Source organism: Streptomyces sp. NPDC007872 (assembly GCF_042868165.1).
Classification (GTDB): domain Bacteria; phylum Actinomycetota; class Actinomycetes; order Streptomycetales; family Streptomycetaceae; genus Streptomyces.
Map to the genome: position 1 here is coordinate 747,831 of NZ_JBIAEA010000003.1, position 114,481 is coordinate 862,311.

Genomic DNA, 114,481 nt, shown 5'->3' on the forward strand with positions numbered 1-114,481 from the left:
ACCGATGAAGGGCTTGTCGGCGGCCTGGCCGACGGTGAAGGCGTTGCCAGCCCTCAGCCGCTGTTTACTCCCACTAAACGGCTGCAGATTTACCAGGCTCTCGTCGGCACCACAAGGGGTTCGACACCATCGCCCCCTCCCCCTGCGCAGGGGCGCACCGGCCGCCCCTGGAGCGCATGCCTTAGCCTCGTGCCACGGAGAGGACTCGTCCGGGTCGGCCCGTCACCTGACAGGCACACGACCTCGGCCTCGGGACGGGCGGTGAGCACACCATGTCCATCGGTGACGGCGGGACGGCAGACGGAGCGGAACGGGGCGCCGCCGCCCTCGAAGCGTCCACCGGCGCGCAGCTGCGGAAGATCAGGCTCGACCGCGGCTTGTCGTTGACGGAGGTCGCGCACCGGGCAGAGGTCACCAAGGGCTTTCTGAGCCAGTTGGAGCGTGGGCTCACCAGCGTGTCCGTCCCGACGTTGCTGCGCGTCTGCGAGGTGCTGCGGATCGGGGTCGGGGAGCTGTTCGCGTACCCCGACGAGCACGTCGTGGACGGCGGAAGCCGGATCGGCATGGGCGGTGAGGGCGTGGCCGAGTACCTGCTCACGCCCGCCGGCACCACGGCGTTCCAGGTCTTCCGTTCCGTGATCGAGCCGGGCGGGGGTACCGGAGGGCCCTATCGGCTCGACACCGCCACGATCTTCGCGATGGGGTTGAGCGGTTCGACCCGTCTGATCGTCGGGGGCGAGACCCGGATGCTGTCGGCAGGGGCGTCCACGTCGTTCTCCGGCCAGACGCTTCACGAGTTCGACAATCCGGGTGCGACGGTGAGCGAGGTCCTCTGGGTCCTGTCGCCTCCCCTGCCGCGCGCCGCGCGAAGGCCCGCCTAGATCCTGTCGTCGCATGCCGGGCCCGTGTCAGGAGTGAAGCGAGGGCGGCGGCTGTTTCGCAGGACCGGGCGGTCTTGTCGTAGCGGGTGGCGATCTCACACCGCGTCGTCACGGAGCAGGCGTCGCCCGAACCCTCAGGAACCCCCGCGCCTGCCACGGCGGAGCGTCCGCCGGGCCCGCGTCCTGCTGCCGTTGAAGAAGTCGTTGAACCGGTCCAGCCCCCAGACGGCCCGGAGGACGAACGGCTGCAACAGCAGCGACATCGACGACGAGTACTTCGGGGCGTCCGACCAGATGCCGGCGAGGTCGTCCGACATCTGACCGTCGACGATGTAGTCGGCGAGCTGGTGGGTCACGTACGGCACCTGGCAGAGGCCGTGGCCGTTGCAGGCCATCGCGTAGAAGACGTTGTCACCCACCTGCCCGGCGACCGACAGCCAGTCCGGGCTGATGCCGATCCAACCGCCCCAGGCCCGCTCGATGGCCACGTCGGACAGCGACGGGAACCGGTTGGCCAGATCCTTCCCCATGTCCCGCACGACAGCGGGGTCCGGGACCCGGTCCGGGAGCGGGTAGGTCTGGCCTCGCTGCGCCTTGCGGACCCCGCAGACGATGGTGTTGCGCTCGGTGAGCCGGTAGTGGGTCATCAACTGGTGCTGGGTGATGATGCCGGACCGGCTGGTCCAGTTGAGCGCGGCGAGCCTCTCCGGCGCGATGGGTTCCGACTCGATCTCGATGACGTACAGCGGCGTCGCGAGGTTCTTGGGCGTGATGTCCCACTCGCCGCCGTAAACGCTGGTCGCGAGCAGCACCTTGTTGGCCCGCACCGTGCCGCGCGGTGTCGTGATCTCGACGATGGCCCCTGTGCGCCGGACATCGCTCACCCGCGTCCGCTCGAAGACCTTGGCCGAGGAGGCGAGCAGCGCGCGGCGCACACCACGGGCGAGCTTGCCCGGGTTCAGCATCCCCCCGATGGATTCCCGCATCCCGCCCACGAAGCCGGCGGGGAGGCCGAGCTCCTCTCTGCTGCCGACGGTCCCGCCCCCACCGAAGGCGCGCAGGATCGCCGCCTGGGTACGCACCCTGAGCATCATGAGGGGTGAGACCGCACCCCACACCAGGCCGTTCGCCACGTAGTCGCAGTCGATGTCGTGCCTCGTGATGAGGTCTTCCACGTAGCGGCCCGCGTGCTCCGCCAGTTTGGCCATGACCGGCATCTTCTTCGGGGACTGGAGGCTGAGCATCCGCAGGTCGCCACCCGGCGCCCCGGCGATCTGACCGCCGTTGCGCGAGGCCGAGCCGTAGCCGCAGAACTCGGCCTCCAGCAGGACCACGTCCTGGTCGCGCTCCGCGAGGCGCAGGGCGGCCGCCATGCCACCCATCCCGCCGCCGATGACGGCGATGTCGCAGGTGAGATCACCGTCCAGCGCGGGCTGCACGTCGTCCGGCGGGTCGATCCAGCCGGTGAAGCTGGTGTACTTCGTGCTGTCGGTCCTCATGCTGTCCCGATCTCCTTCCGGGTGGGGCGTCCGCCCCACGTCGTGCTCTCTCAGTCCTGAGAAGTCGTGACCCCGAGCGAGGCCCGGCCCGCTCGCCGCTCTCCCTTGGCCGCGACCGAACGGGCGGGCAGGTCCCCCATGGTCAGGAGACCGGGACGCGCCTCGACGACCGCGGTGGAGGCGTTGACCGCTGCCGCGACGGTGCTGAGGAAGGAATCGAAGCCCACGGAGGAACGGAGGTCGACGACCTGCTCCTCTCCGACGATCCGGTAGTCGTCGCCCGCGGCCACCTCGTCGGCCGCCTCGAAGAACCCGAACGTGATCTCCAGATCGATCACCACCTCGCCCTTGAGCACGCCCCGGGCGGCGTGAGTGACCGCCGCGATCTGCCCCGGTTCGATACGCATGTGGTCCCCGACGCGCGGCGAAGTCGTCACGACGGCGGGTTCGACCTCTCCCACGTCCACCGCGTCGAGGTCCCATCCGAGCCCTGCCGCGAGCGCCCCGATGGCCTGCTCGAAGCCGTGGTGCCCGACGACCTCGCCCCGGCTGCGAGCCGTCGCGAACTCGCGCATGGTCAGACCGAGGCCGAACTTCGACAGGATCGCGCCGTAGCGTGACATGTTCGTCCGCCGGCGGATCCGCACGCTCTCCACACGCTGGGTCAGTGCGGTCAGGAGGAGAGGAAGGGTGTCCATCAGGACGCCCGGGTTCGCCCCGCTGCCCAGGACGGTCACGCCGTGCGCCTTCGCCGTGTCGTCGAGCCGCCGGGCCAGATCGGGGTGGCTCCGCCATGGATGGGCCAGCTCTTCGCAGATGCTCAGAACGTTGTACGAACGTTCCAGCAGCGGCAGCAGGACGTCGGCCGCCCTGTGCAGATCCGAGACGGTCGCCACGATCGCGAGGTCGGCGGCGGGCAGCTCGGCCGGGTCGCTCACGACGACGACACCGTTCGCGACGCCGTCGAGGAGCACTCCGAGGTCCTGACCGACCACGCGGGGGTCCCGGTCCGCCGCTCCCACGATCTCCACGTCCGCGCGTCGCAGCAAGGAAGAGGCGATGGCCCGGCCAGTGGCACCGAGCCCCACCACGACAGTCCGATTCTTCAACGTCACTCCCTCGGGCGCCTCGGTCGGCCCGCCCACGACACGGTGCTCGGCGAAACCGGACTTCGCCGGTGGCGGTTGCCTGGTACCCCACTGTCACAGGCCACGGCCGTGGTGAGAACGACACTGGGCACCGGCTTTCTCCGAGGGCGGTGCACGGTGCACAGACCGGCCGCGCCCTTGCGCTCATGAGCTGACCGGCACGTCGCTCAGAGTCGCTCGTAGACAGCCGGTCGGCGCGCGCGCAGGACGAGGGCCTGCACCGCGCCGGCCACGGCCGAGAGGGCGACGAGGCCGCCGATCACCCAGGCACCTGTGGTGGTGCCGACGAGGAGCGGGAAGTTGGCGACCATCATGCAGACCACGCAGGCCAGGCCGAGGAAGGCGACGGCCGGGGCCACGACCGTCCGCCACACCGGCTGCCGCCCGTCGGCGCGCCGGAAGAAGCCGACGACGGCGAGGCTGGTGGCCGCCATCAGCAGGACGATGCCGAGGGTGGCGGCGCCGGAGAACCACGCGTAGAGGTCCCCGATCGGGTCGAGGCCGAGCGAGGCGACGACGAGCGTGGTGACGAACGCGACCGCCGAGGCGACGGCCGAGGACGCCGACGGCGCGCGGTGCCGGGGGTGAACGACGCTCAGCGACGCCGGAAGCGCGCCGGCCCGGGACAGCGCGAACTGGTAGCGCGTCACGACGTTGTGGAAGGCCAGTACGCAAGCGAACTGGCTTGTGATCAGCAGGAGTTGCATGGTGTCGGCCCATACGGACCCCACGTAGCTCCGCGTCAGCGTGAGGACCAGACCTTCGGGGTCGGCCTGCGCGGCTCCGACCACGGCGTCGACGCCGGAACCCACCACGATCGCCCACACGGTGAACGAGTAGAAGGCTCCGATCACCAGGATCGCGACGTATGTCGCCCGCGGGACCGTGACGTCGGGGTCCTTCGCCTCGTGGCGGAACACGGCCGTCGCCTCGAAGCCGATGAAGCCGAAGAGGGCGAACATGACACCGAGGCCCAGGAAGCCGGTGCCCACGATCGAGGGCGACACCGGCTCGGCCGTCAGGCCGTGGGCGCCGCCGTGGCCCACGATGCCGGCGTCCATGACCAGGAGCAGCAGGAATTCCAGTACCAGCACGGCACCGAGCACCTTGGCGCTCAGCTCGATGTCGCGGTAGCCGAGGAAGGCGATGACGCCCAGCGAGACGAGCGCCCAGGCCCACCACGGGGAGCCGACGTCGGCGTACCGCTCGATGACGTTGCTCGTCGCGACCCCGACATAGGCGTTCACCCCGACGAGAAGCAGCGTGTAGGAGAAGAGCGCGAGGGTCGCGGCCGAGAGGCCGGGTATGCGGCCGAGCCCCGCCTGGACGTAGGCGTAGAAGGCGCCCGCGTCGCGTACCCGTCCGGCCATCAGCGTGAAGCCGACCGCGAAGACCAGCAGCAGCACGGTGGACAGCGCGAAGTACAGCGGCATCCCCGGGCTGCCGCTCACGGCGAAGGCGAGCGGCACCCCGCCGGCCACGAGGCCGAGCGGTGCCGCCGCGGCGACGACCATGAAAACGATCTGCGACACGCCGAGCCCACGGTGGAGCGGGTTGCCCGATCCCGCTTCACCGCCGGGTGCTTCGGTGTGCCCTGTCTTGGAGAGGTCGGTCATCGCGATCACCTTTCGGCTCACGGGCCGGTACCGGCTCGTCATGGGTGGGTGAAGGAATGCGTGGAGCGGTACGCCTGCGCGAACGAACAGGTGCGGCTCCCTCGCGGTGGCTGAGCCGGAGCGGCAGGAGGCGGCTCCTGCCGCCCGAGAAGACGCGGCCCCGTGCGGGCTCAGGGTCGTCGGCCGCTTCTGCTCGGCCGCGATCGCGGGAGCGACGGCGGCGATCGCGGGAGTGACGGCGGCGATCCCCCGCGACTCGATACACCTGTGGGTCCCGGCACGCGGCGAGGTCGTGACGACAGCGGGTTCGGTCTCCCCGCATGACCACGAGCCCGCTGTTTACTACCACTAAACAGCGGGGGGAAACCTCTACCACCCCGGTCTTGCTCCTGCAATGGCTGCGGCAGCAAGACGCCGCTGGACGGCCGTCTCCGGCCGCCCCCCGGAAGGGCCGAGCCCCAGGCTCCACCGGGGCCTCCGCCCGAACGTCGGACACCGTACGGGCGCAACGGCCCGGTCCGCCTGTGCATCGTGCACCGAGCCCTGGCGAAGGAGGTGCCCGCTGTCGTTCTCGCAGGCGGTCGCGGCTCGCGACAGTGAGGTAACCGCCACAGGAACAGCGAGGAAACGCCATGACAGCTGAGGTGTTGGACGCCGTCGAGGAATTCGACGTGGTGATCATCGGAGCCGGAATCTCCGGGATCGGCGCGGCCACCTATTTCAGCCGGGAGCTGCCCGACAAGTCGCTCGCCGTACTGGAAGCGCGCGACGACATCGGAGGCACGTGGGACCTGTTCCGCTATCCCGGCATCCGCTCGGACTCCGACCTCCACACGTTCGGATACGCGTTCAAGCCCTGGCGCCACGAAGCCGCGATCGCCGACGCCCCCCTCATCAAGGAGTACCTCCACGAGACCGTCGAGGAGAACGGCCTGGAGCGCGTCCTCAGGCTCGGCCACCGGGTCGTCCGCGCGGAGTGGTCCATGGCGGACTCACGGTGGACCCTCACCGTCCGGACGTCGGACTCCGCCACGGGAGCGACCCGGACCAGGACGATCCACGCGGGATGGGTCTTCGCCGCCACCGGCTACTACCGGTACGACGAGGGGTTCTCCCCGGAGTTCCAGGGACGGGACGAGTTCGAGGGCCGGATCGTCCATCCGCAGCACTGGCCCGAGGGACTCGACTACAGCGACAAGAAGGTCGTCGTCATCGGCAGCGGCGCGACCGCGATCACTCTGGTGCCGGCCATGACCACCGGGGCGGGCGCCGCCCGGCACGTGACGATGCTGCAGCGCACCCCCACCTACGTCATGGCGCTCCCCCGCGTCGACAAGGTCGCCCTGGCGCTCACGAAGCTGCTCGGGGAAGAGCGCGGGTACGCCGTGACGCGGTTCAAGAACATCTGGACCGAACACGCCGTCGTGAAGGGCCTGCGGACCTTCCCCAAGGCAGGACGGGCCTTCATCCGGCGCGAGAACGTCAAGCGCCTTCCCAAGGGGTTCGACGTCGACAAGCACTTCAACCCGCCGTACGACCCGTGGGACCAGCGGGTGTGTGTGGCGCCGAACGGAGACTTCTTCGACGCGATCAAGGACGGAAGGGCCTCCGTCGTCACCGACGCCGTGGCGAGGTTCAGCAAGCGCGGCATCGTCCTGGCGTCGGGTGAGGAACTGGAAGCCGACATCATCGTCACGGCGACGGGGCTGAACCTTCGGCTCTTCGACGGCATGCCCCTCGTGGTCGACGGGCATCAGGTCGACATCGCGGACGCGCTCTGTTACCGCGGCATGCTGCTGAGCGGGATGCCGAACTGGGCGATGGCGATCGGCTACACCACCTCGTCCTGGACGCTCAAGGTGAGCCTGATGTGCCGTTACTTCATCGACCTGGTCAGGCACATGGACGCCCGCGGATTCGACACGGTGGTTCCGGTCGCGCCATCGGGGACGAAGCGCAGGCCCGTCATGGACCTCCAGGCCGGATACGCCAAGCGCGGCGAGAAGCTCATGCCCAAGCAGGGCCCCGAGAAGCCCTGGCGGATGGCGATGTCCTACCCCGAGGACGCCAGGGCGCTGCGCGGCCCGGTGGCCGACGAGAACCTCCGGTTCGGCGCCCGCCGGGCGGCCGCGCCGGCACACGGCGGGAGGCGAGCCACCCGTGCCTGAGACGAGCGCCGTCGAGAGCGCCGACCAGTACGCGACCCTGCCGTCCGGAATGACGATCTGTTTCCGGGACCACGGCGACAAGGACGACCCCGCGATGCTGCTCATCGCGGGACTGGGCGAAGACCTCACCTTCTGGTCCGACTCGTTCGTCGGCTCCCTCACCGTCCACGGTTTCAGGGTCGTCGCGATCGACAACCGCGACGCCGGCCAGTCGACGTTCGTCGCCGCGCCCCCGCCCGGGATCTGGCGTCAGATCGCCGCGCGTCCGCGCGGCGACGCGTACACGCTGGCTGACATGGCCCAGGACGCCGTCGGCGTACTCGACCATCTCGGGATCGCGCGGGTGCACCTGGTCGGGCGGTCGATGGGAGGGATGATCGCGCAGACGATCGCGGCCACAGCACCCGAGCGGGTCCTGTCGCTGGCCTCCCTCTACTCCACGACCGGGGCGCGCAAGGTCGGTCAGCCGGCCCTGTCGACGATCCGGCTCCTCGCCGCCCCGCCGGCGAGGAACAGAACCGCGGCGGTCCGTGCCCACCTGCGGCTCACCCATCACATCGCTGGAACGGGGCACCCCATCGACGACGCGGCCGAGGCGGCCATCGCAGCGCGCGGCTGGGACCGCAGCGCCGGCGACCCGGCGGCCGGCACGGCGCGCCAGATCCAGGCCATCCAGCGCTCCGGGGACCGGACGGCCCATCTGAGCCGGATCACCGCCCCGACGCTGGTCATCCACGGCGACCGGGACCCACTGGTGAGCCCGAGCGGCGGCGCCGCGACAGTCCAGGCGATCCGCTCAGCACAGCACGTGGTCATTCCCGGGATGGGCCATCACCTCCCCGAGTCCCTCGTCGGCCCCATCACGACCTACATCGCGCAGCACGCGAACCGCGTGGGTGAAGGAGGCAGCCATGTCCGGATCTCGTGAGCCCCGCTCCGGGAGCACCACGGTCGACGTCGTGGTCGTCGGTGCCGGTTTCGCCGGTCTGAGCGCGGCGGAGCGACTGGTGAGCACGGGGCGATCCGTCCTGGTCGTGGAAGGCCGTGACCGGGTGGGAGGCCGCTCGTTCTCCGGCGAGGTGGCTGGCGTGAAGGTCGACCTCGGAGCGACGTGGGTGGCCCGGCGCCACACCGCCGTCCGGGACCTCGCGAGCCGGGTGGGGTGTACCACCACCGACCAGTTCGCCCAGGGCCGCAACGTGCTGTGGATGGCGGGCCGGCGCCGCACCTACAGCGGCACCATTCCCAAGGTCTCCCCCGCGGCCCTGGTGGACATGGCGCGCATGCAGGCGGCGGTGAACAAGCTGGTCGCGACCGTCGACGTGGACGCGGCGTGGGAAACGCCGGGGGCCGGCCGGCTCGACGCCGTCTCGTTCGGCGAGTGGCTCGACCGGAAGAACGCGCTGCCCGGCACCCGTGCGCTGATGACCGTCATCAGCAAGGTGCAGTGGGGCTGCACCCCGGGAGACGTCTCCCTGCTGCACGCACTGCGCTACATCCGCTCGGCGGGCGGACTCGACCACATGCTGGACGTCGAGGGCGGCCAGCAGCAGGACCGGATCGTCGAGACCACCCAGGAGATCGCCCAGCGGGTGGCGGAGCGGCTCGGCGACCGCGTGCGCCTGGAGACACCGGTGCGCCGCATCGCACAGGAAGACGACGGCGTCACCGTCCGCACCGACTCCGGCGAGATCCGGGCCCGGTACGCGATCGTCACGGCCTCGCCGGCGCATCGCGCCGCCATCACCTTCGAGCCCGCTCTGTCCGAGCAGGGCGAAGGGCTCACGCGGACCTGGCGCATGGGCGTGCTGAGCAAGGCGTTCGTGGCCTACGAGAGGCCGTTCTGGAGGGCGGAGGGCTGTTCCGGTGAGGCGGTGACCGACACCGGGACCGTGTTCATCACCTTCGACGTGTCCCCCGCCCCCGGCGGACCGGGCGTCCTGATGGCCTTCTGCGATCCGCGCGTCTTCGACGGCTTCAGCCCCGGGGCCCGGCGCGACCGGGTGGTCCGGCAACTCGCCGACCTCTACGGTCCGCAGGCGCTCGCCCCGATCGACTACGTGGACCACTGCTGGGGAGCGGAACCCTTCGCCCCGGGCGGCCCCAATCCCGCCGTCGCCCCCTACGCGACCACGAGCTTCGGCAAGGCGCTGAGCGAGCCCCACGGGCGCGTCCACTGGGCGGGCTCCGAAACCGCCGGGGAATGGGCCGGAACCATGAACGGCGCGGTTCTGACGGGCCAGCGCACCGCGGAGAGCGTCCTCACCCTGCTGACTCGCGACGTCCGAGAGGGGGCGTCCCGATGAAGGAGACGCTGTTCCTGCTGGCCGACCTGTGGATGATCTTCGCCGGCTACTTCTACGGCTGGAGATTCATCCGCCGCTACGGCAACTACCTCCTGGGTCTCGAGTGGATGGTCGTCGCGACGTCGGGCACCAACTTCCTGCTCTGGTCGCTGCTCGGGGCCAAGAGCGACAGCGTGCTGTACGACGTGGCGTACTTCTTCGACGCGTTCTCCAGGTCGGTCGGCATCACCCTCATCCTGATCCTGGGTCTGATGAAGGTCACCCATCGCTACAAGCCGAGCCGCAGCGTCGACGTCGCCGTGTTCGGGGTCGCGATCGTGGCCGCCCTGTTCCTCCGCCCCCTCCACGGCGCGGATCTCCACACCGACCGTGCCGCGTTCTGGGTCTCCGTGTTCTACGTCGTCGTCAACCTCCTCACGGCCGTGTTCCTCTGCTACTTCGTCAAACGGCTCTGGAGCGCGGGCGAGAGGTGGCCGGCGGTCTGGACCGGACTGGTCACGGCCGCCGGGACCACCATCGCGATCACGTACGACTTCTTCCCCCTGCCGTTCGACGACGTGAACCGCACGATCTTCTACACCGCCGCGCTGGCGACCTGGGGCACCCAGGGATTCGTCTACTTCCACGCCTACCGCGCCCTGCACGACCGCAACGCGGCGTCGGACGCGAACCCGGCCCCCGCGACCGGGGCCCTCGCATGAACCCGTCACATCCACAAGGAGTCAGCATGACGAAAAGGCACGTGTACGCGGTGGTGGAGCCGGCCACCGGCAAGCTGGTCAAGGAGTACCCCACCGCGACGGACGAGACCGTCGACGCGGCGCTCGACGCGGCGGCGGAGGCCTACGCGCACTGGTCGAGGCAGACCTCCGTGGCACAGCGCGCCCAGCTGTTGCACGCCGTCGCCACCCTGCACGACGAGCGCAGCCGGCAGCTCGCCGAGATCATCCACCGGGAGATGGGCAAGCCGGTGGAGGAGGCCGTCGGGGAGGTCGAGTTCAGTGCCTCGATCTACCGGTACTACGCCGAGAACGCGGAGAAGTTCCTCACCGACGAGCCGATCGAGCTCCTGGAGGGAGAGGGCACCGCCTTCGTCCGCCGCCAGCCGGTCGGCGTGCTGCTGGGGATCATGCCCTGGAACTACCCGTACTACCAGGTGGCCCGGTTCGCCGCGCCCAACCTCGCGCTGGGCAACACCATCGTGCTCAAGCACGCGTCGCAGTGTCCGGAGTCGTCCGCGGCTCTCCAGCAGCTGTTCACGGACGCCGGCTTCCCTCAGGGCTGCTACGTCAACGTCCACGCCACCGGCGAGCAGATCGGCCGCGCCATCGCGGACCCCCGCGTGCAGGGCGTCTCCTTCACCGGTTCGGAGCGGGCCGGCGCGGAGGTCGCCGAGAAGGCCGGACGCAGCCTCAAGAAGGTGGTGCTCGAACTGGGCGGCTCGGACCCGTTCATCGTGCTGTCGACCGACGACCTCGACGCCACGGTCCAGGCGGCGGTCGAGGCGCGGTTCGAGAACGCCGGGCAGGCGTGCAACGCCGGGAAGCGCTTCATCGTCGCCGAGGACCTCTACGACGCCTTCCTCGACAGGTTCACCGAGAAGGTGCTCGCACTGACCGACGACCTGGCGCCGCTCTCCTCGGTCGCCGCCGCCGAGTACGTCGAGGAGCAGGTCGGGCGAGCCGTCGCCGAGGGGGCGACCTTCGTTTCCGCACGGCAGCGTGAGGGGGCGTACTTCCCGCCCGGCGTGCTGACGGGCCTCTCCCCGGCGTCGCCGTCGGCCGCCGAGGAGCTCTTCGGTCCCGTCGCGACCGTCTACCGGGTCGGTTCCGAGGACGAGGCCGTCGAGCTGGCGAACGACACCCCGTACGGCCTTGGCTCCTACGTGTTCACGACGGACGCCGAGCAGGCGCTGCGCGTCGCCGACAGGATCGAGGCCGGCATGGTCTTCATCAACGGCGTCGGCCTCGACGGCGCGGAACTTCCCTTCGGTGGCGTCAAGTTGTCCGGTTTCGGCCGCGAGCTGGGACGGGCGGGCATCGACGAGTTCGCCAACAAGAAGCTCATCCGCACCGCTCGGACGTGACCGCCCCACCACACGGAAGGAAGACTTTCATGACGATCGAGTTCGACGCCGCCGTCTTCAGGACGCCGAACGAACCGCTGACCATCGAGCGAGTGACGATCCCCTCGACGCCTCCGCCCGGCGAGGTGCTCGTGCGGCTCCGGGCGAGCGGGGTGTGCCACAGCGACCTCCACGTCCTCCTGGGCGAATGGGAGGTTCCTACGCCGATGATCCTCGGCCATGAGGGAGCCGGGATCGTCGAGAGCGTCGGCGAGGGCGTCACGACGCTCAAGAAGGGCGACCACGTCGTGCTGTCCTGGACGCCCTCGTGTCGCCGCTGCCGCTACTGCATCAGCGGCAGGCCCGTCCTCTGTGACATGGTCAGCCGGCACTCGGCGAACCACCTGTCCTTCGACGGCCGGTCCCGGATCACGTCCGCCGGTGGGGACGACGTCCTCAGCTTCGCGGGCCTCGGAACGTTCGGCGAGTACGCCCTCGTGCCCGAGTCGGGCGCGATCGCCGTCCGGGACGACGCCCCGTTCCCGCAGGCGGCTCTGGTCGGATGCGCCGTCACGACCGGTGTCGGCGCGGCCGTCAACACCGCCAACGTGCGGCCGAGCGACACCGTACTGGTCCTCGGCTGCGGCGGCGTCGGCCTGAACGCGATCCAGGGTGCCCGGCTCGCCGGCGCGCGGAAGATCATCGCCGCGGACATCTCCGACGAGAAGCTGGAGCAGGCACGCGTCTTCGGCGCGACCGACCTGATCAACAACGGTCGCGAGGACTTCGCGGACCGGGTGCGGCAGCTCACCGACGGACGCGGTGTGGAGATCGCCATCGAGGCCATAGGACTGCCCCGCACCATCGAGGCGGCCTACGAGGTCCTGGCCCGGGGCGGCACGGCGGTGGTCGCCGGGCAGGTGGCGGACGGGCTGAAGGTCTCCATCGACCCCTTCGTCATGTCCGATCAGGAGCTCTCGCTCATCGGCTCGAACTACGGCTCCAGCAAGCCTGCTTCCGACTTCCCGCTGCTGATCGACCACTACATGAACGACCGCATCGATCTCGACTCCCTTGTGACGAGCGTGATCGGTCTGCAGGACGTCAACGAGGCGTTCGACCAGATGAAGCGCGGCATCGGCATCCGCTCGGTGATCACGTACTGAAAGGCAGGGGCGATCTCATGGCCCTGAAATCATCCCGCTCGGCCTTCGAGCGAGCCCGCCGCAGCGTCGGCGGGGGCGTGGGGTCGGGCCTGCGCGCCGCGATGCCACCCCATCCGCTCTTCGTGCGCGAGGCGCGGGGCGCACATGTCTGGGACCTGGACGGCGACCGGTACGTCGACTACGTGATGGCCTGGGGTCCGCTCGTCCTCGGTCACAGCGACCCGCGCGTGCTGTCAGCGGTGTCCGAGGTCGCGCAGAAGATGCAAGTCGTCGGCACCGGCCACCCGCTGGAGTACCTCGCGGCGGAAGCGGTCCTCGAGGCCGTGCCGCACGGCGAGCGGCTGCTGTGGAGCAACACGGGGACCGAGGCGGTGCAGGTGGCGCTGCGCCTCGCGCGCGCCGCCACCGGGCGGCGCCGCGTCCTCAAGTTCGCCAAGAGCTACCACGGCTGGCACGACACCGTGTACGCCGGGATGTCCGAGGACGACTGCGATCGCCCCGCCACCCCCGGTGGGGCGGGACAGTCGGCCAGCGTCCTCGACGACCTGGTCGTGGCGCGCTTCAACGACGTACAGCTGGCCGAGCGCTTGCTGAGCGAGGCCGTCGAGTGCGACATCGCGGCCGTGCTCGTCGACCCGGTGATGAGCAACGCCGGCGTCGAAGCGCCTTCGCCGCAGTTCCTGTCGACGCTGCGGACCCTCTGCGACCGACACGGCGTCATCCTCGTCTTCGACGAGGTGATCGCCGGGTTCCGGATCGCCCGGGGCGGGGCGGCCGAGAAGTACGGCGTCCTTCCCGACCTGTCCGTCTTCGGGAAGGCAATGGCCGGCGGCTTCACCCAGAGCGCCGTCGTAGGCCGGTCCGATCTGATAGATCAGGTGACGTCCGGGGTCGTTCACGCCGGAACCTTCAACGCCAACCCGATCGCACTGGCGGCCGTCGCGGCGACGATGCGCGTCCTGGCCGAGCCCGCGGTCTACGAGCAACTCGAACGGACCTCGTCCGAGTTCGAAGCCCTCGTCGGCACCGTTCTCGGTTCATCGCCCGATTTCGGCAGCTTCAACCGGGTCGGCTCGCTCCTCCAATACGTCCCCGCCGGGGGCGCCACGGGGCTTCACGGAACGAGCGGGCTCTGGGCGGTGATCCTCGAAGGGATGCTGCGGCAGGGCTTCCTTTTCATGCCGTCCGGCAAGGTCTTCCTCAGCACGGCGCACACCACCGCCGACGTCGAGGCGACGGCCGAGGCCCTCGACCGGCTCCTGCGGAAGTCGTGACACCCGCATCGAGTCACGCGTTACCCCCACCCGCTCCGAGCCAGGCCGCGTGTTCTGTTCCTCCGCGGCCTGGCCCGGTCCACCTTTCCGGAAATGGCACCATGCTGAACCTCTCGGTCCTGCTCGAGGACTCCGCCCGCACGCACCCGGACCGGGACGCGGTCGTCCTCGGCACGACGCGTCTCACCTACGCCCAGATCGACGCCGCCGCCAATCAGGTCGCCAACCTCCTGGTCGACCGCGGCGTCTGGCCCGGCGACAAGGTCGCGCTCAGTTGTCCGAACGTGCCCTGGTTCCCCATCGTCTACTACGGGATCCTCAAGGCCGGCGCCGTCGTCGTACCGCTCAACATCCTGCTCAAGGGCCGGGAGGTCGCCTACCACCTCGCCGACTCGGAGGCGAAGGCGTACTTCTGCTTCGAGGGCGGCGAGGGCCTGCCGATGGGTGCGGAGGGGCACGCCGGGTTGACCGAGACCCCGGGCTGCGAGCACTTCTTCCTCATCACCGCCGACCCCGCGGCGGAGAGCCCGATCGAGGGCGTCGAGACCATGGGCGCCGCGCTGCGGGGCACCGCGGCGACGTTCGACAGCATCGGGACGTCGGGGGACGACCCAGCCGTGCTGCTCTACACGAGCGGTACGACGGGGCAGGCGAAGGGCGCCGAACTCAGCCACGCCAACCTGGTGCTCAACGCCTTGGCGGTCAACCAGCTGTTGGAGAACCGGCCGGCTCTGGACACCCATCTGGTCGTGCTGCCGCTGTTCCACTCCTTCGGCGCGACCGTGCAGTTGAACGCCGGCTTCTCGACGGCGAGCACGCTGATACTGCTGCCGCGGTTCGACGCCCGGCAGGCGGTGTCCCTGATGCAGCGGGAGGACATCACCGTCTTCGCGGGTGTCCCCACCATGTGGTGGGGCCTGTTGCAGGCGCTCACCGAGGACGTCGATGTCGAGGGGATCGCGCGGAACCTGCGCGTCGGCGTCTCCGGCGGCGCCGCGCTCCCCGCGGAACTCATCAAGCAGGTCAGGGGGCGGCTGGGCGTCCAGGTCCTGGAGGGCTACGGCCTCTCCGAGACGTCGCCGGTGGTGACCTTCAGCGATCCGGCGCGGGAGCCCCGTCCCGGGTCGATCGGCGTGCCGATCTGGGGCGTCGAGGTCAAGCTCGTCGACGCGGACTGGTCGGAGGTCGAGGACGACGGCACGGGCAGCGCCGTCGGCGAGATCGCGGTCAAGGGCCACAACGTGATGAAGGGCTACCACGGCCGCCCCGAGGCCACCGCCGAAGCCGTCAGGGACGGCTGGTTCCGCACCGGCGACCTGGCCCGCAGGGACAAGGACGGCTTCTACTACATCGTCGACCGGGCGAAGGACCTGATCATCCGCGGTGGCTTCAACGTGTACCCGCGCGAGGTCGAGGAGGTCCTGATGACGCACCCGGCGATCAGCCTGGCCGCAGTCGTCGGCGTGCCGCACGAGAGTCACGGCGAGGAGATCAAGGCGTTCGTCATCCTCGAGCGCGGCGCGGAGGCCCGCCCCGACGAGCTGGTCGCCTGGGGCAAGGAGCAGATGGCCGCCTACAAGTACCCGCGCATCGTCGAGGTCGTGCGGACGCTGCCGATGACCTCCACCGGAAAGATCCTCAAGCGCGAACTCACGTGACCGGCGCGCCGAGCGCGTGGACACGGATGGGAAGGACGGCAGATGACAGTGGATGACGGCGGGCGGCGGGACACGTCCCCCGACGGGTCCGGTACGGGGCCGGACACGGCACCCGGCTCGCTCGTGGCCGCCTGGAGGGCACGCGTGGCGAAGAACCCGGAGGGCACCGCGCTCCGCTTCTTCGACGGTGCCCTGTCGGCGCGGGAGGTGGACGCGGCGTCGGACGCCCTGGCCGCCGCGTTCGAGGCCCGCGGGACCGGCCGGGGCGACCGCGTCGGAGTGTACCTGCAGAACGTTCCGCAGTACGCGCTGGTGCTGCTGGCCCTGTGGAAGCTGGGGGCCACGGCCCTGGGACTCAACCCGATGTACCGGGGCCGGGAACTCCGCCGGATCATCGAGGACTCCGGGGCGGTCGGCGTCGTCTGCGCGGACGAGGACGTCCACGAGACGCTCGGCACACTGGCGGGGAGTTCGGTGCGGTGGCTGATCAGCACGTCGGCGCTGGACTACCAGTCGCGGAACGATCTGCGGGTCTTCGCGACGACGGAACGTCTGGCATCCGCCCCGGACGGCGACCTGGTGGCCCTGATCGGCGAGTTCGCGGGCCGCGGCCCCTCGCCCGTGGAGCCGACCCGCGACGACGTCGCGTTCCTGACGTACACCTCGGGGACGACGGGCCCGCCGAAGGGTGCCATGAACACCCACGGCAACGTCCTGAGCGTGGTGGGGACCTGCGCGTCGTGGATGGGTGTGGGCGACGGGGACGTCGTGTTCGCCATGGCCCCGCTGTTCCACATCACCGGGGCGGTGGTCAACGCGATGATCTCCCTGCTCACCGACACCACGCTCGTCTTGGCGGGCCGGTTCCACCCCGAGGTCGCCCTGGACGCCTTCGCCGAGTACGGGGTGACCTACACGATCGGCTCGATCACCGCGTACAACGCGATCTTCCAGCTGCCGCAGGCCGGACCGGAGCACTTCGCGTCGGTGAAGGCCCTGTACTCCGGGGGCGCGCCGATCCCGCCGGCGACCGTCGAGCGGTTCCGGGAGCGGTTCGGCGTCTACCTCCACAACGGCTACGGGATGACCGAGACGACGTCCGCCGTCATCGCCGTACCGCCGGGTGAGCGGGCACCGGTGCACCTGCCGAGCGGGACGCTGTCCGTCGGCAAGCCGCTGCCGCGTATCACCGCCCGCGTCGTGGGACCGCACGGCGACCCGATACCCCCCGGTGAGCAGGGTGAGCTGGAGTTGAGCGGGCCGCAGGTGGTGCCCGGGTACTGGGGCAAGCCCGAGGTCACTCATCGGACGATGCCGGAAGGTCGGCTGCGTACCGGTGACGTCGCGGTGATCGACGAGGAGGGCTGGGTCTACCTGGTGGACCGGCTCAAGGACCAGATCAACGTGTCCGGTTACAAGGTCTGGCCGCGCGAGGTCGAGGACGCCCTCTACGAACACCCCTCGGTCCTCGAAGCCGCGGTCGTCGGTCGGCCGGACGACTACCGCGGCGAGACCGTCGTCGCCTACGTCTCGCTGAAAGCGGGTCTGACCGCATCCGCGGAGGAGCTGATCGCCTTCTCCCGAGACCGCCTGGCGGCCTACAAGTGTCCCCGCACGATCCATTTCCTCGCCGACCTGCCCAAGACCCAGAGCGGCAAGATCCGGCGCGCCGAACTCCGCGACACGGACGACACCGGGCCGGCGCGCCTCCCGAAGGACTGATCCATGAGCGAGAACCACACCGGCCGATTCTCGGGCCGCACCGCCGTCGTGACGGGAGCGAGCCGGGGCATCGGTCTCGCCGTCGCCGGACGGCTCGTCGCCGAAGGGGCGCGCGTGTGTCTGACCGCGCGCAAGGCCGGTCCCCTCGAAGAGGCGGCGGCCTCCCTCCCTCCGGGCAGTGTCGTCACCGTCGCCGGCAGGGCGGACGATCCCGACCACCGCCGCGAGGTCCTGGACACCGTCGCGCGGGAGTTCGGCGGGCTCGACGTCCTCGTGAACAACGCGGGCATCAACCCTGCCTACGGCCCCGTCATCGGTCTGGACCTCGATGTCGCCCGCAAGGTCCTGGAGGTCAACGTCCTCGCCACCCTCGCCTGGGTGCAGGACGCCGTGGCCCACCCGAAGCTCGGTTTCACCGAACGTCGGGGCGCCGTCGTGAACCTCTCCTCCGTCACCGGTGACACCCCGTCACCCGGCATCGGCCTCTACGGCGTGAGCAAGGCGGCGGTGTCCCATCTGACCCGGACCCTGGCCGCCGAACTCGGCCCGGAGATCCGCGTCAACGCGGTGGCCCCCGCCGTGGTGAAGACCCGGTTCGCCGAAGCCCTGTACGAGGGCAAGGAGGCCGAGGTCGCCGCCGACTACCCGCTGCGCCGCCTGGGCGAGCCGTCGGACGTCGCCTCCGCCGTGGCCTTCCTGGCCTCGCAGGACGCCTCCTGGGTCACCGGGCGCGTTCTCACCGTCGACGGCGGCCTCGCGGTCGCCGGCGGCACCGCGTAACGACCGCGCCACCCCCGAAAGGATCGCCATGACGTTCACCCCTCTGCCGTCCGAGGTGGCGGAACTCGCGGAGCGCACGCGCCGGTTCATTCGCGAGACCGTCATCGACGCCGAACCCGCCCCCGGCGGACGTCTCGACCGGGCCACCCGCGACCGGCTCCAGACCGCCGCGAAGGAGGCCGGTATCTTCGCGCCGCTTGTGCCGAAGGAGTACGGCGGGCAGGGCCTGCCCATCGAGCACTGGTCGCCGGTCCTCCAGGAGGCCGGCTACTCGCCGATCGGCCCCAGCGTGCTCAACTGCATGGCCCCCGACGAGGGCAACATGCACATGCTCAACCTCATCGCCACCGGGGAGCAGAAGAAGCACTACCTCGCGCCTCTGGCGGCCGGCGACGTCCGGTCGTGCTTCGGCATGACCGAGCCCCATCCGGGAGCGGGATCCGACCCGGCGGCCCTGCGGACCAAGGCCGTCCGCACCGACGGCGGCTGGATCCTCGACGGCCACAAGCGGTTCACCAGCGGAGCCGTCGGTGCCGCGTTCTGCATCGTCATGGCGCGCACTCCGGCGGTGGACGGCTCCCCCGAGGGGGCCACCATGTTCCTCGTCGACCTGACGAACCCCGGCATCCGGATCGGCGAGGCGATCCACACCGTCGACCGCGCCATCGACGGCGGCCACCCGCACCTGTACCTGGAGGACTGTTTCGTCCCCGACGACGCGGTCCTCGGCGAGGTCGGACTCGGCTTCCGGTACGCGCAGGTACGGCTCGGCCCCGCGCGGCTCACGCACTGCATGCGCTGGCTGGGACTGGCGCGCCGGGCGCACGACATCGCCCTCGACCGGGCCGGGAGGCGGGAGCTGTTCGGTGGTCCGATCGACTCGCTCGGTCTGGCCCAGCACCTGATCGCCGAGTCCGTGATCGACATCGAGACCTCCGACGCGATCATCACCAAGACCGCGGCGCTGCTGCACAGCGACCCGAAGGCGGGCTCGGCGATGTCCTCGGTCGCGAAGGTCCACTGCTCGGAGGCGATCTTCCGGGTGATCGACCGCGCCATCCAGATCTGCGGCGGAGACGGGGTCTCCGACGGGCTCCCCCTCGCCCAGTACCTGAACGAGGTGCGTCCGTTCCGCATCTACGACGGCTCGAACGAGACCCACCGGTGGGCCATCGCACGCCGTGCCTCGGCCGGTCGGCGGGCCACCGTCCAGGCCGGTGAGCGATACCTGGGTGACGCCGTCGTCGGCCGGGACGGGGGCGCGTGATGCACACCGTCCCCGACGGCGTGGAAGTCGTCGCGAGCCGCGAGCGGGCCCGTCACCTCGACAGCCCTCCCCTCCTGGTCCTCGACGCGGTCACCGGCTTCCTCGACGCACACGGCATCGGCAGCGGGCCGATCGCGTGGCAACGCATCGGCGACGGCCACTCCAACGTCACCTACCTGATCGAACGCGGCGGCGAGTCCGTCGTCCTGCGCCGCGGCCCGCGCCCGCCGCTGCCGAAGTCGACGCACGACATGGTGCGCGAGGCACGCATCCAGAAGATCCTCCACGGGCACGGGGTGCCGGTGCCGGAGATCCTCGCCGTCTGCGAGGACGAGGACGTTCTGGGCGTGCCGTTCTACCTCATGGACCGGCTCGAGGGCACGATCGTCACCGACACGATCCCGCCCCACCTCTCCCCCGCCGAACAGCGCCGGCTGACCAGCGAGGCGGTCGTCGACACCCTTGTCACTCTGCACGGCATCGACGTCACCCGGGGGGGAGCTCGCCTCCCTGGGCCGGCCCGAGGGGTACCTCCGGCTGCAGGTCGAGCGGTTCCGCGGCCTGTGGGAGGTCAACACCACCCGCAGCCTGCCCGCGGTGGAGCGCATCGCGGAGTGGTTCGCCCAGAACCTGCCGACGAGCCAGGCGGCATCGGTGGTGCACGGCGACTACCGCATGGGCAACCTCATGTTCGCCCCGCGGGCCCCGGCCGAGGTCCTCGCGATCCTCGACTGGGAGATGGCCACGCTCGGCGACCCGCTCGCGGACCTGGGGTACCTCACCGCCACCTGGTCCGAGGCCGGCAGCCCTGCCACCCCGCTCGAACTCACCAAGGTGACCCGTTCACCCGGCTACCTCACCCGGTGTCAACTGGCAGAGCGCTACCAGCGCCGCACAGGCCTCGATCTCACCCCGCTCCCCTGGTACCAGACCCTCGCCCTCTGGAAGGCGGCGATCTTCTGCGAGGCCATCCACACCCGCTGGCAGCGGGGCGAGCGTCCTCATGACACGGTCTTCGGACCGTCGCTCGAAACAGGCGTCCCCCGGCTCCTGGAGCGGGCCGGGCACTACGCCGGCCTGACCGCGACCAGCCGCCGCTGACGCCCGACGCCCGCGGTGCGAGGCGCTTCACCGGCCTCACCGCGGCCGGGCCGTCATGCTCTGACGTCACGCCGAGGCCGTCGTTCGCCGTAGAACTGGTGCGCCTTCCCGCGGACGCCGCGCCACCGTCGAACCCCGGCGGTCACAGGCATGGCTTCCGACCGGTACGGAGCACGGCTGCCCGGCTCCCTCGCCCGTCCTCAACGGCTGCGACCGTCCCGCGCCCCCTCGCACCGAGTCCGTCTTCCCTGTCCTTCCAGAGAGAGGTCCCGTGCCCTCCGATTCCTCCCAGCATTCCCCCCGTGACACACGGATGCTGGTCACCGTCAACGCGCTGCCGCTCGCCGTCGGCGTCCTGCTCTCCTGCTCCACGACTCTCGGAGAGATCTCCGTGTACGGCCGTCTCACCCTCGCCATCACGTGGGCATTCACCCAGCTGGTCGTCCTCGTCGGCGGGACCTGGTGGTACGAGAACCGGGCCGCGTCCTCCTTCGAACCGGCCTCGGCGACGACTGCCGCCTCCCGTTCGGCCGGGGGTGCGTGGTGACGACGCACCTCCTGAGCGTCGGCTCGCCCGATCTCATCGGCACCGCCGCGAGGGGCGCGGTCATCAGCGCCTTCCTCGTCTTCATCGGCCTCTGCCTGCTGTGGGTCTTCACGCTCGCCACGCAGGACGACGACCCGGAACTCCTCTACGTCGCCGGCCGGTCCCTCCCACCCGTCTTCAACGGCGTCGCGATGGCGGGAGAACAGATCACGGTCATCATCCTGGTCTCGCTGCCGGGAGCGATCGCCCTCTTCGGCTACGACGGAGTCTCGACCGCCGTCGACAGCGCCCTCGCACTCGGCGTCTTCCTGCTCCTCGCCTCCAGGATTCGCGCGACCCGCCGCTACACCCTGGGCGAGCTGTTCTCCCTGCGCGCCGAGGGGCCGGGAGTACGGATCGCCGGCGCCGTGGTGACACTGTGCATCGCCGTGCCCCTGCTCATGGTGCAACTACGGGCCGGCGGCATCACCACCGCCCTTCTGATCGGCATGCCGAGCGAGCGGGCCCAGGTGGTGTGCACGGTGCTGATGGGATTCCTGGTCACGTGCTTCGCAGGGGTGGCCGATCTGCGCGGCACCAGTTTCGTGCAGGTCGCCAAAGTGCCCGTGGCCCTGGTGACGCTCGCCACGGTGACCCTGCTGGCGCTCCGCTTCTTCGACTGGAGTCCCGGATCCCTGCTGTCGGCGGCCATGGACACGAGCGTGTCACCGGGCGGATACCTCAGCCCCGGACTGTGGGAGCACTCCGCCGGAGGCGGACCGCTCGGCACGCTCAGTGACCACATCGTCGTCATCCTCGGAACCGCGATGATGCCCCACCTGCTCCTGCGCGTCAGCGCCAGCCGGGACGTGCCCGCCGCCCGGCGCTCACTGAGCGTCGCCGTCGGGCTGACCGGCCTCTTCTACCTGCTGCTGATCACGACCGGCTTCGCCGCGGCCGCGGTGGTGGGCAGCGGACGGATCGGAGCGGTCGACGCGAAGGGGCAGGGAGCCCCGATCCTCCTGGCGTCGGAGGTCCTCCCCCACCACTCCACCGGCCGGGTCGTGCTCATCACCCTCGTGGCCTGTGTCGCCTTCCTCGCCGTGCTCACGGCCGTGGCGAGCGTGACCTTCGCCGCCGCCGTCTCCGTGACCCGCGACCTGCTCGGGCGGAAGGGCCGTACCCGGATCGGGATCGGAGAGCCGGCGGTCCTGCGGCTGTCCGTCGTCGTGCTCTGCGTCGTGAGCCTTCTCCTCACCACCGCCGTACACCGCTATCCCATCGAGTTCCTTCTCGCCTTCTCGCTGAGCCTCGCGGCCACATGCGTGTTCCCCGCGGTCGTCTACTCCTTCTTCTGGACCGGCTTCAACCGCCACGGGCTGCTGTGGCTCGTCTACGGAGGGCTGTCCCTGTGCACCCTCCTGACCCTCGCCTCCCCCGCTGTGTCCGGGACGAGATACGCGCTGCTGCCGGAGCAGGACTTCAACCTGTTCCCGCTCCACACCCCCGGCCTGATCTCCGTACCGGCGGCCTTCCTCCTCGGATGGCTCGGCAGCACGCGTCCCTGGGAGCGGACCGCACACCCCCGGCACACGGCGCCGGAACCCGCTTCTGTCCGTAGCGTCCCCGCAGCTCGCGTCGACTCAGGCAAGGACGCCGTGAGCGGATAGCTCCGCCGTGCCCGCGACCGGACGGTGCATCGTGCACCGGGCCCGGGCGAAGCAGGTGCCCGCCGTCGTTCTCGCCTGCGGTACCGGCTGGCGACAGTGAGACGACCACCACAGGAACACCGCGGAAACGCCTGACCACCGAGCCCGTCTGATCAACCGCGCTTCGGATCGAGGAAGAGGACACGCATGACGGCACAGAAGAAGACCCAGACGCTGACGTCCGTGGCGAACGACACGCCGGCGGAGGAGATCCTCGAGATCGTGACGCGTGACGGCGGCGTCATCATCGAGGGCTTTCTGACACAGGAGCAGATCGTCCGCTTCAACACCGAGATCGAGCAGCCGCTGCGGGCGCTGGCCCCGGGGTCCCTCCACGAGGACGAGATCGTGGCCGCGTTCCACGGCAGCAACACCAAGCGCCTCACGAATCTGGTGACGCACAGCGCCACGTTCCGCAGCGAGGTCATCGACCACCCCCTGGTTCACGAGATCAGCGACCTGGTCTTCCTCCAGGAGTCGGGCACGTATTGGATGACCACCGCCCAGGTGATCGAGATCGGCCCCGGCAACAAGGCGCAGATGCTCCACCGTGACCTGGAGAACTGGTTCCCGTTCATCGGCATGGGGCCCAGCGGGCCGGAAGTCACCATCAACTTCCTGGTCGCCCTGACCGACTTCACGGAGGAGAACGGCGCCACCCGCGTCATCCCCGGAAGCAACCACTGGAGCGACTTCGAGGACCGCGGGACCCCCGAGCAGACGATCCCCGCCGTCATGAACGCCGGGGACGTCCTGCTCTTCAGCGGCAAGACCGCGCACGGCGGCGGAGCGAACCGGACCGGCGACGAATACCGGCGCGGCCTCGCCTTCGCGTTCAACGCGGGCTTCCTCACCGGTGAGGAGGCGTACCCCTTCCTGGTCGACAGGGAGCTCGCCAAGACGCTCTCGCCGCGTGTCCAGCGCATGCTCGGCTTCCGCTCCCAGTACCCCACGGGCTCTCCCGGTCTGTGGCAGGTCGACTACGCCGACCTGGGCGACCACCTCGGCCTCTGAGATCCGAATCGATCAGAGGCCGCCACAGCTGTCCGAGGAGCGCACGCCATGGCTTTCCCGTACATTCGCACTATGGGAACCGAGGTCGATGCGTTCCTTGGTCAGCTGGCCCGCCACCTCAGACCCGAGGTGAAGAAGCTGGCCGGCCTGCTGCTCCAGCGCCTGAACGGCGAACTTCCCGAGCTGTGGGAAGACCCGGACATCGCGGCTCTGACCCTGGAGGAGACGGCCCAGCACGTCACCGCCCTCCTTGATCTCCTGGAGACCCGCCCCGGCGCGAGCACGTGGAAGACTCCTCCGGCCGCCTTGGACATCGCCCGCCTCTACGCCCGGCGGGGAATCCCCGTAAGCCGACTCCTCCGTGCCTACCGGCTCGACCATCTCAGCTTGCTCGAACACCTGCAGGCCGAAGCTCCCCGCCTCACCAGCGACTGGCACATGATCAACCAGGCCACGATGAGGCTGGTAGCGATCGGTTTCGACTACGTGGACCGATCCTCGGAAGAGGTCGTCGCCGCCTACCAGGAGGAACGCGACCGTCTGCTGCAACGTCGGCTCGCTTTCACCGACAGGGCGAGCAAGCGGATCGGGACCACGCTCGACATCTTCCGCACCGCGGAGGAGCTGACGGAGGTCTGCACCGAGGACTTCGCCGACCTCGTCACCGTCGACCTCTTCGACTCCGCACTCGACGAGACCGGCACCGGTCCGCCGGAGGCCCTGACACAGCGCCGCGTCGCCCAGCGCTCCGTCCTCGACGGCTGTCCGGAGTCCCCGCTCCGCGTCGGTGAGACCCACGCCTATCCCGACGACTCGGAACCGGTTCACGCACTGATCACCGGACGATCCGTCCTGCACCACATCGCGGGGACCGAGATGCCCACGTGGGTGGCGCCGTCGGAGTCCCGCGGCCGGGTACTGCGCGACCTCGGTCTTCACTCCGTACTCCTCGTGCCTTTGCACGCCCGTGGGGAGACCCTCGGCCTGGTGCAGTTCGTACGCCATCGCACCTCGCCCCCCTTCGACGACGACGATCTCCTGCTGGCGCAGGAGATCGTCTCCAGGGCGGCGGTATCCATCGACAACGCCCGCCGGTACACCCATGAGCGTTCCACCGCGCTCACCCTCCAGCGGACCCTGCTGCCGCGGCACACGGTGCAACAGTCGGCCGTCGAAACAGCCTCGCGTTACCTGCCAACCGGATCCCGCGCCGGCGTGGGCGGTGACTGGTACGACGTCATTCCCTTGTCCGGGGCCCGTGTGGCGCTGGTCGTCGGCGACGTGGTCGGTCGCGGCCTGCACGCCGCCGCCACCATGGGCCGGCTCCGTACAGCCGTCCGCGCCTTCGCCGACATCGACCTCATGCCCGATGAACTCCTCACGCATCTGGACGACGTGGTCATCCGCATGCAGCGCGAGGAGTCGGCGGACGAGGGCGAGACCAGCGCCACGTGCCTGTACGCGATCTACGACCCCGTCTCCCGCCGGTGCTCCCTGGCCAGTGCCGGCCATGTCCCACCGACCGTGGTGACCCCCGCGAAGATCAGCGAGGCCTTGCCGGAGGTACCGATCGGACCGCCTCTCGGCCTGGGTGGACTCCCCTTCGAAACCGCGGAGTTCGAGCTGCCGGAGGACAGCCTGCTGGTCCTGCACACCGACGGGCTGATCGCAGGCCGCACGCGTGACGTGGACCGAGGACTCGCCACTCTGCATGACGTCCTCACCTCGGCGCCGGACTCGCTGGAGGAGATCTGCGACCGACTCCTGGCCGCACTGCTGCCCGGCTGCCCCGCCGACGACGTCGCCCTGCTCGTCGCCCGGACCCATGCCCTCGACCCGGACCACGTCGCCACGATGGACCTCCCGTCCGATCCGGCGGCCGTGTCCGAGGCCCGCCGCTTCGCCTCCGACGTTCTGGCGACCTGGGGGCTGGACGATCTTTCCTTCACCACGGAGCTGGTCGTCAGCGAACTGGTCACGAACGCGATCCGCTACGGCAAGAGCCCCGTCCAGCTGCGACTGATCCTCCAGTCGACGCTCACCTGCGAGGTCTCCGACGCCAGCAGCACCGCCCCGCATCTGCGCCGCGCCCGGATCTACGACGAAGGCGGCCGCGGCCTGCTGCTCGTGGCCCAGTGCGCGGAGCGCTGGGGGACGCGGCACGGTCGCGAGGGAAAGGTCATCTGGGCCGAGCAGGCCCTTCCCGCGGACAGCCCGTCGACTGCCGAGGTGACGTAACGCCTGATCCGGACCGACTTGATCGATCGACTAAGTCGATATAGTGGGCGTATGGCTCATGTTTCCGCGGCGGAGCGCCGCCCTCAGTTGATCAAGGCGGCCATCGACCTCATGACCCGGGAGGGCGTCGCCGCGGGGAGTACCCGCGCCATCGCCGCGGAGCTCGGTGTCGCGCAGGCCACCGTCCACTACACCTTCGGTACGAAGGAGGACCTGTACCGAGCCGTCATGGACCAGATCACCGACGAGCTGGTGACGCAGGTGCGGCGGGCGGCGCCGGAGGACGCGGGCTTCGAGGAGACCTTCAGCGCGCTGGCGGGTGCCCTGTGGGGCACGGTGCGCGAGCCGTCGTCGCACCACCAACTGCTCAGCGAGCTGACCATGTTCGCCCTGCGCGTGCCCGGCCTCAACGAGGCCCGGCAGAGCCACTACCGGCAGGTCATAGAGGTGACCGCGCGGGTGATCGCGGAGACGGCCGAGAGGACGGGGCAGGAACTGGCCGAGTCTCCGGAGACGGTGGCCCGGTTCTTCCTCTCCGGCTTCGACGGACTCACCATGCAGGTCCTCCAGTGCCTGCCGGACGAGGCCACCGAGCGGACGGGGCTCAGGGCACTCGTGGGCGCAACCGTGGCGCTGGCCAAGGGGGACCTCGACCTGCCTGACGTACCGATGGCCTGACGCGACGCGGAAACGGTGGTGGGCGCACCCGGAAAGTGCGCCCACCACCGTTTCTGCGTGAGGATCAGCCGGCCCAGACGTCCTCGACATAGCGTCCGGACCCGATGAGCGCGGCGAGCCACGCCTCGGCCCGCTCGTCGCTCTCACCGGTGCGCTCGCGGTAGATCGCCATGAACGCCTCCCGTACGGCGGGGGCCATGCGACGGCCGTCGCCGCAGATGTAGACGCGCCCACCGGCTTCCAGGACCGACCACACCTCCTCGCCGTCGCGGGCGATGCGCTCCTGGACGAAACGGGCTCCGTTCTCGGGCGCGTGCATGAAGGTGGGACGCATGCTGACGGCGCCGTCCGCCTCGGCCGCCTCGAACTCCTCCCGGTGCAGGAAGTCCACGTCGGGGTGGTCGCAGCCGAAGTAGCAGAGCAGGGTGCCGGTCGAGCCCGTGTGGTGGCGGTCCAGGACGGCTCCGCGGAAGGGCGCGAGGCCGGTGCCCGCGCTGACCAGGATCACCGGCACGGAGGTGTCCTCGGGGAGGCGGAAGGACTCGCTGCACGGCAGGACCCGGGCCTGGATCACGTCGCCCGCGTGCACGGTCTGCAGGAAGTGCGAGGCGATGCCCCGGAAGGTGCCCTCGCCCGCCCTGTGGGGCGCTGCGAGCAGCGACACCATCAGGTCGGCCTCGCCGGGCCGGGCCGCGGCGGACGACGAGATCGAGTAGTGCCGGGGACGCAGTACCGGCAGCAGCTCCAGGAAGCGCTCGAAGGGCAGCTCGCACGCGCGGTAGCGCTCCAGGAGGTCCAGGACGCTGAGGCCCGCGACGGTCACCTGCTCCCGGAAGGTCTCGGAATCGGCGGTGGCGAGGGCGGTGAGCGGCTGCTTCTCGGGCGGGCAGTCGGTGTGCTCGGCGAGCACGGCGATCTGCTCCTGGGTGGCCGCGTCCTGGAGCTCGACGAAGTCGGTGAGCAGGCGGCGCAGGGTCAGGGGCCGGTCGACGGGAAGGGCGCCCCGGCTCCGGCGGCGGGCACGCAGCCGGACGGTGCGGTCCAGGTCGAGGCCGAAACGGTCGGCGACGCGCCGGACGAGGTCCTCGGGGTTGCTGGGCAGGACGGCCATGTGGTCGGCGGTGCGGTAAGTGACGCCCTCGGGCAGCCGGAGCCGCAGGAACCGCTTGGAGCGGCCCAGTTCGTGGTCGGTGTCGACGAGTTCGTACGCTTCGAGGACCTCCATCGGCTGGACGCCGTGGCGCTCGGCGAGACCACCGAGGACCGACTCCGAGGTGTCCTCCAGCTCGTAGAGCCCTTCCCCCTCCACCTCAGGTGCAGGGGCGGCCGCTTCACCGGCGACCGCCTCGCCGTACTCCTCCAGGAGCGCCTTCCACAGGTCTTCCGTCCACTGGTCGACCGCTCCGCCGAAGTCGCCGGAGGCGTCGGCGCTGCCGCGCTCCAGGAGCGGGACGGCGCCGGCGGCGGCCAGGCGCTCGTCGATCAGGGTGGGGATCCGCTGGTACGTGGCGGCCCAGTTGCGGTCGCCGACACCGAGGACGGCGTACCGCAGCCCGGTGAGCGAGCCGGGGGCGAGGCTCTCCAGGGAGGTGACGAACTCGGCGGCGTCGTCCGTCGGGCGGCCGTTGTAGGAGGCGGCGACGATGACGACGGGTCCCTTGGAGCCGGCCAACCGCTCCGTGAACTGGTCGAGGGAGGTGACGGTCGGGGCGAAGCCGTGCTCCTCGCCGTCCGTGCCGAGGTCGCGGGCGATGCCGGCGCAGGTGCCGAGGTTGGAGCCGTGGAGCAGCGTCAGCGCGGTCCCGCTCGCCCGGCGCGTCACGGCCGTGGTCCGGCCTGCGGCGGCGTCCACCGCCGCGGCGACGGGCAGGCGCCGTTCGTCGCTGGTGCGGCGGGCGAGCCTCAGGCTGAACCCGTCGGGCTTGATCGTCAGCGTCGACTTGATCTTCATCTGGTAGTCGGTGTGGTCGATCAGGCGGTAGCGGTGCACCAGCAGGCCGAGCAGCAGGGTGGCCTCGTGCAGCGCGAACTGGCGCCCGATGCAGGCCCGCTCACCGCTGCCGAACGGCTTGAAGGCGTGGACCGAACGGGCCGCCTCCCGCTCGGGAGTGAAGCGCTCGGGGTCGAACAGCTCGACGTTCTCTCCCCAGGCCGCGTCGCGGTGCAGCGCCGAGGCGATCACCATCAGCGACTCGCCCTTGTGTACGGGGTACTTGCCGCCGATGACGGTGTCCTCGATCGGCTCGACGGCGTACGCGGGCGCCGTCGGCCACAGCCGCAGGCTCTCGTTGAGCACCTGGCGGATGTACGTGAGCTTGCCGATGTCGCCGTACTGGGGATCCGGGGACTTGATGTCGCCCCACAGGGCGTCCACCTCGGCCTGGGCCCGGGCGAGGACCTCCGGGTGCTTGGTGAGGTAGTACAGGGCGAAGGAGAGCGCACTGCTGGTGGTCTCGTGGCCGGCGATCAGGAAGGTGATCACCTGGTGCCGGATGTTGACGTCGTCCAGCGGCTCGCCGGTGACGGGGTCCTTCGTGTGCAGCATCAGCCCCATCAGGTCGTCCGTGCTGGTGTCGCCGGAGGCGCGGCGCTCCCTGATCACGTCGTCGACGAGGTCCGTCATCAGGTCGATGTCCGCACGGAACTGCTCGACCTTCTTCCTCTTGAACAGCTCGGAGCCCGGGATGGACTCGCCCTTCTCCTGGGCGAAGACGAGAGCCCGGGACATCGCCTCGACGAACGGGTGCAGGTCGTCGCGGCGGAAGGACTCGAAGTCGTAGCCGAAGCCGCACAGGCCGATCGTGTCGAAGGTCAGCCGGGTCATCTCGTCGGGCACGTCCACCGACTGCACCCCGGCCAGCCGGTCCCACTTGCCGATCAGCGACCGGGCGACCTGAAGCATGGGGGCGTGGTAGCTGCGCATCGAGCCGAGTGAGAACGCGGGCATCAGGATGTCGTGGGCTTTGCGCCAGTTCGGCTCGTGGTTGTAGGCGGTGAAAAGACCGTCCCCGGCCAGAGCCCGGACCTCGACCAGGTCGGCGTGCACGTGCTTGCGGAAGCGGGTCTCGTCCGACAGCTCGGTCACGAGGTCCAGACCGCCGACCATGACGGTGTCCCTCCCGAAGAGCCGCAGCCGGTACACGGGCCCGAATTCCCTGAACTCCTTCAGCAGGTAGGCCAGGAAGTCCGCGCCCGCCGGAACGTTGAACGCGTGGCCTACGAGGGGCAGCGGGGGGCGCTCGGGGATCGCCCGCGTCGCGCCTACGGACACCTGAGTCATGAGCGTGCCTTTCGTTGCACTCCAGCAGTCACCAATCAACATACACACGACTTTGTCAGGTGAACATGTCGTATGACTGTACTGAACGACACAGTCATAGGACGGAACTCGGAGCACTCCGCGAACGTCCGGCGGGAGCGGCTTGACAGATGACACCGTCAGTAGACACGGTTAATCGACCTGGTCATTCGACCATGTCGAGCGCCTGAGCTACGCACGCGCTTCCTTCATCGAGCACATCGAGGTCTCCGCATGAACACCATGCTGGCCGGGCGGCTGCGCCTGGACACCCGTACCTTCGCCGTCGAAGAGGTCCCGATCCCGGTCCCCGGCCCGGGCGAGGTCCTCGTGGAGGTGCGGGCCGCCGGCGTCTGCCTGTCCGACATCCATCTGATCGACGGCAGCCTGAGCCCCTTCTTCCCCACCGACGCCGTCACGAAGGCGGGCGCCGTCACCCTCGGCCACGAGGTCGCCGGAGTCGTCCACACCCTCGGCCCGGACGTGAAGGGCGACTGGACGCCCGGACAGCGCGTGGTCCTCCAGGCCGGCGAGGCCTGCGGCGACTGCGGCGGCTGCCTGCGACGGATGACGTGCCACCGGCCGATCACCCGCGGCCTCGACTATGACGGCGGCTGGGCGCAGTACGCGATCGCCCGCGAGGGCACGTTGCTGCCCATCCCGGACGACCTGCCCTTCGACCAGGCCGCGATCATCCCCGACGCGGTCTCCACCCCGTACGCCGCGATCGTGGGCACCGGCGGGGTCCGCCCCGCCCAGTCGGTCGGCATCTGGGGCGCGGGCGGCCTCGGCGCCCACGCCGTGCGGCTCGCCCGGATGGTCGGCGCGGCCCCGATCCTCGCGATCGACCCGCTGCCCTCGGCCCGCGAGCGGGCCCTCCTCTTCGGCGCGGACGTCGCCCTCGACCCGCTCGCCCCGGACTTCGCGGAGGCGGTGCGGGAGGCGACGGCCGGGCGCGGCCTCGACGTCGCGTTCGACTTCGCCGGCGTGGGCGCCGCCCGTGCCCAGGCCGCGTCGGTCCTCGGTCCCTTCGGTTCGCTCGTCCTCGCCGGACTCACCCCGGAGCCGGTCGCGATCGCCGACAGCATCGGGTTCTGCTTCAACGTCAACCAAGTTCGCGGACACTACGGCTCCGAGCCGGAGCACGTGGAGCAGCTCGTCGGACTGGCCGCCGCCAGACGGATCGACCTCGGCCCCTCCGTCAGCGCCCACGTACCGCTGGCGGAAGCCGCGGAGGCCGTCGCCCGCCTGGAGAAGAAGATCGGGGACCCGATACGCCTCGTGCTCACCCCCTGAGCACGAAGGACGGTGGCCGGCTCACTCCGCACGCGCGGACGAACCGGCCACCGCCCCACCATCGCCCGAGGGCCGACGGCACCTGTCAGGCGCCCTGCCCGCTGTCCAGCGCCGCGACCATGCCGGCCACGATCACCGTGTTGAAGACGAACGCGATCGTCGCGTTGGCCGCCACCGTCCGGCGCATCTCCCTCGACAGCACCGTGACGTCCGTCGTCCCGAACGTCGTCATGACCGAAAGCGCGAAGTAGACGTAGTCGTCCCAGGCCGTCGGCTCCTCACCCGGGAAGTCCAGCGCCGCCTCGTCCTCCACGAGGTTGTCGGCGTAGAACGCCACCGTGAAGGCGACCAGAACGCAGATCCACGCCACGGCGACCAGACCGAGCGCCATGAGGACCCGCACGGTCGCCGGGAAGGCGGAACCCAGATGCCCGGGACGCCACACCGCCGACACCACGAGCGCCGCCGACGCGATGAGGACCGACACCCCCGGTCCCGGCGCGGTCCCGAGGAGATAGCGCTGCAGCACGGTGCCCCGGGCCTCCCGCCGGGCCCACGTGCGAATCCGCTCCGGCGGCGCGGCCGAGAAGGCTCTCAGCGTGACCCCCAGGTAGCAGAACAGGTAGGCGAAGAGTGCCACCACGCCCAGATCGGCGCTGGTGGCGGACACGGAACCCGGCGCGAGAACCCCCAGCAGGCCGAGAAGCATGGCGACACAGACCCCGACGACCGTGCTCACCGCGGACCGGCGGCGCTCGGAGAGCCATGAATGCACCGGCAGTGCCTCCTGTCGAATATCCCGCACATCCGACGACAATCGCCCGGACCCGCGAAGAAGCGTGGAACAGAACGCGATCGTACGAAGGGCCAGACATTCATGGCCGCCGTCCACCTAACGCCGCGCTGGTACGCCCACACTTCCTGTTCCGCCGCGCTTGCGCTTCACCCGGATGCCGGCACTGACACGGCCTCGCTCGGCAGCCCACCGCCGAAGGTCGATCACATGGCGTCGGTTGCATGAAGCTGACGCTTATCACGTCCTGTCACCGTCACGCACCTGGGCGGCGACGCATCACCGCCCTCGTCACATCACCTGTACTTTGCAGGTGTGCGAGCCCCGGCCGACATCAGGTTGTTGAACGCGCCTGCACTACCACTGCGGCTGCGGGCGGAGCCCCAACAACCTGTTGACTACGCAGTCTTCCTCGGCTTCGCCATAACCCTCTGAGTGATGGGGATTCGTCTACCTCGCTGCACGAGGGCGCTGCACCGGTGAGAACACACGCCTGTCGACAGGGAGAAACTACGACGCCCAGTCGGCCGGATGCGGCACCGTAGGAAAACCCACGTCATAGGCGGCATGAGTACCATACGACGTATGGAGAAGAAGACGAGGCGCCCTCCACGGGGGACGAAGAAGAGGGACGTGCCTCTGAGCGAGTTCGGGATTTATTCGGCCGCCCTGCGGCTGATCGACGCGGATGGTGTCGAGGCGCTCACCATGCGCAGACTCGCCACCGAGCTCGACGCGAACCCGATGTCGCTGTACCACCACGTGCCGAACAAGGAAGCCGTCATGCGCGGCGTGACCAGAATGGTCGGCGCCCAGTTCCGCACCTTCACGCCCGAGGACGATCCTTGGCAGGAGCGTCTCCGCGTGCTCGCAGCGAACCTCCGGGCATTGGCGCACCGTCACCCCAAATTGATGGCCTACTCGTTCAGCCGCCAGCCCGAATTCCTCCACTCCGACGACCCGTTCTGGACCGCGCTCACCGAATCCGTGGAGGATGCCGGTGTTCCGCAGTCGGAAGTCTCGAAGATCGCGGCGCTGTTGGTCGCCGCTGTCATCGGTGTCCTTTCCGCCGAGCTCAACGGTTCGCTCCACCGGTGGTCGTCCCTCCAGCCGCGCGACTTCGACGATTTCGAAGACAGAGCTGGGGATGCAGCCCCTGACCCTGCGGATGTGGCGGCCTGCGGCCCTGACCAGGAGCGCATGTTCCGTCTCATGATGGACACGTTGATCGCAGGTCTGGAAAGCCGCTTCCACAGCGACCACAACGGCTGGGACGCCGACGCGTGAGCCAGATCCTTCCGGAGGTCGGCCCGCGAGTTGTCCCATTCTGGCGAAATGGCCACGCCACCGAGCACTCCTGCCACGAGCGCGAGGCCACATCCCCGGGCCGGGACAACGACACGTGATCGTCGCCACGCGGCGACTGCCGCTCTCGCCCCTGGCCCCTGGCAGCTGGCACGCGCCATGACCGGGTGACGTACGCCGGATGCAGGTGCATCCGGCGTACGTCACAGGGTGGCCGCCAACGTGGAGGCAGTCCTCCGAGGAGCTGGGGAGGCTTACTTGGAGGCCTCGTCGACGCCGAGTCGCTGAGCGACCTGCTTGGCGGTGCGCAGGCCTGTCAGGACGGCACCGTTCAGGGTTCCGACCCACTCGCCTGCGGTTTCGGTGCCAGACCAGTGGACGCGCCCGTGGGGCTCGGTGAGGGCGTTGCCATAGCTCGTGACCGCGTAGGGGCCCACGGCGGGGTGGGGGCCGCCGGGGGCGAACGGCTCGGTGCCCCAGCAGTGGTCCACGTAGTCGATGGGGGTGCTCGCCTGGGGACCGTACAGGTCGACCATCTGCTGGATGACTCGGCTGCGTCGGGTTTCCTCGTCGAAGCCGTCATACACGCGGGGGGCGCAGAAGACCATCAGGATGCCCGGCCCATTGTCCGGCGACACGTCGAAGGTGATGAACGCCGTCCCGGTGTCCATCAGCGCCTCACCCGAGAGACCCTCGGCCCGCCAGAAGGGCTTGTCGTAGGCGACGAACGCCTTGCTCAGCTTGCCCATGGGCCACGTCCTCGTGAGCCCCTCGATCTTCTCCGGCAGGGCCGGGAGGAACTCGATGTAGGAACGGTGCTCGGGGGCCGCGGTGACGATGACGTACTTGGCGCTGATGACCGCCGCGTCGGTGTGGACCGTGGCACCGTCGTCGTCCTGGGAGATCTGGCGGACACGGGTGTCCAGAACAACCCTGTCGCCGAGCTTCTCGGCGAGCCGGTTGGCGATCTCCTGAGTGGTTTCGGTGATGCGGTCCTGCTGCTGCCCGCCTTCAACGGCGAGCATGTGGTCGAGCCCCCCGACGGCCTGGATGTAGCGCAGTACGTGCAGCAGCGATACCTCTCCCGGGTTGCAGCCCCACTGCACCTTGCTGGCGATGGTCATCAGTGCACGGGTGCTGGTCGCCGCCTGCTGCTGGTCGAGCCACTCGCCGAACGAGATCGAGTCCAGCTCTACGGCGTTTGGGGACGTCCAGGCGGCGTCGACGTCGATTGTCGCCAGGAGCTCGTCCATCGCCGCCTGGACGCGACCCAGGTCCTCCAGGTCGACGGGGTCGACTGTCGGCATTGTGCCCGACCAGGTGCGACGCTGCCCGGCCATCCACAGGACGTTGACACCTTCGTGGAACTGGCTGGTCGTGGAGCACTCGAGTCGCTTCGCGAGGTCGAGGACCGCGGTGTGGCGCTCGGCGACCCACGTGGCCCCGAGGTCGACCTTGACCCCGGCCACCTCACCTGAGAACGAACGGCCACCGACCCGGTCCCGTCCTTCGAGGACCAGGACGGATACGCCCATGTCCACGAGCCGCTCCGCGGCAGTCAAGCCGGCGAAACCCGCACCGACGATCACGACATCCACCGACGCGGCTCCGGAGCCGCCCTTGATTTCTGCTGTCACGGTTCTCTCCTCACTTGGTAGTGCCTCCATCGTAACCATACGCTGTATGGAAATGGTGAAGCGGCAGGAACAGCCGCTGGCTTCCCTTGGCGAGGACGGGCGGCCCGCCTGCACCATCAACAGCTGTTGACGCCGCCACCAGGCGGGTCCTCCACCATGGGCCTGCACACCATGGGCCTCGACAGTAAGGACGGGGAGCATCTGACCGACGTCGACGCGCCTGGCCGACACCGGCAAACCGAAGCATGACTACCTGAAGCGGCGCTCGCCGTGCCTGCCGAGCACACGCCTGCCGGCGGGCGGCCATGGGAGAGGGCCGACTTCTGAGGACACTGGCCCCGCCCCGCCGCGTTCAAGATCTGACCACGGGCCCGCACCGATTGCTTCATTCGCATCTGCGAGCGCCGGGGCCTCCTGGCCGTGGCCGACGGTGCCCGTAACGGCGTCGGCTCCTGGGCCATCACCACAATCCACCGTCCGCCCGACAGCAAGTCGTAGCCGACGCTCTGGTCGCCACACATCGTGGAGCTCGCAGGCCGCCAGGTCGACCAGCTATCGGGCGGCCAGCGGCAGCGGGTGTGGATCGCCATGGTCCTGGCGCAGCGCACCGACATCCTCCTGAAAGAACGCGAAAGAGGGATGAACGCAGGCCAGGTACCTGATCACTCACATTCCTGCAGGTCAGGGCCACCTGGATGATGAATTCAAGAAGATCTCCTCGCCCTAAAAGACCATGCGGCCCCTACGCGCTCGTCAGGCTGCTTCCCACAGGCCGGTGTCGAGGATCCGGGCGGCTTTGGTGATGCTGCCCGGCATCAGATGCCGGTAGGTCCGGTAGGTCTCCTCGATGGACTTGTGGCCCATCCACTCCGCCACGTCGGTGATCGGAATCCCGTTGCCGAGGGCGTTGGAGGCGAAGTAGTGCCGGAAGCCGTACACCCCCACGCCCCGCTCCGGCGGGAGGTTCTCAAAGAGTCGCCTCACACGCCGCCGCTCCATCGGCTCCGTGTACCAGCCACCGGGACCTCGCAACAGGTATCCGTCCCCCGTCGTACCGTACGTCTCCGCGTAGCGCTCGATCGCCTCCCGGACCGACCGGGGCAGAGGCACCTCACGGAACTCCCCCGTCTTGCGGTGCTTCAGCTTCGCCGGCCTGTGCGTATTGGAATGAATCTGCTCGTCGACCCGGTACACATCCTCGGCCACGACGTTGTTGACGTTCACCGCCCGCGCCTCACCATTCCGGAGCCCACACCCCGCCATCATGACGATCTCCAGCGCAAGATCCGCATCGGCAACCGCCAACGCCCGCTTCACATAGGTGAGCGAAGGAATGACCACCTGCTCACGCACGTACTCCGGCTCCTGGACCCCCTTCACCGGATCGTCCGCCATGGCCCCCTTGTCGTACGCGTCACGCAGGATGGCCTTGAGAACCCGGAAGATGTTCACCTGGTTTCCCCTGCCGACCCCGTCGCTCTCCATCTCGTCCAGGAAGCGCTCGACCACCATCGGCGTGACCGAGTTCAGCTTCCTCGCTCCCAGACGCGGGACGATGTGCACGTTGATCGAACTGTCGACATGCTCGCCCGTGGAGTAGTCGGTCATCCTGCGCTGCCGGGGCCGCCACTGCTTCGCGTACTCCTCCACCGTCAGCTGACCCAGCTCACGGCGGGCCGCCGCCACAGACGGCGCCGTGGTCTTCTTCTCCGCGTACAACTGCGTGAGGCGCTCGATCGCGTCATCCTGGGTGCCGTACCCAGATTCCTCACGCTGTTTTCCGAGGGCATCGCGGAAGCGGATCGAGTACGGGTGAGGGCAGCGGGTGGGCTTGGCGCAGCCGCAGTCCTTGAAGAAGGACCCCATGCCACGGGCGAGCTGTCGGGCCATGTCACGCACCATCCGTTCCGGCCCAAGAATCCTGCTCAGGCGCCGCACTATCGGTCGCAGGTCAGCAAGCGCGGACACCATGCGGGCGCATGCTGACCGTTTGCTGACCTGAGGGGGGCACATGATGCCCCTGACCTGCGGCGACGCCAAATAGCTAGATCTTGGACTTGAACAGAGTGCGCAGCACTGTGGACTCCTCTGGGACGGCTCCCTGCCTGCTTCTTGCAGGTCAAGGGCGGCCTCGACTCTACATCGACACCTCCTTCCGACGGTTGTGAGGAACATCGCTCCGCTCAGGCGGGACGGCGTCCCGTCTCGGCTCTTCCTTCGTACCGGCGCTTGTCGGGACGATCGTCCCGGAACGCATGGAACTCATGCCGACCGGATGCCGACGTACCTGATGCCCCATCAAGTACGTGGGAGGTTCCTCTGTACGTGCGGACGAAGTGCGTCCGTGCGCCACCGAACCGTCGAGCACTCGCATCGCTCCGGTTCGCGACACGGCCCCTCTCGGCCGTCAGCAGATCGACGCTCGGCCGCTCCGGAGGTCGGCTCGCTGCTTGCCGCCCGCCCGGAACTCCTCGGTGGCGTGGTGCCCGCGAGCGGCGGTCTCGCGGACCGGAGGCACGGTAGAGAACCGGCCTCGGCCGGCGGCGCACGGGATCCCTTCGGCGCGAGGAGCGGAAGCGTGTACGGGTTTCGGCTGTCGCCACTGCCGCAGGCGAGCAGGGCTGAACACCCGGGAGGCGACCGTTCGTTCCGTGATCAGTAGGACCCCTCAGCACGCGGCCGCCGGGCGACGCGATGGCGCAGAGCAGCGGGATCTCCCCGGGGGGCCACCATGGAACCGGACGCCGGCCGGCCCCCGCGCAGCCCGGCCCTCGGGGAAGAGCACGAACCAGGACTCCGGCCCCGCTGCCGCCGGAACGGCCGGAGGGGGAAGCGGAACGATCGTCCCGCGTGCTTCTCCCGGGCGCCGCCGTCGTCCGGACGCGTCGGCACCGGCCGGACGGGAACGAAGGGACCCGGCCGGCTGGTGGTCGTGGTCGACCGGGTGCCCGCGGACGTGCACGCGAGCGACCCGCGCGGAAGGGACGGCCGGAGAGCGTCCTCTCCTCGTGCCGGGATCACTGCGACGGGAGTGGGTCCTTCCTCCGACGTGCGTCGGGGGGCGCGGGGGCTCAGATTGGAGGTATCCGGCCCGCCGGACGGTAAGTCGCGGCGGGCAGCGACAGAAGGAGAGCCTGTCATGACGACCCACACGGGCCCGTCCGGTCGGCACGAGGAGACGCACAGCAGCGGCTGGCTGGTCTTCGCCTCCGTCATCATGGTCTTCAGCGGCGTCATGACGCTGCTCGCGGGCATCTCGGCCATCGCCAAGGACGACGTCTTCCTGACCACCCGCAACTACGTCTACGAGCTCGACCTCACGGGTTGGGGATGGATCCACCTCGTGCTGGGCGTTCTCGTCGCACTCACCGGCGCCGCCGTGTACAAGGGCGCCACGTGGGCCAGGGCGGTCGGCGTGGGTCTGGCCGGACTCAGCATGATCGCCAACTTCATGTGGCTTCCCCACACCCCGTGGTGGGCGTCGCTGCTCATCGTGATCGACGCCCTCGTCATCTGGGGTCTGTGCGTCGCTCCCCGGCCGACGAGGTACTGACGCCCGGCCGGCGCCCGGGACGGCGGCGGGGAAGCGGCGTTCGTCACCCGCCGTCGCCCGGCTCCGACAGGCCGGCAACCCGGAAGCGTGAGCACCACGGCCCTCTGCGCCGTCACCGGGAGGTGCGGGCCGCGGGTCCGCCGGGCCGGGGAACCCGTGCGGTCCTCGGGCCGGCCACGTGCCGGGAGCCGACCCCGACGTGTTTCCCGCGGCGCCGCAGCGCATCGGCACCCGGACGACGGCATGCGGCCCGTCTCCGGTCGCGAGACGCGACGGAAGCGCTTTTGCTGGACGGCAGGCGGGTGCTCCGCCGAGCACGGCGACCCGTGAAGCGTTCCGCAGGAGATCCGCATGGCAGCGCAGTCGAGACCGGTGAGGTCGGTGTCCGTCGGCACGACGGCGTCCGACGCGGGGCCGGGCGCTCTCCGCGGCACGGCGGACGGACGGACCGCAGGCAAGGAGTCGCGGCCCACATGAGCGTGCCGCGAGGGGGTGAACGGGGTCGGCGGACGCGTCCCCCACGGGTCCGGCCCCTCCTGCCCCTCCTGCGTTCGGCGGCCGTGGTGGCGACGAGCACCACGGCCTATTTCCTGCTGCCCCTCGACAGCGCCCTCGACCAGCACACCGTCGTCGTACTCGTCGTGGGAATGCTGGGGATCGGCGCGCTCCTGGCCCTGCAGGCGGTCGGCATCGTCAGGTCGCCCTACCCGCGGCTCCGCGCCGCCGAGACCCTGAGCACCGCGGTTCCGCTGTTCCTGCTGCTGTTCTCGGTCACCTACTTCCTGTACGCGCGGGAAGAGGGAGGACACTCCTTCTCCGAACCGCTCAGCAGGAACGACGCCCTGTACTTCACGGTGACCGTCTTCGCCACCGTCGGCTTCGGCGACATCGTGCCCGTCTCGCAGGCGGCTCGCGCGTTGACCACGTGCCAGATGGTGGCGGACCTCGTCCTCGTGGGGGTCATCGCGAAGGCAGTCGTCGGGGCGGTCAGGATCGGGCTGGAGCGACGCCGGTCCTCCTCGTCCCTCGAGGAACCCGAACCGTGACTCCGCGTCCACGTCCCCAGGTCCGGAAGGGCGAAGATCCATGACCGCGTCGAAGACAGTTCCGGCCTCCTCCCCGGGGCCCGCAGAGCCCTCGGAGGCCGACCGGCTGCGAGACCTCCTGCGGACGCCCGCGTACCTCAAGGCCCTGGTCTTCAGCGCCCTGATCGGCGTCCCCGTCTCGCTGGCCGCGTTCTGGTTCCTCGTCGGTCTGCACGAGCTGGAGCACGTGATGTGGGCGGACCTGCCGGAGGCGCTCGGCTGGGCTTCTCCTCCGGCCTGGTGGCCGCTGCCGCTGCTCGCCGTCGCCGGAGTCGTCGTGGGACTGGTCGTGACCCGTCTGCCCGGCGCGGGCGGCCACGTCCCCGCCGGCGGTCTGCACGCCGGCGGGGCCTCCGCCGCGGCCCTGCCCGGAGTGATCGTCGCCGCCGTCGCGAGCCTGCCGCTCGGCGCCGCCCTGGGGCCGGAAGCCCCCCTGATCGCGCTCGGCGGCGGCCTGGCCCTGCTCTTCCGGCACCTCGTCCGCGTCCCGGCCACCCCGCAGAGCACCGCCCTGCTGGGCGCGGCGGGAGCGGCGGCGGCCATCGCCGCCATCTTCGGCAATCCGCTCATCGCGGCCGTCCTCCTGATCGAGGTGGCGGGCGTGGGCGGTCCTCAGCTGTTCGTCGTCATGCTCCCCGCCCTGCTGTCCAGCGGTGTCGGAGCCGTGGTGTTCACCGGCTTCGGACGCTGGACGGGCCTCGAGACGGGCAGCCTCTCCATCCGTTTCCCCACCGCTCCCCCGCGCCTGGACGCCGGGGACGTGGTGTGGTCGGTCCTGCTGGCGGTCGGCGTCGGAGCGCTGGTGCACCTGCTGATCACCGGCGGACGGCTGACCGCCGTCTTCGTGGCGGCCTCCCCCTTCGTGCGCACGGTGGTCTGCGCGGTCGCCGCCGGAGGCTGCGCCGCCCTGTACGCGGTCGCCACGGGGCGCACCCCGGCGGACGTCGCCTCGTCGGGCCAGGCGACGCTGGCCGGACTCGCCTCCGATCCCCACGCTTGGGGCGTCGGAGCGCTGGTGGCCGTCCTGCTGCTCAAGGGCGCTACCTATGCCCTGTGCCTGGGCAGCCTCCGGGGCGGACTGGTCTTCCCCGCCCTCTTCCTGGGCGCGGCCGCGGGCGTGCTGCTCGCACCGCTGCCCGGCCTCGGCGTGATCCCCGGCGCCGCCGCCGGCATGGCGGCGGCCTCGGCCGCCGCCCTGCGGCTCCCGGTCAGCAGCGTGGCCCTGGTGGTCCTGTTGCTCGGCAACTCCGAGACGATCCCGGTGGTGATCCTGGCGGCGGTGACCGCCTTCGCCACCGCCGAACTGCTTCCTCCGGGCCCGCCGCTCGCACCCCGCCACCCGCGCGGAGAGGCGCGGACGGCGTGAGAAAGGGCTCCGGAAAGGATCGAGCTCCGGGAACGCGGCTCTTCCGGGCCGCGAACTCGTCCTCGGAGAGCACTCCTCGCTCCTCGGGTCGACCGAACTCCTTCAACCGGCCGGTCTCCCCCTAGCCGGCGTGAGGGGCTTCGGCCGGCTGCGGCGACCGCGCCTCCGTCCCTCCGGCGCGGTGCGCCTCGTCCTGGACGAGCAGGGAGAGCAGGGAGGCCACGGTCAGGCCCGCTTCCGCGGGGTGGCGGAGCACCTTGCCCGCTTCGATGCGGTACGTGTTGGTGCGTCCGTCACGGGTGTGGGAGAGGTAACCGTCCTGTTCCAGGTCGGAGATGATCCGCTGGACGGCCCGCTCCGTGAGCCGGCAGTGGGCGGCGATGTCGCGGATGCGGGCGTTCGGATCGTCGGCGATGGCGGCTAGTACGCGCGCGTGGTTGGTGACGAACGTCCAGCCTCTGTGGGACTCGGGCACTCCAATCATGTACGGCATTCTAGAGACCGTCATTGCCGGATACCTAATGCATGACATAATTTTCGCGTAACAGGTGGCATGATTCTGCGCGGAAGCCACAGGAAGGGGCGGACGATGTCTCTGGACGGGACCGTCACGACAAGACACGGCACGGGTGCCGTCAACGACGGATCGGTCGGCGGGCGGCTCCCGGACCGAGCCGCGGTGGCGCGGCACGAGGCACGCGGCACCGGAGTCGTCGTCGCGGACGGCTCCTACGACATGCAGACCGTCGCTCCCCTGGCCACGGCCCTGGGCGCAGCGGCAGAGAAGTACCGGAAGGTGGTTCTGGACGTCTCCGGCGTCGCCTTCGCGGACTCCTCCTTCCTGAATCTGCTGATCCTCACCCACCGGACGACCGATCTCCGCCTGGCCGGTCCAACGCCGCAGGTGAGGCGGATCCTGGAGATCACCGGGGTCGACACCGTCCTCGAGGTGCGGGAGACGGTGGAGGACGCCGCCGCCTGCTAGGACTTGTCCGGCCGATCATGGTCTCTGAGTCGCCCGGCCCGGCCATCGCCTGCTGACCAGGCGATGGCCGGTCTTACGATCAGTCAGTGACTGATACTCCGACGCACTGGGTCGTGCGCCATTTCTCGCAGGCCAACCCCGCCGGCCCAGGCTGCGACAGCGTTCCGGCGCTCTTGCGGCGGCTGGCCGATGCCATCGAGGCATTGGGCCCCGCCGAGATCCAGGATGTGGTGATCGAGTCAGAGATGACCGAACACGGTCCCTGGCGCTCGGGGACCGTTTACTTCCACCTGCCTGAGGATGAGGACTGATCCTGGCCGTCACGTGCGGAGCCAGATGGTGAGGGCTGCTGCGGTGGCCGTGCCGAGGTGGACGTAGCCGCGCTTGTCGTAGCGCGTGGCGACCGCCCGGTGCTGCTTCAAGCGGTTGATCGCCCGCTCGACGGTATTGCGCTTCTTGTACCGCTCCTCGTCGAAGCCGGGTGGCCGTCCGCCGCGTGAGCCCTTGCGCAGGCGGGCGGCCTGGCTGTCGACCTTCTCCGGGATCGTGTGCCGGATGCCCCGGCGACGCAGGTATTCACGGCAGGGCCCGTTGCTGTATGCCTTGTCCGCCGCCAGGCTGTCCGGCTTCTTGCGGGGCCTGCCCGGCCCGCTCCGCGGGACGCGAATCTTCTCCAGCACCGGCTTGAACTGGGTGCAATCCGCCCGCTGACCTGCGGTGACGATCAATGACAGGAGACGGCAACGGCCGTCCGCGCTCAGGTGGAGTTTGCTGGTGAACCCGCCCCGCGAGCGGCCCAGACCCTCACCTCCAGCACCACCTCCACCAGGCGGGCGTGCAGGCTCTGCCATGCGGTTTCGCCCTGGTGTTCTGCCGGTTCGGCCCCTTTTGAGGCGGGCGCCGGCGGCGGGTCAGTGCGGGCACCGGCCGCATGCTGGTGAGCGCGGACGATGGTGGAGTCGACCGAGACGTCCCAGTCGATTTCGCCGGCGGCATCGGCGGCGGCCTGGACCTGCTGGAGCAGCCTTTCCCATGTTCCGTCGGCCGACCACAACCGGTGGCGTTCATAGACGGTCTTCCACGGCCCGAATCGCTCGGAGAGATCGCGCCACTGAACGCCGGTCCGCACCCGGTGCAGAATCCCGTCGATCACCTGCCGGTGATCCCGCCACCTGCCGCAACGCCTGTTACTGACCGGCAGGAACGGCCGCAGCCGTTCCCACTCGGCATCCGTCAGATCGCCCCGCCTCATGCCCACGTCAACGAGGCGGGCACGGCGTAGTCACATGATCGGCCGGACAGCTCCTAGGGCCGGTGGAGGGCGCCGTGGTCCCGCGGCGGCGTCGTTCCCGGCCCTCCTCCCCGCTCCCCGCGGGGTCCGGTCTTCCACCGGTCTCGTGGCCGGGGGCCGAACCGAAGATCACGGCGACGGTCCGGTTCCGCCCCCGAACGGCGAACGTTCCGGCCGGGACGGCGACCCGGGTGCGCGGGAGTCGTGGAAGTGGTGCGCGGAGTTGTGGGGGTTCCACGGCGGTGCGGGGGAATCGAATGCTGCCTGAGAGGGTGGGGACATGGACATCGAACGCAGGAACAACGTCACCGTCACCGGAAACCCGCGCGGACGGACGGTGGTGCTGGCCCACGGGTTCGGTTGCGACCAGAACATGTGGCGGCTGACCGTGCCCGCCCTGGCACGGGACCACCGGGTCGTCCTGTTCGACTACGTGGGTTCGGGGCGTTCGGACCCGTCCGCGTTCTCGGAGGGACGCTACGGCTCCCTGGAGGGCTACGCCCGGGACGTGGTCGAGGTGTGCGAGGCGCTCGACCTGCGTGACGCGGTGTTCGTGGGCCATTCGGTCAGCGCGATGACCGGCGTGCTGGCGGCCGACGCGGCACCCGGGCGCATCGGCGCGCTGGTGATGGTCGCGCCGTCCCCGCGCTACGTCGACGACGAGGGCTACCGGGGCGGATTCAGCCGCGAGGACATCGACGAGCTGCTCGGGTCCCTGGAGTCGAACTACCTCGGCTGGTCGTCGGCGATGGCTCCGGTGATCATGGGCAATCCGGAGCGGCCCGAACTCGGCGAGGAGCTGACGAACAGCTTCTGCGCCACGGACCCGGACATGGCGCGCGTCTTCGCCCGGACCACGTTCCTCTCCGACTCGCGCGACGACCTGAAGAAGGTGACGGTGCCGACGCTGGTACTGGAGTGCGTCCAGGACGTCATCGCCCCCCGGGAGGTGGGCGCCTTCGTCCACCGGGCGATCCCCGGCTCGACACTGATCACCCTCGACGCCACCGGACACTGTCCCCACCTGTCCGCGCCCGAGGCCACCAACCAGGCGATCACCGGCTTCCTGGCGGGACTGCGATGATGTGCCGCACCGGGCGGGAGTCCGGCCCGCACGACGCGGACCGCGAGAACGGCGAGGAAGGACCGACCGCGGCGTTCGCCGCGCTGCTGGAGGACAGCGTCGAGGAACTGTACGAGAACGCCCCCTGCGGATACCTGTCCACCTTGATGGACGGCACCGTCGCGAAGGTCAACGCCACCCTGCTGGACTGGCTCGGCCTGGAACGGGGGGCGGTGGTGGGCCGGATGCGGTTCACCGACCTGCTCACCGTGGGCGGCAGGCTCTACCACGAGACGCACTTCGCGCCCCTGCTCAGGATGCGGGGGGAGATCGGCGGCATCGCCCTGGAGATGAAGCGGGCCGGTGGGGGGCGGATGCCGGTGCTGGTCTCCTCCGTCGTCAAGCACGGCGACGGCGGTGACCCCCTGCTCATCCGCACCACCGTCTTCGACGCCCGTGACCGCCGCGCCTACGAGGAAGAGCTCCTGCTGGCCCGCAAAGCGGCGGAACAGGCGCGCAAGGACGCGGAGGCCGATCGTGCCCGCCTGCAGGAGGCCCTCGCCGTCCTCCAGCGGTCGCTGCTGCCCGACGCCCTGCCCACGATCCCCGGCATGGAGACGGCCGCCCACTACCGGACCGCGTCCCCGGACCGGCTGGGCGGCGACTTCTACGACGTCTTCGCCCTCGGCGGGAAGCGCTGGGCGTTCTTCCTCGGCGACGTGTGCGGCAAGGGACCCGAAGCAGCAGCGGTCACCTCGCTGACCCGCTACACCCTGCGCACCGCGGCCCTGCACGACCCCGACCCCACCACCGTCCTGGCCACCCTCAACAAGGTCCTCCACGAGCGCTACACCGCCGGGGACCCGCGCTACTGCACCGTCGTCTTCGGCGTCGTCGAACCCGACGGGGAGACCGGACGGGCGGACGTCCGCCTCGCCTCGGGCGGCCATCCCCCCGCCCTCGTCCTGCGGGCCGACGGCCGCGCCGGTCACCTCCCCACCCCAGGAGGGCTCCTCGTCGGCATCCTGCCCACCGCGCCCTTCGCCACCGCCACCACCACCCTGGACCCCGGTGACACGCTGCTGCTCCACACCGACGGCCTCACCGAAGCCCGCACCGGTGGAGACCGCACCACCCTCTACGGCGACGAAGCGCTCCTCGCCTTCGCCGCCGACCACGCCGGAGAGCCCCCGGACGCCATCATCGAGGCGCTGACCCGCCTCCTGGACGGCTTCGGCGACGGCCTGGACGACGACACCGCCCTGCTCGCCCTGGGTGTCCCACCCGTCCGGCACCCGGGGCGGTGACGAAGGACACGACATGAGCCCGTTGAAGATCACCGCCCGAGACGCCGCGACCGGTCCCGTCCTGGAGCTCCTCGGCCCACTCGACTACGACACCGCCCCCGAACTGCGCGACCTGCTCGCCGACGTCGTCCTCCGGCCGGGGCAGCGCCTGGTGATCGACCTGGCCGGCCTGGAGTTCTGCGACTCCAGCGGTCTCACCGCCCTGATCGTCGCCCGCAACCACGCACATGCCGCCCGGGCCGACATCGCGCTCGCTGGCGTCCCCGACCACACCCTCCGTCTCATGAACACCACCGGCCTCGACCGGATCCTCCCCCTCCTTCCCGACGGCGAAGCCGCCACCCGGCCCTGATCCGCGGTCGCGGCACACGTCCGGCGGCACCCGAACGGCGAGCCCGTCGAACAGCCCCTCCGGTCGTCGCACCCGCCGAGGTCCGTCCTCCCGCGCTGCCGGGGCGCGGCCAGATGCCGATGTGATGGGCGGCCACGGGGTCGGACCGCCACCCGTGCACGAGTTCGGCGTCGTCCGTGTCGAGTGCCGCGAGGCCGACGGACCGGGCCCGCCAGGAGAGCTCCCTGCCGGCTTCCGCGCCCTGTTCGCCGTCCGTGGTCCCGATGTCTTCGATCATGGGCGGATGCCAGGCGCGCCCCCGGGCCGGGACCACCGGTTTTCTCCGCTCGCCGGCACCGTCGGGACCCGCGTCACTTCCCGGGGCGGGTGGCCGTCAGGACGAGGGCGGCCTGGTCGTCGTCGATGCCGTGGTCGCCGGTGAAGTCCCGTACGGCCCGGGTGAGGGTCTCGACGACGTGGTGGGGGCCGGTCCGGGGCGGGGCGCCGGCCAGGGCCGCGGCGAGGCGGTCCTCGCCGAACTGTTCGCCGTCGGCGTCGCGGGCCTCGGTGATGCCGTCGGTGTAGAGCAGGAGGCTCTCGTCCGGCCGCAGGAGGAGGCGGTGTGCGGTGAGGTGGGTCTCGGGCCCGATGCCCAGCAGGGCGCCGGGCACGTCGACGGTGCGGACGGTTCCCCGGGCGTCCAGGTGGAGGGGCATGGTGTGGCCGGCGCGGACGAGTTCGACCTCCAGGCCGTGGTCGGTGGGGGTGAGCCGGCCGTAGACGAGGGTGACGAAGCCGGTGCCGTGTCCGGCGGGCCGGTTGATCAGGGCCTGGTTGACCGCCGTGACGACGGCCTCGGGACCGGGCAGGAGGGGGGCCACGGCGCGGGCGGTGTGACGGACCAGGGCGGTGGTGGTGGCGGCGATGGCGCCGCGTCCGCAGACGTCACCGAGCAGGAACGCCCACCGGTCCCCCTCCAGCGGGAAGACGTCGTAGAAGTCGCCGCCGATGTCGAGTCCCTCGCCGGCGGGGTGGTAGTAGGTGGCCACCTCGGCCCCGGGCACCCGGGGCAGGTCGGGCAGGAGGAGTCCGGCCTGGAGATCGCGGGCGAGGGCGGCGCGGTGGGTGTACTGGCGGGCGTTGCGGGCGGCCAGGGCGGCGCGCCGGGTGAGTTCCTCGGCCAGGGCGACGGTGTGCCCGTCGAAGGCGTGCTCGCCGGTGGACAGCAGGGTCACGGCGCCGAACGCCGTGCCCCGGTCGAGGAGGGGGAGGCACACGTAGCCGGTGACGCCCAGCTCGCGCCAGGGGCCGGGCCCGGAGGGGGTGCGGCGGGCCACTTCGGTCACGCCGGAGGCCAGGACGCGGGCGACGGCGTCGTCGTCGGCGTCGTAGACGGGGATGTGCGAGGCCAGGAGGTCCTGCTGGTGCCGGGTGGGGGCGGCGGTGGCCACGCGGCGCACCCGGCCGCCCTCGACGACGTCGACCGTGCCCAGCGGTGCCAGTCTCGGCACGCAGGCCGTGGCCAGGCGGTGCAGCGTCTGGGGGGCGTCCAGGTCGGAGGAGAGGGCGGTACTGGCGTTCAGGAGGAAGGCCAGGTCGTCGCGGGCGGCCTGTTCGCGGGCCTCCGCCGCCCGGCGCGCCTGCTCGGCCCGGTGGCGCTCGATGGCCAGGGCGGCGGTGCGGGCGAAGACCCGGGCGAGCGCGAGGTCGGCCTCCCGCGGGGTCCGCGGGGTGCGGTGGTACATCGCGAAGGTGCCCAGGAGCGAGCCGTCGCGGGCCAGGATCGGGGTGGACCAGCAGGCGGCCACGCCGGCCTTGTCGGCAAGGTCGCGGAAGTCGTCCCAGAAGGGGTCGGTGGCGATGTCGGTGACGATCACCGGCCGGCGGCGGTGCGCGGCGGTGCCGCAGGAGCCCACGCCCTCGCCCGTGGCGATGCCGTCGATGGCCCGGTTGTAGAAGTCGGGCAGGCTGGGGGCCGCGCCGTGGCGCAGGTGGCCTCCGTCGGCGTCGGCGAGCAGGACCGACACCAGTACCTCTTCGGGGGCGAGGTCCTCGATGGCGCGGGCCATGCCCTCCAGGACCTCGGGCAGGGGGGCCTGGCGGGCGATCTGTTCGAGCAGTACCCGGTGTTCGGCCGTCAGCCGCTGCGCGTGCTGGACCTGGGTGGTCTCCACCCCGATCACCCGTACGCCCGTGACGTTGCCGCCGGCGTCCAGGCGGGGCTCGTAGGTGAAGTCGAAGAACGCCTCGCGCGCCTTCTCCCCCTCACCCAGCACCACTCGGGCGTTGCGGCCGACGTGGGCCTTGCCCGTGCGGTAGACCCGGTCCAGCAGGCCGATGAACCCCTGGGCGACCAGCTCCGGCATGAGCTGCCCCAGCGGCACCCCGGTGCGGGTGCGCTCCGGTCCGCCGATCGCCGCGAAGAAGGCGGGGTTCGCCGCCTCCAGCATGTGCGCCGGCCCGGCCAGGGAGGCGAACACGGCCATCGACTGTCCGAACAGGGCCCGCAGGTCGCCCTCCGCGCCGCTGTCGGCCGCGCGTGCCGCCGGCACCTGGGCGGACCGGGTCGTCCGCCGTCCTGACGCGCCCGTCATCCGACGTTTTCCCCGCTCGGTCGCACCGGCTCGTCGGTGCCCGCGGCGAGCGCGCCGTGGTCGGCCGCGTGCGCGGCCAGGGCCTCGTCGGCGTCGGCGTACAGGGAGAAGATCTGGTTGAGCCCCGTCAGGGTGAACAGGCGGTCCAGGAAGGCGGGCACCGCCGCCAGGCGCAGGACCCGGCTCTGCCCGGAGAGCTGGTTGTACAGCTTCAGCAGGGCGGTGATGCCGGTGGAGTCGCAGTAGGTGAGGTGGGAGCAGTCGATCACCACCGCGCCCGTGTCCCCTCCGGTGCCCAGTTCCCTGTCGCCGGCCTCGTACAACTGCACCGCGCTGTGGAAGTCGAGGTCCCCGCGCAGCACGAATACCACTCCTCGCGTGTCACGTCTGACGTCTACCGCGAACACCCTCAGTTCCCTCCGCATGCGGTTCCCGGCGGGAACCCGTGGTAAAGATCGGGAGAATAGTACGTTCACCCCGATGTGCCCGGAATCCCGTCTCCCGGGCGGGGGCCGCGTCCCTCGTCACCGCCGGGTTCCGTCGGGACCGAAGCGGACCCCTACCCCCTCGTCGGCGCGCCACACCGGGACTTTCGGCACGTGCGTCAGTGGCGCGTGGTCAGGTCGGTCAGTCCGGAGATGGTCAGGACCGGGGCCAGGAGCGGGCCGGCGACGAGTTCGAGGCGGTCGGCGTGGGAGAAGAGGACGCTCAGGCCGGCGCTGTCGAGGTACTCGACGTCGGTCAGGTCGAGGACGAGGGGGCCCGGGGTGCCGTCGAGCGCGGCGGCCAGGCTGGACGTGTTGCTCATGTCGATCTCGCCGACCGCGGTGAGCACGGCCGTGCCGTCCGGCCGCCGACCGGGCGTGAGGGTCAGGGGTGTGGTCATCAGGCGATCCTCGTGTGCATGTCGACGGTGGTTCCGGTGGGGCCCTGGGTGACGGTGACCTGCTGCATCAGGGCCCGCATCAGGGCCATGCCGCGGCCGCGGTGGGCGTTGCGCTCGGGTTGGGGCACCTTCCACCGTCCGGTGTCCGTGACGGTCAGGCGCAGGTTGTCGACGGATGCCTCGGCCCGGAAGTGGACGGCGTCGCCGGGGGCGTCGCGGTGCCCGTGCTCGATGGCGTTGGCACAGGCCTCGCCCGCCGCCACGAGGATGTTCTGCGCGGTGCCGGGCGGCAGGTCGCACTGGTCGAGCCAGCCGCGCAGGGCCTTGCGGACGGGGGCGAGCTGTCCCGATTCCGCGGGGAAGGTCATCTCCAGCGGGGCCGGGTGGCGGTAGAGCAGCAGGGCGACGTCGTCGTCGTAGCCGTCGGCGGGGGCCAGCCGGGACATGACGTCGGTGGCGAGGTCGTCGACCGCGGTGTTCCGGCCGTCCTGGAGCGCTTCACCGGCCTGATCTATGCCTGCGCTGAGCGGGCGGCGGCGGCGTTCGACGAGCCCGTCGGTGTACAGCAGCAGGGTGGAGCGGGCCGAGATCGTGCATTCGCCCTCGGGACGCGGGGTGCCGGGACGGACGGCCAGGGGCAGGGAGCGCCCGTCCTCGAGCAGCCGGGTGGTGCCGTCGGGCTGCACGAGGATGCCCGGAGGGTGACCGGCACTGGAGTAGGTGAGCCGTCCGGTGTCGGGATCGAGGATCCCGCAGAAGGCGGTGGTGCACATCGCGCCGGGAACACCGGCGGCGAACCGGTCCAGGGCCATGAGCGCCTGGGCCGGGCCGGCGTCCTGCAGCAGCAGGGCGCGGCAGGCGCTGCGCAACTGGCCCATGACGCTGGCGGCCTCCAGACCGCGGCCGACGCAGTCGCCGACGACGATGCCGATGCGGCCGTCGGGCAGGGCGACGGTGTCGTACCAGTCTCCGCCGACCTCCAGGGGCCGGGTGGCGGGTTCGTAGCGGACGGCGAAGCCGTCGGGCAGGTGGGACGGGCCGAGGATGGCGCGCTGCAGGGCGATGGCGGTCTCGCGCTGCTGGTCGATCTGGTGCGCGCGGGCCAGGCCCTGGGCGATGTGTCCGGCGAGGAGGGACAGCAGGAGCTGGTCCTCGCCGGTGAAGGGCCGCTGTTCGCCCAGGTCGATCCACAGCGCCAGGGTGCCTTCCGGATGTTCCAGGACGACGGTGGCCTCGCCCTGTCCCGGAAGGGCGGTGAGCACCGGCTGTTCGCGCAGACCGGTGAGCAGTCGGCGGCGTTCGTCGGGCAGTTCCTGCCAGGTGAGGGCGGTGTCGGTGCGGGTGAGGGCGGGTTCGCCACCGGTGCCGAAGACCACGGCCGTCACCTGCTGGGCACGCCACAGCTTCTTCAGTTCCTCCAGTGAGCCCTCGAGGGCGTCGGGCAGGCTGGAGGCCCGGGACAGGCGTGTGCTCAGGGCGGCCAGCGCGGTTTCGCGCTGGATGGCGTAGTGCTCGGCGCTCACGTCGCGGAAGGTGCCGACGATGACGGTGCGGTCGGTGTCGGGGTCCTGGACCTGGTTGAACGTGGCGGTCACCCACAGGCGATGGCCGTCCCTGTGGGTGACGGGGATGGTGTAGCTGCCCCGTTCCTGGCCGGTCAGCGTGGCGAAGGCCTCGGCGACCTGGCGGTGGGCCTCGGGGTCGTTGGTCGCGTCGGGCCACCAGGGGTGGACCGGCCGGTAGGGCAGTTCCTCGGGGCCGTAGCCGAGGATGGTGGTGAAGGAGGCGTTGATCTCGATGACCGCGCCTTCCTCGTCGCAGACGAAGAACGCCTCCTGGAGCGAGTCGATCAGGGCGGTGCGCCAGCGGGTGTGGTGGTTGCGCAGCCGGGCCAGCTTCACGTTGGCCTCGACCCGGGCGAGGAGTTCGGCCGCCGCGAACGGCTTGACGAGGTAGTCGTCCGCACCCGCCCGCAGGCCTTCGATGGAGGCCTCCTGTCCGGCGCGGGCGGACAGGAGCAGGACCGGCACCGAGGCGGTGCGCGGGTCGACGCGCAGCGTCCGGACCAGGTCCAGGCCGTTCAGGCGGGGCATCATGACGTCGCTGACCACCACGTCGGGGGCTTCCGCGCGAACGGCGTCGAGGGCCTGTCGGCCGTCCTCGACCGCGTGGACCAGGTGGCCGGCGCCGCGCAGCAGCCGGGCGAGGTACTCGCGCATGTCGGCGTTGTCGTCGGCGATCAGCACGCGCGCCGGGGCCGTCGGACGGATCGGCCGCGCGTCGTCGCCGGTGTCCGCGACGTCCGGGGCGGCACCGAGCGCGGGGGCCGTCGCCGTGGTCCCCTCGCCCGGCAGCCAGCGCAGGGCTTCCTGGAGGAAGGGGTCGGCGGCGGGGAAGGCTGTGGCCCCCGTCTCCGGTCGGACGGCGCCGGCGCCGGGCTCCGGCCGGACGGCGTCGGCGGGCAGGTGGGCGGAGCCGAAGGGCAGCCGGATGGTGAAGCGGGTGCCCTCGCCCTCGGTGGAGGCGGCGGTGATGGCGCCGCCGTGCAGGCCCACCAGTTCCTTCACCAGGGCCAGGCCGATGCCGCTGCCCTCGCCGGAGCGGGAGCGGGCGTTCTCGATGCGGTGGAACCGCTCGAACAGCCGGGGCATCTCGTCGGCCGCCACGCCGATCCCGGTGTCCGCGACCGTCACCACGGCCTCGCCCTCCTCCGCGCGCACGCCCACGTGGATCGTGCCGTCGAAGGTGAACTTCAGCGCGTTGCTGAGCAGGTTGAGGACCACCTTCTCCCACATGCCGCGGTCGACGTACACCGGCTCGGACAGCGGCGCGCAGTCGACGTGGAAGGCCAGGCCGGCCTTGTCCACGGCGGAGCGGAACACGCTGGCCAGCTCGCCGGTGACCGCGGCCAGGTCGACCGGTTCGTAGCTCGCCCGCATCCGGCCCGCCTCGATGCGGGAGAAGTCGAGGAGCGTGTTGACCAGCTTGCCGAGCCGCAGCCCGTTGCGGTGGACGGCCTCCAGCTCCTCCCGTACGCGCGGATCCGCGTCGGCGAGCTGCTGCCGCAGTTCCTGGACCGGCCCCATGATCAGGGTCAGGGGGGTGCGGAACTCGTGGCTGATGTTGGAGAAGAACGTCGTCTTGGCCCGGTCGAGCTCCGCGAGCTCCTCGGCGCGGCGCTGCTGCGCCTGGTAGCCGCGGGCGCTGGCGACTCCGGCGGCCACGTGCCCGGCGACCAGTTCCACGAAGCCCCGGTAGTCCTCGTCCAGGGCGCGGTAGCGGTTCAGGCCCGCCACCATGAACCCGTACGGTGCTCCGCCCTGTTGGAGCAGGGGGACGACGAGGGCCTCGGTGGGCGCCTCCTCCCACGCCCCGGAGGGCAGGTCCGCGAACGGCTCGCCGTCCAGGGGCACGAGCACGGACTCCCCGCGGGCGGGGGCGTCCGTCGGCCACACGGACGCGGAGTCCGCGGGGAGGACCTCCGCGGCCGCCGGATGGCCGGCCGGGATGCCGGCGGCCGAGGCGAGGCGGGCGGTGCCGTCGTCGTGGAAGAGGTAGGTCAGGGCGAACGGCAGGTCGTGCGGGTTGCGGCCGAGCTGCTCGCCGGCGAAGTCGAGCATCTCCGGCTCGGTGCGGATGACGCTGGGGTCGGACCCCAGGTCGCGCAGGGTCGCCATGCGGCGCTCGCCGATGACCCGCTCCGTTTCCTCGCTGACCACGCACAGCATGCCGACCACGGCGCCGTCGTCGTCGCGCAGCGGGCTGTAGGAGAAGGTGTGGTAGCTCTCCTCCGGGTAGCCGGAGCGCTCGACGAACAGCAGCAGCGCCTCGTCCCAGGTCGCCTCGCCGCTGTTCAGGACGGTGTCGATGCGCGGACCGATGTCGCCCCAGATCTCGGACCACACCTCGCCGGACGGCCGGCCCAGCGCCCAGGGGTACTTCTGGCCCAGGGTGTCGCGCCGGTAGGCGGCGTTGCAGAAGAACGTCAGCTCCGGCCCCCACGCCATCCACATGGCGAACTTGGACGACAGCAGGATGCTCACGGCGGTCCGCAGGCTCTGCGGCCATTCCTCCGGCGGTCCCAGCGGCGTCGCCGCCCAGTCCACCCGGGCGAGGTCCTCGCCGATCTCCTTGTCCGCGGCGAACACCCCGTCCGCGGTTGTCGACGGCGTGGCGTACCCATCGGCCACGGTTGTCGACGGCGTGGCGGACCCATCGGCCTCCGAGCGCGTCACAGACCACCCTTTCGTTCGCCTCGGTCCTCGTGCGGAGCACCGGCCGAGGATTCACCGGCGCATTCCGTAGGATAAGACAACCGCGTGGGCGGCGGGCGGGGAGGTCGGCCCCGGGTGGAGGACCGGCCGTACGACGGCGACCGCGCCCGCTGCCGGAGCCCCGTTCCGACGACCGGGTCTCCGCCCTGCGCTTCCCCGCCGAGCCGGCCGGTGCCCGGCGGACGGCCGACGCGCACGCTCCCGTACCGGGGAGAGCGGCCGTCACCACCCGCCGGTACCGACGGGCCCGCCGGGTCAGGCGCTGCCGCGCAGGGCCGCCTCGTAGGCCTCGTCGGGGTCGAGCCGGCGCAGTTCCTCGGCGATCAGCTCGGCGGTGGAGCGGACCTTGAGGGCGAGGACCCGGTGGGGCTGGCCGGGGATGGAGAGGCGGGCCACGGGTCCGTCGGGCCGGTCGATGAGGATCTCGCCGTCCGGGGTGCCCATGCGGACGGCGGTGACCACGGGGCCGTCGGTGACGACCCGGTCGACGGGGACGCCGAGCCGGACCTCGAACCAGCGGGCGAGGAGTTCGGCGCTGGGGTTCTCCGCCTCGCTCTCGACGGCGGCGGAGGTGAGGGTGAGCGGTGCCTGGTCGAGCGCGGCGGCCAGCATCGAGCGCCAGGGGGTGAGCCGCGTCCAGGCGAGGTCCGTGTCGCCGGGGGCGTACGAGGCGGCGCGGGTCTCCAGGACGGAGAGTGGGTCCTCCACCGCGTACGCGTCGGTGATGCGGCGCTGGGCGAGCGAGCCGAGGGGGTCCTTGGAGGGGACCTCGGGGGCGTCGACGGGCCACCAGACCACGACGGGCGCGTCCGGCAGGAGCAGGGGCAGGACCACGGACTCGGCGCGGGCGCAGAGTTCGCCGTGGAGCCGGAGCACGACCGTCTCGCCCGAACCGGCGTCGCTGCCGAGCCGGACCTCGGCGTCGAGCCGGGTCTCGTGCCGCTCGCGCGGGGCCCGGGCGTGGCGCTTGATGACCACGAGGATGCGGGAGGGGTGCTCCCGGGAGGCCTCGTTGGCCGCCTTGACGGCGTCGTAGGCGTTCTCCTCGTCGGTCACGACGACGAGGGTGAGCACGGCGCCGACGGCGGGGGTGCCGACGTCCCTGCGGCCCTTCAGGATCGCCCTGTTGATCTCGCTGGAATTGGTGTCCGTCAGATCGATCTTCATGGTGCGGCGCCCGTCCCTTCCTCTCCGGCGAGCCTAACCCTCCGGCGCGGCGAACGCGTCCGGGTCCCCCGTGCCCCCGGCTAGGACGGCTCGGGAGCCTCTTCGGGGCCCGGCCCGGAGTCCGGCGCGGAGTCCGCCCGGCCCTGGGCGCGGCGGCCGACGACCGCGGCGGCGGCGAACGCGGTGCCGAGGAAGGCGACGGCCACCACCCAGGGCCGGTCGAGGACGTGTCCGGTGAGGTGGTCCAGGGAGTAGCGCCCGGCACCGGTGACGCCGATCGCGGCGGCGGTGAAGCCGAGGAAGGCGGGGTACTCGTAGCCCCCGCCCTGGGCGAAGAAGCCGGCCGGGGCGTGCACCGAGACGGCGCCAGCCATGGCGCCGGCCGCGGCGGCCCCGGCGGCCGGGGTGGCGAGGCCGAGGGCGAGGAGGGCGCCGCCGCCGGCCTCGCCGAGACCGGCGGCGATCGCGCTCTGCCGGCCCGGCGAGAAGCCCATCGCCTCCATCGCCCTGCTCGTGCCCTCGACGCCTCCCCCGCCGAACCAGCCGAAGAGCTTCTGCGTGCCGTGCGCGGCGAGCACGGCGCCGGTGCCGGCCCTCAGCACGAGCAGCCCGAGGTCGCGTCGGTTGGGGTGGGCCATGGGGTTCTCCAGGTGCGGGAGGGGGACGCGTACGCCGTCCACTGTCGTCGCCCGCCGGGACGCGTGCCGTCCGAGGCCCGGATCCCTACTCCATACGAGTCACCTTTTGCGGCTTTTGTCCGCCGTTGTTTTAGTGGGAGGGCCGTCGCCGTCCCGGAGACCGCCCCGAGGACCGTCCCGCAGACCGCCCCGAAGACCGTCGCGAGCCGCGCCCCGGAGAGCGGCCCGAGGAAAGGGACGCGCACGTCCTCCGGGTCCGCCGGGACCGCACCCCCACGAAAGGACGGGCCCGTCCCATGACAGAGACTCACGACCGTTCCCATGAGCGCCCCCAGGACCGGGAGGCCCTGACCGGGCCCCTCGGCATGCTGGCGGGCGCCGCCTGGCAGGCCCTGCTCCTCGCCGGCTTCGTGGCGCTGGTCCTCGGCGTCCTCGTCCTGGTCTGGCCGGGCGCCTCGCTGGTCGTGGCCGGTGTGCTCTTCGGCCTCTACCTGCTGTTCAGCGGTGTGATGCAGTTGGTCGCCGCCTTCGGCACCCATGTGAGCACCGCGCTGCGGGTCATGGCCTTCATCAGCGGCGCCCTCTCGATCCTGCTCGGTCTGCTCTGCTTCCGGGGCGCGATGCAGTCGATCCTGCTGCTCGCGCTCTGGATCGGCATCGGCTGGCTCTTCCGGGGCATCACGCAGACCGTGGCGGCGGCCTCCGACCCGGCGATGCCGGCCCGGGGGTGGCAGGTCTTCCTCGGCGTCGTCAGCGCGCTGGCCGGGGTGGTCCTGATCGTGTCCCCGCTGGAGTCGGCGGCGGTGCTCACGCTCCTCGGCGGCATCTGGCTCGTCGCCGTCGGCGCCGTCGAGATCGTCACGGCCCTCCAGGTGCGCTCGCGCGCCAGGAAGCTGCCGCCGGGGGCCTGACGGGACCTCATGTGCGCGATCGCCGTCCTCCGCCGTCCGTCCGGTCTCCGGGCGGGCGGCGGTCGCCGTTGACGCGTGCGCTACATTTTGCCGGTCCTTGACCGCCGATCCCCCGCGATCGTGAACCCTTCGGAGCCGGCATCCCATGAGCGACATCGTCAACGGTCTCGGCCGGACCAGCGCCTACGGCGCCCTCGGCGTGGTCCTGCTGATCCTCGGCATCGTGCTCGTGGACCTGCTGACCCCCGGCAAGCTCGGGCGTCAGATCTGGGAGGACCGCAACCGCAACGCCGCGATCCTGCTGAGCTCGGCGCTCCTGGGCATCGGCGGCATCGTCTTCACCTCGATCTGGACGACGTACGACGACTTCGGCAAGGGTCTCGCCTCGACCGCCGCGTTCGGCCTGCTCGGCCTGGTGCTGATGGCGGTGGCCTTCCTCGTCGTCGACCTGGTCACGCCGGGGAAGCTGGGCGCCACCCTGGTCGACCCCCAGCCGCACCCGGCGGTCTGGGTGACCGCCTCCTGCAACATCGCGGTCTCGGCGATCGTCTCGGCCTCGATCGCCTGAACCCCGGAGCCCGGAGCCCGGATCACGGGTTACGGGGTACGGATTACGGACACGGACACGGACACGGGTTACGCGGGGCCCGTGGGCTCCGTGGGCTCCGCCTCCAGGAAGCGGCGGCCACGCGGCCCCTTGTAGAGCAGGGCGTCCCAGCCGAGCCGGGCCAGGACGGGGACGCACGCGCCGAGCGCCTCCGCCTCCTCCCGCGCGGCGCCCGAACCCGGCGGGCCCAGCCACTCCACAACGGCCGTGCCGGGCCGCTCCCCCGCCCGGACCCGGTAGCCGGTGGAGACCCGTGCCCCGGCGGCGTCCACCGACGAGGGCGTGATCCCGCCGGACTCCAGGGCCAGGGCCACCGCCCGGACCGGCTGCCGGCGCTCCCAGTCGGCGGGCACGGCCTTCGGGTCGCCGCCCCGGCCCAGGGTCAGCCGTCTGATCTGGAGCAGCCCGTCGAGGGCGGTCCGGACCTCCCGGGAACGCTGCTCGGCGTCGGCCGGGGGCAGGGGCGGTCCGTCGCCCGTGGCCGCCTCGAAGACGCCACCGCCGCCCCCGTCCCCCTCTCCCCGTACCGTCACCGCAGCCGCCGGATGTCGCCGCGGACCCGGTAGAAGCCGCCCGCGGCGGGGTGCAGTGCGTCGACCACGTACCGCGCGCCGGGCTCGCGGATCGCACGCGGGAACTGCACGTTCCACGAGGAGTCGTAACCCCCCGAGACGACCCGCACCCGGGTCCGGCCCGGCTCGCCGACGCACTCCACTACCACCGCGCCCGCCGGGGCGTCGCTGACGACGGTCACGGCGCCGGCGGTCGTGGCCGGCTCGTACACCGGCAGCGCGGCGGCGAGCTTGACGTCCCGGGCGACCGGGACCGTGCCCCGCTGGGCGGCCGTGATCGCGGCCTCGCTCGCGTCCACGCAGACCAGCGAGCCGTCGGTGGTCACCAGGTAGAGCCGCTCGTCCCGGTACTGCATGGAGAGCGCCGAGCCGCCGCCCGTGCCGAGCTTCCAGAGCCGGGTGCCGTCCTCCGCGAAGCAGTAGACGGAGGAGGACGAGTCGCCGGCGAAGACGAACCGGCCGCCGGGCGAGGTGGCGCAGGAGTACACCGGGCTGTCGCAGGAGTACACCGCCTCCACGCGTCCGTCCTTCTTCGCGAGCCGCTGCACCTTCTTGCGGCCCGTGCCCGCGTAGACCGCGGTGTCCTCCTGCCAGCCGAAGAGGACCGCGCCGTCGGTGGCCGTGTGCCACAGCTCGCCGCCGCCGTCCGGCGCGTGGGCCGCGACGCCGCGCGTGTCCCCGTAGTAGACGGCGTCGCCGTCGGCGCGGACCATCCAGGCGTGCTCGCCCTGCCCGCCGCGCGCCCACTGGTGCTCGTCCTCGTGGTCGATGACGGTGAGCCGGCCGGAGCGGTCGGCGACGTGCAGGACGCCCTCGTGGATGTCGAGCCAGAAGATGTCGACGTCGGTGGCGATGTCGTACGCGGCGAAGGGGAGCTTGGACGACAGGTCGTACACCTTGCCGTCGTCGCAGCCCGCGTAGATCCAGAAGTCGTCGGCGACCAGGCACTTGACGCCGTCCGGCAGGCTGAAGCGGGCCTGGACCTCGCCGGTGCGGTCGAGCGTGAAGACGTCCCCCGCCTGGTTGCCGACCCAGCAGCGCTCCTCGTCGACGTGGATGCCGAAGGCGGCCGAGCCCGTCCGGAAGCGCCAGAGGACCGGGGCGACGGCCCGCGCGGTGGAGGGCGCCGAGGTCACCGCGCGGCGCGTCACCGGACGGGCGGCGCGCACTCCGCGCACTGCGGGCGCGTAGCCCTTGCGGACCTTCTCCCCTATCTTCTTCGCGGCGGCGGCCCGGGCCTTCTGCGCGGTCGGGAACGCGGAGCGCTGCGTCTGTCCGTCGGTGCCGATCCGGCCGTAGCGGACCGACACCGCGAGGTCCTCGACGGTCACTTCGTAGAACTTGTGGGCACCGCCGCCGTCCTGCGACAGCTCCAGGTAAGTCGTCGTCATGGGAAGAACGTTAGGGGTGACCACTGACAACGCCCCGGTGCGGGCGAGGGACGTGGTCACTCACCGCGGCCGCCCGCCGCGGCGTGGGCCAGCGGGTCGGCGAGGACGTCGCGGAGGACGAGGGCCGCCGCGCCCCGGGCCGCGTCGGTGGCGGCGGAGGCCGGGCGCAGGCGGCCCGCGTCCGGGCTCCAGAGGCCGGAGACGACGCGGTCGGCGAGCTCCTCCGTCAGGGCGGGCGCCAGCCAGGGCATCAGGCGCGGGTAGATGCCGCCCAGGACGACGGCCTCGGGGTCCAGGAGGTTCACGGCCCCCGACAGGGCGCGGCCGAGCATGCGGCCCGCTTCGGCGAGGGCGGCGAGGGCGCGCGGTTCTCCGGCTCCGGCACGGCGCGCCAGGTCGGGGACGCCGGTCGCCCCCGCCGAGGCGAGGAGGGCCGCCTGTCCCGCGTACTGCTCCAGGCAGCCGCGCGAGCCGCAGCGGCAGCGGGGGCCTTCGGCGTCGACGACCGTGTGCCCGATCTCGCCGGCGAATCCGTGGGCGCCGCGCAGGAGTTCGCCGTGAACGACGATCGCGCCGCCGACGCCGATCTCCCCCGTCAGGTGCAGGAAGGTGCGCACCTCGCCGAGGGTGCCGAACCACAGCTCGGCGAGGGCCGCCGAGTTGGCCTCGTTGTCGGAGGCGACGGGGAGGCCGGCGGTGGCGGGGCGCAGGGCGGTGAGGGCGTCGGCGAAGAGGCGTTCGGCGGGGACGTCGTGCCAGCCGAGGTTGGGGGCCTGCCGGACGGTCCCGCCGGAGACGAGGCCGGGCAGGGCGAGCCCGGCCCCCGCCGGGACCAGGCCGAGCCCGGCCGCCTCGTCCAGGGCCCCGGCGGCGACGCGGGCGGCCCGGGCGAGGACCTCGCCGGCGCCGGTCCCGCGGTTGTCGAGGCGCTCGGTGCGCCGGACGCGGTCGGTGCCGGTCAGGTCGGCGACGCAGGCGGTGACGTAGTCGACGTTGATCTCGACGCCGAGTCCGGCGGGACCGGTGTCGGCCGGTTTCAGGACGGTGCCCGGCCGCCCCGCCTGTCCGCTGAAGGTCTTGCCCGACTCGACGAGGAGGCCGAGGTCGAGGAGCTGCTCGACGAGGGAGGAGACGGCGGGCCGGGTGAGTCCGACGCGGGCCGCGACGGCGGCCCGCGTGGTCTCGCCCGCCTCGTGGACGGTCCGCAGGACGAGGCTCAGGTTGTGCCGGCGCACTCCCGACTTGTCGGCCTTGGGTTCCGTGGGCTGGTTCATGGTGAGCGAGAGCCTAGTCGTCCGTTTCGTTCGTACGGCAACGGCGTCCGGGGTCCGCGCGGCACGGACGACCGCCCGAGCCGGGGACGGGCCGCCACGAGGTCTACGGCCCGACGCCCAAGGGCGTCGCCCTCCGGCCGGCCGTGCGCGCGCTCACCGCCTGGGCGAGGAGTTCCATCCGGCGCGGGGCGGCCCGCGCCGCGTCTTCCGGCACTCGGGAGACGGGGCCGCACTCGATCCGGACGGGCGCTGCGCGGAGTACGGCGCGGCCGTGCCGGTCGCGGACGTCCTGGTGGCCGTGTCCTGGTGGACGACCGGTTCCGCCGACGGGACCGGCTAGGACTTGTCCGGCCGATCATGGTGTGAGGGTGAGCGACGAGACCAGCGCATCGTCTGCCTGCGGGCGACGGCAGGCGCGGGGCGCCGTCGCCCGCGCCCGGTTCCGTCAGCCGGAGGACGCGGCGTCCTCGGCCGCCCGGACCTTCTTGACGCAGGCATCGTCGAAGGCCTTCAGACTGAGGGTTCGGTTGTCGGAGAACAGGCGGTACTCCATGACCACGGTCCAGCCGCGCTTCTCGAACACTGCCTGCACCACGTCGACTGTGCCGTCCGGCGCCTTTCGCTCATCGCGCTTCTTGGCCTCTGTCCACCCACGGCCGGTCAACGCGGCCGCCAGGGCATCGGTCCGGTCCACGTCCAGCGTGGAGGCGGCCGTGTCGAACCCCTTGTAAGTGACGAAACACGCAAACAGCGGGTACTTGGACGACTCCGGCATCGAGGCCGCTTCCGGATCGCTCGGCGGCGCCCCGACGTCCCTGGTGACGCCGTCGAGCACCAGGCGCATCTTGGCCTTGGTGATCGGACCGGAGTCCTCCGGCCTCGCTGAAACCGGAGCGGAGGGAGCCGCAGACGTCCCGTTCGCATCCCGATCGATACCGTCGCCACCGCAACCGGCCACTCCGATCGTCACTGCCGCCATAGAGACGACAGCCCACCCCACCCTGTTCACACGCATCCCCTTCAGCGCACGGGAGACGAACACCCCCGTGATCAGGGAAGGAGTGTGACACGAGGCGCCGACGGCCCAGGATGCAGGTTCGCCTCTCCTGTCCACTGCACTCGTGGACGCCGGGCCCGCCAGGTTGCGAGACGCCGCCGCCTCGTGGAACCGGCTGCGTGCGGAGGACGGCGAGGTCATCAGCACGGAGATCGCCGACGCGATCGTGGGGGATCCGGCTGCTCTCGTCAGCAGTGCCCGGGGCCAGAACCAGAGCGTCTACTGCTGGGTCGCATAGCGGTTTACGCCCCAAGCCAGATCGCGACGGCCGCCGCGGTGGCGGTGCCGAGGAAGACGTAGCCGCGCTTGTCGTAGCGAGTGGCGACCGCTCGGGACTGTTCCAGGCGGTTGATCGCCCGTTCGACGGCGTTGCGCTTCTTGTAGCGGTCCTCGTCGAAGCCGGGCGGCCGTCCGCCTCGGGCGCCCTTGCGCCGGCGGGCCGCCCGGCTGTCGGTCTTCTCCGGGACGGTGTGGCGGATGCCCCGCCGCCGCAGGTACTCGCGGATGGGTACGTTGCTGTAGGCCCTGTCGGCCGCGATGCGGTCGGGCTTCCCGCGCGGCCCGCCCAGGCCGGATCGGGGCACCCGGATCTTCTCCAGGACCGGCGTGAACTGGGTGCGGTCCGCCCGCTGTTCTGGTGTGACGAGCAGGGGCAGTGGGCGGCAGCGGCCGTCCGCACTCAGGTGGATCCTGCTGGTGAAACCGCCCCGCGAGCGGCCCGGATCTCACCTCCGGCACCACCTCCGCCAGGCGAGCGACGAGACTCTGCAACGGCGTCTCGGCCTGGTGTTCCATCCCTGAGGCCCCCTTTGATCTCGGGGCCGAAGGTGGGGCGGTGCGGGCGCCGGCCGCATGCCGATGCGCGCGGACGATGGTGGAGTCGACCGAGATGTCCCGCTCGATCTCGCCTGCGGCATCGGCCGCGGCCCGGACCTGCTGAAGCAGACGTTCCCATGTGCCGTCGGCCGACCACGGGCGATGGCGTTCACAGAAGGTCTTCCACGGCCCGAACCGTTCGGGCAGATCCTGCCACTGCACGCCGGTCCGCACCCGGTGCAGAATCCCGTCGATCACCTGCCGGTGGTCCCACCACCGGCCACGACGCCCGTTACTGACGGGCAGGAACGGACGCAGCCGTCTCCACTCGGCATCACTCAGATCGCCCCGCCCCACGCCCACGGGAACGATGCAGACACCGAGTAGTCACATGACCGGCCGGTCAAGTCCTAGTACCGGTTGCCGCCCCGGCGGTGGTAGGCGTCGCCGGCGGTCGGCAGGGAGTTGTGGACGGACCGGGCGTTGAAGGAGATCCGGTCGGTCCGGGCCCGGTGGCGGGCCTCTTGTTCCTGGAGGAGGCCCTCGACCGTGTCCGTGCGGCCGGCGCCCCGGCGGTGCACGACGACGAAGGCCAGTACTCCGGCGCCGATGACGACGCCGAACAGGATGAGCAGAGCGGTCATGTGTCCCTCCCCCGTGGTTACCGGCAGGGTAACCACGGGGGGGGGCATGACGGGACCAGGGTGCGGCGGTGAAGTGGATCAGGTCCGTTCCGTTCCCGGCCCCGTCCCCCGTGCCCCGTCAGCTCAGCAGGGTCGGCGTCGCGGCCGTCAGGACTCCGGCGATCCTGTCCCAGGTCTCGCCGTCGCGGGGCAGCGGGGGCAGGGTCCGGCCGGTGCCCGTGCCCCACGTGCCGACCAGGGCGACGGGGTCGGAGCCGGTGGTGGCGCCCGCCGCGAGGGCGGCCGCGCCGAGGGCGACGAGTTCGTCGGCGGCGGGGACGACCAGGGGGCGGCCGGAGAGCCTGCGGACGGTGTCGGTCCAGACCCGGCCGCGCGCGCCGCCCCCGATCAGGCGCAGCGGACGGTCCCGTACGTCCGGTGCGGCCGGGTCGAGGCCGCAGGCGGCGAGGAGTTCGTCCAGGGCGCGCAGGACGGTGAAGGCGGCGCCCTCGTAGGCGGCGCCGAGGACCGCCCGGGGGTCCGTGCCGTGCCGGAGGCCGGTGACGAGTCCGGAGGCGTGCGGGAGGTCGGGAGTGCGTTCGCCGTCGAGGTACGGCAGGACGACAACCCCGGCGCCGGGTACGGCGTCCTCCCGGTCCAGGCCGAGGAGCGCGGCGAACCGGTCGACGGCGAGGGCGCAGTTGAGCGTGCAGCCGAGCGGGAGGTACGTGCCGCCGCCGTCGGTGGCGGCGAAGCCGGCGAGCCCCGGGGCGGTGGGGCGGGCGCGGGTGGCGGCGAAGACCGTGCCGGAGGTGCCGAGGCTGACGACGGGGTGGTCGAGCAGGCCCGCGCCGCCGAGGCCGAGCCCGACGGCGGCGGCCATGTTGTCGCCGGTCCCGGCGGCGACGGCGACCGTGCGGGGCAGCCCGAGGGCCTCGGCGGCGGCCGGGGCGAGGGTGCCCACGCGGGTGGCGCCGGTGGGGGCGACGGCGGGCAGCAGGGCCGGGTCGAGGCCGACGAGGTCGAGGACCTCCGGGTCGTAGGCGCCGGTGGCGGTCCCGTACCAGCAGGTTCCGGAGGCGTCCCCGGGGTCGGTCACGGCGGTTCCCGAGAGGCGTTCGGTGAGGTGGTCGTGCGGGAGGCGGACGCCGGTGGCCGCGGCGGCCCGCTCGGGTTCGCGCTCGCGCAGCCACTGCCACTTGGCCGCGGTCATGGAGGCCACGGGGACGGATCCCGTCCGGGCCGTCCAGGCCTCCGGTCCGCCGAGGCGGGCGGCGAGGGCGGCGGCCTGGGGCGCGGAGCGGGTGTCGTTCCAGAGCAGCGCGGGCCGCAGGGGGCGTCCGCCGGGGCCGAGGGTGACGAGGCCGTGCTGCTGGCCCGCGACCGCGATGCCGGTGACGGACGCGGCGGGGACGCCCGCGTCCCGTACGGCCGAGCGGACTGCGGTGACGAGCGCCGTCCACCACTCCCCCGGGTCGCTCTCGCGCGCCCCGGCGGTTCCGGTGACGGTGTGCGGGGCGCGGCCGACGGCGAGGAGCTCGCCGGTGTCGGCGTCGACGGCGGCGGCCTTGGTGGACTGCGTGGAGCTGTCCACGCCGATCACGACGGAGCGGCTCGCGGGCACGCCCTCACCTCGTCTCGGTCTCGTCTCCCGGCGGTCGTCCCCGGAGACCGTCTCCGGGGACGGGGTCTGGCGCGGCGGCGCCCCGTCCCGTATTAGTTATCTCAGAAAACAAATCCGGTGGCCAGTCCCCGGACCGCGCACGAGAGAAGGACACACCATGCCGGACCGCTTCTCCCCCTCCCCCGCGGACCGCTTCACCTTCGGCCTCTGGACCGTCGGCTGGCAGGGCCGCGACCCCTTCGGCGAGGCCACGCGGCCCGCCCTCGACCCCGTGGAGGCCGTCGAGCGGCTCGCCGGGCTCGGCGCGTACGGCGTCACCTTCCACGACGACGACCTGATCCCCTTCGGTACGCCGGAGGCCGAGCGCGACGCGATCGTGAAGCACTTCCGGGCCGCCCTGGACCGCACGGGGCTCGCGGTGCCGATGGCCACCACGAACCTCTTCGCCCACCCCGTCTTCAAGGACGGCGCCTTCACCGCCAACGACCGGGACGTGCGCCGCTTCGCCCTGCGCAAGACCCTGCGGAACATCGACCTCGCCGTCGAGCTCGGCGCCGGCGTCTACGTGGCGTGGGGCGGCCGGGAGGGCGCCGAGTCCGGCGCGGCGAAGGACGTGCGGGTCGCGCTCGACCGGATGAAGGAGGCCTTCGACCTGCTCGGCCAGTACGTCACCGAGCAGGGCTACGACCTGCGCTTCGCGATCGAGCCCAAGCCGAACGAGCCGCGCGGCGACATCCTGCTCCCCACGATCGGACACGCGCTCGCCTTCATCGAGCGCCTGGAGCGCCCGGAGCTCGTCGGCGTGAACCCGGAGACCGGGCACGAGCAGATGGCCGGCCTCAACTTCCCGCACGGCATCGCGCAGGCGCTGTGGGCGGGCAAGCTGTTCCACATCGACCTCAACGGCCAGTCGGGCATCAAGTACGACCAGGACTTCCGCTTCGGGGCGGGCGACCTGCGCCAGGCGTTCTGGCTGGTGGACCTCCTGGAGACGGCCGGGTACGAGGGGCCGCGCCACTTCGACTTCAAGCCGGTGCGCACGGACGGCGCCGACGGGGTGTGGGAGTCCGCGAAGAACTGCATGCGCAACTACCTGGTCCTGAAGGAGCGTTCGGCCGCCTTCCGGGCCGACCCGGACGTCGTGGCGGCGCTCGACGCCTCCCGGCTGCCCGAGCTCGCCGTGCCCACGGCCGCCGACGGCCTCGCCGGGCTGCTCGCCGACCCGACGGCGTACGAGACGTTCGACGCGGACGCGGCGGCGGCGCGCTCGATGGCCTTCGAGCACCTCGACCAACTGGCCCTGGAGCACCTCCTCGGGGTGCGCCGGTAGGCGCGCGCGGCGCCGGCCGGGCGCCCGGTCGCGTCCTTCGCCGGGCTACGGATGCCAGACTGAGGACCGCGTCAGACCCCGCGCCGAGCCGTCCCCGAGGAACCGTGATGCGTGTCGCCCTCTTCGTCACCTGCGTCAACGACGCCGTCTTCCCCTCGACGGGGGTGGCCACGGTCCGGCTGCTCGAACGCCTGGGCGTGGAGGTCGACTTCCCGGCCGCGCAGACCTGCTGCGGGCAGCCGCAGTTCAACACCGGCTACCGCGAGGAGACCGTTCCCCTCGTGCGGCGCACGGTGCGGGCCTTCGAGGGGTACGACCACGTCGTCGTCCCGTCCGGTTCGTGCGCGGCCATGGTCCGGCACCACTACGGCCCGTTCGAGGCGCGGGTGCCGGGGGCGGCGGACCTGGCGCCGCGCGTGCGCGAGCTGACGGAGTTCCTGGTGGACGTGCTCGGCGTGACGGACGTGGGCGCGCACTTCCCGCACCGGGTGACGTACCACCCCTCGTGTCACGGCCTGCGCCTGCTCGGGCTCGGGGAGCGGCCCCGGCGGCTCCTGGAGGCGGTGAAGGGCCTGGACCTGGTGGAGCTGCCGGGCGCGGAGGAGTGCTGCGGCTTCGGCGGCACCTTCGCGGTGAAGAACCCCGACGTGTCGGCGGCCATGGGCGCCGACAAGATCGGGAACGCCCTGTCCACGGGCGCGGGGGTGCTGTGCGGCGCGGACAACTCCTGTCTGCTGCACCTGGGCGGCATGCTGAGCAGACGGGGGGCGCCGCTGCGCGCGCTGCACCTGGCGGAGATCCTGGCGAGCACGGAAGAGGAGCCCTGGCGATGAGCGACGACGAGAGGGGCACCCCGCCGGGGCCCGGTCCGGCCTTCGTGGGGATGCCGGCCTTCCCGGAGGCGGCGCGGAAGGCGGTCGGCGACACGACCCTGCGGGCCAACCTCCGGCACGCGACCCGCACGATCCGGGACAAGCGGGCGCGGGCGGTGGCCGAGCTGGACGACTGGGCCGCCCTGCGCGAGGCGGGGAAGCGGATCAAGGACGAGACGCTCCGTCACCTGGACACGCATCTGCTCCAGTTGGAGGAGGCGGTGACGTCGGCGGGCGGGACCGTGCACTGGGCGGGGGACGCGGCCGAGGCGAACCGGATCGTCACCGACCTCGTACGGGCCACCGGCGAGCGCGAGGTCGTCAAGGTCAAGTCGATGGCCACGCAGGAGATCGGGCTCAACGAGCACCTGGAGGCCGAGGGGATCGCCGCGTACGAGACGGACCTCGCGGAGCTGATCGTGCAGCTCGGCGAGGACCGGCCCTCGCACATCCTGGTCCCGGCCATCCACCGCAACCGGGGCGAGATCCGCGACATCTTCCGGGAGAAGATGGGCAGCTGGGGGCGTCCGGCGCCGGAGGGGCTGGGCGACGCCCCGGCCGAGCTGGCGGAGGCGGCCCGGCTGCACCTGCGGGAGAAGTTCCTGCGCGCCAGGGTCGGGATCTCCGGGGCGAACTTCATGGTCGCCGAGACCGGCACCCTGGTCGTGGTGGAGTCCGAGGGCAACGGCCGCATGTGCCTGACCCTGCCCGAGACCCTGATCTCGGTCGTCGGCATCGAGAAGGTGGTGCCGACCTGGCGGGACCTGGAGGTCTTCCTCCAGACCCTGCCCCGCTCCTCCACGGCCGAGCGGATGAACCCGTACACGTCGATGTGGACCGGCACCACCGACGGCGACGGCCCCTCGGCCTTCCACCTCGTCCTGCTCGACAACGGGCGCACCGGCGCCCTCGCCGACGAGGTGGGACGCCAGGCCCTGCGCTGCATCCGCTGCTCGGCCTGCCTGAACGTCTGCCCGGTGTACGAGCGGGCCGGCGGCCACGCGTACGGCTCGGTCTACCCCGGGCCCATCGGCGCGATCCTCACCCCGCAGCTCCGGGGCACGGCGAGCGAGGTCGACGCCTCCCTGCCGTACGCCTCCTCGCTCTGCGGCGCCTGTTACGAGGTGTGTCCGGTCGCCATCGACATCCCCGAGGTCCTCGTGCACCTGCGGGAAAGGGTCGCGGAACAGGGCGGCCACCGCCTGGAGAGGGCCGCGATCAAGGCCTCCGCCTGGGTCCTCGACCGTCCGGGCGTGCTGGCCGCCGGGGAGCGCCTCGCCTCCCGCACGCGCGCGCTGCACCCCCGGCGGGCGCCGGGGCCGGGGGCCCGCCAGTGGACCGGGAGCCGCGACCTGCCGGAGATGCCGGCCGAACCGTTCCGCGACTGGTGGAGGAAGAACCGCACATGACCGACTCACGCGCGCGCGTCCTCGCCCGGATCCGTGCCGCCGTCGCGGACGCGGCCGAGCCGCCCGCCGTCGCCCGCGACTACCGGACGAGCCACACCGCCGAGGACCCGGCGGGCCTCCTCGACCTGCTCCACGAGAACCTCGTCGACTACCGGGCCCACGTCCACCGCACCGCCCCGGACGGCCTGGCCTCGCTGATCGCCCGGATCCTGGCGGAGCGCGGCGCCCGCGGCGTCGTCGTCCCGCCCGGGCTGCCCGACGGCTGGCTCGCCGCCACGGAGGCCGTCCGGCGGACCGACGAGCCCCCGCCGAGCCCGTACGAACTGGACGGCGTCGACGCCGTGGTGACGGGGTGCGCGGTGGCGGTCGCCGAGACCGGCACGATCGTCCTCGACGGCGGCCCGGGACAGGGCCGCCGCGCCCTCACCCTCGTCCCCGACCTGCACCTGTGCGTGGTCCGGGCCCCGGAACAGGTCGTCGCCTCGGTCCCCCGGGCGCTCCCCCGGCTCGATCCGACGCGCCCGCTGACCTGGATCTCGGGCCCGTCCGCGACGAGCGACATCGAACTCGACCGCGTCGAGGGCGTCCACGGGCCCCGGACGCTGGAGGTGATCCTGGTGACGGGTGGCTGACGGGGCCCGACCGGCCCTTTCTTCCCCTCTCTTCTTCAAGTCACCGTGTCGGCAAGGAACTTCGGGGTAGCCGGGTGGTGGGCCGGTCCGCCTCCGGATCAGCTCTCAAGGTGATCGTCCCGAAGGAGTGGAACATGACGACGCAGTACGACAACCGTCCCACCGGCCAGCGGACCGCCGGGGCGAACAGCAATGTGCTGAGCATCATCGCGATCGTGCTGGGCGTGATCGCGATCATCTTCTTCCCGATCGTGTTCGGCGTGATCGGCGTGATCCTCGCCGTCATCGCCAAGTTCGTCCGGCACGAGCGGCTCTCCACGGTCGCCCTCGTGGTCAGCGCGGCGGGCCTGGTCCTGGGCATGGTCCTCGGCGCCGTGGTCGCGAGCGCGTGACCCGGTGGCCTGAAGGCTGAGGATTCCGCATACGGAACCGTCCCGGCCGGCGGCCGTGCCCCCCGTACGAGTGGGGGTACGACCACCGGCCGGGACGGTTCCGTATGCGTGCGCCCCGGCCGGGCCGGGGCGGGCCGGGTCAGCCGACCAGGTCGGGCGCGCGCAGCATCTCGCGCGGGACGCCCCAGGCGTCGACGAGGTCGGCGGCGAGGGGGCGGACCTTGCGGCAGAGGTCGTTGACCTCGCGGGTGATCGCCTTGGAGCGCTGGACGGTCAGCCTGCCGTGCTCCATGAACCAGGCCCGGTCCGCCTCGATCGCCGAGAGGGCGAACAGGTCGCACAGCAGGCCGAGCGCCGCCTTGTTGCCGCCCTCGGGCAGCTCCCGCACCTTCTCGACGAACGCTTCGAGGACGAGGCGTTCGACGTGCGCGTGGGCGAGTGCGATGACGTGGTCCTGCACCTGCGAGAAGACGGCGCCGGGGTCGCGCTCCTGGTCGATCCCGCGCTTGAGCCGCCGGGCGACTCCGGCGAGCATGTGCTCCTCGCGGTAGCGGACCATGGCGAGCTGGTACTCCGGGTCGAGCAGTCCGGCCTCCCGGTCCCACTCGTCGCCGCCCGGCAGCAGGTCGCGGACCCGTTCGAGCAGCTTGTGGGCCGAGGTGCGCTCCATGACCGTCTCGACGGCGAGGCCGGTGACGTAGCGGACCGTGCCGAGCTGGTCGAGGTCCTCGAACTCGCTGGCGTGGTCGGTGAGGAGGCCCTTGGCCACGAGCTGGAGCAGGACGTGGTTGTCGCCCTCGAAGGTGGTGAAGACGTCGCTGTCGCCCTTGAGGGCGGCGAACCGGTTGACGGCGAGGTAGCCGGCGCCGCCGCACGCCTCGCGGCACTCCTGGACGGTCCGGGTGGCGTGCCAGGTGCCGAGCGCCTTGGTCCCGGCGGCCCGCGATTCGAGCCGGCGCCGGGCCAGGGGGTCGTCCTCGGTGCCGGAGAAGACCTCGTGGAGCTGCGCGCGGACGACGTCCTGGGCGAAGTGCAGCGCGTACGTGCGGGCGACGAGGGGCAGCAGGCGGCGCTGGTGGAGTCCGTAGTCGAGGAGGAGCTGCTCCTCCGCTCCCGGGTTCGCCTCGAACTGCCTGCGCCGCACGGCGTACTTCACGGCGATCGCCAGGGCGACCTTGGCGACGTTGACCCCGGCGCCGCCGACGCTGACCCGGCCCTGGACCAGCGTGCCGAGCATCGTGAAGAAGCGCCGGTTCGGGTTCTCGATCGGGCTCGTGTAGACGCCTTCGGGGGTGACGTCGGCGAACCGGTTGAGCAGCGCCTCGCGCGGCACCCGTACGCCGTCGAACCGGATGCGGCCGTTGTCGACGCCGTTGAGGCCCATCTTGCGCCCGTCGTCCTCGATGCGGACGCCGGGCAGGACCCGGCCGCCGGACCGGAGCGGCACGAGGAACGCGTGCACGCCCTCGGACGTGCCGTCCACCTCCAACTGGGCGAACACGACGGCCAGTTCGGCGTGGCGGGCGGCGTTGCCGATGTAGTCCTTGCGCGCCCCGTCGTCGGGGGTGGTGAGGACGAACTCCCGGGTCCCGGCGTCGTACCTGGCGACGGTGCCGAGCGCCTGGACGTTGGAGCCGTGGCCGCTCTCGGTCATCGCGAAGCAGCCCATCAGGCGCCCGGTGATCAGGTCCGGCAGGTGGGCCGTGTGGTGGCGCTCGGTGCCCAGGTGCAGGATCGCGCCGCCGAAGAGCCCGAACTGCACGCCGGTCTTCACCAGGACCGACAGGTCGCCGAAGGCCAGCGTCTCGAACGCGGCGATCGAGGCCCCGACGTCACCGCCCCCGCCGTACTCGCGCGGGAAGCCCATGCCGGTCTGCCCCGTCGCGGCCATCGCGACCACGATCTCGCGCACCCGTTCGCGGAACGCGTCGACGCCGAGCTCCTCGGCCTCCTCCAGCACGGAGGAGTGCGTCACCAGATTGGTGCGGACGAGGTCGCGGATCCCGGCGTACTCGCCGTCGAGCACCCCGGCCAGGGCCGGAACGTCGATCTCGGGCTGTACGTAGCCGCTTGCGGGGGTGGTTGCGTTGCTGGTGGCCATGCACCTTCGCTACCCCGGGCCGGGAGGGTCAAGCGGGGCGATCGGGTGGCGGCCCCGATCATGACCGGCGAGACACCTCTTGGGGGACGTGGAACTGCGGGCCGTAGGTCTCCGAGGTGCCGGGGATCGGCATCTCCATGAGTTCCACGGCGGGCGGCTCCAGCCTGCGCATGGCGCGCACCGCGGCGGCCAGGCTGTTCGCGTCCGTGTCGGCCCACGCGGTGTCGAGCGACTCCAGCATGCGGGCGTACGCGCCGTCGAAGGAGTCGAGGAGCCGCCGGGCCTCGTCGGGCGGGGCGTCCCAGCCGCCGGCCGGGACCCTGGCCATGGGCCGGGTGTCGGGGAAGGGCACGGCGGCGCCGGTGTACTGCCAGCCGCCGCCCTCCTCGCGCAGCTCGCGGCCGTGGTAGATCTCGGCGAACGCGTAGTAGTGGGCCACGTGGTCGTCCCCCGGCGCGTCCGCGGGCGAGGAGGAGGTGCCCTCGCCCTGTTCGCGGATGACGTCGATGACGTGCTCGACGTCGTCGAGCGTCCCGACCGGCACGAGCTCGTCCTCGCCGATCCGCTCCCGCAACTGCCGGGCCGTGGACAGCTCGGGGGCGGCCGACCGGAAGGTCCTCAGGAGTTCCTCGTAGAAGAGACCGATGCTGAGCGAGTCGTCGTCCCGGTCGGCGAGGGGCGCGGCGGGGGCCTCGACGGCCATCATCACGTCGTGCACGAACGCCTTGGTCAGACCCGACAGGTAGACGGTGAGGCCGGGGTGCACCCCGCCGGGCAGCGGGCCGGGGTAGACGGGCGCCGCCGACTTCAGGGCGGGTCGGCCGCCCACCGCCGCGAGCAGGTTGCAGACCACTCCGAGGTGGTACATCTCGTCGAGGAGGACGCGCCGGACGAGCTGGGCGGCCCGGCTCCTGCGGTCCTTGATCGACCACCAGCCGCACAGGTAGGGCGGGATGGTGGAGAGCTCGATCCCGACGGCCACCTGGAGGGCCGACCGGAGCCAGTCGTCGCGGCGGTTCCTCAGGGGGACGGCGAGCAGGCGTCCCACCGCTCCGCGCCCGGGGACGAGAGGCCCTCCCGGCGCCGGCCGGCCCGAGGCGTGGGCGGTGGCGGAGGCCGCCACCGGCGCGGTGGCCGCCAGGGCGGCGGACGCCAGGAAGCCGCGGCGTCCGAGCGGGGCGGCCTCCGGTCCCCCGGGGGCTCTGTTCGTCTCCGTCACCGCAGCCTCCGCGATCGCTCCGCACGGGGTGGGCCCGTGGGGCCGGGCAGCCACTGACGATCATGAAGCTAACAGCAGAGGCCCCTCGCGCCCGGGCACACGGACCGCGTGGCGCGTCCCGTCCTTCGTCGGCTCGGTCGGATCCATCGGCTTCGGCGGGTCCGGGGGGCGGTCGCACGCGGAACGCCTTCCTGCGGGGCCGGGCGACGGGAAGCGGTCGCGCGCAGAGGCCCGGACCCCGCGCCTTCCCGGCTCAGGCCTCTTCGGCCGCGGTCTCGCCGGAGGGCCGGGCGGCCCTGCGCCTGCGGTACGCCACCGTGCCGCAGAGCGCGAGGAGGAGGACGGCGACGGCGGTGACCCCGAGCGCCGTCTGCTCGGCGAACAGTCTTCCCAGTACTTCCAGGAGCCCGATCCCGGCGGTCGCGTAGATCAGCGCCCAGGCCGCTCCGCCCACGAACAGGGCGGGGAGGTAGCGCGACAGGGGCATGCGCAGGGTGCCCGCGAGGAAGTTGGCGGCGGTCTGGAAGCCGACGGTCAGGAAGGAGACGGCCACCACCGGGGCGCCCCACCGCTGGATCGCCCGTTCCGCGCGCAGGAACTTGGCCGAGGAGATCCGTCCGGCGAGCCTGCTGCGCCGGGCTCCGGCGCCGGCGAGCCAGCCGACGGCGAACGTCCCTCCGGCGCGCAGGAGGACGATGACGTACAGCGCGGCGGCCGTGAGCGCGATCTTATCCACGGCGCTCCGCCCCGCGTCCCGGACCGGGACGGACGTCTTCCGCCACCCGTTCCGAAGGGTCCGGCCCGGCGGGCCGGCGACGGGCGCGCGCCCGGTCTCCGTCTTTCACCTGGGATCCGCCCCTGCCCGTTCCGTCTCCTGCGTCTGTGCCGCGGCGGCTCCGGAAGCCGAGCCCGGCGCCGAGCCGGGTCCGTCCGGCATGGCAAGGTTAACCTAACCTAACGCCCGCGCATCGGGTACAGGGGCCGGACTCCGGACGCCTGACAGCCCTGCTCAACGAGGCCGACCGGCCTCGCACCCCCGCCGCCGCGGTCGCCACCGCGGTCCGTCGCTCAGACGCCCAGCTTGGCCCGGACGCCGCCGGCGGTCGCCGCGGGGCCCGCCGTGGCCCGGACCGAGCGGCGCACCAGGCGGGCGTCGTGCCGCAGGTCCCGGGCCGCGTGGCGGCCGCGCCACAGCAGCGAGGGGGCGCTGCCGGTGTCGTCGGCGGCGATCAGCAGGCCGCCCAGCATGGACATGTTCTTGAAGAAGTGGATGCGCTGCTGGGCCCGGTCGGAGGGGTCCTCCGCCTCCCAGAAGCGATGCGCCGCCAGAGTGGTGGGCACCAGGGTCGCGGCGAGGGCCAGCGCGGACAGCCGGGGGCAGCGGCCGAGCCCCAGCAGGACGCCGCCCACCACCTGCACGGCGCCGTTGAGCCGGACGAGTCGCTCGGTGTCGTCCGGCAGCGCGGCGACGCGCTCGGACAGGGGCCGGACGACGGATTCGGCCACCGGGGCCACGGCCCCGGGATTGCGCACGGAATTCATGCCACCGGCGATGAACATCGAGGCCAGAAGCGGACGGCCGGCGATACGGAGAAGACTCATGGGGCTGCCTCCAGAAACGATCGTCCAGGAACGATCGAAGATGTGATGCCTACGGGAATCATCGGATGCCCCGCCGGACCGGCGCCATTCGGCACGCACCGGATCCGGGCGCTCGTCGTCGCGGAGGCACCGGAGGGAATCCGGCGGTCGGGGCGGAGGAGAATCGGGTCATGGACGGTGGACCGGGTCCGGGCCACGGCCGGCCGGTGCGACCGGTGCGACCGGTGCCGTGGCCGCCGCCCGGCTCCGTCACCCGCACGATCCGCCGGACAGCACCTCAGGAGGGGAAAGCATGACCGAGACCAGTAGGAGCAGCGGGAGCAGTACCCGGTCCGACGCCGGTGAGGGACGAGAGGCGTCACCGAGCGGCTTGCAGCGCCTGATGCGTTACGTCCCCCTGGTCGCCCCCGTCCTGTTGTGGGCCGTGCCGTGCTGGGTCCTCCTGCACACCGGTCAGCACTGGCCGCTCCCCGTCGCCCTGACCGGCACCGCGCTGTTCGCCCTCGGCCTGGTCGGCATGCCGCTCGCAATGGTGCGCGGCCACGGCCGGCGCCAGCGGGACCGGGCGGCGATCGTCGGCGACGCGCTGCTGGGCGGCGTCTGGATCCTGTTCACCTGGTCCGTCCTGCTCGGCGTCCTGCTGCGGCTCGCCCTGGCCGTGGCGGGCGTCGGCGACGGCCAGGACCGGGCGCGTGCCGTCACCTGGGCGGTCCTCGGCACGACCGCCGTCCTGCTCGCCTGGGGGTACGCCGAGGCCCGGCGCGTGCCGCGCGTGCGCCGGCTCGACGTGGAGCTCCCCCGTCTGGGGGCCGGGCTCGACGGCACGCGCGTCGTCCTGATCACCGACACCCACTACGGTCCGCTCGACCGCGCCCGCTGGTCGGCGCGGGTCTGCGAGACGGTGAACGCCCTGGAGGCCGACCTGGTCTGCCACACCGGCGACATCGCGGACGGCACGGCCGAACGCCGTCGCGCCCAGGCCGCCCCGCTGGGCACCGTGCGGGCGACCCGGGCCCTGGTCTACGTCACCGGGAACCACGAGTACTACAGCGAGGCCCAGGGCTGGGTCGACCTGATGGACGAGCTGGGCTGGGAGCCCCTGCGCAACCGCCACCTGCTGCTCGAACGCGGCGGTGACACCCTCGTGGTCGCCGGCGTCGACGACGTCACCGCCGAGTCCTCCGGCCTGGCGGGCCACCGCGCCCACCTCGCCGGAGCCCTCCGGGGCGCCGACCCCGACCTCCCCGTGCTCCTCCTCGCCCACCAGCCCAAGTTCGTCGACCGCGCGGCGGCCGCCGGCATCGACCTCCAGCTCTCCGGCCACACCCACGGCGGCCAGATCTGGCCCTTCCACCACCTGGTACGCCTCGACCAGCCGGCCGTCGCGGGCCTCAGCCGCCACGGCGCCCGCACCCTCCTCTACACCAGCCGCGGCACCGGCTTCTGGGGCCCGCCCTTCCGCGTCTTCGCCCCCAGCGAGATCACCCTGCTCGTCCTCCGCTCCCCGCGGCGGCCCGCCTCGTCCTGAAGCGTGCCGCCGTCCCGGGGACGGGCCGGCCGGTGTCTCATTCCCATCGCATGCCGTACATCCCGGCCCCCGCTCCCGCGACGGTGAAGTGCGCGCGATGGGTGGTGCCGAGGAACAGCGTGGCCAGTCGCCGCTCGGGGGTGGTGCGGCGCGGGGAGTAGAAGGCGGTGCACCGGGACGGGAGGCCGTCCCGGTGGAAGTCGGTCTCCAGGACGAGGACGTCGGCGGGGCGGTACAGCACGTGGCGGGTGTGGCTCCAGGGCCCGCCGTCCGGGTAGCGCAGGGTGTAGTCGACGGCCGCCGTCTCCCCGCGCGCGAGGACCCGGTCGAGGATCAGCTCCACCACCGTGTACTCGGCCGTGGCCGGCGTGCGGATCCGCCCCGCCCGGCACCCGTCGAGCCCTTCCACCAGCAGGTCGGCGCCGGACGTGTGGACGACCAGGAGCACGCGGTCGACGTGGTCCCGTTCCGCGCGCAGCACCCGGCGGAAGCGGGAGCCGGTGCAGCGGTGGTCGGGGCCCAGGACGCTGCGTACGTGCACGGAGAGGTGGGAGACGTCCGTCAGTGCCCGCGCGGTCTCCTCGCCGAGGAGCCGCAGCGCGTCGTCGAGCGCCGCCGGTTCGCTCCACAGGTGGTGGCGGTCGGCGGGGCCCGAGAGCGCCGCGCTCCAGCGTCCTCTCGGCCGGGGAGGGCCGAGCAGGGTGAGCAGGGTGCGGTGCGGCAGGCCCAGGATCTCCTCCAGGTGCCCCACCGCGCGGAGGGACTGGTCGCGTTCGGGCCGGTTGCTGCCGCTCTGCCAGTAACTGAGCGCCGCGGGGCTGACCTTGATCCCCCTTTCGAGGAGCTTGGCGCTGAGGCGCTGCAGGCTGAATCCGCTGCGTGCGATCGACGTGCGCAGCGCCTCGGCGAACTGGCCGGTGTACAGGGCGTATTCGGCCGCGGACCTGGACTCGCGGCGATCGTTCCGGTTCGTCTTCGTCATGGCCGTCCTGATCGTCGTCGTCCTGATCGCCCTGGGGCCCGGAGCACGGAGGGGGTCGCCCCCTCCCCGTACCGGACGGATGCTGCTGACCCCGCTCGCCGGGCGTCAAGAGGACCGACTGAACGATCAGGAAGTGGCGTACGGCCGGGCGGTGACACCGTGTCCGGCGCCCTGCGGCGCCCGCCCGCGTAAGCGAGTGCGCGCGCACGCTCCGCCCGCACCGCGCGGCGCACGCCTCCCCCGCTACCTTCGTTCACGGCTCGGAGCACCGCCCCGCCCGGGGAAGGGGCTCCGTCGCGGACGGACGGACCGACCCGCCGTGCCCACGGGTGCCCCGCCCCGATGGCGCGGGGTTCGGTTCCCGTTCATCCGGGTGTTCCCGTACCGCTCTAGCCTTCGCGTGCTCCTCTCCCCGAGAAAGGAAGTCCGTTGTCCTTCCCCCGCTCCGCCCGTCCCGCCCGCGTCGCCGCCCTGCCGGCGGCCGTCCTGGCCGCGCTCGCCCTGACGGCGCCCGCCCACGCGGCGCCCGTCGCCGTCACCGCGAGCGTCGAGACCGCCCCGGTCTCCCACAGCGGTGACGCCGCCGACGACCCGGCGATCTGGGTACACCCCACCGACCCCGCCAAGTCCGTCGTCGTGGGCACGGACAAGAAGGGCGCCCTGGAGGTCTACGACCTGACCGGCGCCCGCATCCAGCGCATCAGCGGCGACTACGGCAACAACGTGGACGTGCGCGGGAACGTCGTCGTGAGCGCCGACGACGAGGCCGCCGGCGGCGACGGCGCCCTGCACGTCTACCGCATCGACCCGGCGACCCGGAAGCTCACCCACCTGAAGGACGTGCCCACCGAGGTCACCGCGCACGGCATCTGCCTCTACACCTCCCGCACCTCCGGGAAGCTGTACGCCTTCCCCAACTCCACCTCCGGCAGGGTCGAGCAGTGGGAGCTCGCCGTCAGCGGGAACACGGTGACGGCGACCTCGGTGCGCCTGTGGGACGCGGGCTCCGCCGTCGAGGGCTGCTACGCCGACGACAGCACCGGCAAGCTCTACCTCGGCGAGGAGGACGTCGGCGTCTGGGTGTACGGGGCCGAGCCCACCGCCGGGACCGGCCGCACCAGCCTCGACTCGACGACCGGCTCCGGCGGCCGCATCACGGCCGACGTCGAGGGCATCGCCGCGGCCGGAAACCGCCTCTTCGTCTCCTCGCAGGGCAGCAACGACTACACCGTGTACGACCGGACCAGCCGGGCCTACCTCGGCCGCTTCGCCGTCACCAACGGCGACAGGGCCGACGACTGCGAGGACACCGACGGCATCGACGCCACCTCGGCCGCCCTCGGCCCGGCCTTCCCGCAGGGCGTGTTCGTCTGCCAGGACGGCTCCAACGGCGCCCCCGGCACCAGCGGCAACCAGAACTTCAAGTTCGTCCCGCTGGAGCGCGTCACCGTCGGCGCCCGCTGACCCGACGGGACCCCGACCGCCGACAACCGATCACGCCACCGGCGGCCACGACACCCCGCTCGTACGCCCCGGGTCCCGCGTCACCGTCCTGGTGACCGGCGACGAGCTGGACCGCACCGGCGTTCCCGCCGCCGGCCGCGGCCGCGACGCGCTCGGCCCCGACCGGACCGACGGCGCACCGGCGCCCGTCATGCTCCCCGGAACGTGAACGACCTCCCTTTCCCGTACCGGCAGGACCACCACGGCCGGCTGGTCCGCGCACGCGTCCGCGAAGAGCCGCGCGGGATCCGGCCACGCCCCCACCGGTCGTCCGGCGGGGGCTGCGCACTGCTCAGGGAACGGAAAGGACGGGAGGCGGGGATTTCAGCCGCCCGGGGTGACGACCTCTCCGCCGAGGCCGACGTACACGGTGTCGAAGACCGGGCGGTGCTTGAGGTCCGTCAGGCCGCTGTAGCGACGGTAGTTGGCCGCCGTGTCGGCCGGGTTGGCGTTCCTCTGCCGGATGAGCAGGGTGGTGGAGCCGCCACCGTCCAGATTGATCGCGTCCATCACGCCCAGCTCCCTCAGCGGCTTGGTGACGTCCACGAAGAAACCGCCGTCGTAGACCGCGATGTCGGCCTCGCCCGTCACGGGGTTCTCGTCGCGGGGTCCGGTGAGCGTCGCGAGCACGGTGCGGCCCTGGTCGTCCACGCCCACGACCGTCCGGGAGTCCTTGCACATGATCTGCTCGCCCTGGCTCACCAGGCGCGCGCACGACGTGGGGTCGCCCTGCCCGTCACGGCTGCTCGGGAACTTGTTCACCCCGTTCATGATCAGACGGTGACCACCGGAGACGATGTCCACGGACTCGTCGAGCGGTATGTCACGGCCGTCGAACGTGTCGGTGACCTTCTGCTCCAGCGTGAGCCTGGCGCCTGCGGCGTACATCTCCTTCAGCCACGCGGTCGGCTGCGTACCGACGACTTGGAGGACGTGCTTGCCCCTGGGGACGTCCTTGCCGCCGCGGACGGCGCTCCAGGTGGAGGGCCGGGTCAGACTGCCGTCCGGCTCGACGACGACCTCGAAGCCCTCCGAGTTGTCCGAGCCGATCGCGGGGTTCAGGTCCGGCTTCGGGGTCTTCATCCCGTACCGGTCGTTGAAGAGGACGAATTCCGTCGGGTCCTGGTAGGCGGTCATCGACCGGCCCTCGGAGTCCGTGTACGCGCGCCCCTCTGCGTCGTTCGGGTCGTCGGGGTCCTTGTCGCCGACTCCGTCCGTCTCGTCGCGAGGACAGGCCAGTGCGCCGCCGGGGTTGCGGTTGACGTCGTCGACGACCTGGCGGGTGGGTCCTCCGGCCGCCGGGGGCCGGTCGCTGGTGACGGCGATGCTCGTCGACACCTCCGTGATGTACGGGATGCCGTACTGAAGGACGAGGGACCGCCGGCTGGTCTTGTCCGGGTTGCAGGCGGCGCCCAGCAGGACTCCGTCCCGGACGGTCGCACCGTAGCTCTGCACCGACTCCTCCTCTCCCACGGCCGCTTGTGCGTGGCGGCCCTCGGGCGAGAAGAAGCTGCCGTTGATTCCGGCAACGGGGAGGTTCTTGTTGAGATTGAGCTGGTCGCGGACGATCTCGGCGTCGCCGGCGGCACGGCCGTACGAACTCTCGATCCGCAGGGCGCCCTTGGCGGGGTCGATGCGCAGGACGTTGAGTTCGCGACGCGGCTTTCCGTGGCGGAGATCGCCCGGCGGCGGGGCGGCCTCCTGGTAACGGAAGTGCTCGACGCCAGGGGCGAGGATCTTGTCGGTGTCCGTGCCGGTGATCGCTTCCCAGCCGGTCAGCGGTGGTGTGGCTGCGGTGGCGACGGCAGCGGAAGGGCCGGGAAGGGGCGCGACGAGCAGGGCGGTCGTCAGAGCGGTGACACAGGCCAGCGTGGTACGGCGGAGGCTGCTCCCGGCGGTGATGGCGCTCCCGGCAGTGCGGCGGAGGGCCTTGCTCATGAGCAGTTCTCCTCGGCGCTGAATCGGTGGGAGTTGAAGGTGTTGGCGTGGCTCACGCCGGTCGAGGTCGCGTCGCCGGGCAGCACGCGGAAGGGCCGGTCCGTCGCGGTGAGCTGGTCGAGGTGTTCGGTGAAGAAGCACGCCGTTTTGTCCGTACGGTTCACGACCGACTCGACCTGGTTGCCCCAGACGTCGGGGTGGTAGGCGCGGTAGTCCTGGGTGACGCCGGTCATCCGGCCCCGGCCGGACGGCTCCTGGAAGAGGCAGAGCATGCCGTCGGCGCAGCGCTCGAACCCGGTGAAGCAGTGGCCCTGCGAGGGAGCCGGCTTGTGCGAGCTCGCCTTGCCGCCGAGGTTCGGGGCGAGGGCCGCCAGGTTGCCCTTGGAACCGGGTGCCACGGCCTTCACCTCGCCGCCGTAACCGGCCTCGGTGTAGAGGCATGCCCAGTAGGGGGAGTTGTTGTACAGGGACTCGGCGCGGTTGCTCCAGGCGCCGTAGGACTGGGCACCGGAGTTCGCGGTCACTCCGTACGCGTGTACCGCATCGCCTTCGTCGCTGGTGCCGTCAGCGGCACTGTAGAGGCAGAGGGAAGCGGTCGGGCAGGCCTCGTAGCCGGCGGCACTCGCCGGCCGGGCCACGAGCGCGGATCCGAGCAGCGCCAGGACGCTCGCCGTCAGGACGGCGCGCAGTGTGGTGGTCTTCAAAGCTCTCCTACGTGGTTTCCGGGGCGTTCGCACGAGCCGGGTCCGGCGGGACCCGTGACGGGCCCCGGCCGTGCTGCGGCGAGCAGTACGCGGCGTGTGGTCGCAGCGCACGCGGCAGGGACTGTGCCCGCGCGGCCGGCGAAGAGGTGGCATCGGCGGCGCGGCCCGGCACAAGCTGTGTGAACAGGCACATTGTCATTCGCCCGGACACCCGGAACAAGTGGCTTTGTGCGGCCGGGAAGCGGGGCAGCGGCGGGCGAGGCGCCGGCGTGCACGACGGCGAGCGACAGGCCGGTCCGTCCGGTGGCGATGACGTTCCGCGGGGTGTCCAGGCGCTTGTCGCCGGTCGCGTCCGGTATCACCACCGTCCGCGCGTCCAGAACGGTGACGAACCCGGCGGGGCCGCCCCGCGCCCGCCCTCGACCGGTCGGCCCGGGGCTCGTCGGCGGATCCCGTCGTTCTGGCCTCCTCGTCGGCGGTCCCGGTTCTTCACTCGTGGCACCGCTGATATCGAGCGGAAGGGGCAGGGACGATGACGGAAACGAGTCGCCCCTTCCGAGAGCAGGAACCGATGAGAGAGCAGAACCAGCGGGTCGGCGGGCCCGCCGTCCGTGAGGGGGAACCGGTGCGGTCGCACCGTGCCCCCACCGTCCACGCCGTGGCGGTGCCGCGATGAGCGCCGGTTCCGCCGGCACTTCCCCGCCCGGCCTTCGGCGCGCCCTGACCACTCCCCTGCTCTACTTCTTCATCCTCGGCGACGTGCTCGGCGCCGGGGTGTACGTCCTGGTGGGGCAGGTCGCCGCCGCCTCCGGGGGCGCGGTGTGGGTGCCGCTCCTCGTGGCCCTGGTGCTGGCCCTGCTGACCGCCGCCTCCTACGCCGAGCTGGTGACGAAGTACCCGCGGGCCGGTGGAGCCTCCCACTACGCCACGCGGGCGTTCGGCCCGGCGGTGGGATTCGTCGCGGGGTTCTCCATGCTGGCGGCCGGCGTCGTGTCGGTCGCCGCGCTCGCCCGCGGCTTCGCGGGCGACTACCTGGGCGCGTTCGTCACCCTGCCCGTCGCGCTGGTGGCCGTGGTCTTCCTGGTGCTGCTGGCCCTGGTCAACGCGCGGGGCATCGAGGAGTCGACCCGCGCCAACGCCGTCGCCACCGTGGTCGAGGTCGGCGGCCTGGTGGTCGTCGTGGTGCTCGGTGCCTGGCTGGTGCTGCGCGGGGAGGGCGATCCGGGGCGCCTGCTCCGGCTCGGCACGCCGGAGAAGGGCGCCGCGGCGGCCGTGCTGAGCGGCTCCGTCCTGGCCTTCTACTCCTTCGTCGGCTTCGAGACCTCGGTGAACGTCGCCGAGGAGACCCGGGACCCCCGGCGCTCCTACCCCCGTGCCCTGTTCGCGGCGCTCGCCACCGCCGGGGCCGTCTACGTCCTGGTGGGCGTCGCCGCCTCGGTCACCGTGCCCACCGGTGTCCTCGCCTCCTCCAGCGGCCCCCTCCTGGAGGTCGTCCGCGAGGCCGGTGGCGTCCCCCTGCGGCTGTTCAGCGCCGTCGCCCTGGTCGCCGTCGCCAACGGGGCGCTGCTCACCGGCATCATGGCCTCGCGCCTGGCGTACGGGATGGCACGCGACGGGCTGCTGCCCGCCGCGCTGACCCGGGTGCTGCCCGGCCGCCGCACCCCCTGGGCGGCGATCGCCGCCACCACCGCCCCCGCCCTCCTGCTTGCCCTGACCGGCAGCGTCGCCACTCTGGCGTCCACCCTGGTGCTGCTGCTCCTGGTGGTCTTCCTGATCGTCAACGCGGCCGTCCTCGTGCTGCGTTCCGACCCGGGCGAGCCGGACCACTTCCGGGCCCCGACCGTCCTGCCCGTCCTCGGCGCCGCCTCCTGCGTGCTGCTCGCCACCCAGGTCGAGGCGGAGGTGTGGCTGCGCGGTTCGGTGGTCCTCGCCCTGGCGGTGGTCCTCGCCGTGGTCGCGGCGAAGCGGCGCCGCCGCCCGGAGGCGGAGGGGGACGCGAAGGCCTGAAGGGGCGGGGGGGCGGCAGGGCGCCCCGGGGTCACGCCGACGCCTCGCCTCCCGCCGGGCGCACCGCGTCGGAGTAGAGGGCGAACAGGCGGGGGGTGTTGGTCTCGTCGGGCCCGGTTTCGCGCAGACGGTTCCAGCAGGTGGCCGCCAGGCCGCGGGCGCGCGCCCCGGGCCAGGGCCGGGGCAGCAGTTCCGGCGGCAGGAGGGGATCGGGCTCCATCGCCGCGGTGAAGTGGACGGCGAGTTCGACGGCCGTGGTGAGCCGCTCGGCGCCGGAGGGGCCCGGTTCTCCGGCGAGCCCGGTCAGGCAGGCTTCGGCGAAGGCCGCGAGGCGGTCGTACCGTCGGGCGATCTCGGTGAGCGGCCACAGCGCGGCGGCCAGTGCGCGGGGTTCGGTGACGCCCCCGACGCTCAGGTCCGTCGTGGTGAGACGGGTGAGGGCGTCGATGACGCCGAGGTGCCGGGCGTGGGCCTCGACGAGTTCGGTGACGGGGTTCGCGGTGACGTACAGGCCGTTCTGGACCGATGCGGCGCCGAGGCGGAGCAGGTGTTCGCGCAGCGCGTCGCGGGCGGTGCGGCGCGCTTCGGGGACGGCGAAGGCGAACAGGTGCCAGGTGCCGTCCCAGGGGCTGTGGCCCGCGTCCTGCCGGTAGGCGTGGCGGACGTGGGCGGCGTCGGGCGCGAGGGATCCGGTGACGTCGGCCACGGCGCGGAGCGTGGCCTTGCGGCCGCGGCCCTCCCGGGTGAACCGGCCTTCGTCGACGAGGCGTTTGACGCAGAGCCTGATCTGCTGGTCGCTCATGCCGAGCAGGCCGGCGACGGCGTAGAGCTGGTCGGCGTCCACGGTGCCGTCCTCGCGGACCAGGGCGTGGACGACCAGCCGGGTGGGGATCTCGGGCCGCTCGGTCGGGCCGCCGGGGCGGGTGGTGTCGGTCATCGCGCCTTCCGCCCGCCGGTCGCGTCCGCCGGGGTGACCGGGCGGTGCATGGTGGTGACCGCGCCGAAACCCATCAGGTCCCGCAGGTAGGGGGTCCGCTCGGTGCGGTGACCGGTGAAGCCGTGCCGTTCGTACAGTGCCCGGGCGCGGGGGTTGGTGTCGATGACGTCCAGACGGATGCGGTGGCAGCCGTGGTCGGCGGCGAGGGCCGCCGTCTCCGTGAGGAGGAGGCCGCCGATGCCCCGCCCCCGGTACGCCGCGTCGACGGCGATCCCGTCCATGACGAGTTCACCGGCGGCGGGGGCCCGTTCGAACAGGGCGAGGACCGCCAGTCGGGGCAGGCCGCGGAAGACTCCGTAGGCGGCCACGACGTCCCTCGCGCCGCCGCCGGTCAGCGCCCGGCCGCCGAGCCGGTGGCCCGCCACACCGACCACCCGGCCGCCGGCGAGCGCGACGATGCCCCGGTCGTGGTCGAGGTGGGCGGCGATGAACGCGCGCCCCTTCCCGGGCGGGCCGAGCGCGGGGGCCAGCTTGCGGCCGAACGCCTCCCAGTAGAGGGCCGCCACCCGTTCTTCGGCGCCGCCGGGAACGCCCCGGCGCACCACCACCCCTCCGTTTTCCACCGCCGGTCCTTCCCGCTCCGTCGCCTCCATGCCGCTCCTCCCGCCAGGGGATCGCCTTGTGCGATCGCCTCTCATACGTTCATGCTAGCAACGATCGTTATCAAGGTGAACGCTCTTGGGGAGGATGTGTGTTCATGGGATTCCGGATGCCGAAACGGCGCGGGTGGCGCTGGACGGCGTGGGTGATGGCGTGCGTCCTGGTGGCGGCCGCGGGGCTCACCGGGGTGGTGTGGCAGAACACCTACGCGCTGCGCGAGGAGAAGGTGTCGCTGCGGCACGGGGGAAGGCTGCTCCAAGGGGTGCTGGCCCGGCCCGACCGGGGTCCCGGCCCCTTCGGGCTGGTGGTGTTCGTCCACGGCGACGGGCCGGTCGACGCGACGCACGAGACGTTCTACCGGCCGTTGTGGGAGTCCTTCGCCCGCGCCGGATACGCGTCGCTGTCGTTCGACAAACCCGGTGTCGGGGGATCGGAGGGCGACTGGCTGGACCAGAGCATGGAGGACCGGGCCGAGGAGACGCTGGCCGCCGTGAGGTGGGCCCGCGGCAGGCCGGACGTCGACGGCCGCCGCATCGGCCTGTGGGGAGCGAGCCAGGCCGGCTGGGTGCTGCCCAAGGTCGCCGCGCGGGACCGGCGGCTGCGGTTCGTCATCGCCGTCTCCCCGGCCGTCAACTGGCTGCGGCAGGGCCGCTACAACCTCCTCGCCGAACTGGACCGGGACGGCGCGAGCGACCGGGAGAGGGAGGCGGCGCTGCGGCGCCGCGAGGTCACCCTGGCCCTGCTCGGGAGGAGGGCCTCCTTCGCCGCGTACCGGGCCGCACTCGGCGACGCGGAGGGCATGACGGAGGCCCGGTGGGCGTTCGTCGCCAGGAACCACCGGTCGGACGCGACCGCCGACCTGCGGGCCATGGCCGGTACACCGCTGCTCCTGGTGCTGGCCGGTCACGACGTCAACGTGGACGTCGGCGAGACCGAAGCCGTCTACCGCGAGGTCCTGCCGGCGTCCTCCCTGACGGTGGCGCGCTATCCGAACGCCACGCACTCCCTGGTCGACCACGAGGTGGAGAACTCGGACCTGCGCCTGACGCTGACCGCCGTCCTCGCCCCCCGCCGGCTCTACACCGGCGGGTTCCTCGCGGACCAGGCCCGGTTCGTCCGGCGACCGGACTCCGGCGGCAGAACGACGCCGGAGGGGTGAGGTGCGCGGCCCGCGGTACGGGGACGCCGTCGCCCGCCCCGGTTCGCGCGCCGCCGCACCGGTTCGACCGCGACTCCGCGGCGCGTACGGGCGGTTCTCAGCGCGGCACGGTGTCGTCGGCCCCGAACGGGCCGCCGTGGCCGGGGACGATCAGGTCCGCGGCGGCCGGCACCCGGAGCCGGGAGGCGCGCAGCACCTCGCGGTCGGGAGCCACGGGATCGTCCGCCGGGCCGTTCGCGTGCCACCACAGGTCACCGGCGAAGGCGACCACGCCCGACTCCGTGCCCGCCAGCAGCGTGATGTCCTCGGGACTGTGGCCCGGAGTGCGGATCAGCCGCAGCGACGGGGTGAGTTCGTAGCCCCTTCGACCTCTGCCTTCACCTGCTGAGGCGGGAGCACGGGGCCGCGATGGCCAACGCCGTCGCCCGGGACGTGGTGCTGCCCTCCCACCGCGACGGCGGGCAGGCGCAGTACCTGGCCGCCCCGCCCCCGAGGACTGCCGCGACGAACGCCTCGCCGAGGTCCTCGCGCGGGCCCGCGAGAACCTCCACCAGCCGCTTCCGGTCGCGGAACTGGCCCGGCGCGCCCTGATGAGCAAACGGTCCTTCGCCCGCCGCTTCGCCGCCGCGACCGGCACCACCCCGCACGCCTGGGTGCGGAGCCCGCGCCTGAGCGGCGCCGAGGGGCTCCTGGAGACCACGGACCTGCCGGTCGAGGAGATCGCCCGCCGCGTCGGCTACGGAAGCGCGACCGTCCTGCGCGAACAGTTCGTACGCCGCCGGGGAGTGCCGCCCCGCGCCTACCGCCGCGCCTTCACGAACACGCCGTGACGGAGCGGGCGGGAAGAGCCGCGCGGCCCTATGGGCCCCACCACGAGAAAAAGAGCCTTTAATCCGTTTTACATTGTTTTCTGCTCCCCTTGTCGGGTAGCAGGGCGGAAGTGAAGGAACGCGGCATTCCGCATGGACCGTCGCGTTCCCCATCTTCCGTGTCCCGTGTCCCGACCCGCCCGTACTGGAGCTTCCATGTCGGAGCAGCGCAAGAGCCCGTTCGCCACTGTCAGCCCGTACACCGGGGAGACCCTCGCGGAGTTCCCGGTGATCGAAGGCGAGGAGGTCGACTCCGTCCTCGAAACCGCAGGTCACGCCTTTGAGGCGTGGCGGAGGCGGCCGATCGCGGATCGGGCCGCGGTGCTCGGGCGGGCGGCCGGGCTGATGCGGGAGCGCAGGGAGCCGCTGGCCCGGCTCCTCACCGAGGAGATGGGCAAGCTGATCGCGGAGGCCCGCGGCGAGGTGGACCTCGCGGCCTCGATCCTGTCGTACTACGCCGAGCACGGGCCCGGCTTCGCGGCGAACGAGCCCCTGGACGTCGAGGAGGGAGAGGCGTACCTCGTCGACGAGCCGCTCGGCGTCCTCCTCGGCGTGATGCCGTGGAACTTCCCGTACTACCAGGTGGTGCGCTTCGCCGGCCCGAACCTGGTCCTCGGCAACACCGTCCTCGTCAAGCACGCCGGGATCTGTCCGCAGTCCGCGCTGGCCCTGGAGACGGTGTTCCGCGACGCGGGGGCTCCCCCGGGCACGTACACCAACCTGTTCGTGAGCCACGACGAGATCTCGCGCGTCATCGACAGCCCGGTCGTCCGGGGAGTGTCGCTGACAGGCAGCGAGCGGGCGGGTGCCCAGGTCGCCGAGCGGGCCGGACGCAACATGAAGCCGAGCCTGCTGGAACTGGGCGGCAGCGACGCCTTCATCGTCCTGGACGGCGAGAACCTGGAGCGCACGATCGGCGCCGCGGTGGCCGGCCGGATGGCGAACACCGGACAGAGCTGCGTGGCGTCGAAGCGGTTCATCGTCCTCGACGAGGTCTACGACGACTTCGTCGGGGGAATGCGCCGCGCGTTCGAGGCGCTGGTGCCCGGCGACCCGGCGGACGAGGCGACCACCCTGGGCCCCCTCTCGTCGGAGCAGGCGGCCGTCGGCCTGGTCGAACAGATCGGCGAGACGGTGGAGCAGGGGGCCGAGCTCGTCACCGGCGGCCGCCGGATCGACCGTCCGGGCGCCTTCGTCGAACCGACGATCCTCACCGGCGTCAAGCCCGGGATGCGCGCCTACGCGGAGGAGCTCTTCGGTCCCGCCGCCGTGATCCACCGGGTGGCCGACGAGGACGAGGCGGTCGCCCTCGCCAACGACAGCCAGTACGGTCTGGGCGGTTCCGTCTTCTGCGCGGACGTGGAACGCGGCCGCCGGGTCGCCGAGCGGGTGGAGACCGGCATGGTCTGGGTCAACCACCCGACCTCCACGCGGCCCGACCTGCCCTTCGGCGGCATCAAGCGTTCCGGTTACGGACGCGAGCTCTCCGCACTCGGCATGCGGGAGTTCGTCAACCGCAAGCTGGTGCGCGTCCTGCCCCCCGACGCGGAGCTGGGCGGCATCGCCGGCTGAACCGAGTCGGCACCGATGCCGGAGGAAGACCGGCCGGTGCCGTACGGCGCCCCTCGTCGCACACCGAAGAGCACTCGACGAACGCCCGACGAACCCCGACGAACCCCGACGAACCCCCTACGAACCCCGACGAACAAGGAGACACACGGTGTCCGCAGTACCGGAGCTCACCCTCAACAACGGCGTACGGATCCCCCAGTTGGGCTTCGGCACCTTCCAGATCCCGCCGGAGGAGACGCGCGAGAAGACCCTGGCGGCCCTGGAGGCCGGGTACCGCCACATCGACACGGCGCAGATGTACGGCAACGAGAAGCAGGTCGGCCAGGCGGTCCGGGACTCGGGCCTCGACCGCGGCGACGTCTTCGTGACCAGCAAGCTGAACAACGACGCCCACGCGTACGACGACGCGCTCAAGGCCTTCGACGGAACGATGGAGGAGCTGGGCCTGGACCGTCTGGACCTCTTCCTCGTCCACTGGCCCCTGCCCGGCCGGGGCGACTTCGTGGAGACCTGGAAGGCGATGGAGGAGATCTACCGCTCCGGGCGGGCCAGGGCGATCGGGGTGTCGAACTTCCAGCCGTCGCACCTGCGCCGGCTCCTCGAGGACAGCGTGGTGGTGCCGGCCGTCAACCAGGTCGAAGCGCACCCGTACCTCACCCAGGACGTCGTACGGGCCTTCGGCTCCGAGCACGGGATCGCCACGGAGGCGTGGTCGCCGATCGCCCAGGGCAAGGTGCTCGGCGACCCGGTGATCCAGGGCATCGCGGACCGGCTCGGCAAGTCGACGGCACAGGTGACCCTGCGCTGGCACCTGCAGCGCGGGGACGTCGTCTTCCCCAAGTCGTCGTCCCCGGAGCGCATGGCGGAGAACTTCGACCTCTTCGACTTCGAGCTCACGGAGGGCGACATGGGCGAGATCTCCGCGCTGAACCGCGACGAGCGCACCGGCCCGGACCCCGACCGGTTCAACGGCTGAGCACACACCGCCCGGGTGACGGCCCCGGCCCCGCTCCCCACGGCGCGTGCCTCCCGGCGGCGGACGAGGCCCGCGGCGGAAGGCCGGGATGCTCCGGAGGCGGCCTCTCGCACACGAGTGTCCGCGCTCCGTGGAGTGCCGCGTAGGCTGGTCGCGTAGCTGGTTCGCCCCGTCCGCCAGGCGGGACGCGTCGTAAGAGGGAACCCGGTGGGAATCCGGGACTGCCCCGCAGCGGTGAGTGGGAACGACCGCCGTCATACGCACTGGGCCCGGGAAGGGTCTGGGAAGCGACGGCCAGTAGGAGTCGCGTACAGCGCGACGTGCCCGCGAGTCCGAAGACCTGCCCGCTGCCCGCGCGCCCCACCCCGTGCGCGCGGAACAGCCCTGCCGCGACTCGCGAAGGAGAGTTGACGTGGCCGATCCCACCGTCATCAGCCCTGCCCCCGCCCCCCGTCCCGCCAAGACGCCGGACGACTCCCGGGTGGTTCTCGCCCACATCATGAGCGAGCACGACACCAACCTCTACGGCACCATCCACGGCGGCGTGATGATGAAGCTCATCGACGACGCCGCGGCGGCGGCCGCCGGGCGGCACGCCGACGGCCCGGCCGTCACCGTCTCCGTCGACCGGATGACCTTCCTCGCCCCCGTACGGGCCGGGGACCTGCTCAGCGTCGAGGCGGGGCTCGAGCGCGCCGGGCGGACGTCGATGACGGTCGGAGTCCGCGTGACCTCCGAGCGCTGGAACAGCACCGGCCCCGCCACCGAGGTCGCCACCGCCTTCCTGACCTTCGTCGCCGTGGACGCCGACGGCACCCCGCGTCCGGTGCCCGCCCTGGACGCACCGCTGCCCGGCCCGTCCTGACGGGACGGGCGGAACCGGCCCTCCCCCGGCCGGGCGGCGGCGCCGGGACCACCGCGGAGTCGCGCGGCCGCCCGGCTTCCGCCCGGGGCGCGGCGACGACGTACGCTGGGACGTGCCGCCCGTCCGGAGTCCCCGAGATCCGGTCCCGGACGGCGGGCGTGAGCCCCGACCAGTACGGCGAACGCGAACGAGGAGACCGTGGGGCGAGTCGAGGGTGCGACCGGCGTGGACCCCGAGAGCTGGTCCGCCGGTCTGCACCGCATGTGGCAAGCCGCGCAGGACGCCGAGGACATCACGGACATGGCCCGGCACATCTACGCCCTGATGCTGGCGGAGCGGGCCGTGGTCGCCGTCGCAGGAAGCAGGTGGGACGGCCGCGACCTGCGGTACGTCCGGCGGCTGACGGCCGACGGCGCCGCGACGGCGGCCACCACGACCCCTCGCCCCGGCAGTGTGCGGACCGTGTCCTCCCGGCCGCCCGCCGAGGACGGAGAGGGCGCCGGGGGCCGCGCGCCGGTGCGGCTGTACGAGCACGACCTCACCGCGGCCGACGAGGAGTTCGCTCCCGAGGCGGCGCTGCTGGCCGAGGCGGGGGCGCGGTGGGCCCTGGAGGCCCGCTTCTCGCTCGGGGGCGGCGACTGGGCGTCCTTCTCGCTGGGGCTGAGCCGCCGACAGGATGCCGGTCCCTCCCTGCCGACGCGGCTGCTCCAGGTGAGCGAGGTCCTGGTGGCCGGCAACCGGAGGGTGCTGGAGCACAGGGCCGCGGAACGCCGTCGGGTCGAAGAGGCGTTCTTGGCCGAGGCGTCCCTCCAGATGGACGCCACCCTCGACGCGCCGGAGACGCTGGAGCGCATCGCCCGGCTCGCCGTACCGGCGGTCGCGGAGGCCTGCGTGGTGCACCTGCGCCGGCCGGACGGCGGGCTGTCGCCGGTCGCCACCGTGCACGTGGCGGCGGCCGTGCAGCCCTGGCTGCGCGGCGTGGCCGCGGACGACCCGTGGCTGGACGAGGCCCTGCGAGCCGCGGCGGACCGGCCGCACGGCACCCTGATCGCGGGCGAGTCCCTGAAGGCGTCCCCGTTCGGGCCGCACGGCGAAGGACCGGGCCGGAACGTGCGGGCCGTGAGCATCAGCCCGCTGCGGGCCCGGGGGAAGCTGCTGGGCACGCTGACGTTCGTCTACCACCGCCCCGAGCGCGAGATCGTCGACCTGCGGGTGCTGGACGACCTGGCCGGCCGGGCGGCACTGGCCATCGACACCACCACCGCCTACGAACAGCGCCGCCGCAACACCGAGCAGCTCCAGCGGCACCTGCTGCCGGACGCGCTGCCCGACTGGCCCGGAGCCGAGCTGACCGCGGCCTACGAGGTGGCCGACGACTCCCTGGAGGTGGGCGGCGACTTCTACGACGCCGTGGTGCGCCGGGACGGCGCGCTGGCCCTCTTCGTCGGGGACGTGTGCGGCCGGGGCGCCGAGGCCGCGGCGCTGACCGGCCTGGCCCGGCACACCCTGCGCGTCCTGCTGGAGGACAAGGTGCCGCCCGGTGAGGCGCTGCGCCGCCTCAACAGCGTGCTGACCGCGCAGCGGCAGAGCGCGCGGTTCGTCACCGCGTTCGTCGGCGTCCTCGTGCCGGACGGCGACGGGTACGCCGTCGAGGCGGCCTCGGCCGGGCACCCGCGTCCGCTGATCCGCCGCGCGGACGGGCGGATCGACGAGGTCCGGGCCTCCGGACTGCTGCTGGGAGTCGTACCGGACGCCCTGTACGAACCGGGGAGGGCCGTGCTGGAGCCGGGCGACGCGCTGGTGATGTTCACCGACGGGCTGACGGAGGCCCGCTCGGCGGACGGGACGATGTTCGAGAGCATGCTGCCCGAGGCGGTACGGGAGTGCTGCCGCGACGGGAGCGGTGCCGCCGGGCTGATCGCCCGCGCGGCCGCCTTCCGTGCCCTGGGCGACGACGACACCGCGGTGCTGATCGCCCGGGTGACTGAGGAACGCGTGGAGGACGCACGATGAACCGGGTGCCGGAGGCGACGGACGCACGGCCCACGACCCCCGACCGGATCCTGGTCGTGGAGGACAGTCCGGAGGACGCCGAGGCGATCGAGCGCGCGCTGCGCCGCACCCATCCCGACCTGGCGCTGGAGTTCGCCGACCGCGGGGAGGGCCTGGTGGAGGCGCTGCTCTCCCGCGAGGACCTCCCCGGTCTGATCCTGCTGGACCTCAACATGCCCGGGACGGGCGGACAGGCGGTGCTGGAGCGGATCCGTTCCCGGCCGGAGCTGGACGCGGTGACGGTGGTGGTCTTCACCTCCTCCACCGCCCCCGCCGAGGTCGACGCCTGCTACGCGGCGGGAGCGGACAGCTACGTCTACAAGCCGGTCAACTTCACGCTCTTCCAGACCGTGCTGAAGGGCGCCGTCGACTACTGGCGTCAGGCCGGGTCCGGCGCGGACGCCCCGAGCGTGAAGTAGAACGCCGTCCCTCCGCCGGGGACGGCCTCCAGCCAGATGCGGCCCCCGTGCCGCTCGACGATCCGCTTGACCAGGGCCAGCCCCACCCCCGTCCCCCCGCCGTGCTCGGTCGGCCCGTGGAGACGGCGGAACAGGTCGAAGACGTCGGCGTGCCGCTCCGCCGGGATGCCGATCCCGTTGTCCCGGACGACGACGACCCGCTCCGGTCCGGTGGGCGCGCCCGCGCCGTCGCCGGCGGGCGGGACCGGGCGGCGCTCCACGGTGACCTCGACCCGGCGCTCCCCGTCCAGCCGGGCGTACTTGGCGGCGTTGACCAGCAGGTTGACCAGGATCTCGTCCAGGCGGTCGGCGTCCGCCCACACCCGCGGCAGCGTCCCGCGGACCACCTCCACCCGCTGCTCGGCCAGCCGGGGCCCGGCCACCTCCAGGGCCGCGTCCAGGGCGTCGCCGAGCTCCACCTCGCGCACCCGCAGGCCGGCGCGGCCCAGCCGGGCGTAGTGCAGCAGCGAGTTGAGCAGCTCGTCCATGCGTCCGGCGAGCCGCTGCATGGTCCGCAGCCGCCGCAGCGTGACCGCGTCGAGCCCGTCCCCCGCGTCCTCCATGGCGAACGTCGCCGCGTTCGAGATGCCGCGCAGCGGCTCCTTGAGGTCGTGGGCGGCGGCGTGGGCGAAGGAGTCGAGATCGACGTTGCGCATCCGCAACTCCTCGTTGACCGCGTCCAGGACCTCGGCGTGCCGCAGGACCAGGGCGGTCAGCAGCCGCCACAGTTCCCTGGCCGCCACCCGGTCCCCGACGGTCCAGGGCAGGCTGCGACCGCGCACGACGGCCCGGAAGACGGCCCCCGAGCCGCGCGGCGTCAGCCGCTCGCCGCGCGGCCCGACCCGTACCGGCGTCGAGGGGTCGGCCGCCCACTGCCGCGGCATCGGCCGCTCCGGGCGGCGCCAGGCGATGTACTCCCCCGAGCCGGACAGCGGCACCATCAGCACCCCCGCCGGTCCTCCGCCGGCCGCCTCCGCCCCTCCTCCCGGGGCTGCCGTTTCCACGCCTCCTCCCGGACCGGCCGCCTCCGCCCCTCCTTCCGGCCCGTCCTCCTCCCGTTCCTCCCGCTCCTCCGCGAGGCGGTCGGTGCACCACACCACGCCCGGCGTCAGCGTGCGCGCCCGCGCCTCCAGCGCCCGCAGCAGGCCGGGCGCGAACGGCTCACCCGCGCCCAGGGTGTGCTCGGCCCGCCGGAGCACCACCCCGTCCGCGTCCAGCAGGTCCGTCAGCGGACCGCCGCCGGCGCCGAGGTCCTCCCCGAGGCGTCCGTCCCCGAGCACCTCGGCCACCGCCGCGGCCCGCGCGGTGGACCCCACGAGCGCGTCCGCGCGCTCGCGCTCCTCGATCGCGGACATCTGCAACGAGAACGCGGCGCCGAACATCTCGCACGCCGAGCGCACCTCCGGGGTGATCCGCGCGGGCTCCGCACCGTGGCAGGCGATCAGCCCCCACAGCCGCCCCTCGCGCAGCACCGACACCGACATGGAGGAGCGCACGCCGATGTTGCGCAGGTACTCCAGGTGGAAGCCGGAGACGGTGCGCAGCGCGGCCTGCGACAGGTCCAGGGGGGCGCCGGTGGCCTCCCGCACGGGCGGGTGCAGGCCGACGGAGACGTCGTCCACGTCCCCGATCACCCGGATCCAGTTCTCCCGGTACAGCCGCCGGGCCTGCGGGGGGATGTCGGTCGCCGGGAACCAGAGCCCCAGCCAGGGCTCCCAGTCCTCCCGGACGTCCTCGGCGACCACCTCGCCCGGACCGTCCTCGCCGTCGAAGCGGTAGGCGACCACCCGGTCGAACCCGGTCAGCGTCCGCACCTCGCGGACCGCCACCCGGCAGCAGTCCTCCACGTCCCCGGCGGACCGCAGCCGGGCCAGTGCCCGGCGCACCCCCTGGTAGAACCCGCGCGCCCCGGCGTCGGCGGCGCCCCGCGGCTCGAACTCCATGATCAGCAGCCCGTCCCGGCGGTGGGCGGACACGTCGAGCCGCCGGTCCGGGACCGTCGCGTCGTCCGGGAGGTCGAGCGCGGCCGGCACCCCGCCCTCCTCCCCGGCCGCCCGCACCGCCTCCTCGAAGGCCTCGGCCGGCACCAGACGCGTCACCGGCCCGCCGACCAGGTCCACCGCCTCCACGCCCAGCAGGGTCCCCGTGTTGCGCGCGGCGACCTCGATCACGCCCGTCTCCGGGTCCACCGCCACCAGCGAACCGCAGGACTGCACGCCGCCGAGCAGATGGATCGGCTCGCGCACGCACTCCGTGAGGTCGAAGCCCCCTTCCGCGGCCCCTTCGGCCTCCCGCGTCCGCCGCGACAGCCACTGCTGCTCCACTGGTTCACCGCTCCCTCCGGATCCGACCGGAACGTCCCGTCGGCCCTGCCCCCATCTTCCCCGTTCGTCGGCGGCCGGGGCGGGGAGACGTCCGCCGGCACCACGCGCCGACGGCGGCACTCGCCACGGCTTGTAAGGTGCCCCTCTGGAACGGTGCACCCATTCGGCCGCACCGGCAGAGGCGAAAGGGGACCCATGCGTGACGCATCCGCCACCGCGGGCGCGCGAACCGCGGCGGACGGGCACTCGAGCGTGGTGTTCTCCAGTGACGCCGAGTGGGCCGAGCGGCTGGTCGCCTTCGTCCGTGCGGGACTGCGGCGCGACGAGCAGGTGCAGTACTTCGCGGACGTCACCGCGCCCGACCTGGTGATGCGCACCCTCACCCGGCACGGCGTCGACGCCGTCTCCGCCGTGCGGCGCGGTCAGCTCACGGTGACGACCGCCGCCGAGACCTATCTGGCGGGACCGTGCTTCGATCCCGACGCGATGGTCGGCCTATGGCACGAAGCCGTCGCGTCGGCCGTGACGGACGGGTACGCGGGGCTGCGGGCCATCGGGGAGATGTCCTGGGGAGCGCGCGACGTGGCCGGCGCCGAGCGCCTGCTCGAGTACGAGCTGCGCATCCACCACGAGGTCTTCGCCCGCCTCCCCCTGACGGCGTGGTGCTTCTACGACCGGCGCCTGATGCCCCCGGACGTCCTCGACGTCCTGCTCGGAGCGCACCTGACGCGCATGGGGGCCACCGGGACGTCCCCCCGTACGCCCGGCCTGCTGGTCGCTCCCCTGCCCGACCGCCCCGGCCTGCGGCTGGTGGGAACGGCGGGGTACGAGAACCGCCACGTCACCGCCGGCGTCGCGGGCGCCGTGGCCGGCTCCCCCGCACCGCGGGTGGACCTGGACCTCACGCGCCTCGACCACCTCGACGTCGCGGCGCTGGCCGACATCGCCCGTGCGGCGGCGCGACGGCCTGCCGGGACGCCCGTCCGGCTCCTCGGAGCACCGCCCTCGCTGACACGCCTGCTGGAGATCTTCCCCGAACTCGGTCACAGTCTGGAGGTGACCGGCCGATGACGACGTTCACGCGTCCGCCGTCCGACACGGACCCCGTCGCGGCCTTCGACCACCCCGTCCTCTTCTACGCCACGGAGGAGGAGTACCTGAGCGGCGTCGGCGGCGCCGTCCGTGCCGCCGCCGCCCAGGGCCGTCCGGTCCTGGCCGCCGTGCCCGGCGAGCGTCTGCGCCTGCTCCGGGACGGCCTGGGAACCGACCACCCGGACGTCGTCTGGACCGACATGCGGCAGGCCGGCCGCAACCCCGGGCGGATCCTGTCGATGCTGCAGGACTTCGCCGCCCGCAACGCCACCGGGCGTCCGTTCATCGTGGGCGAGACGATCTGGGTGGGCCGCACCTCCGCGGAGGCCAGGGAGGCCACCCGTCACGAGGCGCTGATGAACATCGCCTTCGCCCGCAGCGACGCCACCGTCCTGTGCCCCTACGAGACCGCGCTGCCCGAACGGGTCCTGGCCCAGGCGCACCGGACCCATCCCGTCCTCGCGGGCACCGACGACTACCGGCCCAGCCCCGCGCACACGGACCCCCACGAGGTCTGCCGGGACTGCGACACCCCGCTGCCCGAACCCGAGGACGCCGTCGTCCTGCACTTCGGCGAGCAGGACCTCGCGAAGGCGCGGGACGCCGCGGGGCGCTGGTCCGAGGCGGCGGACATGTCGCCGCTCCGCCGCACCGACTGGCTGCTGGCCGTCAGCGAGGCGGTCACCAACTCGGTGCGCCACGGCGGGGGGAAGGGCACCCTGCGCCTGTGGCGCACGGCCGACACCCTGATCGCCGAAACGCGTGACCGCGGCCGGATGCCCGATCCCCTCATCGGCCGCCGCCGTCCCGACCCCTACTCCGCGGCGGGCGGCCGGGGCGTGTGGATGATGCACCAGCTCTGCGACCTGGTGGAGATGCGCGCCTCCGCCTCCGGCCTGGTCGTGCGTCTGCACATGGAGGTCGCCTGACCACGACCGCCGGGCCCCGGCGTACGCGGCGCTCGCGGCGGCGACGCGAACGAGCGCGGCGCCGCCGGCCGTACGGCCCGGCTCGGCGTCGCGCGCGTGCGGGCCTTCGTTCCCTCCCGTCCGGCGGCTCACGTCTCCCGTCGTGCCGTCACCAGGCCCGTCTCGTAGGCGGCGATGACCGCCTGGGCCCGGTCGCGGACCCGTAGCTTGGCGAAGAGGGCGGTGATGTGGTTCTTCACGGTGGAGGCGCTCAGACCGAGCCGGTCGGCTATCTCCACGTTGTCCGAGCCGACGGCGATCAGCCGCCACACCTCCCGCTCCCGCGGCGTGAGCCCTTCGGCGCCGGGGGGTGCCGGGGGCACCGCCCGGCGGTCCGGGGCCGTGACGTGCCTGGAGATGAGCCGGGTCAGGAGTCTCGGGGCGAGGATCGCCTCGCCGTCGCGAACCACGCGCAGGGCGGCGACGAGGTCCTCGGGCGAGATGTCCTTGGGCAGGAAGCCGCACGCCCCGGCCCTCAGGGCACCCACGACGTGTTCGTCCATGTCGAAGGTGCTCAGGGCCAGGACCCGGCAGTCCGGCAGTTCGGAGGTGAGCCGCTCGGTGGCCGCGATGCCGTCCAGCACCGGCATCCGGATGTCCATGACCACCACGTCGGGTCGGTGCTCGTGGGCGAGGCGGACCGCCTCGGCGCCGTCCGCGGCCTCGGCCACGACCTGGAAACCGGGTTCGGGAGCGAGCATCAGGGCGAGGCCGCGGCGGACGAGCGGCTGGTCGTCCGCGATGAGGACCTTCACGGTCGCGCTCACGCGTACGTCTCCTGACGGTCGGTGGGCAGGGGCAGCCGGGCGCGGACGGCGAACCCCGCGCCCTCCGGTCCGGCCCGCAGGGTGCCGCCGTGGAGGGCGACGCGTTCACGCATCCCCATGAGTCCGTGGCCCGAGCCGCGTGCGACGGGACGGCCCGGACGCGGACCGTCGTCGGTGACGGCGACCCGTACCTCGTGGACGGCGAAGGCGAGCCGCACGTCGACGTGCGCACCCTCGCCCGCGTGCCTGAGGGCGTTGGTGAGCGCCTCTTGGACGATGCGGAAGACGGTGAGGGCGACGCCGGGCGGAAGCGACCGCGGGTCACCGTCCGTGGTGAGGGTGGTGGGAAGGCCCGCGCGACGGCTGTCCCCGACGATGCGGTCGAGGTCGCCGATGCCCGGCTGCGGCACGGTCGTCTCGCCGCCGTCGTCCTCGTCGCCGGCCCGCAGCACGTCGAGGAGGTGGCGCATCTCGCGCAGGGCGGTGCGGCCGGAGCCCTCCAGGGTGACGAGCGCCTCGCGGGCTGCCTCCGGCGCCCGGTCCAGGTTGGCCCGGGCGCCTCCGGCGAGCAGGTGCATCGTGGTCAGGTGGTGGGCGACGATGTCGTGCAGTTCCCGGGCGATGCGGCGCCGTTCGTCGGAGACGGCCCGCTCGGCGAGCAGCCGCCGCCGGGCCTCGGCGTTGCGCTGCCAGCGGCCGACCACTACGGCGGCGCCGACCACGAACAGCGCGGACACGACGTTGGGGACGAACTCCACCAAGGAGGGCGCGGGCAGCCCCGGGCGGACGAACTGGAGCACCGCGACACAGCCGGTGACGGCCGCCGCGCCGACCGCGGCGCTGTGGTGCCGCACGGCGGTGTAGAGGGCGACGACGGTGGCCGCCCCGTAGTGCTGGCCCACGGAGCTGAACCAGGTGAGCAACAGGTTCACCCCGAGCACGCACGCGAGGACGCACAGGGGCGCGCGTCGGCGTGCCAGGAGGAAAAGCGAGGCGGCGACCACGATCAGACACCCGGCCACCGGTACGTGGCCCCGGTCCATCTGGCTGGTGACGGTGAAGCCCACGAGGTCGACGGCCGCGGAGCCGACGGCGACGAGTCCGTCGTCCCGGCTCCACGGCCCCGGCGCTCCACGTCGGCTTCCCTCACCGGCACCGCCGGAGAACGTCCCGGTCGTGTCGTCCGGAAGCCCGGCGCCGAACGCGCTCGCCCGGCCCCGCGTCCGACCGGGGCGCGTTTCGTCCGCGCGCCGTTCCATCTCCGCCCCCTGCGCGTCCGTGCTTCCCCCCGGAGCCGCCGCAGGCTCCGATGACCTGCGGTTCGTCCTGCGAGTCTCCCATGGTGCCGGTGCGCCGGGGCCGTGGCGTCGGAACCGGGAGGGAGCCGCGGCTGGGAGCAGGCTCCCAGCGACCGGACGGTGCGGGCCCGTACTCCCAGCGGGTTTCTCGTTCGCGGCTCCGAGGTGCGGGCCGTGCGCCGCTGATGTGCTGGACACGTGCCGGAACGCCCCGGCACCGGGCGCCGCCCCGGACGTCCACGGTCCCGCGGCCCCCTCGCCCGTACCCTTCCCGGAGGACTCCCGTGATTCGTGCCCTGACCGGTTTCTCGACCCGCAGACCATGGCGGGTGATCGTCGTGTGGGCGGTGGTCGGCGTCTTCGTGGCGCTGATGGGCCAGGCTCTCGTCTTCCGCGTGACCCACACCGACAGCGCCGGTTTCCTGCCTCCGGAGTACGACGCGGCCGCGGCGCTGCGGATCGCCCGGGAGGAGTTCGGCGCGGAGCCCGACGCCGACACGGTGACGGTGCTGGTGGCGCGGCGCGACGGCGGGCCGCTGGAGGACGCGGACAGGAAGCGCGTGGAGGGTGTGGCGCGCGAGCTGAGCGCCACGCGCGTGGAGATGCCGTGGACGGACGAACAGGTACGGGGGATCTCCGAGGACTATTCCCAGGTCCCCCGCGTGGCACTGGTGACGACCGCCCCGGACGGGTCGTTCGCGCTGCTCGGCGCACGGCTGCGGGGCAACTCCACCGACCCCGGCATGCACTCCGTGTACCGGGCCCTGCACGACCGGGCCGAGCGGGAGTTCGGCGAGGCCGGGCTGCGCACCGGGTTCACCGGCGGCCTGGCGGACGTGGTGGACCGCGCGGACGCGGAGAGGACCACGCAGACGGTGGTCGGGCTCGTGATGGTCGTACTGATCGTGCTGATCAACGCGTTGGCGTTCCGCAGCGTCCTGGCCGCGTTCGTTCCCCTGTTCGCGGTGTCCGTGGTGGGCGGCGCCGCCACCGGCACGGTCGTGGGAGCCGCCCTCCTGACCGGTCTCGAACTGGATCCGGGCACCCCGAGCATGATCGGCACCGTGTTGATCGGCATCGGCGTGGACTACTTCCTCTTCCTGCTGTTCCGTTTCCGGGAGGAGCTGCGACGCCGCCCGGAGGAGCACCACCGTCTGGTGGCGGCGGACGTGGCCGGACGGGTGGGCACGGCGGTGACCTCGGCGGCGCTGACGATCGTGGCGGCCTTCGCGACGCTCGGCGCGGCGACGTTCGGCCAGTTCCGGGTGCTCGGCCCCTCGGTGGCGGTGTCGGTACTGGTGATGCTGGTGGCGAGCCTGACCCTGATGCCAGCGTTGCTGGCGGTGGCCGGCCGGAAGATGTTCTGGCCCTCGCGGATCGTCTCGAAGACCGAGCGGACCGGTCCGGCCTCCCGTACCGGGGAGCTGGTGGCGCGTCGTCCGCTGCTGGTGCTCGTGGTGTCGGTCGCCCTCCTCGGCGCGCTCGCGGCCGGCACGGCGGGCGTCCGCATGGACTTCGGCACCGGCAGCACCCCGCGCGACACGGCGGCCGCCGCGACGGCGCGGGAGATCGCCGACGCCCTGCCGGCGGGGGTGTCCGACCCGACGACGGTGTACGTCACCGCCGACGACGGCCGGACCCTGGACCCCACCGGGCTGGACTTCCTGCGCCGGGCCCTGTCCGGGGTGCCGGGAGTGGGCGAGGTGGCCGTTCCCGTACTCGACACGGACCGCGATGCCGCCCGGCTGGACGTCTATCTGACGGCGGACGCCCGGTCCCAGCGCGCCAGGGATCTCGTGGCGGGACCGGTGCGCCAGGCAGTGCGGGAAGCGACACCGGCCGGTACCACCACACATGTGGGCGGCACCGCCGCCGTGTTCGCCGACGTGGCGACTGCGGTCGACCGGGACCTCCGGACGGTGTTCCCGGTGGCCGCGGCACTGATCGCGTTGATCCTGGTGGTGCTGCTGCGCAGCCTGGCGGCCCCGGTGGTGCTGATGCTCTCGGTCGGGCTGTGCTTCGCGGCGACGTTCGGCGCCTCCGCCCTGGTCTTCCAGCACATCGGCGGCGCGCCGGGGGTGAACTTCGTCCTGCCGTTGGTGCTGTTCCTGTTCGTCGTGGCACTGGGCACCGACTACAACATCCTCGTCAGTGACCGCCTGCGTGAGGAGATGGCCGGCGGGGGCCCGGCCCGTGCCGCCGTGGCCCGCGCGGTACGGCACACGGCGCCGGCCGTCGCCACGGCCGGTGTGGTCCTCGCGGCCTCCTTCGGCAGCCTCGCGGTGAACGCGGACGCCCCCACCCGCCAACTGGGTTTCGCCACGGCCCTGGGCATCCTCCTGTCCTCCTTCGTCCTGTCGCTCCTGCTCGTCCCGGCGGCCGCGGCCCTGCTGGGCCGGGGGATGTGGTGGCCGGTGCGCGGGGCGCGGAGCCGGAACGACGGGACCCGGCCCGCGGACGGGCAGGACGCCGGGCCCCTCACCGCGTGCGCCGGGGGCGAGCCCTCGCGGTCACGGCCGGTTCCGGACTATCCGAGGAAGCTCAACCGCACCTGACGCTCGGCGTTGTCGACATTGGTGTCCACCAGGCACACCGACTGCCAGGTTCCCAGGGCCAGTTCGCCGTCGACGACCGGGAGGGTCGCGTGCGGGGGGACGAGGGCCGGGAGGACGTGGTCGCGGCCGTGGCCCGGGCTTCCGTGGCGGTGCTGCCAGCGTTCGTCGGCGGGGAGGAGGCGGTGGAGGGCCGAGAGGAGGTCGTCGTCGCTGCCCGCTCCCGTCTCGATCAGCGCGATCCCCGTGGTCGCGTGGGGCGCGAAGACGTTGAGGAGGCCGTCGCGGCCCTGTGCCACCTCCGCCAGGAAGGAGGCGCACTCCCGGGTCAGGTCGTGGACCGTCTCCGACGATCCGGTGGTGACGTCCAGGGTGCGGGTTTCGAATCCGTGGCTCATGGCTCCATGGTGGCCGATCCGGGAGTTCCCCCGAAGTCTCCACGCGGGACGCCCGGGGTCCTCCCCTCCGGCGGGTCGGTGGTACCGGGCCGAAGCGCACCGGAGCGCGGTCGGCCCGCCGGGGTGACGCGGTACGTACCGGGGAGGCGTTCCGCGCCCCTTCGGCACGGGACGTGCGGACCCTACAGCGCCGTACGGCCCTCCTGAGGGTCGGGCGACGGGCCGGGGACCCGGGTTCCCCGGTCGTCGCCACCGCGAGGTCCCCGGCGGGGAGGGGCGCACCCGCGTCCGTGCCCGTTCTCGTGATCCGGTGCGGGGGCGGGGGGCGCTGCATGCGGATGGTCCTCCTTGGGGCTCGAAGGGGAGGGCGGACCGAAGGGCGGCCTTCTCGAGGGAACAGTTCTTGAACCAGTGGGAGCGCTCCCACTGTGCAGTCGTGACGTGTAAGCGTCAAGACATGCGAAGACTCGAAGGCGGTCGACGAACAATTCGCCTCGCCCCTCTTTTCCTTGGCGGCCGTTGGCGCTACGGTCTGCCGGACCCAGTGGGAGCGGTTCCATCCGGTCGGCACGCCGTCGAGGCGTGCTCTCGCTGCGAGGACTCGCTCATGCGACATCCCTTACGTCCCTTACGTTCGTTACGCCCCTCACGTCCGTCGCGTCCGTCCGGGCTGCTCGCAGGAGCGGCGCTCATGACGGCGAGCACCGCTCTCACCCTCACGGGTACGGCCTCCGGAGCCGTGGTCGCACCCGTCTGCACGGTGGAGTACACGGTCGTCGGCCAGTGGGCCGGCGGCTACCGGGGCGCCGTCACCCTCACCAACGGCGCCGCCCCGCTGAACGGATGGAGCCTCGGCTTTTCCTTCCCGGCCGGCCAGGTGGTCGGCCGGGGCTGGGGCGGCAAGTGGTCCCAGTCCGGTGCCGACGTGACGGTGGTGAACGAGAGCTGGAACGGCTCGCTCGCCACGGGAGCGAAGGTGACGGGCGGCTTCGTCGCCTCCTGGTCGGGGACCAACACCGCCCCCGCCGCGTTCGCCCTCAACGGGGTTCCCTGCGAGACGAACGGCGCCCCCGTACCCACGCCCACGCCCACCGATCCGACCTCCCCTCCGCCGATCCCTGCCTCCGGCGCCCCCGAGCTCGGCGTCGTCGGGAACGAGTTGGTCGACCAGAACGGCGCCGTCCGCCGACTCCTCGGCGTCAACCGCTCCGGCGGCGAGTTCATGTGCGTCCAGGGGCACGGCTTCTTCGACGGTCCGGTCGACGACGCGTCGATCGGGGCCATCGCCGACTGGAAGGCCAACGCGGTCCGCATTCCGCTCAACGAGGAGTGCTGGCTCGGCCTCGACAACGTCAAGCCCGAGTACCGGGGCGCGCACTACGTCGCCGCCGTCGGGGAACTGGTGACCCGGGTCCTCGCCCACGGCATGACCCCGGTCGTCGAACTGCACTGGACCCACGGCCGGTACACGGGCAACTCGGCGGGCTGCTCCGACGTGCACGCCTCCTGTCAGAAGCCGATGCCCGGCGCCCGGTACACCCCGGCGTTCTGGACCTCGGTCGCGAACACCTTCAAGCACGACCGGCGGATCGTCTTCGACCTGTTCAACGAGCCCTATCCCGACCGGGCGACCCCCACAGCGGCGCAGGCCTGGTCCTGCTGGCGCGACGGCGGCACCTGCCCCGGCATCGGCTACGAGGTCGCCGGCATGCAGGACCTGGTGGACGCCGTCCGCGCCACGGGGGCGAAGAACCTCGCCCTCGTGCCGGGCATCGCGTACTCCAACGACCTGAGCCAGTGGCTCGCGCACGCCCCCACGGACCCGGCGGGCAATCTGGCCGCCGCCTGGCACGTCTACAACTTCAACTCCTGCTCCACCGAGACGTGCTGGAACGACACCCTCGCGCCCGTGGCCGCACGAGTGCCCCTGCTCGCGGGTGAGATCGGTGAGAACACCTGCGGACACGCCTTCGTCGACCGCGTCATGAAGTGGTTCGACGACCGCGGCCTGTCCTATCTGGGCTGGACCTGGAACACCTGGGACTGCGGTTCCGGACCCGCCCTGATCAGCGCGTACGACGGCACCCCCACCGCGTTCGGCATCGGGCTGCGCGACCGTCTGCGCGCCCTCTCCCCCTGATCACCCCTTCAGGTGATCACCCCTTCCCAGTCGAAAGGAACCCCCATTCGCATGAGCCGCACCCGTCGCACCAGCCGCACCGCCCTCCTGGCGGCGCTCGGCCTCATCACGGCCACCGGCGCCACCGCCACCGCCCTCGGCGCCGCCACCGCAGGCGCCGCCTCCCCCGGCTGCAAGGTCGACTACCGGATCACCAACCAGTGGAACACCGGCTTCGGCACCGACGTGACCGTCACCAACACCGGTGACCGCGTGGACTCGTGGACCGTCGAGTGGGTCTACGCCGGCAACCAGCGGGTCGCACAGGGCTGGAACGCCACCCTCACCCAGTCCGGCACCGCCGTCACCGCGAAGAGCCTCTCCTACAACGGGGCACTGGCCACTGGTGGATCGGCGTCCTTCGGCTTCAACGGCTCGTACAGCGGCACGAACGCGGTGCCGACGTCCTTCAAGCTCAACGGGGTCACCTGCAACACGACCAATCCGCCCACGGACCCGCCCACCACTCCCCCGACGACCCCGCCCACCACCCCTCCCCCCGGGTCCAGGGCCGACAACCCCTACGCCGGCGCCAAGGCGTACGTGAACCCCGAGTGGTCCGCGAAGGCCGCCGCCGAGCCGGGCGGCACCAAGGTGTCGAACCAGCCCACCGGCGTCTGGCTGGACCGGATCGCCGCGATCAACGGCTCCCCGACCTCCATGGGCCTGCGCGCCCACCTCGACGAGGCCCTGAGGCAGAAGGGTTCCGACGAGCTCGTCGTCCAGCTCGTGATCTACAACCTGCCCGGCCGCGACTGCGCGGCACTCGCCTCCAACGGCGAGCTGGGCCCGACGGAGATCGGCCGCTACAAGACCGAGTACATCGATCCCATCGCCGCGGTCCTCGCGGACCAGAAGTACGCGGGCCTGCGGATCGTCACCACCGTCGAGATCGACTCGCTGCCCAACCTGGTCACCAACGTCAGCGGTCGCCCGACCGCCACCCCGAACTGCGACGTCATGAAGGCCAACGGCAACTACGTCACCGGCGTCGGCTACGCGCTCAAGAAGCTGGGCTCGATCGCCAACGTCTACAACTACGTGGACGCCGGCCACCACGGCTGGCTGGGCTGGGACGACAACTTCGGCGCCTCCGCCGAACTGTTCAAGCAGGCCGCCACGGCCGAGGGCTCCACGGTCGCCAACGTGCACGGATTCATCGTCAACACCGCCAACTACAGCGCCCTGAAGGAGGACCACTTCCGGATCGACGACAGCGTGAACGGCGTCTCCGTCCGCCAGTCGAAGTGGGTCGACTGGAACCGCTACGCCGATGAGCTGTCGTACGCCCAGGCCATGCGCGCCAAGCTGGTGTCCCTCGGCTTCGACGCGAACCTCGGCATGCTGATCGACACCTCCCGCAACGGCTGGGGCGGCGCCGCCCGGCCCACCACCGCGGGTCCGACGAACAGCGTCGACACGTACGTGAACGGAGGGCGCTACGACCGGCGCATCCACCTCGGCAACTGGTGCAACCAGTCCGGCGCGGGCCTCGGCGAACGGCCGCAGGCGGCGCCCGCCGCGGGCATCGACGCCTACGTCTGGATGAAGCCCCCGGGTGAGTCCGACGGCGCCAGCAAGGAGATCCCGAACGACGAGGGCAAGGGCTTCGACCGCATGTGCGACCCGACGTACACGGGCAACGCCCGCAACGGGAACAGCATGTCGGGCGCGCTGCCGGACGCCCCGGTCTCGGGCCGGTGGTTCCCGGCGCAGTTCCAGGAGCTCCTGAAGAACGCCCACCCGGCGCTGTAACGCCCCGTGCGGGAGCCCCCGCGGTCCGGTCCCCGGGTTCGCGGGGGCTCCCCTTCGCCTAGGACGACTCGCGCACGACCAGTTCCGTCGGCAGCACACGGCGGCGGCTCCCCGCGCGATCCGCCCCCGGGCCCCCCGGGGCCTCCGCGCCTTCCGTGATCTCTCCTATCAGCATCCGCGCCATCGTCCGGCCCATCTCCTCGGTCGGCTGGCGCACGCTGGTCAGCGGCGGGTCCATGAGCCGTGCCACCGGCGAGTCGTCGACCCCGACGAGGGCGACGTCCTCGGGCACCCGGCGGCCCGCCTCCCGCAGGGCCCCGCGCGCGCCGGCCGCCATCACGTCGGAGGCGGCGAAGACCGCGTCCAGGTCCGGCCTGCGGTCGAGCAGCAGCCGCATGGCCCGCCGGCCGCCCTCCTCGGTGAAGTCGCCCGCCGAGACCAGCTCCTCGTCGGGCGCGAGTCCGGCCTCCGTGAGGCCCGCCCGGTAGCCGCCGAGCCGGGCGCGCGCCACGTACATGTCGAGCGGCCCGGTGACGGTCGCGATCCGGCTCCGGCCGCGCGCCACCAGGTGGGCGACGGCCGCCCGCCCCGCCCCGATGTTGTCCGAGTCCACGTACGGCACGGGTTCGGCCTCCGTGCGGCGTCCGTTCATGACGACCGGCAGGCCCAGTTCCCCGATCCGGTCGGGCAGGGGGTCGTCGCCGTGGACGGAGGCGAGCAGCACGCCGTCGACGCGCTGGGCCGCGAGGTACTGCTCGAAGCGCTGCCGCTCCTGTTCGGTGCGGACCAGGGTGAGCAGCAACTGCTTCTCGGATTCGGCCAGTTCGGCGCTGACGCCGCGGATGAGGTCGAGGAAGTACGGCTCCGCGAAGAGCCGGGCCTCGGCCTCGGGGATGACGAGCGCGATCGCGTCGGTGCGGCTGCCGGCCAGGGCGCGGGCGGCCTGGTTGGGCACGTAGCCGAGCTCCGCGACGGCTCTGGCGACGGCCGTCCTGGTCCGTTCGCTGACCCGGGGGGAGCCGTTGATGACCCGGGAGACCGTGCCCCGGCCGACCCCGGCCCTGGCCGCGACCTGTTCCAGGGTGGGTCTGCCGTTCTGCCGTCCGTTCACGACTTCGGTGGCTCCCCTCGGAGGACGTACGGGTGGTCCGTTCGGCCCCCAGCAGGATGGGAGCGCTCCCACATTAGATCATCCGGAGCCCTCCGCACCATGAGGCGCGTTCAGGAGATGACGTGACGGGCGGTCGGGCCGGGGCGCCGGGAGGGCGCGAAACCCCCGGAAAACCTTCCCGTAACGAATCCGCGTTCATCTCTTGACACCCGCACCCGGCAGGCAGCAACCTTCCGGCAACGACGTGGGAGCGCTCCCATAGACGGGGCGCACACCCCGCGACGGGTCCGGGCCGGCCGCCGCCGAGCCGCGTTCAGCCGGCCGGGCCCCTTGGCGCACAACGAGCACCACCTTGGACGAGGAGAGTGGAATGCGCACTTCCAGCAGCAGACGCGGGCGCCGCACGGCGATCGCGGCGGTCGCCGTCGCCGTGACCGGCACGACCCTGCTCACCGGCTGCGGCAGCGACGGTGACGACGGCGCCGAGAGCGGCGGCACGATCACGCTGCGGGTCGGGACCTTCGGTTCCTTCGGCTACGACGACAAGACCGGCGCCAAGCTCTACGCCGAGTACGAGAAGGCCCACCCCGGCATCAAGATCGAGGAGTCGAACGTCGCCGACGGGCAGAAGTACTGGGACACGCTGAAGCTGCGCCTCTCCCGCAACAGCGGCCTCGCGGACGTCCAGGCGGTCGAGGTCGGCTACATCGCCGAGGCGACCGGCCCGACCATGGCGGACAAGTGGGTCGACCTGGGCAAGGAGGGCGGTGCGAAGCTCGACGCCTTCCTCGACTGGAAGGTCAAGCAGGCCACCACCGCCGACGGCCGGGTAATCGGCCTCGGCACCGACATCGGCCCCATGGCCGTCTGCTACAACAAGGACCTCTTCGCCAAGGCCAAGCTGCCCACCGACCGCGACGCCGTCGGGAAGCTGTGGGCCGGCGACTGGTCCAAGTTCCTGGAGGTCGGGAAGACCTACCGGAAGAACGCGCCCGCGGGCACCGCCTTCCACGACTCGGCGAGCGGCCTCTTCAACGCGGTCGTCTCCAGCGACCCGGTGCAGTACGCCGACGCGAGCGGCAAGCTCGACTGGGAGAACAGCCCCGGCGTGAAGAAGGCCTGGGACACCGCCGTCGCGGCGGCGCAGGGCGGACTCACCGCCAAACTGCGCCAGTTCGACGAGAAGGGCACCTGGAACGCGGCCTTCAAGAACGCGAAGTTCGCCACCGTCGCCTGCCCGAGCTGGATGACCGGCATCATCAAGGACCAGGCCGGACCGGCCAACCAGGGCAAGTGGGACATCGCCGCGCCGCCGGTGGCCGGCAACTGGGGCGGGGCCTTCCTCGCCGTGCCGAAGTCCGGGAAGCACGTCAAGGAGGCGGCCGAGCTGGCCGCCTGGCTGACCGCCCCGGCGCAGCACGCCAAGGTGTTCGCGGTCAACGGCAACATCCCCTCGTCCAAGGACACGCTCACCTCGGTCGCCGTCCAGGAGGCGAAGCTGCCGTACTTCGGCGACACCCCGGTCGGCAAGATCTTCTCCAGCGCCGCGGCCGGGATCACGCCCGCCAGCATCAGCCGCTACGACGGCCAGGTGAAGACCTTCCTCACCGACAACGGCATCCTCGACATCGAGCAGCGCGGCACCGACCCGGCCAAGGCCTGGGAGAACGTCAAGAAGCTGGTCGACGACAAGATCGACCAGTAGCGGGGGCCGCGTGCCGGTCCGCCGCCGCCTGCCGGGCGGCGGACCGGCACCGTCCGCACCAGCGCACGCATCGACTTGGAAGGACGCCCCCGTGGCCACCTCCGTCCGGGCGCGGTCCGACGGCTCCCCGCCGCCCGCCGCCCCGCCCTCCTCCCCCGGCCCGCGCGGCCGCCGCCCCGCCCCCGGCGGCTGGCGCAGCACCCTCTACCGCTGGGACCTGAAGGCGGTTCCGTACGTCTTCGTCGCCCCCTTCTTCCTCACCTTCGCCGCCTTCGGCCTCTTCCCGCTGATCTACACCGGCTGGCTCTCCCTCCACCGGGTGGAGCTCGGCGGCGGGGCCGAGTGGAAGGGCCTGGAGAACTACACCGACCTCGCGACCAGCGAGTTCTTCTGGAACGCGCTCTTCAACACCTTCACCATCGGGGTCCTCTCGACCGTCCCGCAGCTCCTCATGGCCCTGGGCCTGGCGCACCTGCTGAACTACAGGCTGCGGGGCCGCGGCTTCTTCCGGGTCGCGATCCTCGCCCCGTACGCCACCTCGATCGCGGCGGCGACCCTGGTCTTCGCCCAGTTGTTCAACGCCGACTACGGGATGATCAACAGCCTCCTGGAGTGGGCCGGCGTCGGCCCGGTCGACTGGGAGGCGTCCAAGTGGCCCGCGCAGATCGCCATCTCGACGATCGTGACCTGGCGCTGGACCGGCTACAACGCGCTGATCTACCTGGCCGCCATGCAGGCCGTGCCGCAGGACCTGTACGAGGCGGCGTCCCTGGACGGGGCCTCGCGCTGGCGCCAGTTCCTCAGCGTCACCATCCCCTCCATCCGGCCCACCATCCTCTTCACGATCGTGGTCTCCACCATCGGCGCCACCCAGCTCTTCGGCGAGCCGATGCTCTACGGCGGCAGCGTCGGCATCAGCGGTGGCAGCGGCAACCAGTTCCAGACGCTGAGCCTGCTGATGTACGAGAAGGGGTGGGTCACCGGCGCCCTCGGCCAGGCCTCGGCCATCGCCTGGGTGATGCTGCTGCTCCTGCTGATCGTCGGCGGCGTCCAGGCGCTCGTCTCCCGCCACAACCGCAAGAAGCTGGGGGGCTGACCTCATGGCCCGCACACTCGACACGCCCCGACCGGCGAGCCCGGCGGCCGGACGCCCCGCGCCCGGCCGGCGCTTCCGCCAGTCGGCCGGCCGGCAGCACCACGCCGGACCGCTGACGTACGTCCTGCTCGTCCTCGCCGCGGCGGTCTCGCTCTTCCCGCTGTACTGGAACGTGGTCGCCGCCTCGCACACCGGCGAGCGGGTCGTGGCGGCCCCGGCGCCGCTGCTGCCCGGCCCCCGCCTGTTCGACAACCTCACCTTCGCCTGGAACCAGGTCGACATGGGCGAGGCCCTGGTCAACACGACGATCGTGGCGAGCCTGGTGGCCGTGTCCACCGTCCTCTTCTCCACGCTCGCCGGCTTCGCCTTCGCCAAACTCCCCTTCCGGGGACGGACGATGCTGCTCTCGCTCGTGGTCGCCACGATGACGATCCCGCCGCAGCTCAGCGTCATCCCGCTCTACCAGATCGTCACGGACCTCGGCTGGGTCGACCAGCTCCAGTCGGTCGTGCTGCCCTCGCTCGTCGCCGCCTTCGGCGTCTTCTTCATGCGCCAGTTCCTCGTCGAGGCGCTGCCCGTGGAGCTGGTGGAGGCGGCCCGGATGGACGGCGCGCACAGCCTCCGGGTGATCTGGCACGTGGTCTTCCCGGTGGCCCGGCCCGCGATGGCGGTGCTCGGCATGCTGGTCTTCGTCCAGTCGTGGAACGACTTCTTCTGGCCCTTCATCGCCCTCACCCCCGACGGCAACCCCACCCTCCAGGTGGCGCTCGCCGGGCTCGGCGCGGGCAACCACAGCGTGGACCACGCCATCGTGCTGACCGGCGCCCTGATCTCCACCGTGCCGCTGCTGCTCGTCTTCGCCTTCCTCGGCAAGCACATCGTGGGCGGCATCACGGCCGGCGCCGTCAAGAGCTGACCGGCCCCTCCCCCACCACCACGTACCGATCCCGCACCAGCGTTGGGAGCTCCCTCCTATGACCGCGTCCGACACCCGGCCGCTCACCGCCGTCCGCTCGTTCCCGCCCGGCTTCCTGTGGGGCGCGGCCACCGCCGCGTACCAGATCGAGGGGGCGGCGGCGGAGGACGGCCGCACCCCCTCCATCTGGGACACCTTCTCGCACACCCCCGGCAGGGTCTTCGAGGGCCACACCGGTGACGTGGCCGTGGACCACTACCACCGGTTCCGCGAGGACGTCGCCCTGATGTCCGAACTCGGCCTGAACGCCTACCGGTTCTCCGTCTCCTGGTCCCGGGTGCAGCCCACCGGGCGCGGTCCCGCCGTCCAGAAGGGCCTGGACTTCTACCGGGCGCTCGTGGACGAGCTGCTGACCGCCGGGATCGAGCCGGCCCTGACGCTCTACCACTGGGACCTGCCGCAGGAGCTGGAGGACGCGGGGGGCTGGCCGGAGCGGGCGACCGCCGAGCGGTTCGCGGAGTACGCGGGGATCGTCGCGGACGCCGTCGGTGACCGGGTCTCGCGGTGGACCACGCTCAACGAGCCCTGGTGCAGCGCCTTCCTGGGGTACGGCTCCGGGGTGCACGCCCCGGGCCGCACCGACCCGGTGGCCGCCCTGCGCGCGGCCCACCACCTCAACCTGGGGCACGGGCTCGCGGTCCAGGCGCTGCGGGCCGCACTGCCGGCGGGCCGTCCGCAGCAGCTCTCCGTCTCCCTCAACCTGCACGAGGTGCGGCCGCTGACCCGTTCCGCCGGGGACCTGGACGCGGCCCGCCGCATCGACGCCGTCGGCAACCGGGTCTGGCTGGGGCCGATGCTGGAGGGCGCCTACCCGGAGGACCTGCTCGCCGACACCGCGCACCTCACCGACTGGTCCTTCGTGCGGGACGGGGACACGGCCGCGGCGAAGCAGCCGCTGGACCTGCTCGCGATCAACTACTACGCGCCGACCCTGGTGTCGGAGGTCGCGGAGGGCGCCGAGAAGCCGCAGGACGACGGGCACGGCGACAGCGAGCACTCCCCGTGGCCGGGGGCGGACCGGGTCGCCTTCCACCGGGCGCCGGGCGAGCGGACTGCGATGGGCTGGCCGGTCGACGCGAGCGCGCTGTACGACCTGCTGAAGCGGGTGTCCGCCGCGTACCCCGGTCTGCCGCTGGTGATCAGCGAGAACGGCGCGGCGTACGAGGACGTGGTCGGCCCGGACGGCTCGGTGCACGACCCGGAGCGCGCCGCGTACGTGCACGCGCACCTGGAGGCGGTGCACCGGGCGCTCGCGGACGGCGTGGACGTGCGCGGCTACTTCCTCTGGTCGCTGCTGGACAACTTCGAGTGGGCGTACGGCTACGCGAAGCGGTTCGGGGCGGTCCGGGTCGACTACGACACCCTGGAGCGGACGCCGAAGTCGAGCGCCCGCTGGTACGCGCGGGTGGCGCGGTCGGGCGAGCTGACGGCCCCGGACGCGGGCTGAGGCGGAGACGCCCCGGGGGCCGTGCCGGATCACCGGCACGGCCCCCGGCCTTTTCCGACGTGACGTCAGATGTCGATCACCCGGTAGCCGATGACGTAGACCCCGCCGGAGCCCTCGACGGTGCGCCACTGGGTCTCGGCGCCGGCCTCGGAGCCGGTGACCAGGGTGGCGCCGAGCTTGTCGTCGCCGCTGGTCGAGTCGTAGTCCCACAGGGTCAGGGTGCGGGCCTGCTGCTTGCCCAGGACGAGGGCCGCGCTGCTGTTGCCGTCGGCCATGGAGCGGACGTAACCGGTGCCCATGGTCTGGTACTTGAGGCTGCCGCCGGGCCAGACCTTGACGGCGTTGCCGTTGGCGTCGGTGATCTTGAGGTAGGCCTCGTCGTGGTCGCCCTCGCTGTTCTTCTGGCAGTGCAGCTCGACGAGCTCGATCTTCACGTAGTCGATCGGCTCGGCGTGCGCGGTGCCGGCGAAGGCGCCGAGGCTGCCGAGTCCGAGCAGGGCGGTGGCGGCCAGTCGGACGGCTCGGTTCTTGCGCATGTGGTGGTCCCCCCACACATCGGGTCACGGGTGTGACGTGGAGTCCGGTCCGCCCCCGTGGCGGTCCCGGTGTGCCGTTTCCCCCGGCACGACTCCACTGTGCCCGGCTCCCCCGGCCGGGCTCTACGCGCGTTCCGCTGGCCGGAACGGAGCCCCGGAAAGGCCTTCCCGGGAGACGGGAGCGGCCGCCGGAAGGCCTTCTCAGGGGACGAGGGCGGCCGACGGGAGCGGTCTTCGCCGGCCGCCGCCGGCGAGCGCGCGGGTGATCGCGGCGCCGGCCCCGGCGACGGCGTGGGCCAGCGCGTCGAGCCGGCGGCCCGCCGGGACCATGGCGGCGAGCGCGGCGACCGTGCGCCCGTCCGGGGCGCGGACCGGCAGCGAGGCGCAGCACACCCCTTCCACCACGTCCTCCCGGTCGAGGACGGCGCCGCCCCTCAGGGGTCCCCGCAGGGCGCGGCCGGCGGCGGTGTCGAGCCGGAACGCGAGTCCGTTCCGTACGGGGAGGAGGGGTTCCAGGTCCCCCGGCACCGAGCCGACCGTGAGCGCCGTCTCCTCGCGCAGGACGACCAGGACGACGCTGGCGCCGGTGGCGGCCCGCAGTCGCTGGAGCGGCAGCTCGGCGGCGGGGCGCAGGCCGGGGTGCGGCTCCCAGGCCTGGCCGAGGCGGTAGAGCTGCGGGCCGACCCGGTAGCGGTTTCCGGCCCTCTCGACGGCGCCGACGCCGACCAACTGGTCGAGCAGCCGGTGGACGGTGCCCTTGGGCACTCCGCAGGCGAGCGCCAGTTCGGTCACCCCGGCCTCGTCGCCGTTCCGGCGCAGGGCGTCGAGCAGGGCGAACGCCCCTTCGAGCACGCCCCGGCCGCGCGGGGCCCCCTCCCGCGCGTCCCGTGTCGCGGTCGCCCCGGTGCCGGTCGTTCCCGTTCCCTTGTCCGTGTCCATGCGTCCCCCTCGCTCCGTACGCCCGGCCGTGGTCCCCCGACGGCACGGCTCCGGGCACGCCTTCCACCATGCCGCAGACCGGACCTTCCGGCGAAGGGGCTCGGACCGCGCGTCGTGGCGCGAACGGGCGGCCGTCCGGCGCGTCCCCTCTAGGGTGTGCACTCATGAACGACGCTCTTCCGCCCGTTTCCCGGTCGCGCCGTCGGCGGGCCGCCGGCTTCGCCGCCGGGGCCGTCGCCGTGGCGGCGGCCGCGACCGTGTTCGCGGCCGCTCCGTCCCGGCCCTCTCCCTCTCCCGCGTCCTCGCCGTCCGCGTCCCGCTCCCCGGCGCGGGACACCGAGGCGGCGGGGAACCCCTGGATCCGCCCCGCCGGGGCGCCGCCGACCGTGTTCGCCCACCGGGGGGCCGCCTCCGCCGCGCCCGAGAACACGCTGGTCTCCGACGAGGTCGCCCGCCGGGGCGGGGCGCGGTGGATCGAGAACGACGTCCAGCCGAGCAAGGACGGCGTGCCGTACGTCCTGCACGACACGACCGTCGACCGGACGACCGACGGCACGGGTGCGGTCCGGTCCCTGACCTCCGCCCAACTGGACGCCCTGGACGCGGGCTCCTGGTTCGCCCCGGCCTACGCCGGCACCCGCGTCCCGACCCTGGCCGCCCAACTGGCGGACCTCCGGGAGCGCGGCGGCGACCTGCTCCTGGAGATCAAGGGCCGGCACAGCCGCGCCGAGGTGGACCGGATCGTGCGGGAGGTCCGGGAGCAGAACATGACGCGCCGGGTCTTCGTCCAGAGCTTCGACGTCACCTCCCTGCGGTACGCGCACGAGCTGGCGCCCGAGCTCCCGACCGGCCTCCTGCGCGACACCGTGGACGCCGATCCGGTCGCGCTCGCGAAGGAGCTGGACCTCACCGCGTACAACGTCTCGCACGTCGCCCTGGCCCGGCGGCCGGAGGTGGTCGGCGCGCTGCACGCGGCGGGCGTGGCGGTGAACGTCTGGACGGTCGACGCCC

93 protein-coding genes, 6 pseudogenes and 1 riboswitch (1 of these 100 running past the window's edge) are annotated in these 114,481 nt (G+C 72.2%); of the genes and pseudogenes, 59 read left to right on the plus strand and 40 right to left on the minus strand.

What is annotated here, in order from left to right; genetic code table 11:
- The first annotated feature begins 272 nt into the window (after positions 1–272).
- Positions 273–881 carry a helix-turn-helix domain-containing protein gene (locus ACFYNX_RS13855; RefSeq protein ID WP_388661259.1) on the plus strand — a complete coding sequence of 203 codons (609 nt, stop codon included), beginning with the start codon at positions 273–275 and terminating at the stop codon, positions 879–881.
- Between the two features lie 134 nt (positions 882–1,015).
- On the opposite strand, the gene ACFYNX_RS13860 is transcribed toward ACFYNX_RS13855, so the two are convergent.
- From ACFYNX_RS13860 to ACFYNX_RS13870, 3 genes are all read right to left on the minus strand, one after another.
- On the minus strand, positions 1,016–2,380 hold the full coding sequence (locus ACFYNX_RS13860) for an NAD(P)/FAD-dependent oxidoreductase (protein ID WP_388661262.1): 1,365 nt from the start codon (positions 2,378–2,380) through the stop codon (positions 1,016–1,018).
- A gap of 50 nt (positions 2,381–2,430) precedes the next feature.
- Entirely contained in the window at positions 2,431–3,429 is a 999-nt protein-coding gene (locus tag ACFYNX_RS13865; RefSeq protein ID WP_388661265.1) for a dihydrodipicolinate reductase, read from the minus strand.
- A 266-nt stretch (positions 3,430–3,695) separates the two neighbouring features.
- Positions 3,696–5,060, minus strand: a complete 1,365-nt coding sequence (locus tag ACFYNX_RS13870; protein ID WP_388661268.1) for an APC family permease — start codon at positions 5,058–5,060, stop codon at positions 3,696–3,698.
- Between the two features lie 190 nt (positions 5,061–5,250).
- Here ACFYNX_RS13870 and ACFYNX_RS13875 point away from each other — a divergent pair, with 190 nt between their 5' ends.
- From ACFYNX_RS13875 to ACFYNX_RS13965, 19 genes and pseudogenes are all read left to right on the plus strand, one after another.
- A complete protein-coding gene (locus ACFYNX_RS13875; RefSeq protein WP_388661271.1) occupies positions 5,251–5,496 on the plus strand; it encodes a hypothetical protein in 246 nt (81 codons plus the stop codon).
- A gap of 280 nt (positions 5,497–5,776) precedes the next feature.
- The gene (locus tag ACFYNX_RS13880) at positions 5,777–7,312 is read left to right on the plus strand and encodes a flavin-containing monooxygenase (RefSeq protein WP_388661274.1); all 1,536 of its coding nucleotides are present in this window, start codon (positions 5,777–5,779) and stop codon (positions 7,310–7,312) included.
- Complete coding sequence (locus ACFYNX_RS13885) at positions 7,305–8,240, plus strand: alpha/beta fold hydrolase (RefSeq protein ID WP_388661277.1); 936 nt, start codon at positions 7,305–7,307, stop codon at positions 8,238–8,240. Before ACFYNX_RS13880 ends, ACFYNX_RS13885 begins: the two co-directional genes overlap by 8 nt.
- Positions 8,224–9,618: a flavin monoamine oxidase family protein gene (locus ACFYNX_RS13890; protein WP_388661280.1), complete on the plus strand. Its 1,395-nt coding sequence runs from the start codon at positions 8,224–8,226 to the stop codon at positions 9,616–9,618. Before ACFYNX_RS13885 ends, ACFYNX_RS13890 begins: the two co-directional genes overlap by 17 nt.
- Entirely contained in the window at positions 9,615–10,319 is a 705-nt protein-coding gene (locus ACFYNX_RS13895; RefSeq protein WP_388661283.1) for a transporter, read from the plus strand. The genes ACFYNX_RS13890 and ACFYNX_RS13895 overlap by 4 nt, the downstream gene beginning before the upstream one ends.
- Positions 10,320–10,345: 26 nt before the next feature.
- Positions 10,346–11,704 (plus strand): NAD-dependent succinate-semialdehyde dehydrogenase, encoded by a 1,359-nt coding sequence (locus ACFYNX_RS13900; protein WP_388661284.1) that lies wholly within the window; start codon positions 10,346–10,348, stop codon positions 11,702–11,704.
- Positions 11,705–11,733: 29 nt separating this feature from the next.
- Positions 11,734–12,849 carry a Zn-dependent alcohol dehydrogenase gene (locus ACFYNX_RS13905; RefSeq protein ID WP_388661287.1) on the plus strand — a complete coding sequence of 372 codons (1,116 nt, stop codon included), beginning with the start codon at positions 11,734–11,736 and terminating at the stop codon, positions 12,847–12,849.
- Between the two features lie 17 nt (positions 12,850–12,866).
- Positions 12,867–14,123, plus strand: a complete 1,257-nt coding sequence (locus ACFYNX_RS13910) for an aspartate aminotransferase family protein (RefSeq protein WP_388661290.1) — start codon at positions 12,867–12,869, stop codon at positions 14,121–14,123.
- Between the two features lie 101 nt (positions 14,124–14,224).
- Positions 14,225–15,781, plus strand: a complete 1,557-nt coding sequence (locus tag ACFYNX_RS13915; protein ID WP_388661293.1) for a long-chain fatty acid--CoA ligase — start codon at positions 14,225–14,227, stop codon at positions 15,779–15,781.
- A gap of 42 nt (positions 15,782–15,823) precedes the next feature.
- Positions 15,824–17,503 (plus strand): class I adenylate-forming enzyme family protein, encoded by a 1,680-nt coding sequence (locus tag ACFYNX_RS13920; protein ID WP_388661296.1) that lies wholly within the window; start codon positions 15,824–15,826, stop codon positions 17,501–17,503.
- A gap of 3 nt (positions 17,504–17,506) precedes the next feature.
- Positions 17,507–18,283: an SDR family oxidoreductase gene (locus tag ACFYNX_RS13925; RefSeq protein WP_388661299.1), complete on the plus strand. Its 777-nt coding sequence runs from the start codon at positions 17,507–17,509 to the stop codon at positions 18,281–18,283.
- A gap of 28 nt (positions 18,284–18,311) precedes the next feature.
- Entirely contained in the window at positions 18,312–19,550 is a 1,239-nt protein-coding gene (locus tag ACFYNX_RS13930) for an acyl-CoA dehydrogenase family protein (RefSeq protein ID WP_388661301.1), read from the plus strand.
- Positions 19,550–19,990: pseudogene (locus ACFYNX_RS13935) on the plus strand (phosphotransferase family protein); the annotation flags it as partial. The gene ACFYNX_RS13930 and the pseudogene ACFYNX_RS13935, both read left to right, overlap by 1 nt.
- A gap of 22 nt (positions 19,991–20,012) precedes the next feature.
- Positions 20,013–20,651 (plus strand): phosphotransferase family protein, encoded by a 639-nt coding sequence (locus tag ACFYNX_RS13940; protein WP_388661304.1) that lies wholly within the window; start codon positions 20,013–20,015, stop codon positions 20,649–20,651.
- Positions 20,652–20,964: 313 nt separating this feature from the next.
- Positions 20,965–21,198: a hypothetical protein gene (locus tag ACFYNX_RS13945; protein WP_388661307.1), complete on the plus strand. Its 234-nt coding sequence runs from the start codon at positions 20,965–20,967 to the stop codon at positions 21,196–21,198.
- Positions 21,195–22,847, plus strand: coding sequence for a transporter (locus ACFYNX_RS13950; RefSeq protein ID WP_388661310.1), 1,653 nt, complete (start codon positions 21,195–21,197; stop codon positions 22,845–22,847). The genes ACFYNX_RS13945 and ACFYNX_RS13950 overlap by 4 nt, the downstream gene beginning before the upstream one ends.
- Before the next feature lie 186 nt (positions 22,848–23,033).
- On the plus strand, positions 23,034–23,900 hold the full coding sequence (locus ACFYNX_RS13955; RefSeq protein ID WP_388661313.1) for a phytanoyl-CoA dioxygenase family protein: 867 nt from the start codon (positions 23,034–23,036) through the stop codon (positions 23,898–23,900).
- Positions 23,901–23,948: 48 nt separating this feature from the next.
- Entirely contained in the window at positions 23,949–26,138 is a 2,190-nt protein-coding gene (locus tag ACFYNX_RS13960; RefSeq protein WP_388661316.1) for a SpoIIE family protein phosphatase, read from the plus strand.
- A 51-nt stretch (positions 26,139–26,189) separates the two neighbouring features.
- The gene (locus tag ACFYNX_RS13965) at positions 26,190–26,816 is read left to right on the plus strand and encodes a TetR/AcrR family transcriptional regulator (RefSeq protein WP_381616472.1); all 627 of its coding nucleotides are present in this window, start codon (positions 26,190–26,192) and stop codon (positions 26,814–26,816) included.
- Positions 26,817–26,880: 64 nt separating this feature from the next.
- Here the strand turns inward: ACFYNX_RS13965 and ACFYNX_RS13970 are convergent, their stop codons facing one another.
- The gene (locus tag ACFYNX_RS13970; protein WP_388661319.1) at positions 26,881–30,096 is read right to left on the minus strand and encodes a bifunctional cytochrome P450/NADPH--P450 reductase; all 3,216 of its coding nucleotides are present in this window, start codon (positions 30,094–30,096) and stop codon (positions 26,881–26,883) included.
- Between the two features lie 252 nt (positions 30,097–30,348).
- Here ACFYNX_RS13970 and ACFYNX_RS13975 point away from each other — a divergent pair, with 252 nt between their 5' ends.
- The gene (locus ACFYNX_RS13975) at positions 30,349–31,410 is read left to right on the plus strand and encodes a zinc-binding dehydrogenase (protein ID WP_388661322.1); all 1,062 of its coding nucleotides are present in this window, start codon (positions 30,349–30,351) and stop codon (positions 31,408–31,410) included.
- A gap of 85 nt (positions 31,411–31,495) precedes the next feature.
- Here ACFYNX_RS13975 and ACFYNX_RS13980 read toward each other — a convergent pair whose 3' ends face one another.
- Complete coding sequence (locus ACFYNX_RS13980; protein ID WP_388661560.1) at positions 31,496–32,185, minus strand: DUF1345 domain-containing protein; 690 nt, start codon at positions 32,183–32,185, stop codon at positions 31,496–31,498.
- A 651-nt stretch (positions 32,186–32,836) separates the two neighbouring features.
- Here ACFYNX_RS13980 and ACFYNX_RS13985 point away from each other — a divergent pair.
- On the plus strand, positions 32,837–33,490 hold the full coding sequence (locus tag ACFYNX_RS13985) for a TetR/AcrR family transcriptional regulator (RefSeq protein ID WP_388661325.1): 654 nt from the start codon (positions 32,837–32,839) through the stop codon (positions 33,488–33,490).
- A 272-nt stretch (positions 33,491–33,762) separates the two neighbouring features.
- Here ACFYNX_RS13985 and ACFYNX_RS13990 read toward each other — a convergent pair whose 3' ends face one another.
- The gene (locus ACFYNX_RS13990; protein WP_388661327.1) at positions 33,763–35,145 is read right to left on the minus strand and encodes a flavin monoamine oxidase family protein; all 1,383 of its coding nucleotides are present in this window, start codon (positions 35,143–35,145) and stop codon (positions 33,763–33,765) included.
- 519 nt (positions 35,146–35,664) lie between these two features.
- Here ACFYNX_RS13990 and ACFYNX_RS13995 point away from each other — a divergent pair.
- A pseudogene (locus ACFYNX_RS13995) lies at positions 35,665–35,766 on the plus strand (ATP-binding cassette domain-containing protein); the annotation flags it as partial.
- 132 nt (positions 35,767–35,898) lie between these two features.
- Here ACFYNX_RS13995 and ACFYNX_RS14000 read toward each other — a convergent pair.
- Positions 35,899–37,035, minus strand: coding sequence for a tyrosine-type recombinase/integrase (locus ACFYNX_RS14000; RefSeq protein ID WP_388661330.1), 1,137 nt, complete (start codon positions 37,033–37,035; stop codon positions 35,899–35,901).
- 1,249 nt (positions 37,036–38,284) lie between these two features.
- Here ACFYNX_RS14000 and ACFYNX_RS14005 point away from each other — a divergent pair.
- The 3 genes from ACFYNX_RS14005 to ACFYNX_RS14015 all read left to right on the plus strand — a co-directional run bounded on the left by ACFYNX_RS14005 (position 38,285) and on the right by ACFYNX_RS14015 (position 41,149).
- On the plus strand, positions 38,285–38,698 hold the full coding sequence (locus ACFYNX_RS14005; RefSeq protein ID WP_388661333.1) for a hypothetical protein: 414 nt from the start codon (positions 38,285–38,287) through the stop codon (positions 38,696–38,698).
- Positions 38,699–39,261: 563 nt separating this feature from the next.
- Positions 39,262–39,744 (plus strand): potassium channel family protein, encoded by a 483-nt coding sequence (locus tag ACFYNX_RS14010; RefSeq protein WP_365544087.1) that lies wholly within the window; start codon positions 39,262–39,264, stop codon positions 39,742–39,744.
- Between the two features lie 40 nt (positions 39,745–39,784).
- Complete coding sequence (locus tag ACFYNX_RS14015; RefSeq protein ID WP_388661337.1) at positions 39,785–41,149, plus strand: chloride channel protein; 1,365 nt, start codon at positions 39,785–39,787, stop codon at positions 41,147–41,149.
- Between the two features lie 121 nt (positions 41,150–41,270).
- Here ACFYNX_RS14015 and ACFYNX_RS14020 read toward each other — a convergent pair whose 3' ends face one another.
- The gene (locus ACFYNX_RS14020; protein WP_388661339.1) at positions 41,271–41,633 is read right to left on the minus strand and encodes a helix-turn-helix transcriptional regulator; all 363 of its coding nucleotides are present in this window, start codon (positions 41,631–41,633) and stop codon (positions 41,271–41,273) included.
- A gap of 105 nt (positions 41,634–41,738) precedes the next feature.
- Here ACFYNX_RS14020 and ACFYNX_RS14025 point away from each other — a divergent pair, with 105 nt between their 5' ends.
- Both ACFYNX_RS14025 and ACFYNX_RS14030 read left to right on the plus strand, forming a co-directional pair.
- Positions 41,739–42,134: an STAS domain-containing protein gene (locus ACFYNX_RS14025; RefSeq protein WP_388661342.1), complete on the plus strand. Its 396-nt coding sequence runs from the start codon at positions 41,739–41,741 to the stop codon at positions 42,132–42,134.
- A gap of 86 nt (positions 42,135–42,220) precedes the next feature.
- Positions 42,221–42,445: a hypothetical protein gene (locus ACFYNX_RS14030; RefSeq protein WP_388661344.1), complete on the plus strand. Its 225-nt coding sequence runs from the start codon at positions 42,221–42,223 to the stop codon at positions 42,443–42,445.
- Positions 42,446–42,454: 9 nt separating this feature from the next.
- Here the strand turns inward: ACFYNX_RS14030 and ACFYNX_RS14035 are convergent.
- Positions 42,455–43,386: pseudogene (locus tag ACFYNX_RS14035) on the minus strand (IS5 family transposase).
- Positions 43,387–43,705: 319 nt separating this feature from the next.
- On the opposite strand from ACFYNX_RS14035, the gene ACFYNX_RS14040 reads away from it, so the two are divergent.
- From ACFYNX_RS14040 to ACFYNX_RS14050, 3 genes are read left to right on the plus strand one after another with little or no spacing between them, the layout of a single operon-like run.
- Positions 43,706–44,509, plus strand: a complete 804-nt coding sequence (locus tag ACFYNX_RS14040) for an alpha/beta hydrolase (protein WP_365544111.1) — start codon at positions 43,706–43,708, stop codon at positions 44,507–44,509.
- Positions 44,509–45,795: a PP2C family protein-serine/threonine phosphatase gene (locus tag ACFYNX_RS14045; RefSeq protein WP_388661562.1), complete on the plus strand. Its 1,287-nt coding sequence runs from the start codon at positions 44,509–44,511 to the stop codon at positions 45,793–45,795. The genes ACFYNX_RS14040 and ACFYNX_RS14045 overlap by 1 nt, the downstream gene beginning before the upstream one ends.
- 13 nt (positions 45,796–45,808) lie before the next feature.
- Positions 45,809–46,147 (plus strand): STAS domain-containing protein, encoded by a 339-nt coding sequence (locus ACFYNX_RS14050; protein WP_388661347.1) that lies wholly within the window; start codon positions 45,809–45,811, stop codon positions 46,145–46,147.
- A gap of 350 nt (positions 46,148–46,497) precedes the next feature.
- Here ACFYNX_RS14050 and ACFYNX_RS14055 read toward each other — a convergent pair whose 3' ends face one another.
- The 6 genes from ACFYNX_RS14055 to ACFYNX_RS14080 form a co-directional block, all read right to left on the minus strand.
- Positions 46,498–48,720 (minus strand): SpoIIE family protein phosphatase, encoded by a 2,223-nt coding sequence (locus tag ACFYNX_RS14055; protein ID WP_388661350.1) that lies wholly within the window; start codon positions 48,718–48,720, stop codon positions 46,498–46,500.
- A complete protein-coding gene (locus ACFYNX_RS14060; RefSeq protein ID WP_365544119.1) occupies positions 48,717–49,145 on the minus strand; it encodes an STAS domain-containing protein in 429 nt (142 codons plus the stop codon). The genes ACFYNX_RS14055 and ACFYNX_RS14060 overlap by 4 nt, the downstream gene beginning before the upstream one ends.
- A gap of 179 nt (positions 49,146–49,324) precedes the next feature.
- On the minus strand, positions 49,325–49,606 hold the full coding sequence (locus ACFYNX_RS14065; RefSeq protein WP_365544122.1) for an STAS domain-containing protein: 282 nt from the start codon (positions 49,604–49,606) through the stop codon (positions 49,325–49,327).
- Positions 49,606–53,754 (minus strand): SpoIIE family protein phosphatase, encoded by a 4,149-nt coding sequence (locus ACFYNX_RS14070; protein WP_388661354.1) that lies wholly within the window; start codon positions 53,752–53,754, stop codon positions 49,606–49,608. Before ACFYNX_RS14070 ends, ACFYNX_RS14065 begins: the two co-directional genes overlap by 1 nt.
- 381 nt (positions 53,755–54,135) lie before the next feature.
- Positions 54,136–55,047 (minus strand): glucose-6-phosphate dehydrogenase assembly protein OpcA, encoded by a 912-nt coding sequence (opcA, locus tag ACFYNX_RS14075; protein WP_388661357.1) that lies wholly within the window; start codon positions 55,045–55,047, stop codon positions 54,136–54,138.
- Positions 55,048–55,127: 80 nt separating this feature from the next.
- Positions 55,128–55,685 carry a DoxX family protein gene (locus tag ACFYNX_RS14080; protein ID WP_388661360.1) on the minus strand — a complete coding sequence of 186 codons (558 nt, stop codon included), beginning with the start codon at positions 55,683–55,685 and terminating at the stop codon, positions 55,128–55,130.
- Positions 55,686–55,981: 296 nt separating this feature from the next.
- Here ACFYNX_RS14080 and ACFYNX_RS14085 point away from each other — a divergent pair, with 296 nt between their 5' ends.
- A complete protein-coding gene (locus ACFYNX_RS14085) occupies positions 55,982–56,596 on the plus strand; it encodes an HdeD family acid-resistance protein (protein ID WP_388661363.1) in 615 nt (204 codons plus the stop codon).
- A gap of 145 nt (positions 56,597–56,741) precedes the next feature.
- Entirely contained in the window at positions 56,742–57,164 is a 423-nt protein-coding gene (locus ACFYNX_RS14090) for a DUF350 domain-containing protein (protein ID WP_125665033.1), read from the plus strand.
- Positions 57,165–57,232: 68 nt separating this feature from the next.
- Here the strand turns inward: ACFYNX_RS14090 and ACFYNX_RS14095 are convergent, their stop codons facing one another.
- From ACFYNX_RS14095 to ACFYNX_RS14110, 4 genes are all read right to left on the minus strand, one after another.
- Complete coding sequence (locus ACFYNX_RS14095) at positions 57,233–57,736, minus strand: hypothetical protein (RefSeq protein ID WP_388661366.1); 504 nt, start codon at positions 57,734–57,736, stop codon at positions 57,233–57,235.
- Positions 57,733–59,166 carry a WGR domain-containing protein gene (locus tag ACFYNX_RS14100; protein WP_388661369.1) on the minus strand — a complete coding sequence of 478 codons (1,434 nt, stop codon included), beginning with the start codon at positions 59,164–59,166 and terminating at the stop codon, positions 57,733–57,735. Before ACFYNX_RS14100 ends, ACFYNX_RS14095 begins: the two co-directional genes overlap by 4 nt.
- Positions 59,167–59,222: 56 nt before the next feature.
- Entirely contained in the window at positions 59,223–60,440 is a 1,218-nt protein-coding gene (locus tag ACFYNX_RS14105; RefSeq protein WP_388661372.1) for an ROK family protein, read from the minus strand.
- A 445-nt stretch (positions 60,441–60,885) separates the two neighbouring features.
- Positions 60,886–61,284 (minus strand): hypothetical protein, encoded by a 399-nt coding sequence (locus ACFYNX_RS14110; protein WP_388661375.1) that lies wholly within the window; start codon positions 61,282–61,284, stop codon positions 60,886–60,888.
- 277 nt (positions 61,285–61,561) lie between these two features.
- On the opposite strand from ACFYNX_RS14110, the gene ACFYNX_RS14115 reads away from it, so the two are divergent.
- Positions 61,562–61,735, plus strand: a complete 174-nt coding sequence (locus ACFYNX_RS14115) for a hypothetical protein (protein WP_388661378.1) — start codon at positions 61,562–61,564, stop codon at positions 61,733–61,735.
- A 4-nt stretch (positions 61,736–61,739) separates the two neighbouring features.
- On the opposite strand, the gene ACFYNX_RS14120 is transcribed toward ACFYNX_RS14115, so the two are convergent.
- From ACFYNX_RS14120 to xylB, 3 genes are all read right to left on the minus strand, one after another.
- Positions 61,740–62,670 (minus strand): IS5 family transposase gene (locus ACFYNX_RS14120; protein WP_388661564.1). Its coding sequence is split into 2 segments (ribosomal slippage): positions 61,740–62,216 and positions 62,218–62,670, totalling 930 coding nucleotides; the frame shifts between segments, so codons are not numbered across the junction.
- Between the two features lie 53 nt (positions 62,671–62,723).
- Entirely contained in the window at positions 62,724–62,957 is a 234-nt protein-coding gene (locus tag ACFYNX_RS14125; RefSeq protein ID WP_388661380.1) for a hypothetical protein, read from the minus strand.
- 118 nt (positions 62,958–63,075) lie between these two features.
- On the minus strand, positions 63,076–64,560 hold the full coding sequence (gene xylB / locus ACFYNX_RS14130) for a xylulokinase (RefSeq protein WP_388661383.1): 1,485 nt from the start codon (positions 64,558–64,560) through the stop codon (positions 63,076–63,078).
- Between the two features lie 157 nt (positions 64,561–64,717).
- On the opposite strand from xylB, the gene xylA reads away from it, so the two are divergent.
- From xylA to ACFYNX_RS14155, 5 genes are all read left to right on the plus strand, one after another.
- The gene (xylA, locus tag ACFYNX_RS14135; protein ID WP_388661386.1) at positions 64,718–65,890 is read left to right on the plus strand and encodes a xylose isomerase; all 1,173 of its coding nucleotides are present in this window, start codon (positions 64,718–64,720) and stop codon (positions 65,888–65,890) included.
- A 107-nt stretch (positions 65,891–65,997) separates the two neighbouring features.
- Positions 65,998–66,723 carry a (Fe-S)-binding protein gene (locus ACFYNX_RS14140; protein WP_365544163.1) on the plus strand — a complete coding sequence of 242 codons (726 nt, stop codon included), beginning with the start codon at positions 65,998–66,000 and terminating at the stop codon, positions 66,721–66,723.
- A complete protein-coding gene (locus tag ACFYNX_RS14145) occupies positions 66,720–68,171 on the plus strand; it encodes a lactate utilization protein B (protein ID WP_388661389.1) in 1,452 nt (483 codons plus the stop codon). The genes ACFYNX_RS14140 and ACFYNX_RS14145 overlap by 4 nt, the downstream gene beginning before the upstream one ends.
- Complete coding sequence (locus ACFYNX_RS14150) at positions 68,168–68,803, plus strand: lactate utilization protein C (RefSeq protein ID WP_388661392.1); 636 nt, start codon at positions 68,168–68,170, stop codon at positions 68,801–68,803. Before ACFYNX_RS14145 ends, ACFYNX_RS14150 begins: the two co-directional genes overlap by 4 nt.
- Positions 68,804–68,937: 134 nt before the next feature.
- The gene (locus tag ACFYNX_RS14155) at positions 68,938–69,195 is read left to right on the plus strand and encodes a hypothetical protein (RefSeq protein WP_388661394.1); all 258 of its coding nucleotides are present in this window, start codon (positions 68,938–68,940) and stop codon (positions 69,193–69,195) included.
- 139 nt (positions 69,196–69,334) lie between these two features.
- Here the strand turns inward: ACFYNX_RS14155 and ACFYNX_RS14160 are convergent, their stop codons facing one another.
- The 4 genes from ACFYNX_RS14160 to ACFYNX_RS14175 all read right to left on the minus strand — a co-directional run bounded on the left by ACFYNX_RS14160 (position 69,335) and on the right by ACFYNX_RS14175 (position 74,117).
- On the minus strand, positions 69,335–71,296 hold the full coding sequence (locus ACFYNX_RS14160; RefSeq protein ID WP_388661397.1) for an acyl-CoA dehydrogenase: 1,962 nt from the start codon (positions 71,294–71,296) through the stop codon (positions 69,335–69,337).
- A 58-nt stretch (positions 71,297–71,354) separates the two neighbouring features.
- A complete protein-coding gene (locus ACFYNX_RS14165) occupies positions 71,355–72,515 on the minus strand; it encodes a ferritin-like protein (protein WP_388661400.1) in 1,161 nt (386 codons plus the stop codon).
- Between the two features lie 253 nt (positions 72,516–72,768).
- Positions 72,769–73,251, minus strand: coding sequence for a DedA family protein (locus tag ACFYNX_RS14170; RefSeq protein WP_388661403.1), 483 nt, complete (start codon positions 73,249–73,251; stop codon positions 72,769–72,771).
- Positions 73,252–73,583: 332 nt separating this feature from the next.
- Positions 73,584–74,117, minus strand: coding sequence for a DoxX family membrane protein (locus ACFYNX_RS14175; protein ID WP_365544180.1), 534 nt, complete (start codon positions 74,115–74,117; stop codon positions 73,584–73,586).
- Between the two features lie 292 nt (positions 74,118–74,409).
- On the opposite strand from ACFYNX_RS14175, the gene ACFYNX_RS14180 reads away from it, so the two are divergent.
- Entirely contained in the window at positions 74,410–75,645 is a 1,236-nt protein-coding gene (locus ACFYNX_RS14180) for a metallophosphoesterase (protein ID WP_388661407.1), read from the plus strand.
- Positions 75,646–75,682: 37 nt separating this feature from the next.
- Here the strand turns inward: ACFYNX_RS14180 and ACFYNX_RS14185 are convergent, their stop codons facing one another.
- A complete protein-coding gene (locus ACFYNX_RS14185; RefSeq protein WP_365544186.1) occupies positions 75,683–76,627 on the minus strand; it encodes a hypothetical protein in 945 nt (314 codons plus the stop codon).
- A 429-nt stretch (positions 76,628–77,056) separates the two neighbouring features.
- Between ACFYNX_RS14185 and ACFYNX_RS14190 the strand changes: the two genes are divergently transcribed.
- Complete coding sequence (locus ACFYNX_RS14190) at positions 77,057–78,091, plus strand: phytase (protein ID WP_388661410.1); 1,035 nt, start codon at positions 77,057–77,059, stop codon at positions 78,089–78,091.
- A gap of 363 nt (positions 78,092–78,454) precedes the next feature.
- Here ACFYNX_RS14190 and ACFYNX_RS14195 read toward each other — a convergent pair whose 3' ends face one another.
- The 3 genes and pseudogenes from ACFYNX_RS14195 to ACFYNX_RS14205 all read right to left on the minus strand — a co-directional run.
- Entirely contained in the window at positions 78,455–80,068 is a 1,614-nt protein-coding gene (locus ACFYNX_RS14195; protein WP_388661413.1) for a phosphodiester glycosidase family protein, read from the minus strand.
- Entirely contained in the window at positions 80,065–80,772 is a 708-nt protein-coding gene (locus tag ACFYNX_RS14200; RefSeq protein ID WP_388661416.1) for a peptidase inhibitor family I36 protein, read from the minus strand. The genes ACFYNX_RS14195 and ACFYNX_RS14200 overlap by 4 nt, the downstream gene beginning before the upstream one ends.
- Positions 80,773–80,972: 200 nt before the next feature.
- Positions 80,973–81,182, minus strand: a pseudogene (locus ACFYNX_RS14205) (hypothetical protein); the annotation flags it as partial.
- 262 nt (positions 81,183–81,444) lie between these two features.
- Here ACFYNX_RS14205 and ACFYNX_RS14210 point away from each other — a divergent pair.
- Positions 81,445–82,779, plus strand: a complete 1,335-nt coding sequence (locus ACFYNX_RS14210; RefSeq protein WP_388661419.1) for an APC family permease — start codon at positions 81,445–81,447, stop codon at positions 82,777–82,779.
- A 31-nt stretch (positions 82,780–82,810) separates the two neighbouring features.
- Here the strand turns inward: ACFYNX_RS14210 and ACFYNX_RS14215 are convergent, their stop codons facing one another.
- Together ACFYNX_RS14215 and ACFYNX_RS14220 are read right to left on the minus strand one after the other, a co-directional pair.
- Positions 82,811–83,716 (minus strand): PaaX family transcriptional regulator C-terminal domain-containing protein, encoded by a 906-nt coding sequence (locus ACFYNX_RS14215; RefSeq protein ID WP_388661422.1) that lies wholly within the window; start codon positions 83,714–83,716, stop codon positions 82,811–82,813.
- A complete protein-coding gene (locus ACFYNX_RS14220; protein ID WP_388661425.1) occupies positions 83,713–84,369 on the minus strand; it encodes a GNAT family N-acetyltransferase in 657 nt (218 codons plus the stop codon). The genes ACFYNX_RS14215 and ACFYNX_RS14220 overlap by 4 nt, the downstream gene beginning before the upstream one ends.
- A 116-nt stretch (positions 84,370–84,485) precedes the next feature.
- On the opposite strand from ACFYNX_RS14220, the gene ACFYNX_RS14225 reads away from it, so the two are divergent.
- On the plus strand, positions 84,486–85,535 hold the full coding sequence (locus ACFYNX_RS14225) for an alpha/beta hydrolase family protein (RefSeq protein ID WP_388661427.1): 1,050 nt from the start codon (positions 84,486–84,488) through the stop codon (positions 85,533–85,535).
- A gap of 97 nt (positions 85,536–85,632) precedes the next feature.
- On the opposite strand, the pseudogene ACFYNX_RS14230 reads toward ACFYNX_RS14225, so the two are convergent.
- A pseudogene (locus ACFYNX_RS14230) lies at positions 85,633–85,908 on the minus strand (MBL fold metallo-hydrolase); the annotation flags it as partial.
- On the opposite strand from ACFYNX_RS14230, the pseudogene ACFYNX_RS14235 reads away from it, so the two are divergent.
- From ACFYNX_RS14235 to ACFYNX_RS14260, 6 genes and pseudogenes are all read left to right on the plus strand, one after another.
- Positions 85,899–86,365: pseudogene (locus ACFYNX_RS14235) on the plus strand (GlxA family transcriptional regulator); the annotation flags it as partial. The pseudogenes ACFYNX_RS14230 and ACFYNX_RS14235 sit on opposite strands and share 10 nt — an antisense overlap.
- 195 nt (positions 86,366–86,560) lie before the next feature.
- Complete coding sequence (locus ACFYNX_RS14240) at positions 86,561–87,976, plus strand: NAD-dependent succinate-semialdehyde dehydrogenase (protein ID WP_365544212.1); 1,416 nt, start codon at positions 86,561–86,563, stop codon at positions 87,974–87,976.
- 148 nt (positions 87,977–88,124) lie between these two features.
- Positions 88,125–88,952 (plus strand): aldo/keto reductase, encoded by an 828-nt coding sequence (locus ACFYNX_RS14245; protein ID WP_388661430.1) that lies wholly within the window; start codon positions 88,125–88,127, stop codon positions 88,950–88,952.
- Positions 88,953–89,095: 143 nt separating this feature from the next.
- Positions 89,096–89,315: riboswitch (cobalamin riboswitch) on the plus strand.
- A 49-nt stretch (positions 89,316–89,364) separates the two neighbouring features.
- The gene (locus ACFYNX_RS14250) at positions 89,365–89,817 is read left to right on the plus strand and encodes an acyl-CoA thioesterase (protein ID WP_388661433.1); all 453 of its coding nucleotides are present in this window, start codon (positions 89,365–89,367) and stop codon (positions 89,815–89,817) included.
- 198 nt (positions 89,818–90,015) lie between these two features.
- The gene (locus tag ACFYNX_RS14255; protein WP_388661435.1) at positions 90,016–91,830 is read left to right on the plus strand and encodes a PP2C family protein-serine/threonine phosphatase; all 1,815 of its coding nucleotides are present in this window, start codon (positions 90,016–90,018) and stop codon (positions 91,828–91,830) included.
- Positions 91,827–92,288: a response regulator gene (locus ACFYNX_RS14260; RefSeq protein WP_388661438.1), complete on the plus strand. Its 462-nt coding sequence runs from the start codon at positions 91,827–91,829 to the stop codon at positions 92,286–92,288. Before ACFYNX_RS14255 ends, ACFYNX_RS14260 begins: the two co-directional genes overlap by 4 nt.
- On the opposite strand, the gene ACFYNX_RS14265 is transcribed toward ACFYNX_RS14260, so the two are convergent.
- Positions 92,249–94,651 (minus strand): ATP-binding protein, encoded by a 2,403-nt coding sequence (locus ACFYNX_RS14265; RefSeq protein WP_388661441.1) that lies wholly within the window; start codon positions 94,649–94,651, stop codon positions 92,249–92,251. The genes ACFYNX_RS14260 and ACFYNX_RS14265 overlap by 40 nt on opposite strands.
- A gap of 195 nt (positions 94,652–94,846) precedes the next feature.
- Between ACFYNX_RS14265 and ACFYNX_RS14270 the strand changes: the two genes are divergently transcribed.
- Complete coding sequence (locus tag ACFYNX_RS14270; protein ID WP_388661444.1) at positions 94,847–95,722, plus strand: MEDS domain-containing protein; 876 nt, start codon at positions 94,847–94,849, stop codon at positions 95,720–95,722.
- Positions 95,719–96,672 carry an anti-sigma factor RsbA family regulatory protein gene (locus ACFYNX_RS14275; protein WP_388661447.1) on the plus strand — a complete coding sequence of 318 codons (954 nt, stop codon included), beginning with the start codon at positions 95,719–95,721 and terminating at the stop codon, positions 96,670–96,672. Before ACFYNX_RS14270 ends, ACFYNX_RS14275 begins: the two co-directional genes overlap by 4 nt.
- 128 nt (positions 96,673–96,800) lie before the next feature.
- Here the strand turns inward: ACFYNX_RS14275 and ACFYNX_RS14280 are convergent, their stop codons facing one another.
- Both ACFYNX_RS14280 and ACFYNX_RS14285 read right to left on the minus strand, forming a co-directional pair.
- The gene (locus ACFYNX_RS14280) at positions 96,801–97,478 is read right to left on the minus strand and encodes a response regulator transcription factor (protein WP_365544228.1); all 678 of its coding nucleotides are present in this window, start codon (positions 97,476–97,478) and stop codon (positions 96,801–96,803) included.
- Complete coding sequence (locus tag ACFYNX_RS14285) at positions 97,475–98,737, minus strand: sensor histidine kinase (RefSeq protein ID WP_388661450.1); 1,263 nt, start codon at positions 98,735–98,737, stop codon at positions 97,475–97,477. Before ACFYNX_RS14285 ends, ACFYNX_RS14280 begins: the two co-directional genes overlap by 4 nt.
- Positions 98,738–99,060: 323 nt before the next feature.
- Between ACFYNX_RS14285 and ACFYNX_RS14290 the strand changes: the two genes are divergently transcribed.
- Positions 99,061–101,331 (plus strand): MMPL family transporter, encoded by a 2,271-nt coding sequence (locus tag ACFYNX_RS14290; RefSeq protein ID WP_388661453.1) that lies wholly within the window; start codon positions 99,061–99,063, stop codon positions 101,329–101,331.
- Here ACFYNX_RS14290 and ACFYNX_RS14295 read toward each other — a convergent pair.
- Positions 101,304–101,726 (minus strand): secondary thiamine-phosphate synthase enzyme YjbQ, encoded by a 423-nt coding sequence (locus ACFYNX_RS14295; protein WP_365544237.1) that lies wholly within the window; start codon positions 101,724–101,726, stop codon positions 101,304–101,306. The genes ACFYNX_RS14290 and ACFYNX_RS14295 overlap by 28 nt on opposite strands.
- A gap of 691 nt (positions 101,727–102,417) precedes the next feature.
- Between ACFYNX_RS14295 and ACFYNX_RS14300 the strand changes: the two genes are divergently transcribed.
- The gene (locus ACFYNX_RS14300) at positions 102,418–103,866 is read left to right on the plus strand and encodes a cellulase family glycosylhydrolase (RefSeq protein ID WP_388661456.1); all 1,449 of its coding nucleotides are present in this window, start codon (positions 102,418–102,420) and stop codon (positions 103,864–103,866) included.
- Positions 103,867–103,917: 51 nt separating this feature from the next.
- Positions 103,918–105,660 carry a glycoside hydrolase family 6 protein gene (locus ACFYNX_RS14305; protein ID WP_388661459.1) on the plus strand — a complete coding sequence of 581 codons (1,743 nt, stop codon included), beginning with the start codon at positions 103,918–103,920 and terminating at the stop codon, positions 105,658–105,660.
- A gap of 58 nt (positions 105,661–105,718) precedes the next feature.
- Here ACFYNX_RS14305 and ACFYNX_RS14310 read toward each other — a convergent pair whose 3' ends face one another.
- Positions 105,719–106,771 (minus strand): LacI family DNA-binding transcriptional regulator, encoded by a 1,053-nt coding sequence (locus tag ACFYNX_RS14310; protein WP_388661462.1) that lies wholly within the window; start codon positions 106,769–106,771, stop codon positions 105,719–105,721.
- Positions 106,772–107,141: 370 nt separating this feature from the next.
- On the opposite strand from ACFYNX_RS14310, the gene ACFYNX_RS14315 reads away from it, so the two are divergent.
- The 4 genes from ACFYNX_RS14315 to ACFYNX_RS14330 all read left to right on the plus strand — a co-directional run bounded on the left by ACFYNX_RS14315 (position 107,142) and on the right by ACFYNX_RS14330 (position 111,995).
- Positions 107,142–108,476, plus strand: coding sequence for an ABC transporter substrate-binding protein (locus ACFYNX_RS14315; protein ID WP_388661465.1), 1,335 nt, complete (start codon positions 107,142–107,144; stop codon positions 108,474–108,476).
- A 91-nt stretch (positions 108,477–108,567) separates the two neighbouring features.
- Entirely contained in the window at positions 108,568–109,572 is a 1,005-nt protein-coding gene (locus ACFYNX_RS14320; RefSeq protein ID WP_365544249.1) for a sugar ABC transporter permease, read from the plus strand.
- Between the two features lie 4 nt (positions 109,573–109,576).
- Positions 109,577–110,488, plus strand: a complete 912-nt coding sequence (locus ACFYNX_RS14325; RefSeq protein ID WP_365544252.1) for a carbohydrate ABC transporter permease — start codon at positions 109,577–109,579, stop codon at positions 110,486–110,488.
- A gap of 58 nt (positions 110,489–110,546) precedes the next feature.
- Positions 110,547–111,995: a GH1 family beta-glucosidase gene (locus ACFYNX_RS14330; RefSeq protein ID WP_388661469.1), complete on the plus strand. Its 1,449-nt coding sequence runs from the start codon at positions 110,547–110,549 to the stop codon at positions 111,993–111,995.
- A 65-nt stretch (positions 111,996–112,060) separates the two neighbouring features.
- Here the strand turns inward: ACFYNX_RS14330 and ACFYNX_RS14335 are convergent, their stop codons facing one another.
- Together ACFYNX_RS14335 and ACFYNX_RS14340 are read right to left on the minus strand one after the other, a co-directional pair.
- Complete coding sequence (locus tag ACFYNX_RS14335; protein ID WP_356547973.1) at positions 112,061–112,531, minus strand: hypothetical protein; 471 nt, start codon at positions 112,529–112,531, stop codon at positions 112,061–112,063.
- Positions 112,532–112,732: 201 nt separating this feature from the next.
- Positions 112,733–113,470 (minus strand): helix-turn-helix domain-containing protein, encoded by a 738-nt coding sequence (locus ACFYNX_RS14340; protein WP_365544258.1) that lies wholly within the window; start codon positions 113,468–113,470, stop codon positions 112,733–112,735.
- Positions 113,471–113,634: 164 nt separating this feature from the next.
- Between ACFYNX_RS14340 and ACFYNX_RS14345 the strand changes: the two genes are divergently transcribed.
- Positions 113,635–114,481, plus strand: partial view of a glycerophosphodiester phosphodiesterase gene (locus ACFYNX_RS14345; RefSeq protein ID WP_388661474.1) — the 5' portion only. It continues 101 nt past the right edge of the window; only the first 847 of its 948 coding nucleotides appear in the window; its start codon is at positions 113,635–113,637; the stop codon falls past the right edge of the window.

Coding starts and splice junctions, on each gene's coding strand:
- ACFYNX_RS13855 (WP_388661259.1), top strand. CDS start 273: ATGTCCATCGGTGACGGCGGGACGGCAGACGGAGCGGAACGGGGCGCC.
- ACFYNX_RS13860 (WP_388661262.1), bottom strand. CDS start 2,380: ATGAGGACCGACAGCACGAAGTACACCAGCTTCACCGGCTGGATCGAC.
- ACFYNX_RS13880 (WP_388661274.1), top strand. CDS start 5,777: ATGACAGCTGAGGTGTTGGACGCCGTCGAGGAATTCGACGTGGTGATC.
- ACFYNX_RS13890 (WP_388661280.1), top strand. CDS start 8,224: ATGTCCGGATCTCGTGAGCCCCGCTCCGGGAGCACCACGGTCGACGTC.
- ACFYNX_RS13895 (WP_388661283.1), top strand. CDS start 9,615: ATGAAGGAGACGCTGTTCCTGCTGGCCGACCTGTGGATGATCTTCGCC.
- ACFYNX_RS13900 (WP_388661284.1), top strand. CDS start 10,346: ATGACGAAAAGGCACGTGTACGCGGTGGTGGAGCCGGCCACCGGCAAG.
- ACFYNX_RS13905 (WP_388661287.1), top strand. CDS start 11,734: ATGACGATCGAGTTCGACGCCGCCGTCTTCAGGACGCCGAACGAACCG.
- ACFYNX_RS13910 (WP_388661290.1), top strand. CDS start 12,867: ATGGCCCTGAAATCATCCCGCTCGGCCTTCGAGCGAGCCCGCCGCAGC.
- ACFYNX_RS13915 (WP_388661293.1), top strand. CDS start 14,225: ATGCTGAACCTCTCGGTCCTGCTCGAGGACTCCGCCCGCACGCACCCG.
- ACFYNX_RS13920 (WP_388661296.1), top strand. CDS start 15,824: ATGACAGTGGATGACGGCGGGCGGCGGGACACGTCCCCCGACGGGTCC.
- ACFYNX_RS13925 (WP_388661299.1), top strand. CDS start 17,507: ATGAGCGAGAACCACACCGGCCGATTCTCGGGCCGCACCGCCGTCGTG.
- ACFYNX_RS13930 (WP_388661301.1), top strand. CDS start 18,312: ATGACGTTCACCCCTCTGCCGTCCGAGGTGGCGGAACTCGCGGAGCGC.
- ACFYNX_RS13945 (WP_388661307.1), top strand. CDS start 20,965: ATGCTGGTCACCGTCAACGCGCTGCCGCTCGCCGTCGGCGTCCTGCTC.
- ACFYNX_RS13955 (WP_388661313.1), top strand. CDS start 23,034: ATGACGGCACAGAAGAAGACCCAGACGCTGACGTCCGTGGCGAACGAC.
- ACFYNX_RS13960 (WP_388661316.1), top strand. CDS start 23,949: ATGGCTTTCCCGTACATTCGCACTATGGGAACCGAGGTCGATGCGTTC.
- ACFYNX_RS13965 (WP_381616472.1), top strand. CDS start 26,190: ATGGCTCATGTTTCCGCGGCGGAGCGCCGCCCTCAGTTGATCAAGGCG.
- ACFYNX_RS13970 (WP_388661319.1), bottom strand. CDS start 30,096: ATGACTCAGGTGTCCGTAGGCGCGACGCGGGCGATCCCCGAGCGCCCC.
- ACFYNX_RS13975 (WP_388661322.1), top strand. CDS start 30,349: ATGAACACCATGCTGGCCGGGCGGCTGCGCCTGGACACCCGTACCTTC.
- ACFYNX_RS14000 (WP_388661330.1), bottom strand. CDS start 37,035: ATGGCCCGACAGCTCGCCCGTGGCATGGGGTCCTTCTTCAAGGACTGC.
- ACFYNX_RS14005 (WP_388661333.1), top strand. CDS start 38,285: ATGACGACCCACACGGGCCCGTCCGGTCGGCACGAGGAGACGCACAGC.
- ACFYNX_RS14015 (WP_388661337.1), top strand. CDS start 39,785: ATGACCGCGTCGAAGACAGTTCCGGCCTCCTCCCCGGGGCCCGCAGAG.
- ACFYNX_RS14020 (WP_388661339.1), bottom strand. CDS start 41,633: ATGATTGGAGTGCCCGAGTCCCACAGAGGCTGGACGTTCGTCACCAAC.
- ACFYNX_RS14025 (WP_388661342.1), top strand. CDS start 41,739: ATGTCTCTGGACGGGACCGTCACGACAAGACACGGCACGGGTGCCGTC.
- ACFYNX_RS14040 (WP_365544111.1), top strand. CDS start 43,706: ATGGACATCGAACGCAGGAACAACGTCACCGTCACCGGAAACCCGCGC.
- ACFYNX_RS14045 (WP_388661562.1), top strand. CDS start 44,509: ATGTGCCGCACCGGGCGGGAGTCCGGCCCGCACGACGCGGACCGCGAG.
- ACFYNX_RS14050 (WP_388661347.1), top strand. CDS start 45,809: ATGAGCCCGTTGAAGATCACCGCCCGAGACGCCGCGACCGGTCCCGTC.
- ACFYNX_RS14055 (WP_388661350.1), bottom strand. CDS start 48,720: ATGACGGGCGCGTCAGGACGGCGGACGACCCGGTCCGCCCAGGTGCCG.
- ACFYNX_RS14060 (WP_365544119.1), bottom strand. CDS start 49,145: ATGCGGAGGGAACTGAGGGTGTTCGCGGTAGACGTCAGACGTGACACG.
- ACFYNX_RS14065 (WP_365544122.1), bottom strand. CDS start 49,606: ATGACCACACCCCTGACCCTCACGCCCGGTCGGCGGCCGGACGGCACG.
- opcA (WP_388661357.1), bottom strand. CDS start 55,047: ATGAAGATCGATCTGACGGACACCAATTCCAGCGAGATCAACAGGGCG.
- ACFYNX_RS14080 (WP_388661360.1), bottom strand. CDS start 55,685: ATGGCCCACCCCAACCGACGCGACCTCGGGCTGCTCGTGCTGAGGGCC.
- ACFYNX_RS14085 (WP_388661363.1), top strand. CDS start 55,982: ATGACAGAGACTCACGACCGTTCCCATGAGCGCCCCCAGGACCGGGAG.
- ACFYNX_RS14090 (WP_125665033.1), top strand. CDS start 56,742: ATGAGCGACATCGTCAACGGTCTCGGCCGGACCAGCGCCTACGGCGCC.
- ACFYNX_RS14100 (WP_388661369.1), bottom strand. CDS start 59,166: ATGACGACGACTTACCTGGAGCTGTCGCAGGACGGCGGCGGTGCCCAC.
- ACFYNX_RS14105 (WP_388661372.1), bottom strand. CDS start 60,440: ATGAACCAGCCCACGGAACCCAAGGCCGACAAGTCGGGAGTGCGCCGG.
- ACFYNX_RS14110 (WP_388661375.1), bottom strand. CDS start 61,284: ATGCGCCTGGTGCTCGACGGCGTCACCAGGGACGTCGGGGCGCCGCCG.
- ACFYNX_RS14125 (WP_388661380.1), bottom strand. CDS start 62,957: ATGACCGCTCTGCTCATCCTGTTCGGCGTCGTCATCGGCGCCGGAGTA.
- xylA (WP_388661386.1), top strand. CDS start 64,718: ATGCCGGACCGCTTCTCCCCCTCCCCCGCGGACCGCTTCACCTTCGGC.
- ACFYNX_RS14140 (WP_365544163.1), top strand. CDS start 65,998: ATGCGTGTCGCCCTCTTCGTCACCTGCGTCAACGACGCCGTCTTCCCC.
- ACFYNX_RS14145 (WP_388661389.1), top strand. CDS start 66,720: ATGAGCGACGACGAGAGGGGCACCCCGCCGGGGCCCGGTCCGGCCTTC.
- ACFYNX_RS14150 (WP_388661392.1), top strand. CDS start 68,168: ATGACCGACTCACGCGCGCGCGTCCTCGCCCGGATCCGTGCCGCCGTC.
- ACFYNX_RS14155 (WP_388661394.1), top strand. CDS start 68,938: ATGACGACGCAGTACGACAACCGTCCCACCGGCCAGCGGACCGCCGGG.
- ACFYNX_RS14160 (WP_388661397.1), bottom strand. CDS start 71,296: ATGGCCACCAGCAACGCAACCACCCCCGCAAGCGGCTACGTACAGCCC.
- ACFYNX_RS14175 (WP_365544180.1), bottom strand. CDS start 74,117: ATGAGTCTTCTCCGTATCGCCGGCCGTCCGCTTCTGGCCTCGATGTTC.
- ACFYNX_RS14180 (WP_388661407.1), top strand. CDS start 74,410: ATGACCGAGACCAGTAGGAGCAGCGGGAGCAGTACCCGGTCCGACGCC.
- ACFYNX_RS14185 (WP_365544186.1), bottom strand. CDS start 76,627: ATGACGAAGACGAACCGGAACGATCGCCGCGAGTCCAGGTCCGCGGCC.
- ACFYNX_RS14195 (WP_388661413.1), bottom strand. CDS start 80,068: ATGAGCAAGGCCCTCCGCCGCACTGCCGGGAGCGCCATCACCGCCGGG.
- ACFYNX_RS14210 (WP_388661419.1), top strand. CDS start 81,445: ATGAGCGCCGGTTCCGCCGGCACTTCCCCGCCCGGCCTTCGGCGCGCC.
- ACFYNX_RS14215 (WP_388661422.1), bottom strand. CDS start 83,716: ATGACCGACACCACCCGCCCCGGCGGCCCGACCGAGCGGCCCGAGATC.
- ACFYNX_RS14220 (WP_388661425.1), bottom strand. CDS start 84,369: ATGGAGGCGACGGAGCGGGAAGGACCGGCGGTGGAAAACGGAGGGGTG.
- ACFYNX_RS14225 (WP_388661427.1), top strand. CDS start 84,486: ATGCCGAAACGGCGCGGGTGGCGCTGGACGGCGTGGGTGATGGCGTGC.
- ACFYNX_RS14240 (WP_365544212.1), top strand. CDS start 86,561: ATGTCGGAGCAGCGCAAGAGCCCGTTCGCCACTGTCAGCCCGTACACC.
- ACFYNX_RS14260 (WP_388661438.1), top strand. CDS start 91,827: ATGAACCGGGTGCCGGAGGCGACGGACGCACGGCCCACGACCCCCGAC.
- ACFYNX_RS14270 (WP_388661444.1), top strand. CDS start 94,847: ATGCGTGACGCATCCGCCACCGCGGGCGCGCGAACCGCGGCGGACGGG.
- ACFYNX_RS14275 (WP_388661447.1), top strand. CDS start 95,719: ATGACGACGTTCACGCGTCCGCCGTCCGACACGGACCCCGTCGCGGCC.
- ACFYNX_RS14285 (WP_388661450.1), bottom strand. CDS start 98,737: ATGGAACGGCGCGCGGACGAAACGCGCCCCGGTCGGACGCGGGGCCGG.
- ACFYNX_RS14295 (WP_365544237.1), bottom strand. CDS start 101,726: ATGAGCCACGGATTCGAAACCCGCACCCTGGACGTCACCACCGGATCG.
- ACFYNX_RS14300 (WP_388661456.1), top strand. CDS start 102,418: ATGACGGCGAGCACCGCTCTCACCCTCACGGGTACGGCCTCCGGAGCC.
- ACFYNX_RS14305 (WP_388661459.1), top strand. CDS start 103,918: ATGAGCCGCACCCGTCGCACCAGCCGCACCGCCCTCCTGGCGGCGCTC.
- ACFYNX_RS14315 (WP_388661465.1), top strand. CDS start 107,142: ATGCGCACTTCCAGCAGCAGACGCGGGCGCCGCACGGCGATCGCGGCG.
- ACFYNX_RS14325 (WP_365544252.1), top strand. CDS start 109,577: ATGGCCCGCACACTCGACACGCCCCGACCGGCGAGCCCGGCGGCCGGA.
- ACFYNX_RS14330 (WP_388661469.1), top strand. CDS start 110,547: ATGACCGCGTCCGACACCCGGCCGCTCACCGCCGTCCGCTCGTTCCCG.
- ACFYNX_RS14335 (WP_356547973.1), bottom strand. CDS start 112,531: ATGCGCAAGAACCGAGCCGTCCGACTGGCCGCCACCGCCCTGCTCGGA.
- ACFYNX_RS14340 (WP_365544258.1), bottom strand. CDS start 113,470: ATGGACACGGACAAGGGAACGGGAACGACCGGCACCGGGGCGACCGCG.